The organism is Nocardiopsis deserti, assembly GCF_008638355.1.
Taxonomy (GTDB): domain Bacteria; phylum Actinomycetota; class Actinomycetes; order Streptosporangiales; family Streptosporangiaceae; genus Nocardiopsis; species Nocardiopsis alborubida.
Genome location: NZ_VWVS01000004.1, coordinates 230,687 through 346,029 on the forward strand (window position 1 = coordinate 230,687; position 115,343 = coordinate 346,029).

At 70.5% G+C, this 115,343-nt stretch carries 83 protein-coding genes and 6 pseudogenes (2 of these 89 running past the window's edge); 45 read left to right on the plus strand and 44 right to left on the minus strand.

The window, feature by feature from the left end:
* Positions 1 to 835: the 3' end of a tubulin-like doman-containing protein gene (locus FYW99_RS13750; RefSeq protein ID WP_150252444.1), read on the plus strand. Its footprint begins 2,336 nt before the window's first position; only the last 835 of its 3,171 coding nucleotides appear in the window; the start codon falls outside the window, past its left edge; its stop codon occupies positions 833 to 835.
* 39 nt (positions 836 to 874) lie between these two features.
* On the opposite strand, the pseudogene FYW99_RS13755 reads toward FYW99_RS13750, so the two are convergent.
* Positions 875 to 2,149: pseudogene (locus FYW99_RS13755) on the minus strand (RNA-guided endonuclease InsQ/TnpB family protein).
* 98 nt (positions 2,150 to 2,247) lie between these two features.
* Here FYW99_RS13755 and FYW99_RS31770 point away from each other — a divergent pair.
* From FYW99_RS31770 to FYW99_RS13775, 4 genes are read left to right on the plus strand one after another with little or no spacing between them, the layout of a single operon-like run.
* Positions 2,248 to 4,644 carry a hypothetical protein gene (locus tag FYW99_RS31770; protein ID WP_190394656.1) on the plus strand — a complete coding sequence of 799 codons (2,397 nt, stop codon included), beginning with the start codon at positions 2,248 to 2,250 and terminating at the stop codon, positions 4,642 to 4,644.
* Positions 4,641 to 5,744 carry a protein kinase domain-containing protein gene (locus FYW99_RS13765; RefSeq protein WP_150252445.1) on the plus strand — a complete coding sequence of 368 codons (1,104 nt, stop codon included), beginning with the start codon at positions 4,641 to 4,643 and terminating at the stop codon, positions 5,742 to 5,744. Before FYW99_RS31770 ends, FYW99_RS13765 begins: the two co-directional genes overlap by 4 nt.
* Before the next feature lie 31 nt (positions 5,745 to 5,775).
* Positions 5,776 to 6,825, plus strand: coding sequence for a hypothetical protein (locus FYW99_RS13770; protein ID WP_150252446.1), 1,050 nt, complete (start codon positions 5,776 to 5,778; stop codon positions 6,823 to 6,825).
* Between the two features lies 1 nt (position 6,826).
* Entirely contained in the window at positions 6,827 to 8,488 is a 1,662-nt protein-coding gene (locus tag FYW99_RS13775) for a hypothetical protein (RefSeq protein ID WP_150252447.1), read from the plus strand.
* 189 nt (positions 8,489 to 8,677) lie between these two features.
* Here the strand turns inward: FYW99_RS13775 and FYW99_RS13780 are convergent, their stop codons facing one another.
* Entirely contained in the window at positions 8,678 to 9,250 is a 573-nt protein-coding gene (locus FYW99_RS13780; RefSeq protein ID WP_150252448.1) for a hypothetical protein, read from the minus strand.
* 784 nt (positions 9,251 to 10,034) lie between these two features.
* Entirely contained in the window at positions 10,035 to 10,898 is an 864-nt protein-coding gene (locus FYW99_RS13785; RefSeq protein WP_150252449.1) for an SDR family oxidoreductase, read from the minus strand.
* A 200-nt stretch (positions 10,899 to 11,098) separates the two neighbouring features.
* Between FYW99_RS13785 and FYW99_RS13790 the strand changes: the two genes are divergently transcribed.
* Positions 11,099 to 12,001 (plus strand): helix-turn-helix domain-containing protein, encoded by a 903-nt coding sequence (locus FYW99_RS13790; protein ID WP_150252450.1) that lies wholly within the window; start codon positions 11,099 to 11,101, stop codon positions 11,999 to 12,001.
* Positions 12,002 to 12,038: 37 nt separating this feature from the next.
* Here FYW99_RS13790 and FYW99_RS13795 read toward each other — a convergent pair whose 3' ends face one another.
* The 5 genes from FYW99_RS13795 to FYW99_RS13815 all read right to left on the minus strand — a co-directional run bounded on the left by FYW99_RS13795 (position 12,039) and on the right by FYW99_RS13815 (position 21,383).
* Positions 12,039 to 13,892, minus strand: a complete 1,854-nt coding sequence (locus FYW99_RS13795; protein WP_150252451.1) for a protein kinase family protein — start codon at positions 13,890 to 13,892, stop codon at positions 12,039 to 12,041.
* A 15-nt stretch (positions 13,893 to 13,907) separates the two neighbouring features.
* Entirely contained in the window at positions 13,908 to 15,986 is a 2,079-nt protein-coding gene (locus FYW99_RS13800) for a WD40 repeat domain-containing serine/threonine protein kinase (protein WP_150252452.1), read from the minus strand.
* 13 nt (positions 15,987 to 15,999) lie between these two features.
* Positions 16,000 to 18,066 (minus strand): WD40 repeat domain-containing serine/threonine protein kinase, encoded by a 2,067-nt coding sequence (locus FYW99_RS13805; protein WP_150252453.1) that lies wholly within the window; start codon positions 18,064 to 18,066, stop codon positions 16,000 to 16,002.
* Between the two features lie 551 nt (positions 18,067 to 18,617).
* Positions 18,618 to 19,463, minus strand: coding sequence for an alpha/beta hydrolase (locus FYW99_RS13810; RefSeq protein ID WP_150252454.1), 846 nt, complete (start codon positions 19,461 to 19,463; stop codon positions 18,618 to 18,620).
* Positions 19,464 to 19,871: 408 nt separating this feature from the next.
* Positions 19,872 to 21,383 (minus strand): MFS transporter, encoded by a 1,512-nt coding sequence (locus FYW99_RS13815; RefSeq protein ID WP_223839004.1) that lies wholly within the window; start codon positions 21,381 to 21,383, stop codon positions 19,872 to 19,874.
* Between the two features lie 101 nt (positions 21,384 to 21,484).
* Here FYW99_RS13815 and FYW99_RS13820 point away from each other — a divergent pair, with 101 nt between their 5' ends.
* Positions 21,485 to 22,342: a helix-turn-helix transcriptional regulator gene (locus FYW99_RS13820; RefSeq protein WP_150252455.1), complete on the plus strand. Its 858-nt coding sequence runs from the start codon at positions 21,485 to 21,487 to the stop codon at positions 22,340 to 22,342.
* A gap of 176 nt (positions 22,343 to 22,518) precedes the next feature.
* Here the strand turns inward: FYW99_RS13820 and FYW99_RS13825 are convergent, their stop codons facing one another.
* Positions 22,519 to 23,565 carry a glucose 1-dehydrogenase gene (locus tag FYW99_RS13825; RefSeq protein WP_150252456.1) on the minus strand — a complete coding sequence of 349 codons (1,047 nt, stop codon included), beginning with the start codon at positions 23,563 to 23,565 and terminating at the stop codon, positions 22,519 to 22,521.
* 414 nt (positions 23,566 to 23,979) lie between these two features.
* Between FYW99_RS13825 and FYW99_RS13830 the strand changes: the two genes are divergently transcribed.
* Positions 23,980 to 25,380, plus strand: coding sequence for an acyl-CoA synthetase (locus FYW99_RS13830; protein ID WP_150252457.1), 1,401 nt, complete (start codon positions 23,980 to 23,982; stop codon positions 25,378 to 25,380).
* A 349-nt stretch (positions 25,381 to 25,729) separates the two neighbouring features.
* The gene (locus FYW99_RS32330; RefSeq protein ID WP_223839005.1) at positions 25,730 to 26,497 is read left to right on the plus strand and encodes an FG-GAP repeat domain-containing protein; all 768 of its coding nucleotides are present in this window, start codon (positions 25,730 to 25,732) and stop codon (positions 26,495 to 26,497) included.
* A gap of 25 nt (positions 26,498 to 26,522) precedes the next feature.
* Here the strand turns inward: FYW99_RS32330 and FYW99_RS33075 are convergent.
* Positions 26,523 to 26,579: pseudogene (locus FYW99_RS33075) on the minus strand (peptidylprolyl isomerase); the annotation flags it as partial.
* A 92-nt stretch (positions 26,580 to 26,671) separates the two neighbouring features.
* On the opposite strand from FYW99_RS33075, the gene FYW99_RS13845 reads away from it, so the two are divergent.
* On the plus strand, positions 26,672 to 27,091 hold the full coding sequence (locus FYW99_RS13845) for a Fur family transcriptional regulator (protein ID WP_061080189.1): 420 nt from the start codon (positions 26,672 to 26,674) through the stop codon (positions 27,089 to 27,091).
* 59 nt (positions 27,092 to 27,150) lie between these two features.
* A complete protein-coding gene (locus FYW99_RS13850; RefSeq protein WP_150252459.1) occupies positions 27,151 to 28,650 on the plus strand; it encodes a catalase in 1,500 nt (499 codons plus the stop codon).
* Positions 28,651 to 28,811: 161 nt separating this feature from the next.
* Here FYW99_RS13850 and FYW99_RS13855 read toward each other — a convergent pair whose 3' ends face one another.
* Entirely contained in the window at positions 28,812 to 29,189 is a 378-nt protein-coding gene (locus FYW99_RS13855) for an ankyrin repeat domain-containing protein (protein ID WP_150252460.1), read from the minus strand.
* Positions 29,190 to 29,435: 246 nt separating this feature from the next.
* Between FYW99_RS13855 and FYW99_RS13860 the strand changes: the two are divergent.
* Together FYW99_RS13860 and FYW99_RS13865 are read left to right on the plus strand one after the other, a co-directional pair.
* Positions 29,436 to 30,202, plus strand: a pseudogene (locus FYW99_RS13860) (SAM-dependent methyltransferase).
* A gap of 511 nt (positions 30,203 to 30,713) precedes the next feature.
* Positions 30,714 to 31,148 carry a hypothetical protein gene (locus FYW99_RS13865; RefSeq protein WP_150252461.1) on the plus strand — a complete coding sequence of 145 codons (435 nt, stop codon included), beginning with the start codon at positions 30,714 to 30,716 and terminating at the stop codon, positions 31,146 to 31,148.
* Between the two features lie 111 nt (positions 31,149 to 31,259).
* Here FYW99_RS13865 and FYW99_RS13870 read toward each other — a convergent pair whose 3' ends face one another.
* Positions 31,260 to 32,267 (minus strand): glycoside hydrolase family 11 protein, encoded by a 1,008-nt coding sequence (locus FYW99_RS13870; protein ID WP_150252462.1) that lies wholly within the window; start codon positions 32,265 to 32,267, stop codon positions 31,260 to 31,262.
* Between the two features lie 393 nt (positions 32,268 to 32,660).
* Here FYW99_RS13870 and FYW99_RS13875 point away from each other — a divergent pair, with 393 nt between their 5' ends.
* Complete coding sequence (locus FYW99_RS13875) at positions 32,661 to 32,954, plus strand: Rdx family protein (RefSeq protein WP_150252677.1); 294 nt, start codon at positions 32,661 to 32,663, stop codon at positions 32,952 to 32,954.
* A gap of 295 nt (positions 32,955 to 33,249) precedes the next feature.
* On the opposite strand, the gene FYW99_RS13880 is transcribed toward FYW99_RS13875, so the two are convergent.
* Positions 33,250 to 34,446 (minus strand): FUSC family protein, encoded by a 1,197-nt coding sequence (locus FYW99_RS13880; RefSeq protein WP_150252463.1) that lies wholly within the window; start codon positions 34,444 to 34,446, stop codon positions 33,250 to 33,252.
* A 407-nt stretch (positions 34,447 to 34,853) separates the two neighbouring features.
* Between FYW99_RS13880 and styA the strand changes: the two genes are divergently transcribed.
* The 3 genes from styA to FYW99_RS13895 all read left to right on the plus strand — a co-directional run bounded on the left by styA (position 34,854) and on the right by FYW99_RS13895 (position 38,214).
* The gene (gene styA / locus FYW99_RS13885; protein WP_150252464.1) at positions 34,854 to 36,095 is read left to right on the plus strand and encodes a styrene monooxygenase subunit StyA; all 1,242 of its coding nucleotides are present in this window, start codon (positions 34,854 to 34,856) and stop codon (positions 36,093 to 36,095) included.
* Between the two features lie 219 nt (positions 36,096 to 36,314).
* Positions 36,315 to 36,911: an HD domain-containing protein gene (locus FYW99_RS13890; protein ID WP_150252465.1), complete on the plus strand. Its 597-nt coding sequence runs from the start codon at positions 36,315 to 36,317 to the stop codon at positions 36,909 to 36,911.
* A gap of 361 nt (positions 36,912 to 37,272) precedes the next feature.
* A complete protein-coding gene (locus FYW99_RS13895; protein ID WP_150252466.1) occupies positions 37,273 to 38,214 on the plus strand; it encodes a VOC family protein in 942 nt (313 codons plus the stop codon).
* 194 nt (positions 38,215 to 38,408) lie between these two features.
* On the opposite strand, the gene FYW99_RS13900 is transcribed toward FYW99_RS13895, so the two are convergent.
* The 4 genes from FYW99_RS13900 to FYW99_RS13915 form a co-directional block, all read right to left on the minus strand.
* Positions 38,409 to 38,768, minus strand: a complete 360-nt coding sequence (locus FYW99_RS13900) for an MmcQ/YjbR family DNA-binding protein (protein ID WP_061080172.1) — start codon at positions 38,766 to 38,768, stop codon at positions 38,409 to 38,411.
* A 113-nt stretch (positions 38,769 to 38,881) separates the two neighbouring features.
* Complete coding sequence (locus FYW99_RS13905; protein ID WP_150252467.1) at positions 38,882 to 39,445, minus strand: CG0192-related protein; 564 nt, start codon at positions 39,443 to 39,445, stop codon at positions 38,882 to 38,884.
* Positions 39,446 to 39,783: 338 nt separating this feature from the next.
* Complete coding sequence (locus tag FYW99_RS13910) at positions 39,784 to 40,608, minus strand: peptidoglycan recognition protein family protein (protein ID WP_150252468.1); 825 nt, start codon at positions 40,606 to 40,608, stop codon at positions 39,784 to 39,786.
* Between the two features lie 284 nt (positions 40,609 to 40,892).
* Positions 40,893 to 41,348, minus strand: coding sequence for a MerR family transcriptional regulator (locus tag FYW99_RS13915; protein WP_150252469.1), 456 nt, complete (start codon positions 41,346 to 41,348; stop codon positions 40,893 to 40,895).
* Positions 41,349 to 41,448: 100 nt separating this feature from the next.
* On the opposite strand from FYW99_RS13915, the gene FYW99_RS13920 reads away from it, so the two are divergent.
* The gene (locus FYW99_RS13920; RefSeq protein WP_150252470.1) at positions 41,449 to 41,784 is read left to right on the plus strand and encodes an EthD domain-containing protein; all 336 of its coding nucleotides are present in this window, start codon (positions 41,449 to 41,451) and stop codon (positions 41,782 to 41,784) included.
* 211 nt (positions 41,785 to 41,995) lie between these two features.
* On the opposite strand, the gene FYW99_RS32340 is transcribed toward FYW99_RS13920, so the two are convergent.
* The 3 genes from FYW99_RS32340 to FYW99_RS13940 form a co-directional block, all read right to left on the minus strand.
* A complete protein-coding gene (locus FYW99_RS32340) occupies positions 41,996 to 44,635 on the minus strand; it encodes a phospholipase D-like domain-containing protein (RefSeq protein WP_223839006.1) in 2,640 nt (879 codons plus the stop codon).
* Positions 44,632 to 46,101 carry a hypothetical protein gene (locus tag FYW99_RS13935; RefSeq protein WP_150252471.1) on the minus strand — a complete coding sequence of 490 codons (1,470 nt, stop codon included), beginning with the start codon at positions 46,099 to 46,101 and terminating at the stop codon, positions 44,632 to 44,634. The genes FYW99_RS32340 and FYW99_RS13935 overlap by 4 nt, the downstream gene beginning before the upstream one ends.
* Positions 46,102 to 46,314: 213 nt before the next feature.
* Positions 46,315 to 46,701 carry a DUF7691 family protein gene (locus FYW99_RS13940; RefSeq protein ID WP_223839007.1) on the minus strand — a complete coding sequence of 129 codons (387 nt, stop codon included), beginning with the start codon at positions 46,699 to 46,701 and terminating at the stop codon, positions 46,315 to 46,317.
* A gap of 132 nt (positions 46,702 to 46,833) precedes the next feature.
* On the opposite strand from FYW99_RS13940, the gene FYW99_RS13945 reads away from it, so the two are divergent.
* The 4 genes and pseudogenes from FYW99_RS13945 (at position 46,834) to FYW99_RS13960 (ending at position 49,759) form a co-directional block, all read left to right on the plus strand.
* Positions 46,834 to 47,442, plus strand: a complete 609-nt coding sequence (locus tag FYW99_RS13945) for a hypothetical protein (protein WP_223839009.1) — start codon at positions 46,834 to 46,836, stop codon at positions 47,440 to 47,442.
* Positions 47,443 to 47,765: 323 nt separating this feature from the next.
* Positions 47,766 to 48,002 (plus strand): annotated as a pseudogene (locus FYW99_RS13950) (acyl-CoA desaturase); the annotation flags it as partial.
* A gap of 280 nt (positions 48,003 to 48,282) precedes the next feature.
* Positions 48,283 to 48,900, plus strand: coding sequence for a DUF1707 SHOCT-like domain-containing protein (locus tag FYW99_RS13955; RefSeq protein ID WP_150252472.1), 618 nt, complete (start codon positions 48,283 to 48,285; stop codon positions 48,898 to 48,900).
* Between the two features lie 247 nt (positions 48,901 to 49,147).
* A complete protein-coding gene (locus tag FYW99_RS13960) occupies positions 49,148 to 49,759 on the plus strand; it encodes a DUF6518 family protein (RefSeq protein ID WP_150252473.1) in 612 nt (203 codons plus the stop codon).
* On the opposite strand, the pseudogene FYW99_RS13965 reads toward FYW99_RS13960, so the two are convergent.
* A pseudogene (locus FYW99_RS13965) lies at positions 49,756 to 50,196 on the minus strand (CYTH domain-containing protein); the annotation flags it as partial. The gene FYW99_RS13960 and the pseudogene FYW99_RS13965 sit on opposite strands and share 4 nt — an antisense overlap.
* A gap of 14 nt (positions 50,197 to 50,210) precedes the next feature.
* Here FYW99_RS13965 and FYW99_RS13970 point away from each other — a divergent pair.
* Positions 50,211 to 50,810, plus strand: coding sequence for a hypothetical protein (locus tag FYW99_RS13970; protein ID WP_150252475.1), 600 nt, complete (start codon positions 50,211 to 50,213; stop codon positions 50,808 to 50,810).
* Positions 50,811 to 50,856: 46 nt separating this feature from the next.
* Positions 50,857 to 51,930, plus strand: a pseudogene (locus tag FYW99_RS13975) (TPR repeat region-containing protein); the annotation flags it as partial.
* A gap of 47 nt (positions 51,931 to 51,977) precedes the next feature.
* Here the strand turns inward: FYW99_RS13975 and FYW99_RS13980 are convergent.
* From FYW99_RS13980 to FYW99_RS13995, 4 genes are all read right to left on the minus strand, one after another.
* On the minus strand, positions 51,978 to 52,166 hold the full coding sequence (locus FYW99_RS13980) for a hypothetical protein (RefSeq protein ID WP_223839011.1): 189 nt from the start codon (positions 52,164 to 52,166) through the stop codon (positions 51,978 to 51,980).
* 154 nt (positions 52,167 to 52,320) lie between these two features.
* Positions 52,321 to 54,141 carry a UvrD-helicase domain-containing protein gene (locus FYW99_RS13985; RefSeq protein ID WP_150252477.1) on the minus strand — a complete coding sequence of 607 codons (1,821 nt, stop codon included), beginning with the start codon at positions 54,139 to 54,141 and terminating at the stop codon, positions 52,321 to 52,323.
* Entirely contained in the window at positions 54,131 to 56,029 is a 1,899-nt protein-coding gene (locus tag FYW99_RS13990) for an ATP-dependent nuclease (protein ID WP_190394657.1), read from the minus strand. Before FYW99_RS13990 ends, FYW99_RS13985 begins: the two co-directional genes overlap by 11 nt.
* Positions 56,030 to 56,275: 246 nt before the next feature.
* Positions 56,276 to 60,298: an Eco57I restriction-modification methylase domain-containing protein gene (locus FYW99_RS13995; protein WP_223839016.1), complete on the minus strand. Its 4,023-nt coding sequence runs from the start codon at positions 60,296 to 60,298 to the stop codon at positions 56,276 to 56,278.
* Between the two features lie 462 nt (positions 60,299 to 60,760).
* Between FYW99_RS13995 and FYW99_RS14000 the strand changes: the two genes are divergently transcribed.
* From FYW99_RS14000 to FYW99_RS14010, 3 genes are all read left to right on the plus strand, one after another.
* On the plus strand, positions 60,761 to 61,678 hold the full coding sequence (locus tag FYW99_RS14000; RefSeq protein WP_223839017.1) for an HAD family hydrolase: 918 nt from the start codon (positions 60,761 to 60,763) through the stop codon (positions 61,676 to 61,678).
* The gene (locus tag FYW99_RS14005; RefSeq protein WP_223839018.1) at positions 61,679 to 62,203 is read left to right on the plus strand and encodes a hypothetical protein; all 525 of its coding nucleotides are present in this window, start codon (positions 61,679 to 61,681) and stop codon (positions 62,201 to 62,203) included.
* A 220-nt stretch (positions 62,204 to 62,423) separates the two neighbouring features.
* Complete coding sequence (locus FYW99_RS14010; RefSeq protein ID WP_223839019.1) at positions 62,424 to 62,786, plus strand: phosphohydrolase; 363 nt, start codon at positions 62,424 to 62,426, stop codon at positions 62,784 to 62,786.
* Between the two features lie 25 nt (positions 62,787 to 62,811).
* Here FYW99_RS14010 and FYW99_RS14015 read toward each other — a convergent pair whose 3' ends face one another.
* Both FYW99_RS14015 and FYW99_RS14020 read right to left on the minus strand, forming a co-directional pair.
* A complete protein-coding gene (locus FYW99_RS14015) occupies positions 62,812 to 63,279 on the minus strand; it encodes an NUDIX hydrolase (protein WP_150252480.1) in 468 nt (155 codons plus the stop codon).
* 7 nt (positions 63,280 to 63,286) lie between these two features.
* Entirely contained in the window at positions 63,287 to 64,033 is a 747-nt protein-coding gene (locus tag FYW99_RS14020; protein ID WP_150252481.1) for a helix-turn-helix domain-containing protein, read from the minus strand.
* 119 nt (positions 64,034 to 64,152) lie between these two features.
* Here FYW99_RS14020 and FYW99_RS14025 point away from each other — a divergent pair, with 119 nt between their 5' ends.
* The 4 genes from FYW99_RS14025 (at position 64,153) to FYW99_RS14040 (ending at position 67,339) form a co-directional block, all read left to right on the plus strand.
* Positions 64,153 to 64,296 (plus strand): albusnodin family lasso peptide, encoded by a 144-nt coding sequence (locus FYW99_RS14025; RefSeq protein ID WP_150252482.1) that lies wholly within the window; start codon positions 64,153 to 64,155, stop codon positions 64,294 to 64,296.
* A 49-nt stretch (positions 64,297 to 64,345) separates the two neighbouring features.
* Entirely contained in the window at positions 64,346 to 66,052 is a 1,707-nt protein-coding gene (locus tag FYW99_RS14030; RefSeq protein WP_190394658.1) for an albusnodin/ikarugamycin family macrolactam cyclase, read from the plus strand.
* Between the two features lie 131 nt (positions 66,053 to 66,183).
* Complete coding sequence (locus FYW99_RS14035; protein ID WP_223839045.1) at positions 66,184 to 66,765, plus strand: lasso peptide biosynthesis B2 protein; 582 nt, start codon at positions 66,184 to 66,186, stop codon at positions 66,763 to 66,765.
* Positions 66,758 to 67,339 carry a GNAT family N-acetyltransferase gene (locus FYW99_RS14040; protein ID WP_150252485.1) on the plus strand — a complete coding sequence of 194 codons (582 nt, stop codon included), beginning with the start codon at positions 66,758 to 66,760 and terminating at the stop codon, positions 67,337 to 67,339. The genes FYW99_RS14035 and FYW99_RS14040 overlap by 8 nt, the downstream gene beginning before the upstream one ends.
* 82 nt (positions 67,340 to 67,421) lie before the next feature.
* On the opposite strand, the gene FYW99_RS14045 is transcribed toward FYW99_RS14040, so the two are convergent.
* Positions 67,422 to 67,931, minus strand: a complete 510-nt coding sequence (locus FYW99_RS14045) for a hypothetical protein (RefSeq protein WP_150252486.1) — start codon at positions 67,929 to 67,931, stop codon at positions 67,422 to 67,424.
* Positions 67,928 to 68,470: an ATP-binding protein gene (locus FYW99_RS14050; RefSeq protein WP_150252487.1), complete on the minus strand. Its 543-nt coding sequence runs from the start codon at positions 68,468 to 68,470 to the stop codon at positions 67,928 to 67,930. The genes FYW99_RS14045 and FYW99_RS14050 overlap by 4 nt, the downstream gene beginning before the upstream one ends.
* A 370-nt stretch (positions 68,471 to 68,840) precedes the next feature.
* Between FYW99_RS14050 and FYW99_RS14055 the strand changes: the two genes are divergently transcribed.
* Positions 68,841 to 69,683: a helix-turn-helix domain-containing protein gene (locus tag FYW99_RS14055; RefSeq protein ID WP_150252488.1), complete on the plus strand. Its 843-nt coding sequence runs from the start codon at positions 68,841 to 68,843 to the stop codon at positions 69,681 to 69,683.
* A gap of 1 nt (position 69,684) precedes the next feature.
* Positions 69,685 to 69,852 (plus strand): DUF397 domain-containing protein, encoded by a 168-nt coding sequence (locus FYW99_RS14060; protein WP_150252489.1) that lies wholly within the window; start codon positions 69,685 to 69,687, stop codon positions 69,850 to 69,852.
* A 140-nt stretch (positions 69,853 to 69,992) separates the two neighbouring features.
* Here FYW99_RS14060 and FYW99_RS14065 read toward each other — a convergent pair whose 3' ends face one another.
* From FYW99_RS14065 to FYW99_RS14075, 3 genes are all read right to left on the minus strand, one after another.
* Positions 69,993 to 74,087 carry an Eco57I restriction-modification methylase domain-containing protein gene (locus FYW99_RS14065; RefSeq protein ID WP_150252490.1) on the minus strand — a complete coding sequence of 1,365 codons (4,095 nt, stop codon included), beginning with the start codon at positions 74,085 to 74,087 and terminating at the stop codon, positions 69,993 to 69,995.
* Positions 74,087 to 77,161: a DEAD/DEAH box helicase gene (locus tag FYW99_RS14070; protein ID WP_150252491.1), complete on the minus strand. Its 3,075-nt coding sequence runs from the start codon at positions 77,159 to 77,161 to the stop codon at positions 74,087 to 74,089. The genes FYW99_RS14065 and FYW99_RS14070 overlap by 1 nt, the downstream gene beginning before the upstream one ends.
* 132 nt (positions 77,162 to 77,293) lie before the next feature.
* Positions 77,294 to 83,530: a protein kinase domain-containing protein gene (locus tag FYW99_RS14075; RefSeq protein WP_150252492.1), complete on the minus strand. Its 6,237-nt coding sequence runs from the start codon at positions 83,528 to 83,530 to the stop codon at positions 77,294 to 77,296.
* Positions 83,531 to 84,141: 611 nt separating this feature from the next.
* Here FYW99_RS14075 and FYW99_RS14080 point away from each other — a divergent pair.
* The 7 genes from FYW99_RS14080 (at position 84,142) to FYW99_RS14110 (ending at position 94,120) form a co-directional block, all read left to right on the plus strand.
* Positions 84,142 to 85,809 (plus strand): HsdM family class I SAM-dependent methyltransferase, encoded by a 1,668-nt coding sequence (locus tag FYW99_RS14080; RefSeq protein ID WP_150252493.1) that lies wholly within the window; start codon positions 84,142 to 84,144, stop codon positions 85,807 to 85,809.
* A 685-nt stretch (positions 85,810 to 86,494) separates the two neighbouring features.
* On the plus strand, positions 86,495 to 86,824 hold the full coding sequence (locus tag FYW99_RS14085; RefSeq protein ID WP_150252494.1) for a Pepco domain-containing protein: 330 nt from the start codon (positions 86,495 to 86,497) through the stop codon (positions 86,822 to 86,824).
* 18 nt (positions 86,825 to 86,842) lie between these two features.
* Complete coding sequence (locus FYW99_RS14090) at positions 86,843 to 87,727, plus strand: caspase family protein (protein WP_150252495.1); 885 nt, start codon at positions 86,843 to 86,845, stop codon at positions 87,725 to 87,727.
* A gap of 19 nt (positions 87,728 to 87,746) precedes the next feature.
* Positions 87,747 to 88,295 carry a hypothetical protein gene (locus FYW99_RS14095; protein ID WP_150252496.1) on the plus strand — a complete coding sequence of 183 codons (549 nt, stop codon included), beginning with the start codon at positions 87,747 to 87,749 and terminating at the stop codon, positions 88,293 to 88,295.
* 183 nt (positions 88,296 to 88,478) lie between these two features.
* On the plus strand, positions 88,479 to 89,411 hold the full coding sequence (locus FYW99_RS14100; protein WP_150252497.1) for a serine/threonine-protein kinase: 933 nt from the start codon (positions 88,479 to 88,481) through the stop codon (positions 89,409 to 89,411).
* A 283-nt stretch (positions 89,412 to 89,694) separates the two neighbouring features.
* Positions 89,695 to 91,803, plus strand: a complete 2,109-nt coding sequence (locus tag FYW99_RS14105) for a UvrD-helicase domain-containing protein (protein ID WP_150252498.1) — start codon at positions 89,695 to 89,697, stop codon at positions 91,801 to 91,803.
* Positions 91,804 to 91,846: 43 nt separating this feature from the next.
* A complete protein-coding gene (locus tag FYW99_RS14110; protein ID WP_150252499.1) occupies positions 91,847 to 94,120 on the plus strand; it encodes a GmrSD restriction endonuclease domain-containing protein in 2,274 nt (757 codons plus the stop codon).
* Positions 94,121 to 94,283: 163 nt separating this feature from the next.
* On the opposite strand, the gene FYW99_RS14115 is transcribed toward FYW99_RS14110, so the two are convergent.
* Positions 94,284 to 94,538: a hypothetical protein gene (locus tag FYW99_RS14115; RefSeq protein WP_150252500.1), complete on the minus strand. Its 255-nt coding sequence runs from the start codon at positions 94,536 to 94,538 to the stop codon at positions 94,284 to 94,286.
* Positions 94,539 to 94,777: 239 nt separating this feature from the next.
* Between FYW99_RS14115 and FYW99_RS14120 the strand changes: the two genes are divergently transcribed.
* Positions 94,778 to 95,341, plus strand: coding sequence for a hypothetical protein (locus FYW99_RS14120; RefSeq protein ID WP_223839020.1), 564 nt, complete (start codon positions 94,778 to 94,780; stop codon positions 95,339 to 95,341).
* Between the two features lie 109 nt (positions 95,342 to 95,450).
* On the opposite strand, the gene FYW99_RS14125 is transcribed toward FYW99_RS14120, so the two are convergent.
* On the minus strand, positions 95,451 to 96,437 hold the full coding sequence (locus tag FYW99_RS14125; RefSeq protein ID WP_150252501.1) for a bile acid:sodium symporter family protein: 987 nt from the start codon (positions 96,435 to 96,437) through the stop codon (positions 95,451 to 95,453).
* A gap of 226 nt (positions 96,438 to 96,663) precedes the next feature.
* Between FYW99_RS14125 and FYW99_RS14130 the strand changes: the two genes are divergently transcribed.
* Positions 96,664 to 97,317, plus strand: coding sequence for a restriction endonuclease (locus FYW99_RS14130; RefSeq protein ID WP_150252502.1), 654 nt, complete (start codon positions 96,664 to 96,666; stop codon positions 97,315 to 97,317).
* Between the two features lie 29 nt (positions 97,318 to 97,346).
* Here the strand turns inward: FYW99_RS14130 and FYW99_RS14135 are convergent, their stop codons facing one another.
* From FYW99_RS14135 to FYW99_RS14145, 3 genes are all read right to left on the minus strand, one after another.
* Complete coding sequence (locus FYW99_RS14135) at positions 97,347 to 98,129, minus strand: DUF4253 domain-containing protein (RefSeq protein ID WP_150252503.1); 783 nt, start codon at positions 98,127 to 98,129, stop codon at positions 97,347 to 97,349.
* Positions 98,130 to 98,457: 328 nt separating this feature from the next.
* The gene (locus tag FYW99_RS14140) at positions 98,458 to 102,642 is read right to left on the minus strand and encodes a tetratricopeptide repeat protein (RefSeq protein WP_150252504.1); all 4,185 of its coding nucleotides are present in this window, start codon (positions 102,640 to 102,642) and stop codon (positions 98,458 to 98,460) included.
* Positions 102,643 to 102,978: 336 nt separating this feature from the next.
* Positions 102,979 to 103,944, minus strand: coding sequence for a TIGR03557 family F420-dependent LLM class oxidoreductase (locus FYW99_RS14145; protein ID WP_150252505.1), 966 nt, complete (start codon positions 103,942 to 103,944; stop codon positions 102,979 to 102,981).
* A gap of 586 nt (positions 103,945 to 104,530) precedes the next feature.
* Here FYW99_RS14145 and rox point away from each other — a divergent pair.
* The 3 genes from rox to FYW99_RS14160 all read left to right on the plus strand — a co-directional run bounded on the left by rox (position 104,531) and on the right by FYW99_RS14160 (position 108,716).
* A complete protein-coding gene (gene rox / locus FYW99_RS14150) occupies positions 104,531 to 106,015 on the plus strand; it encodes a rifampin monooxygenase (protein WP_150252506.1) in 1,485 nt (494 codons plus the stop codon).
* Positions 106,016 to 106,089: 74 nt separating this feature from the next.
* Positions 106,090 to 106,893 carry an MBL fold metallo-hydrolase gene (locus FYW99_RS14155; protein ID WP_150252507.1) on the plus strand — a complete coding sequence of 268 codons (804 nt, stop codon included), beginning with the start codon at positions 106,090 to 106,092 and terminating at the stop codon, positions 106,891 to 106,893.
* 137 nt (positions 106,894 to 107,030) lie between these two features.
* The gene (locus FYW99_RS14160) at positions 107,031 to 108,716 is read left to right on the plus strand and encodes an ATP-binding cassette domain-containing protein (protein ID WP_150252508.1); all 1,686 of its coding nucleotides are present in this window, start codon (positions 107,031 to 107,033) and stop codon (positions 108,714 to 108,716) included.
* Between the two features lie 232 nt (positions 108,717 to 108,948).
* Here the strand turns inward: FYW99_RS14160 and FYW99_RS14165 are convergent, their stop codons facing one another.
* From FYW99_RS14165 to FYW99_RS14195, 7 genes are all read right to left on the minus strand, one after another.
* Positions 108,949 to 109,926 (minus strand): hypothetical protein, encoded by a 978-nt coding sequence (locus FYW99_RS14165; RefSeq protein WP_150252509.1) that lies wholly within the window; start codon positions 109,924 to 109,926, stop codon positions 108,949 to 108,951.
* A gap of 324 nt (positions 109,927 to 110,250) precedes the next feature.
* Entirely contained in the window at positions 110,251 to 111,495 is a 1,245-nt protein-coding gene (locus tag FYW99_RS14170) for a cytochrome P450 family protein (RefSeq protein WP_150252510.1), read from the minus strand.
* A complete protein-coding gene (locus FYW99_RS14175; RefSeq protein ID WP_150252511.1) occupies positions 111,495 to 112,721 on the minus strand; it encodes a cytochrome P450 in 1,227 nt (408 codons plus the stop codon). The genes FYW99_RS14170 and FYW99_RS14175 overlap by 1 nt, the downstream gene beginning before the upstream one ends.
* Positions 112,718 to 113,353, minus strand: coding sequence for a GTP-binding protein (locus FYW99_RS14180; RefSeq protein WP_150252512.1), 636 nt, complete (start codon positions 113,351 to 113,353; stop codon positions 112,718 to 112,720). Before FYW99_RS14180 ends, FYW99_RS14175 begins: the two co-directional genes overlap by 4 nt.
* Entirely contained in the window at positions 113,334 to 113,693 is a 360-nt protein-coding gene (locus FYW99_RS14185) for a DUF742 domain-containing protein (RefSeq protein WP_061081373.1), read from the minus strand. The genes FYW99_RS14180 and FYW99_RS14185 overlap by 20 nt, the downstream gene beginning before the upstream one ends.
* Positions 113,690 to 114,094 (minus strand): roadblock/LC7 domain-containing protein, encoded by a 405-nt coding sequence (locus tag FYW99_RS14190; RefSeq protein WP_061081374.1) that lies wholly within the window; start codon positions 114,092 to 114,094, stop codon positions 113,690 to 113,692. Before FYW99_RS14190 ends, FYW99_RS14185 begins: the two co-directional genes overlap by 4 nt.
* Positions 114,094 to 115,343: the 3' portion of an ATP-binding protein gene (locus FYW99_RS14195; protein WP_190394660.1), read on the minus strand. 112 nt of this gene lie beyond the right edge of the window; 1,250 of the gene's 1,362 nt are visible here — the last part of the coding sequence; the start codon falls outside the window, past its right edge; it ends in the stop codon at positions 114,094 to 114,096. Before FYW99_RS14195 ends, FYW99_RS14190 begins: the two co-directional genes overlap by 1 nt.

Below are 115,343 nucleotides of genomic sequence, written 5' to 3' on the forward strand. Positions count from 1 at the left end.
CAACGGCCCGCTCAAGGTCCTGATCACCTACCACTCCCCCGCCGCCAACCCGCGGATCGAGCAGTACCTGCGGGAGTCGGTCAACCTGCCCAGCGGCGGCGGGCACACCTACGAGTTCCGCGCGGTCAGCGCGGAGAGCCTGAGCGTGGTGCTGTTCCGCAGCTCCATGGGCATCACCGAGGTCCCCGAGGTCAGGGAGGTGATGCGCCTGTGGTCCGACGCGCTGACCAACCAGCAGCCGCAGGACTACCTGCTCTGGCGCCAGCGCCTGGGCTACGACTTCAGCTACCTGGCCACCACCGAGCGGCACCGCGTCCAGATCCTGCACCGGCTGCTCAACGCCCTGTGGAACGGCCGGGCCACCGTGGTCGGGGACGCCACCTCCCCCGACGAGGTCCGCTTCACCCTCGGCGGCGGCGTCACCATGCCGCTGCGACTGACCCCGCTGGGACGGACCTCCTCCTGGGGCAGCCTGCTCCAGGCCTACGAGCACTGGGCCTTCAACGGCGAGGACGGCATCACCGGCCAGTTCTGCGCCCAGCTCATGGCGGAGCTGCCGCTGGGGGTGGAGAGCAGGCCCGTGGAACCCCACGCGAGCTACCGGGCGCTGTGCCAGCTGGCCGACAAGGAGGTCGAACGCCTGGACCGCATGCTGGAGGACCTGCGCGGCAACTCCCGCAACCGGGCCCTACAGATCCAGGACTTCTGGGAGAACACCCTGCCCGCCGCCCTGGAGACGGAGTTCCAGGGGGTGGCGGCTCCGCTGAGCGCCAACCTCAACGCCCTGGAACGCGAGGTCGGATACTACGGCAAGGACGGTGACACCTTCCGTTGACTTCCTCTCCTGCCTGAAGGCAGGAGATTCCGGGACCACCTACCGGTGGTTCGAGGCCAGGGCCTCGTCACGGGTCGCCCCGTGGCCTTCCTGTTTCATTGCCGGTCGCCCCGTCCGGGAGGACTCCCGTTGAGGTCTCACACCAGCTCCCGCCCCTACTGTGTGGGCTTCGCCATGATCACACAGCGGGGGCCCGGCCCCAACCGCCAGCCCGGCGGCTTCGAGATTGTTCGCCGCGTTCACGTCCCGATCATGGGCCGCCCCGCACCGGGGGCACGTCCACGTCCGTACACGCAGCGGCAACGACGCATTGAGGTACCCGCACCCGGGCGTCGAGCACGCCTTGGAGGAGGGGAGGAACCGGTCCACCACGACCAGATCGCGTCCGTACCAGGCGCACTTGTACTCCAGCATGGTGCGCAGCTCACGCCAGGCCACGTCCGAGATCGCCCGGGCGAGTCTGCGGTTCTTGACCAGGTTGCGCACGGCCAGGTCCTCGATCACGACCGCTTGGTTCTCGCGGACGAGTCGAGTGGAGAGCTTGTGCAGGAAGTCCCGACGCCGGTCGGTGATACGGGCGTGCACCCGTGCCGCCCTGCGGCGGGCCCTGTCCCGGTTGGCACTGCCCCTGGCCTTACGGGCCAGCGCACGCTGCGCCTTGGCCAGCCTGGCGCGGTCGCGTTGCTCGTGGCGGGGGTTGGCCACCTTCTCCCCCGTGGACAACGCCACCAGCGACGTCACACCCATGTCCACACCCACCGCGTCGTGGACAGCCGGAGCCGACGTGATGGTGTCCTCGCACAGCAGCGAGACGAATCAGCGCCCGGCCGCGTCACGCGACACGGTCACCGTGGACGGCCGTGCTCCTTCGGGCAGGGGCCGCGACCACACGATGTCCAGGGGCTCGGCCATCTTGGCCAGGGTCAGCTGCCCGTCGCGGTAGCGGAACGCGGACCGGGTGTACTCCGCGCTGGCGCGCGACGTCTTCTTGGACTTGAACCGCGGGTACTTCGCGCGGTGGTCGAAGAAGTTGCGGAACGCGGTGTGCAGGTGGCGCAGCGTCTGCTGGAGCGGGACGCAGGAGACCTCGGTGAGGAAGGACAGCTCCTCGGTCCTCTTCCAGGCGGTGAGCATCGCCGAGGTGTGGGAGTAGCCCACCCGCTCCCGGCGCTGGTGCCAGGCTGCGGTGCGTTCGGCCAGAGCGCGGTTGTGGACCAGGCGCACGCACCCGAACGTGCGCGACAGCTCGGCCGCCTGCGCATCGGTGGGGTAGAAGCGGTACCGGAACGCCCTCTGCACGCTCTCCCTGGTCATGGCACACACCGTAGCGACCGCCCTGCGGTCGCGTGAGCCGAATCCAACAGAAAGCAACAGAAAGGAGAGGGCGTTTCCTCCCCGCCCTGAAGGACGGGGTGTCCACGCCCAACAAACAGATGAGCGTCCACCACCTCGACCTGCGGGGTACCGACGCGGACGAGGCCGTGCGCCGGGTCGTGCGGGAGTTCGGGGAGGGCACCCCCCTCACCGGCTCCGACCGGGCCCTGGTCCTGGACGAGACCGACCTGCTGGTAGACCACGGCCCCGCCTACCTGGAGGTCTTCACCAGCGGGCGTATCCGGTCGCTGGTGTGCGTGGTCTCCGGCCCGCCGTCCGGCAGCGGCGGGCACCGGATCCTGGAACGGCCCGGCCAGCTGGGCCCCGAACGCGACGTGGCCACCCTGTGGGTCAGCAACGAGACCGGGGTGGACTGGGGTCTGCGCCCCCGCGGGACGGCCCGCCCCCACCCCGGGGCCGCCCCCGGATCCCGGACCGGGGTGGAGCGCCTGGTCGAGGTCCTGCTCCAGGCCGAGGTCTTCGACCGCGTCGTCGAACTCAGCCGCCAGCTGCCCGAGGCCGCCGCCTCGCCCGGCCTGTCCTGGACCGGGCCCGAGGGCGGCGACGGCGCCGTCGCCGCGGCCCTGGCCCGGACCGTGCACAGGTTCACCGACGCCGCGGGGACACCGGCCCCGCCGCCCTCCGCGGGCACCGGCGCTCGCGGAGGCATCCTGGTGGAACTGGTGGAGGACACCCACCGGGCGGCCCCCGGGAGCAACCACCCGGGCTCGGGAGAACTGGCCGCGCACGAACACCGCCTGCGCGACCGCGTGGCCGCCGCCGAGGGCGCGCTGGACGCGGTCTCGGGGCTGGGCGGCGCGTTCTCCCCCGCCTCCCCGGCCCGTGTCCGCGAGGAGGAGCTTTCCCAGGTGGGCGGCGCGCTCCTGTCCTACCGCGACCACGTCGCGTCCCTGCTCTCCCGGCTGGGTTCCCTGAACGGGGGTCAGCTGGCCTCCGAGCTCGCGCGCGCGGGGCTGGGCGGCCGCTCGCCGGGGCCGGAGGAGGTCGACGAGGCCGTCGGGGCCCTGGTCCGCCGGGTGGACGGCGAACTGGAACGGGGGGAGCCGGTCACCCGCGTCGCCGCGGGTCTGGACCGGATCGCCGAACGCCTCTCACCCCGGGGAAGCGCCTCCGCCCTGCCCCGGGTCCAGCGGGCCGCCCCCGACCACCTGGTCTCCTCGCTGAGCCCCCCGCCGCCCTTCCCCCTGCCCGGACCGCTCTCCTGGCTGCTGCCCGTGGCCTTCCTGCTTCCGCTGCTGCCGGCCCTGACCGGCGGCTGGCTCGGGCTCGCCGGGGCCACGGCCCTGGCGCTGGGCTGGGTCGCGGCGCTCGCCGCGGGCCTGCGTTCGGCCCGGGGCGCGGAGGCGGGCGCCGGACTGCCGGTCCTGGCGGTGCACGCGGTGGCGGCCTTCGCGGGGGGCTTCACGGGCATGTGGGCGGGCGGCGTTCTGCGGCTCGACCTGCTCCTGTCCCTGCTGCCCCAACCGCTGCTGCTGGCGACGGCCCTGCTGACCGGCGCGGCGCTGGGCGCGTACGTGCTCCTGCGGACCTGGGCGGGGCTGGCCCGCCGCTGGCGGAGCCAGATCGGCCTGGAACGCGCGGGTTCCGCCGCCTCGGCCCTGACCAGCCTGGTCAACGAGGTGGCTCAGGAGGAGTGGTACCCCGGCACGCAGCGGCGCCACCTCGCCGACGCGGCGCGCGCCGCCGCCAGTGCCGCGCGCGCGGTCGCCGACGCCCTGTCCGGCACCGCCGGTGGCGCCGGCGCCGCCGCAGGCCCCTCCCTACCCGAGCTGGAGGCGGTGCTGCGCTCGGACCTGGCGGCGCTGACCCGCACCGCCATGGAGGACCTGTGGGACGAGCTACGGGTGGGAGGCCCGGTCAAGGACCCCTACGAGCACACCCGCGGCACGGCTGACGACCTGATGGAGGAGTACCGGTCGCACCTGGAGCGGATGAGCCCCCACACTCCGCCGCGCTTCGCCGACCCCGGTCTGCCCCGGCGGGTCTACGGCGGCTCCGGCCTGGAACAGGCGATGCGCTCCCTGCTCACCGAACCCACAGGACGCATGCTGCAACTGTGCGACCCCAAGCACCTGCACCTGCTCAGCGACACGGTCTCGGCGGTCGGCACGGTCCGCTTCGCGCCGCGGTCGCTGCGCGAACAGCTCGACCGCGCGGGCACGGGCCCGGCCTCCGAGGCCGCGCAGAGCGCGGTGTGGACGCACGGAGGAAGGCTCGCGGGGCTGGTGCGCCTGGTGCCGCTGCGCCCGGGCGTGGTGCGCACCCAGTGGTTCGGCTCCGCCGACCCCCAGGACGGGGAAGGCGGCGGGACCGCACGGGAGCGCACCGGGCCTCACACGAACACCGAGACGGAGGAGAGCACCGCGAACGGCCACGCTCCGCGCTCCCCGTTCGAGGAGGACTACCTTCGTTGAGCGAGAACAGTCCACAGGACGGCTTCTACCTGACCCCCCACCAGCAGCAGGTGCGGTGCCGCCTGGTCCGGGTCCGCCCCGAGGACCCGCAGGAACCCTCCCTCCCGCTGTTGGAGTACGACCTGGTCCACGACGAGGTCAGCGGGCGCGAACTGCTGCGCGTCAGGGTGAACGCCGCGCCGGGGAGGCGGCCCGGGGACCGGGTGAGGGCCTACTCGGCGCTGGACAACGAGATCCTCGCCGGTGTCCGGCTGTCCAGGGTCTCCAACGGCGCCCCTCCGGCGGAGCTGAGCAGGCTGGTGGGCTACCACGACGATCCCGCCGAGCCCTTCGCCCTGCTGGAGCCCTACCGGGGTGAACCCGTGGACGTGCTGCTGCGGCGGCGGCAGCTCTTCGAGGCGGAGCAGTCCGCCTTCCGGGAGGGGCTACTGCGGGCGCTGAGCTGGCTGCACTCCTGCGAGGTGGTCCACCGCGACATCAGACCCGGCACCGTGCGCTGGGACACCGAGCTCAAGAGCGTGCAGCTGTGCGGCTTCTCCCACGCCACCGTGGCGGGCACACCCCGCGCGGCGGTGGGCAGCGAGCCCTGGGCCTCCCACGAGCAGCGGCTGGGCACGGGGACCTGCGACCCCCGCGACGATGTCTGGTCCGCGGGCCTGGTGCTGTTCCAGGCCCTGAGCGGGCACGACGTGGAAAGCGGAGGAGTCCTGCCCCTGGCCGCCTTCCCGGAACTGGCCGCGAACCTGCAGGACGTCTTCACCACGAGCGCGGACGGGCGCCCCGACGCCGACAGTCTGCTGAACCGGTTCTCCGGGGGCGCGACCCCCTACCGGCGACGGATCGACGCCCACCTCAAACCGGGACGCGCGCGCTTCGAGGAGAGCCGCGCGCGCAAGCGGGCCGCCTCGGGTGAGCCCCCGCCCGAGCACGAGACGGCGACCGCGACAGTTCCCCCGCGGGGACCGGAAAGAGCCGAATCCGTGCCCCCCGCGCCGGTCCCGTCGAACGCCGCCCCGCCCCCGATCCGCTGGGGCGGGCTGGTGCTGCTCCTGATGGTGCTGGTGGGTGCCGCCGTAGCCCTGTTCGCCTACTTCGGTTGAGAAGGCGTCCCCGACGAGAGGTAATCCCCGCATGAGCGAGCCCGACACCACTCCCCCCGGGGTGCGCTGCCCGGTGTGCCTGAGCCGGGTGGTCCTGGACCACGGCGAACTGTGGCTGTGGAGGGACGGAGAACACCGCAGACTCGACATCCCACCGGGCGTGACGCCGGAGCAGCGGCGCAGGCTGCTGCGCCGGGCCGAGGCACGCTGCCCCAACGAGGTGGCGGAGTTCCCCGAGCACTACCTGCCCTACCAGTACGTCAACGCGGACAGGGACCCGGTGGTGATCGCCCTGATCGGAGACTTCATCTCGGGCAAGACCCACCTGCTGGCGTCGATGATCGGCTCCATCCAGAACCAGGGCCTGGAGCAGTTCGGCCTGTCCGTGTCCCCCCTGGACGTGCGCGGGTACGAGGCGTTCACCAACACCAAGGTCCGGCCGCTGCTGGACGGCGACCAGGTGCTCGCACGCACCGGCCAGGACGTGTGGGACTTCGAGGTGGGCCTGATGGTCACCGACCTGGGTGCGCCGTCCGCACCGCCGAGGGCCGTGGCCTTCTTCGACGTCGCCGGCGAAGTCCTGGCCACCACGGGCACGGCCGCCGAACAGGCGTTCCTGGACACGGTGGACGGCTTCCTCTTCGTCTTCTCCCCCAAGGACATGGAGAGGGAACGGCCCGACATCACGTTCGCCACCGTTCTGGACATGCTCACGGACAAGCAGGACAAGGCGGCGGTCCTGGTGATGGGCAAGGCCGACCAGTACCGGTTCGAGCCCCCCGTGGACCGGTGGCTGCGGGACGGCGTGCGCGCCCTGGACCCCGACAGGGTCGAGGCGGAGACCCGGGACCTGTACGCCTTCATCAGCCAGTACGACGAGGGCAGGACCTATCTGCGCCCCTGGTTCGAGTTCGGCAGGAGTGCCATCCACACGGTCTCCGCCACCGGAGGAGACCGCTCCGCCGACGGCGGGAGGTACGCGCGCCCGGTGCGTCCCCAGCGCGTCCTGCAGCCCTTCCTCACCCTCATGGCGCTGACAGGGGTGCTGGAGACCGCCGAGGCCCGGAAGGTGGGCCGCTGACATGACCGAACCTGCCGGAGCCCCCACCCCTGCCGAGATCCTGCACCTGATCTCCTTCGGGTTCGAGGACATCGGCCTGGTGGGGCCGGGCCTGGGCCCCGTCGGCACCTCCTTCGGCCAGGAGGAGTACGTCAGGGTGAGCACGTGGCGGGACCGGCTCACCAAGGTGGCCGTTCCGGAGTTCCCGCCCGAGCACGTCGCGCCCAGCTACTGGTATCGCAGGTTCGCGGACGGTCAGGGCGCGCTGCTGCGCCGCTCCTCGGAGAAGGACGTACTGGACCGCCGCGGTAACACCGCTCAGGCGCTGACAGGAAGGAAGATGATCGCCCCCGTGGCGATCTGGGCGGCTCTGGGTGAGTGGCCCGAGCTCCACGCGTGGTTGGAGGAGCCGGGAGGAACGCCCCTGGGCTGGGCCACGATCGCGCCCTTCGTCGCACCCGACGGCAGGCATGACGCACAGCGACTGGACCAGGAGGCTGCCGTCCAACCCGGGCTGGTCGCCCTGGTCGCGCGGGTACTGCGGTCCCCGGCAAGTCCCGTCGACGTTCTGGTCCCCGGCACCGGGCACCTGTCGGGGGAACGGGGACGCCTCCTGCTGCTGTGGGGCCTGTACCGCGCTCTGAGGGACGTCATCGGCACCGAGGAACACCCCCTGCACGAGGACGTCGAGTGGTCTTTCTCCACCTACGAGCCCTGGCCCACGGGTAGGAACATGCGGACGGATCGGCCGAGGATCGCCTTCCGGTCTCCCCTCCCGCGGACTCAGACCGCTCTCCCGTCCCCGCTGGACCTCCTGGCGCCCGAGCGGGACACCGCGTACCACGAGGTCGCCCGGTGGCTCGTCACCCTGCTGGGCGCGGGCGACGGAAGTCTCGGCGAACTCGGGAGGGAACTCCGCCACCTCAACGCCGCCGACCACGACGAGGTCATCGAGTACCTGGACCGCCGGGCCCGGCGGGCGGCGCGGACCCGTCTGCCCGGACCACCCGCTCCTCCGGGAGCCGAGCCCGGGGCCGCCCATGCCGGGACGGTCAGGCCAGGGAGGGCCGTCGTCGCGGAGGACGTCCCGGGAACGGCCGGTGCCGAGGGCTTCGGCAGCCGGGCGGAGGGTTCCGAGGCGGCTCCCGTCGCGGCGGGCACCGCACGGACGGACGGGCCCCCGGCGCATCCGTTCTCACACCTGGACGGCGAACCGGAACACGGTGCGTTTCGGGCCGTCCCGCCGAGCACCGCCGACCGTCCGGGGCGCGCCGTACCCGGGAGCGGGGAACGTTCCCGGGAGGCCGCGTGGCACCGCTCCCCCGGCCAGCACTCCTGGTCGGCTCCCGGGCAGCACCCCCGCCCGGGTTCCCGGGCAGCGCCTCCGGACGGGTACGCCCCGCCCGCCGCCGGGAACGCCCGCGGAGCCTTCCCTCCACCGGCCGTCCCCTCCGAGGCCCAGGTCCAGGACCTCCTCGACGAACTGGACCAGGAGCACGACCCGCACCGGATCGCCGCCATCGCCACCCAGATCGTCAGGCAGTACCAGCCCTCCTTCAGCCAGCACCTCGTGGTCCGGGGCTACCCGAGGAGGGTGGAGCTGCGCACGGAGATGATCCTGGCCTTCGTCGCGGGGCTGGCTCTGCTGCTCGTGCTCCTGCTGGCGGCGAACCTGCTGCGCTGAGCCGCGCCGCGCACGGAAGGCGCGGACCGCCGGTCGGTTCCACTCGCTCTCCGACCGGCGGTCCGCTGGAGACGGCCCCCGTCCGGGCCGTCCGCTATCCCACCTCAGCGGTGTAGGTCTCACCCAGACCGATGACGACGGAGACCGAGGTGACCGACGCGACCGGCTTCAGTGCCTGTCCGCCGACGGTTACTCCAGTGTCCACTCGCAGCCGCCGGACAGTTCCAGGGCGGCGTCGCCCTCCTGCACCACGACGGAGCCGGGCCCCTCGATGTTGTTGTTGGCGATGATGTCGTCGAGTTCTCCGGACAGCCCGGACAGGCGCGCGTAGTAGCACATGGGGAGGATGCTGTCCGGGTCCGGCCCGTCGGTGGTGTACGTGCCGGGCTCGATGTCCTCGCCGACGCGGTGGATGCCGTTGCCGATGGCGGAAGGGGCCTCCGGCTCCTCCTCCGCCGTCTCCTCCTCGACCGCTTCCTCCGTGGCCGGTTCCTCGGCAGCGGTCTCCTCGGCGGGTTCCTCCGCGGCGGCCTCCCCGGCCTCCTCGCCACCCGCCTCCTCCTGGGTGGCGGCGGGCTCCGAAGCCCCGCTGTCGAGGTCGTCCCCGCTCAGCGCGGCCATGCACCCGCCGAGCAGGAGCAGGAAGAGGATGACGCCGAGGCATCCGCCGCAACCGAGTCCGATCTTCTTCCCGGTGGACATGCCCGGGTTGGCGGGCGGGGGCGGGGGCGGCGGGCCGTAGGGCGGCTGGGGCGAGGTCATGGTGTGCTCCGGTCTGTGTGCAGGGGGCAGCACGGGGCGCTGCCGGAATGTGCGCCGCCCACCGGGCGGATGCGCTCGGCGGGCGGAAACGGAGACAGGAATGCGAATACACGCCCGTCTTCGCGAGACCCGTTGAGATTCGCTGTGTTCTCACCATACACAGAACTTGTGAATAGAGCCAACCACCATTGCGTGCACTTGTGATCATAGCTGGCCATCCGCGCAGTGACACCTGGAACACGGAGCGCGTTCGACTACACGGGCGGTTCACGTCCGCACGAGACCGAAGGGACCCAGGGACGGCCCCCGCCCTCCCTGCCGGCGTCCCCGCACAGCCCGCCGTGGCAGCACGCGACCCCGGCCAGGCCCCACGCCTCACCCGCACCAGAATCCGAGCACACCGAGGAGACCGACCGGGTCTTCACCGAGGGGCGGATCCGACGGAGGCCGGTAATCACGTAGTCGGTGTTCTCCTCCCCTCATCCGGTGAGGTCACTTGCGTGGTCCTCAGAGGCGTAGTGGGACCAAGGGCTTCCCGCCCCGGTGGCCGGCGCGGTGATGTGTTCGGGGTGGCAGCCGAGCCTGAGGGCGATGACGGGGGTCGGGGGGGGGGAGGATCGCTCCAGGATGCAGCGGCAGACCCCCGCCCGAGAGCACGGCGGGATGACGAGAGCCCCCGTGCAACGCGACGTTGCGCGGGGGCTTCCCTGTGCCCGCAGTCATCGACCCACCCTGACGCACCGCCGACAAGGTTCACCTCCCAGACGGTGCGGGTGTTGGAGAGTCAGGCAGCGGGATGGTCGGTGATGGGCGCGGTCCGCGCGGTGGCGTCGAGGTTCGCGCGCAGGGCCTCGACCTTGTCGGTGACGAAGGCGTGCGAGTCCGAGCCGAGTACCTGGCGCAGCGGGCCCTCGGCGTCGCTCACGACCCGGTCGATGATTGCCGTGGCGCCCTTGACCGGGTCGCCGAGCTGGCTTCCCTGTAGGTTCAGGTGGTTTTCGACCATTTCGCGGATGCCCGGGTAGGCATCGGTGGTCTGGGCGGGCAGCGCGAGAGAGTCCCGGGTGAGGAAGTCAGTGCGGAAGTAGCCGGGCTCGACGATCGTGACCTTGACGCCGAAGCCGGCGACCTCACCGGCGAGGGCCTCGCTGAGGCCTTCCAACGCGAACTTGCCTGCACAGTAGAGCGCCCACCCTGGAAGGGAGACCAGCCCGAGCACCGAGGAGACGTTGACGATGTGACCGCTCTTTTGCCGACGCAGGACCGGCACGGTGGCACGCAGGACGTTCCACACGCCGACGACCTGGACGTCGAGCATGTCGCGGACGTCGGCCGGGTCGGTTTCCTCAACCGCGGCCAGGTAGCCGTAGCCAGCGTTGTTGACAACGGCGTCGAGGGTGCCGAAGCGGGCGACCGTCTGGTCGACGGCCTGCTTGACATCAGCGTCGTTTCGCAGATCGACGGCCAGGGGGAGCAGCCGCGACGTGTCGACGCGATCGCCGATCGCCGACAGCAGCCGGTCGGTGGATCTGGTGGTTGCCGCGACGTTGTCGCCGCGCTTGAGCAACTGAGTGACCAGCTCGAGGCCCAGGCCGCGAGAGGTACCGGTCACGAACCAGGTCGACGGACGATTCGACGGAAAACTCATGATCATCCTCAGTCTCGAAGTTCGGGGAGACGCCGTCGGGTGGTGTCCCGTGCTGGCGTGACTCCAAGACTGGTTCACGGCAAAAGGCTGCGGGGACTGATCTCGGGCCCTGCGCGACCTCGCACGCCGGAACCTGGGACCCGGAGGTCTAGTCACAAGCGGCCCAGGTGAATGCTGTCGACCTCGTGGACAATGGGGTTGTGGCACAGACGAATCACGAACTTGCCGATTTCCTACGCCGTGCTCGGAGCCAGGGCGACCCGTCACGGGCGGGACTGCCGCCCGACGGGCGCATACGCCGCGTCCCCGGGCTGCGGCGCGAGGAGGTCGCGCTGCTGGCCGGGGTGTCCACCGACTACTACGCCCGTCTGGAGCAGGGTCGGCGTATCACGCCCTCCCCGGCCGTGATCGAGGCGATCGGTCACGCGCTCGGACTCGACGCCGCGGGACGGACACACCTGGAAGACCTCATCGGGGTGACGGGGGCGCCGACCCGGCGACGGGCTCCTGGCGTCCAACGCGTGCGTCCAGGGCTCTACCAGCTCCTCGACGCTCTGGACGGCGAACCTGCGCTCGTCCTCGGACGCCGCACCGACGTGTTGGCGGTCAACAGGATGGGCGCAGCGCTTTTCGCCGACTTCGAAGGCATGCCTCCCGCCCACCGCAACTACGCGCGCTGGATATTCCTCGACGAGGAAGCCCGCGCGCTGTTCGTGGACTGGGACGACCAGGCCCGCGCAGCGGTCGAGAGCCTGCGGTTCGAGGTCGGCCGCGATCCCGACGACCGCGCCACCGTCGCGCTCGTCGCCGAGTTGCGCGAACACAGCCGCGAGTTCGACCGGTGGTGGGAGCAGCACCGGGTGCACCAGCGCACCCACGGCTCGAAGCGTCTTCGCCACTCACTCGTCGGTGACCTGACTGTCGAGTACGAGACCCTCAACCCGCCCGGCGACACCGACACCACACTGTTCGTCTACACCACTGAGGCCGACTCGCCGTCACGGCGGGCTATGGACATCCTCGCCAGCTGGACCGCATCCAACTCGGGAATCGGGACGCAACGCCAGAACCAGGGGACCGACAGCGTCACCGACCAGGACTGAGCACCGCATCCCAGAACCCGGAACCGCGCTGCCCTCCTCACAGCGTTCCGACGGTCTCCCAGGTCTCGGGGTCGAGGAGCCGCACACCCGGTTCCTCCGTCTTCACCGCGACGACCTCTCCGTCCGGGTGCGGAGCCACGTACCAGGGGACCAACCCCTCCGGGAGAAGGCTCTCCCCGCTCTCCAGGTCCCACGCCACGCCGTACGTATCCGGTTCCGCACCGTAGTCCTCAGGATCGGAGTCCCACCACATGACGTACACCCGGCCGAGCCACGGGTCCACGACGACCTCCTGGATCCAGGGCTCCCGGATTTCCGCCACCTCCTCCATGTCGAACGCGTCAACCCGGTGTCCGGCGACGATGTCCCACACGATGACCTCACCCCCATGGACGTAGACGACCTCGTCGGTCCCCCAGACCGGCGCGAACACCCCGTCCGCCACCGGACGGACCGTGTGCAGTCGTTCGCCCGTGTGCACGTCCCAGACCGTGATGCTCCAGTCCGAGGAGCCCACGGAGTTCCTCAGGGCCAACCGTCGCTCATCGAGGAAGACGGGGTTTCCCCCGTCGCTGTCGATGGTGTTCACGGTCTCTCCTGACGCACTGTCGACGATCTGCACACCAGCACCCGGGACGGCGTCCGATCCGGTGAGGGCGATCAGTCCGTCGGGGGAGACCGCGATCCCGTTCACGGCCGGAGGCCGCTCCGCGGGGGTCCCGCTGGCCGAGCCCCCGTTTCCGTACCCGGTGACCGTGCCCGAGACCAGGTCGAACCCCTGCCCCACCGGCGTCGGGTACTCGTTCCCGGGTCGCGGCTCCGATTCCATGGCGACGGCCGCGATGCCGCATCCCCCGGGCAGGAAACCGAAGCCCGCCAGCCTGTCGAGGGTCGCGCTGGGACGGGCGACCTCCCGACCCTCCCTCCAGTCCCACACACTCAGTTCGTCCTGGAGGGTGTGCGTCACCAGCAGGTCACCGTCGGGGGAGAACACCATGTGGGAGAAGATCTCCAGGTCGTCGGCGTCCCGTTCCTCGGCGGGGGCGAACCCCTCCGCCTCGGTGCAGTCGGCGACCGTCCTCTCCGGCACGTCCGCGGGGTCCGCCGACCCGTCCCGTGCCACCACGAGCGCTGTGGCGGCGACCGCCGCCACAGCCAGGGCCCCGGCGGCCGACGGCACGAGCACACGCCTCCGGGGCCGCCGCCCGGTGGTGGACGTCCCGCTCTCCCGTCCCGCCACGGTCCCCGCGAGCATCCGCACGAGTTCACGCGGAGCGGGCCGCAGGTCCGGGTCGGGGCGCAGGCAGTCGTCGATCACCTTCCGGAACCGGAGCGGGGGACCCGCGTCCCCCGCTGCGGCGGACACCAGGGCCGCCCAGTGGCGCACGTCCTCCGCCGCCTCACCGGACGGCGCCGCCGAGAACGCCCCCGCGAGCCTGACGCCGTCGGAGGAGAGCAGGACGTCCTCCGCGCGCAGCGGCCCGACGGACATCCCCGCCTCGTGCAGGTCGGCCAGACCGGCGGCGAGTGCCGTCGCCACGGCGGGGAACTCCTCCGGGAGCAGGCCTCCCCCGTTGCGCTCGACGCGGTCGGCGAGGGTCTCCTCGTCCGTGCGCGCGAACGCGGCCCAGGGCACCGCGCCCCGGGTGTCGGCCCCGACCATCCGGCACACGTACGGGCTCCTCAGCTTCCGCAGGGCCTCGACCCGGCGCGCGAACTCGCCGCGGAACAACGGGTCGGTGGCGCGCCCGGGACGCAGGAGCACGACCATGGCGGACACACGGCCGCCGGTCCCGCCCGCGTAGCGGTGGGCCGTGTCGTCCGAGCCGAGCCTGCCGAGCAGTCGGTGGGGCCCGATGGCGGGCGGGTCGTGCGGGTGCAGGGGGAGCATCCCGGTCCTCTCCAATCAGCCGAGTTCGCCCAGGACGTCCGCGGTCGCGGCGTCGACAACGAGGACGGTGGTCGCCTCCTGGGGCAGTACGGCCAGTACCTCTCCCTCCGGGTGCGCCGCCAACGTCCGGATGTCCGCCTCGCCCGCCCCGTCCGTTCCGGACGTCACCTCCTCACCGGTGGAGAGGTCCCAGGCGGTGCGCAGCCCGTTGGACCCGAAGACGAAGTCCGCGTTGTGCACCAGGTGGAAACGGTCCGTGCCGGGTGCCACTACGAGTTCTTCGAACAGGTAGGGCGGATCTCCCTCCGGGCTGAAGAGGCGGGGTTCGGTTTCCGCCAGGTAGTTGGTGTGCACGACCGCTTCCGGAGAGACGGACAGGTAGAGCAGGTCGCCCTCGTCGTTGGGCAGCGCCACCGAGCCTTGTTCTTCGGTCTTCAGTGTTCCCTCCCTGCGGAACACCTCGCGGCCGGTCGAGGTCTCCAGCACCGCGACGAAGCTCCCCCCGTTCAGGGCGAGGTGCTCGCCGTCCGGCGAGTAGGCTGCCCAGCTGCTCGCCTCCTCCCAGATGTCGGTGACCCCACCCGTTTCCAGATCGATCCTCCGAGTCCCCCCGTGACCGATCGTGACCTCTCCACCGTCAGGGGAGAAGACCAAGCTCTCGTATTCGAAGGGGTCAACGGCCAGGTCCGAGAAGTACATGGTCCGCTCCCCGCTGCGCAGGTCGAAGACGTGCAGGCCGCCCTCGGTGGAGAGGTAGGCGAAGCGGCACCCGTCCGGGCTCACCGTCGGCAGGCCCCCGAAGTCGGGCAGGGACTCGCCCGCGAAGGCGACCTCCGTCCCCGCTTCCCAGTCCCACAGGGCCACCCCGGTCGGATGCGACACGGCCAGCAGTTCGCCCCCGGCCACGAACGAGAGCCGGGGGAAAACGGCCATGTCGAGGTTGTAGCTGTCCTCTCCGGGTATTTCCAGCCGTTCCCGGGCTGCCTCCGCGTACTCGGCCGCGAAGTCCCCGGGTTGTGAGCACGTTCCGCCCTCCGCTCCGGCCCGTCGGGGATCCTCCTCGGCCTGTGGCGGTGCGGCCGCCTCCGACACCGACCACAGCCCTGCGGCCACGGTGAGGGCCAGGGCGGTCGCACCTGCACCGAGTGCCCACCACTGCCGACGACGAGCGGGGCCCGCCATGTGCCGCAGACCCCGGAAGACGTACTCCCCGTGCTCTTCGGAGACCTTTCCCACCCGCAGCGCCGCCTCTGGCGGAAGCCAGTCCCGAGCCGCGTCCACCGGATCGACCGGACCGCCCAGCTCCTCCAGCACCCCGGCCGCCGACGGCCGGTCGCCGGGGTCCTTGGCCAGACACCGGAAGAGCAGTCCGCGCAGGTCCTCGGGGACGGAGGCCAGGTCCGGTTCCAGGTGGGTGATGCGGTAGGCCACGGCGGAGGGGTGCCCTTCGCCGAACGGCCCGGTACCGGTGAGCGCGTACACGGCGGTGCCCGCCAGCGCGAAGACGTCCGCGGCGGGTGAGGCCTCCGCTTCCCCGTACAGCTCGGGGGCGGTGTACCCGGGCGTTCCGGCGACCATGGTCTCGTCACCGTCAGCGGCCTCGGTCTCCTCCAGGGCCCGGGAGACCCCGAAGTCGATCACCTGCGGCCCGGCCGCCGCGACCATGACGTTGCCGGGCTTGAGGTCGCGGTGCACCAGCCCGTCCCCGTGCATGCCCTCCAGAGCCGAGGCGACGGCCCGCAGCAGGAACCTCACCGACTCCTCGGAGAGCGGGCCGGACTCCCGGACCAGGCCGTGCAGGGTGGGCCCGGCCACGTACTCGGTGGCCATCCACGGGATCCGGGCGGCCGGGTCGCTGTCCAGCACACGCGGCGCGAAGGGACCGCGGGCGCGGTCGGCCAGGTCGAGTTCACGGGCGAACCTGGCACGGAAGCCGGGGTCGTAGGCGAACTCCGCCCGCACCGACTTGACCGCGGCGAGGGTACCGTCGGCGTCCGTGGCCAGGTAGACGCGGCCCATGCCGCCCGCGCCGAGAACGGCACGGAGGCGGTACGGGCCGATGTCGCGGGGGTCGTCCGGGGAGAGTGCGCGCATGGAGGCTTTCGTTTCAGTCCGGTTGCTCAAGCTCGTTGACGACGGTCAGGTTCTCCCCGTCCAGTACCAGCACCTGGCCCGCCTCCAGGTCGATGACGGCCAGGAACTCGTCGCGGGGGTGCGGACCCGCCGGTCCGGGCAACAGGGCGTCGCCGTCGCGCAGGACCTCGCCCGTGCCGGTGTCCCACACCGTCCCGAGCCGGCCGGTGATGGCGTACGGGTCCTCGACACCGGCGTACAGTCGTTCGCCGTCGGAGGAGAACGCGAGGGGAAATCCGACATCGGGATCCTCCTCGCCGATACGGCCGAGGTCCCGCAGGGTGCCGCCGGTCTCCAGGTCCACCAGGCGCACCCGGTCGGTGTCCTCCAGCAGCGCCATCACCGACGGGTCGGTCGGGTGCAGGGCGAAGCCCAGGTTTCCGGGGCCCTCGAAGTAGTGGACCCAATCACCTGAGTCGGCGTCCCATACGGCGACCCCCAGCACCCGCACGGAGTCGTCGCTGACGGTGCCGACGAGCATTTCTCCGTCGGCGGTGTACTCCAGGTCGAACACATAGGAGTAGCCGTTCTCCCCGGGCAGGGAGATGCTGTGGATGTGTTCGGCCGTGGCAACGTCCCAGACATGCAGCTCGTTTGTGGTCCGGTTCCCTTCCCGCATATCGACGAGGACCGTCAAGCGGGTGCCGTCAGGGGAGAGCGCGGGGAAACGGGGCTCGGCCAGCCGATCCTCGTAAACCAGGGTGGTCTCATGGACCAGGGTGCCGTCATCATCCCTGTGGATCTCGACCCTGTCCCGATGGGTGTGCCCTGTTCCGCCCGCGTAGGCGGCCGCGATCGTGCCGTCGGCGTTGGCGTCCGCCATGGACGGCGAGGGGTTAAGGAAAGCGACGATCTCACCGGCCCGCCGGTCCCATACGGAGAAGTACTGCGAGCCGGCCACGTAGATCCGTTCCCCGTCAGGGGAGAAGTCCACGCCGTCCATGGCCGACGACATGCTCTGCCGGTACCCCTCCGGGACGAAGGCGGTGTCGACCGAATCGCTCGGCGCGTCGCTCCCCTCCCCAATCGCCTCCTCCCCGCCTTCGGGCAGCGCGGTGAGCGCGTACCCGCCCCCGGCCGCCAGGACCAGGGCGGCCCCCGCGGCCCCCGCGATCAGCGCCTGCCGCCGCCACCGGGCCCGGCTCGCGCGGGCGCGCTCCCCCGCCTCCCGCTCCCCCAGCCGGTGGACGTCGTCGGTCACCTCGCCGGGCAGCCAGGCGTGCGCGGTCCGCGGCATGGGCACGTCGGCCAACGCCTCCAGGACCGCGGCCGTGTTCGGGCGGTGCCCGGGGCTCTTGGCCAGGCAGCGGGCCAGCAGGTCGCGCAGCGGCCCCTCCGGGACCGCCGACAGGTTCGGGGAGTCCGACAGGACGCGCCGCAGGGTCTCCTTGGCCGGAGCGTGCCCGAAGGGCGGTTCCCCGGAGGCGGCGAACAGCACCGTCCCGGCCAGGGAGAACACGTCGCTCGCCGGGGACACGTCACGGCCCCTGATCTGCTCGGGTGAGGTGTAGGCGGGGGTGCCGAAGGACTGCCCGGTGCGGGTCAGCACCGTGCCCTCCACCGCCCGCGCCAGCCCGAAGTCGATCACCTGCGGGCCGCGCGGGGACAGCAGCACGTTGCCGGGTTTGAGGTCGCGGTGCATCAGCCCCGCCCCGTGCACCGCCTCCAGGGCCCGGGCCAGCCCGGACACCAGCACGGGCAGGGACTCGGGCGGCAGGGGCCCGTGCTCGCGCACCGCCTCCTTGAGCGTCGGGGCGGGTACGTACTCGGTGGCCATCCACGGCACCTCGGCGTCGGTGTCGTCGTCGACCACCGCCGGGGTGAAGGGCCCGCGGACCCGGCGTGCGGCGCGGACCTCACGGGCGAACCGGGCCCGGAACCCGGGGTCGTGGGCCAGGTCGTCCTTGACGAGCTTGACAGCGGCCAGATCGCCGCCCGGGGTGCGGGCCAGGTAGACCTCGCCCATGCCGCCGGCGCCCAGACGGGCCAGCAGCCGGTGGGGGCCGACGGCGCGGGGGTCGTCAGGGGTGAGGGGGTGCACGGGAAGGGGTCCTCACGGTGTCGCGGTTCCGGTGGCGCCGAACCCGGTTCAGGGGGCGGGACAGGGACAAGTTACCGCTTGGAACACCCTGTGCACAGGAACGTGTCCACATGCGGACTCCGCACGGTGTCGGGCCGCGCGCATCCGGTACGGGGAGCCGGGTGCGCGTGCCGCCCCGGCGGTACGTCCACCCGGTCCGGCCGCGGGCCCAGGCCACCGGTGAGACCGCACGGAACCGTCAGGGACGCCGCCGTGGCGGCGGTCCGCGCCGGAGAAGGGCCGGTCGCGCACCGATCGAGCCTCGGCCCTCGGCTCCGCCAGCGTTCACACTCCCCCTCGGACGCGCGCTCCCGAACGGCGGTCGGCCCTCCGGGAGCGCGCGGGGCCGGTCCCCTCCCCTAGTGCGGTGACCGGCAAGGTCCCCCGGGGCGTGCATATCGAGGATGATCTTGCTCCCAGAGGCACTGCCGACGGTCCACAGTGGCACCAGTAGCAAGATCACCGGGAGGAGAGTCCCCGGCGCCACATCGGCAACCTTTTCGGCCAGCCCACTAGTCGAGGTTCTTGCTGTCGGTGTCCCACTCGGTGGAGCACAGGCCGCAGTCCTCGCCGACGAACTCCTGGCGGGCCTGCTGGTCGCCCTTGAGCTGCCACTCCAGCCAGGCGACGCCGACACGGCCGTACTCCCCGCCGTTGGGCTCGGCGAAGGTGCCGTAGTGGCCGACGTCGAGGTGGCCGATGAAGGCGGGCAGCCCCTCGGGCAGGCGGTCGTAGTCATCGAGGGCGTTCTCGTAGGCGATGTCGCCGGGACCGCCGGTGAAGTAGGCGACGGGGGCGTGCAGGTCCTCCAGCAGGTCGTTGTCGCGGTCGGTCAGCAGGCCGCTGTTCCACAGCACGGTGGTGTCCACGCGCGGGTCGTCGGCGACCTCGTAGGTCTCCAGGCCGCCGCAGGACTGGCCCATGACGGCGATGCTGTCGGTGTCGATGTGGCCCCGGTACTCGCTGAACAGGCGGTCGTTCTCCTCGATCGCCCAGTCCACGGCCTCGGTGAGCATCTCGGGGTCGGTGCTGCCGAAGCCGCCGGGGCGGCCGTTGGCGATGACCAGGAAGCCGTGCGAGGCGAACTCGGTGAGGATGTTCTCGAACCACGTCCCGTCGGCCCGGCAGGCGCCGTTGCCCCAGGCCACGATCGGCAGTTGCTCGCCCTCGGGCAGGTCCACGGGCCGGTAGACGGTGTGGTCGCGCAGGCGCAGGGTGGTGACGTACTCGGCGTCGTAGGGCCCCGTCCCGCCCAGGACGCGCACGGGGTCGGCGGCGGCCGCCCCGGGGGCGAGGGCGGCGACCGTCGCCAGACCGAGGAGGACGGACGCCGTCCGGCGTGCCAGCGGTGATCCCATCTCATGCTCCTTGGGGGTGCGGAAAAAAGCGGGGGTTCCTCTTCCAGCGCGCTGGAAACCGAATATCCGGCGCCTCGGAGAGGCTGTCAACACACCCTCGCGCACAACACGTGGTTCCACCGATACACCCGCCGGGCCTGCGTTTTATCCGCTCGGTGACGGCGCGCGCACCTGACCAGGAAAGGAGGGGACCGGAGAAAAGGGAGAACGCTCCCGCGGAAAACGCGGCTGTTTCTCCGGCCCCGCACGGAACACCGGCGGGGGCTTCGCGCTCCCGTGACTCGTCACAGGAGATGAGCCCTTGACCGCCGGGCCCGCGGCCCAGAAGGCTCCACACCGTGATCCCCTCCGCCATCGGCGACATCGCGCGACCGTCGGCTCATGGTGTCGGCACCGATTGTTCTCGGCTCAGCGTCTGGGCAGGGCGAAGGCGAAGAGGGCGAAGGCGATCGCGAACACGGCCTGGACGATCATGCAGATCGCGAGTGCCGTCATGTAGGCCTGCCCGAGTGGGGCGGTGGAGCCAGCCATCGCCGTACCCAGAACCCCTCCAGCGACCGCGACCCCGAGCCCCATGGCGGCCTGCTGCGTGGTCTGGATGACCCCGGAGGCCGCCCCTGCCGAGGAGGGCGCGACGTCGGCGATCATCGCTCCGACCAGCGGCCCGAACATGAGCGCCTGACCGACCCCGACGCCGACCAGCAGGGCACCCAGCGTCCACCCGCTCATGCCCGGACCCTGCATGAGCACCGATGCCGCGGTCGCCACCAGCATCGCCGCCTGAACGAACCCGCCGATCGTCAGCAGACGGCGGAATCCGAAACGGGGTGCCAGCTTTCCCGACCAGATCGACACGGCGAAGAAGCACAGCGCGAACGGCAGCAGCACGAAGGCCGCGCCCATCGGGGACCAGCCCAGACCCGTCTGCGTGGAGAGCGCGTAGAGGAACGTGAACGCACCGAAGGCCGACTGGAGCAGGAGGGCCATGATGAGGCCGAGTCGGTACGACCTCAGACGCAGGAGCGGAGGAGGAACGAGCGGGACCAGGTCGCGGCGGTGCAGTCGGAGCTGCCGCGTCCAGAACGCCGCGAACGCCACCGGACTGGCCGCCAGCAGTGCCCAGCACCACCCGGGCCAACCGAGCGCACCGCCCTGGGACAACGGGATCATCAGCGCGAGCAGCGATGCCCCCAGCAACGCGGTACCGACCAGGTCCAGCGAACGATCGCCCGGCGCGTCGGTGCTGGGCATCCAACGTAGAGCGGCGAGGAACGCGACGGCGCCCATGAGGACACTCATCGCGAAGACCGTGCGCCAGGGGGAGCCGAGCAGCGGGACCGACAGCAGGAGGCCGCCGAGCACCTGACCCACCGCCGTCGCGCCGCCCGCGGTCGCCCCGAACAGCGCCACCGCCCGGGCACGCTCGCGTCCATGCGTGGAGGCCGTGATCGTCGCGAGCACCTGAGGCACCATCGCCGCCGCCGACACGCCGGTGAGCGCGCGGGCGACGATCAGCACGGTAATGGTCGGCGCGAGCGTTGCCATCAGCGAGAACGCGGTGAATCCGGCCATGCCGAACAGGAAGAGCCGCCGCCTGCCGTACAGGTCGCCCAGACGTCCACCGACGACCATCGGCGCGGCGAAGCCCAGGGAGTAGACCGACACCACCAACGACTGCTCGGAGGCTGAGGCCTGCAACGAGGTTCCGATACTCGGTACGGCGATGCCCGCCGCTGCGAAGCTCATCACCGACAGCAACAGGGCGGACAGCGCGGTCAGGAGTCCGACCATGCCCAGCGTCGCGGGCGGCGCCCCCTCCATAGCCGCTGATCGGTCCAGCGTGGTGGTACTGCGGGGCTCGCGGTAACCCTCGGGCTGCGCAGAGGACGTCTCGCTCCGCGGTTTCGATTCTCTAGTCACGCCTCGACCCTGGCAGGGACCTCATCCTGGTACCAGGTGCCTGTTTATGGGGGTACTGACCGAACCTGGCTACTGGTCCGCGTGTGAGGCATGGTGGGAACATGACAGGTTCCCGACCCCACGCGATCAGACGCGATCTCGGCGCCTTCCTGCGCACCCGACGCGAACGGCTCACCCCGGACCAGGTGGGGCTTCCCGCCACCGGGCGCCGTCGCACGCCCGGCCTGCGGCGCGAAGAAGTCGCGGTGCTCGCTGGAGTGGGCGTCACCTGGTACACCTGGCTCGAACAGGGCCGACCGATCAACGTCAGCACACAGGTCCTGACCGCGGTCGGCAGGGCCCTTCGCCTGGACGACACCGAGAAGCGACACCTGGAACACCTGGCCGGTGCGCGTACCCAGTCGACCGCTCCGCTGGCGCTCGACGCGTCGCTGTCGGCGGCGTACCAGCCGGTACTGGACAAACTCGACCCCTACCCCGCCTGCCTGCAGACCAGCGTGTTCGACGTGGTGGCCTACAACCTCTCCTACCGCTTCCTGTTCACGGACATGGACCAGATACCGCCCGCCGAGCGCAACTGCGCGTTGCAGTTCTTCACCAACGCCGACTGGCGCAGCCGTTATGTCGACGACGACATCGTCGCCGCTCGGATGGTCGCACAGCTGCGCGCGGTCGCCGGCACCGACACAGGCCACACCGCGAGCACCACGGTCGAAGAGCTGCGGCAGCGGTCGGAGGAATTCTCACGACTGTGGAACCGGCACGACGTCATGCTCCAGCACCTGGAGACCAAACGACTGGACAGTCCACGCGTCGGCTTGCTGCGACTCAATTTCGTCTCGACCAACGTCGCGGAGACCGGTCACCGCCTGACCGTGATGACACCGGCCGACGAGACCACCTCACAGCGGCTCCTCCAGCTGTCAGCATTGAACATCGGCGCCCCTACGCGTGGATGACGGCCGCGACCGCAGGCGACGTCAGCGAACTGCCCAGGACGCCCGCCCGTAGGTTCTCCGTCCGGGTACGCCCTCGCACAGGGGCCTCGGCTCCCTTCGCCACCGCGGGTCAGAACCCCTGCGTCACACCAGCAGCGTTCTCGCCCAGCCCACGTCCAGCACCTGCCTGCGGCCGCTCAAAGCTCGATGACGGTCTTGACGTGGTCGCCGCCGGGCTCGAACGCCTCGTGCGCGCGCTCCAGCGGCAGCCGCCGGGTGATCACCCGCTCCAGCCAGGAGTGGTCGGCCCGCGCCAGCGCCTCCGCGGCCATCTCGTAGTGCCGCAGGTTGGCGTTGACCGACCCGAAGAGCACGTCGTTCTCCAGGACCAACCGACGGTTGATCGCCCCGGCGTCGACGTCGATCGTGCGCCCGCCCGACGAGATACCGGTCAGGCAGACGATCCCGTAGGCCGTGTTGTGGGTCATCGCGTCGAGGATGACGCTGGAGGCGCCGGTGGCCTCGATGACCACGTCCGGCTCGCCCGCGGCAGCGACCTCGGCGACGCCGCCGGTGTGGTAGGTCGCCCCGAGGGCGGCCACCAGCTCGGGCTTGACCCCGTGCTCCACCCGGTCCAGCACGTGCACGTCCAGACCGCGCTGGACGCCGATCATGGCGGCGAGCAGTCCGATCGGCCCCGCGCCGGTGACGAGCAGGCGGCGCGGCTCGAACCAGGCGCGCCCGCCGATCCGGTCGATCTGGTCCCACGCCTTGGCCACGACCGTGGTCGGCTCCATCAGCACGCCGACGCGCTCCAGCGACGGGTCGAGCCGAACCGCGTAGTCGGCCTCCACCGTCCACTGCTGGGAGCCGTAGCCGTGGATCTGTTTGATGCCGCGCTCGGTGAACCTGCCGTTGCGGCACATGTCGAACTCGCCGTGCGCGCAGGCCCCGCACGGCACGGGGTCGGGCCTGCGCACCACCCCCACCACCAGGTCGCCCGCGGAGAAGCCGCTGTCGTCCGGAGCCTCACGCACCCGGCCCAGCGACTCGTGCCCCAGGATCAGGCGCTCGTGACCGGGCGGCGCCTCGCCGTACTCACCGCCCGCGATCTCGCGGTCGGTGCCGCAGATCCCCAGCGCGATGCCGTCGACGAGCAGCTCCCCCGCACCCGGCACAGGTGCCTCCACCTCGCCGACCCGCACCGAACCGGCCTGCGACGGCACCACTGTCAGAGCACGCATGGCTCTCCCCCTCACCTGACGCACGTGTTGGCCCCGGCCACCGGGTCCGGGGCGCCCCGGAAGCGGTGGCCGGGGTCCGGGAACGGCCCCGGCGCCCGCCCCGTCCCCGGGGGGTTCTGCCAAGCGGCTACCCGGACGCCGCGCCCGACACACGAGGCGGGGCGCGAACTGGCCGGGGCGCGGCCCGAGCGGAGCGCGGACGAAGCAGGGCGCGCACAGGGCGGAGTACGACCGGAGCAGGACGCGGACGGGTCGAAGCACAGCCGCAGCGCAGACGGACCGGGACGCGACCGGGCCGGGGTAGGGCAGGAGCGGGATGCGAACGGGCAGGGGTACGCACGGCCGAGGCCGCCCCCGCACCGACCCTGTGGTGTACTGGCCGACTGGACAGGACACGACGGGAAGGGGCGCGAGGTGCTGCTGGGTTCGGGCGCGGGCGAGGGGACCGCGGTGAGCGTCGGCGGGGCGGGGCTGGACCGCGAGGGACTGTGGTCGGCCGCGGCCGCCGTGGCCGAACGGGCGGTCGGCGCCGATGCCGTCGCCGTGCACGGCGAGGCCTCGCTGTCCACGGTCGTCGCGGTGGTCGGCGGCCTGCTGGCCGGGGTGCCCGTGGTCCCGGTCCCGGCGGACGCGGGGACCGCCGAGCGCCGCCACATCCTGCGCGACTCCGGCGCCTCACTGTGGCTGGGCGCCCCGAGGGAGGGGATCGACCTCCCGGTCGTCCCCGTGGACCCGGCCGAGCGCTCCTCGTTCACACTGCCCGAACCGCCGCCCGACTCCACCGCGCTGGTCATGTACACCTCCGGGACCACCGGACCACCCAAGGGCGCCGTCATCGCACGCCGGGCCGTGGCCGCCGACCTGGACGCGCTCGCCGACGCCTGGGACTGGACGCCCGACGACGTGCTGGTGCACGGCCTGCCGATGTTCCACGTGCACGGCCTGATCCTGGGCGTCCTGGGGGCACTGCGCGTGGGCAGCCCGCTGCTGCACACCGTCCGCCCCACCCCCGCCGCCTACGCCGCCGCGGCCCGGGGCGCCCGACGCGGGACCCTGTTCTTCGGCGTGCCGACCGTGTGGTCGCGGATCGCCCGCGACCCCGACAGCGCACGCGCCCTGTCCGGGGCGCGGCTGCTGGTCTCGGGCAGCGCCCCGCTGCCCGACACGGTGGCCGACGGCCTGCGGGAGGCGTGCGGCCACAGCCCCGTGGAGCGGTACGGGATGACCGAGACGCTGATCACCGTGGCGGCGCGCGCCGACGCGCCGCGGCGCACCGGCTGGGTCGGGACGGCGCTGCCCGGCCTGGAGACGCGGCTGCGCGGCGAGCACGGTGAGCCCGTCGCCTCCGACGGCGAGAGCGTCGGTGAACTCCAGGTCCGCGGCGCCACCCTGTTCGGGGGCTACCTCGGGCTGCCGGAGGCCACGGCCGCGGCGTGGACCGGGGACGGCTGGTTCCGCACCGGCGACGCGGCGGTCCGCGACGGGGAGGGCTGGCACCGGATCGTGGGCCGGATGTCGGTGGACATGATCAAGACCGGCGGCTACCGGGTCGGCGCGGGCGAGGTCGAGGCGGTGCTGCTCGGCCACCCCGGGGTGGCCGAGGCCGCCGTGGTGGGCGAGGCCGACGACGACCTCGGGCAGCGGATCGTCGCCTACCTGGTCGGTGAGGACCTCTCCCCCGAGGCCGTCATCGACTACGTGGCCGAGCGCCTGTCGGTGCACAAGCGTCCGCGCGAGGTGCGCGTGGTGGACACGCTGCCGCGCAACGCGATGGGCAAGATCCAGAAGAAGCTGCTGGGGAACGCGCCCGCCTGAGGGGCGACAGGGCCGCGGCCCGCCCGCCGCGGCGGGGTCGGGGAACGCGTGCGCGCGGAGGGCCGTGGGCTCGCCGTCCGGGCAGGTGTGGGCCACGTACGCGTGTGATCGCGGGGTGCCTGGACAGGAGTTCTCCCCCCTGCTGGAGTACTTGGTCAAGCCGCACTTTTACGACGTAGATCGCAAAAAGGACATTCCGTTGGCCACTGGGGCGCGGGCGGCCCGCTGCGGCGGGCCACCCGCGTCGACGGACACGGAGATGGGTCCGGCCGCGAAGACGTCAGTGCCTCACCTGGCCGGATCCGGCGACGGGCGTCGCCTGTCCAGGCGGATCGCCTACGGTTCCGTCATGACCTCCGATTCACCTCCCCCCGCCCCGTCACCCTCCCCGGCAGCGACCAGCGGCGGACGCCGAGGGCTCTGGGCAGCGGTCGGCCTGGGGCTGGTACTCACCGGCTGTAGCAGCCCGGCTCCGCCACCCCAGCCCTCCGGGCCCAGCGCCTTCCCACCCTGCTGGGACGCCGCGGGCCGGCTGACCGCCGATGTGGACAACGACGGCCGCCTCGACCGCATCACCGGCACCCAGGGCGTCGGCGCGGACCTGGGCATCTCCTTCGGCGGGGAATCCGGGTTCGCAGAACCGCGCACACCGCAGGACCTGCTCGGAAGCTCACCCGAGGAGGAAGAGGAGGAGGTCAAGGCGGCGGTGGCCGACTTCGACGGCGACGGATGGCTCGACCTGGCGATCGCGGCCGCCACCCTCACCGGGGGAGACGACGTGGTCCCTCCCCGAGTGTCCGAGCTGCGCCTGGGCCCCTTCTCCGAGCAGGGGGCCGGACAGCGCACCGTGGGGCTGGACCTGCAGAGCACGGTCGGGCTGCGCGTGGTCGACTTCGGCGAGGACGCGCACCCCGACCTCGCGTCGTACTACTACGACGGGGACGGCGTGTACGAAATGCTCGGCATGCTGGGCGGTGCCGAGGACGGACTGGGCGGCAGGGTCAACCACGAGACCGACCTCGGCGACCCCTACGACGACATTCCCGACAAGGAGGGGCCTTCAGAACACCTTCCCCCCTCCGCCTTGGACCGGTTCTATCCGGCCTGCGACGCGTGACCGCGGCACGCACCCGGTGACCGGGCGCGAACCCGCCGCCCTGCACCATGAAGCCGTTGACGACCCGGTGGAAGATCGTGTTGTCGTAGCGGCCAGGGCCCGCCGCGCGGGGGGCGGAGCAGGGTTAGGCACCCCTTTGTTGGAATCATTCCAGAAAAGTGGTTCAATGGGCGCATGCACCAGACGGAGACCGAGGCCCTCCTCCGGGGGGCTTCGCTACGCGTGACCCGGCCACGAGTGGCGGTCCTGGAGGCGGTCGGGGCTCATCCGCACGCCGACGCCAGCACCGTGCTCCAGGCGGTCCGCGGCCAGCTCGGTGCGGTGTCCACACAAGCGGTGTACGACGTGCTCAAGGCTCTGACGGACGTCGGACTCGTCAGGCGGATCGAACCGGAGGGGTCGCCCGCGCGCTACGAGCGCAGGGTGGGCGACAACCACCACCACGTGGTCTGCCGCAGCTGCGGCACGATCGCGGACGTGGACTGCGCCACCGGAGCCGCGCCCTGCATGACGGGTTCACAGGACCACGGCTTCGCCATAGACGAGGTCGAGGTCACCTACTGGGGCGTCTGCCCCGACTGCCAGAAGGCCTGACACACGCCCGGTGCCCTGACCGCGGCACCGAAAGATCCCACCTTAGGACCGAGGAATTCATGTCTCAGGACAACACGAAGCCGCTGACCACGGCCAACGGCGCCCCGGTAGCCGACAACCAGAACAGCCTGACCGCCGGACCGCGCGGCCCGATGCTGCTTCAGGACCTGTGGTTCCTGGAGAAGCTCGCGCACTTCGACCGCGAGGTCATCCCCGAGCGTCGGATGCACGCCAAGGGCTCCGGGGCCTTCGGTACCTTCACGGTCACCCAGGACATCACCCGGTACAGCAAGGCCGCGATCTTCTCCGAGGTCGGCAAGCAGACCGAGATGTTCGCCCGCTTCTCCACCGTCGCCGGTGAGCGCGGCGCCGCCGACGCCGAGCGCGACATCCGCGGCTTCGCCCTGCGCTTCTACACGGAGGAGGGCAACTGGGACGTCGTCGGCAACAACACCCCGGTCTTCTTCTTCCGCGACCCGCTGAAGTTCCCCGACCTCAACCGCGCCGTCAAGCGCGACCCGCGCACCAACCTGCGCTCGGCCGAGAACAACTGGGACTTCTGGACCAACCTCCCCGAGGCCCTGCACCAGGTCACCATCGTGATGTCGGACCGCGGCATCCCCGACGGCTACCGCCACATGCACGGCTTCGGCTCGCACACCTTCTCGTTCATCAACGAGGCGGGCGAGCGCTTCTGGGCCAAGTTCCACTTCCGGACCCAGCAGGGCATCAAGAACCTCACGGACCAGGAGGCCGCCCAGGTCGTGGCCGGGGACCGCGAGTCCGCGCAGCGCGACCTGTTCGACGCCATCGAGCGCGGCGAGAACCCCAAGTGGACCTTCTACGTCCAGATCATGCCCGAGGCCGAGGCGGCGGACTACCGCTTCCACCCCTTCGACCTGACCAAGGTCTGGTCCAAGAAGGACTACCCGCTGATCGAGGTCGGCGAGTTCGAGCTCAACCGCAACCCGGAGAACTACTTCGCGGACGTGGAGCAGGCCGCCTTCACCCCGGCCAACCTCGTCCCGGGCATCAGCTTCTCGCCCGACCGCATGCTCCAGGGCCGCCTGTTCTCCTACGGTGACGCCGCCCGCTACCGCCTGGGCGTCAACCACCACCAGATCCCGGTGAACTACCCGCGCGGCGCCAAGGTGGTCAACACCTACCACCGCGACGGCACGATGCGCGTGGACGGCAACCAGGGCGGCGTGCCCGGCATCGAGCCCAACTCCTACGGCCGCTGGCAGGAGCAGCCCGCCTACGCCGAGCCGTCGCAGGCCATCGGCTCGACCGCCGACCGGTTCGACTACCGCGAGGACGACGCCAACTACTTCGAGCAGCCGGGCAACCTGTTCCGCCTGATGAACGCGGACGAGCAGCAGCGCCTGTTCGAGAACACCGCACGCGCGATCGACGGCGCCTCCCAGGCCACCATCGAGCGCCACATCGGCAACTGCACCAAGGCCGACCCGGCCTACGGCGAGGGCGTGCGCAAGGCCATCGAGGCCCTCCAGTCGGGCAAGGTCTCCGCGACCGACCCCAACTCGGACGCCGTCTGAGCAACGCCTGAAGTCCCGACCAGGGCGTGAGGACCCGAACCGGGTCCGATCCACCGAGCCGACGCGGCCCCGACCGCGTCGGCTCGGCCTGTCGCGGGACCCGGTCCTGGGCGCCCTCGCCCCCGGGGGGACCGCGACGGCGCGGTCCCCCGGGGGCGGGATCAGGGCAGCAGGTGGGCACGGCCGAACATCTCGGCCGCGGCGCGGGCGCTCGGCGTGCCCGCGTCGAGGTCGGCGCCCGCGGCGACGAGCACCGCCACGATCCCCTCCTCCCCCTTGAACAGCGCCCCGGCCACGGGAGTCTGGTCCCGGTCGTTGCGCAGGTCCACGTCGGCGCCGCGGTCGACGAGGGCGCGGACCACGGCCTCCTGTCCGTGGTAGGCGGCGAGCATCACCAGGGTGTTGCCCTGCTCGTCGCGGGTGTCCACGGGAAGGCCGTGGTCGAGGAACTCCAGCAGTTCCTCCGTGCGCCCCTCTCGGGCGAGGTCCATGGCCAGGGCGATGACCCGGCCCGTCTGCTCTGCGGAGAGTTCGTTCATGGGTTCCATGCTAGACATCCCCACCTGGCCGGACCCGCACACGCGGGCCCGGGGGACGGGACGCGACCGGTCCGGGACCGTGTCGGGGACGTGTCTGGGCCGCGCGGGGACAGCTGAGGGCACGAATCGTCGCTCGGAAACCCCTGTGACGCAAGGGTTTCGTGGTTGCGGTGGTACCTACCGGGCCAGGACGATTGCAGCGCGACGCCCACTTCCCCGCAAGGACACCATGACCACCACTCCCCCATCGACACGTCGGCCCCCCACTCCGCACGCGTGTGGAACCACTGGCTGGAGGGCAAGGACGACCACCCCGTCGACCGGGAGCTGGGCCAGCAGATCGCGCAGGCCTTCCCCGGGATCGTGGAGGCCGCCCGCGCCGACCGGCAGTTCCTCGTCCGGTCGGTCACGCACCTGATGGAGGAGGGCGTCCGCCAGTTCCTGGACACCGGCACCGGCCTGCCCACCGCCCACAACACCCACGAGGCCGCCCGGACCGCCGCGCCCGAGTGCAGGGGCGTCCACGTCGACAACGACCCCCTGGTGCTGACCCACGCCCGCGCCCTGCTCACCAGCAGCCCCGAGGGATCGACCGAGTACGTCGACGCCGACCTGACCGACCCCGGCCCCTCCTGGAGCAGGCCCGCCAGTACCTGGACTTCTCCCAGCCGATCGGGCTGACGTTCATGGGCACCCCGGGCCACTTCCCTGCGGACGAGGGCACCCACGCCCTGGCCCGCGCCTACGTGGACGCGCTGCCCTCGGGCAGCTTCCTGGCCCTGTGCGACAGCACGAGCACGAGACCGCAGACCATCGAGGCGTCCAAGGCGTGGAACGAGGGCGCGAGCCAGCCCATCCACCTGCGCACCGTCGAGGCGGTCGAGCGCTTCTTCGACGGTCCGGAACTGCCGGAGCCCGGCGTGGTCTCCGCGTCCCTGTGGCGCCCGCTGCCCACCGGCCTGGGAGCGCCCAAGGAGGTCGCCCAGTACGGCGGCGTGGCCCGCAAGCCCTAGTGCGGTGACCGGAAAGGTTCACCGGGGCGTGCGTATCCAGGATGATCTTGCTCCCAGAGGCACTGTCGACGGCCCACAGTGGCACCAGGAGCAAGATCACCGGGGAAGAGAGCCCCCGACACCACACCGGCAACGCTTCCGGACAGTCCACTAGCCGGAAGCGCGTGCTCGGGGCCGCCCGGCCGCCGGAACCCGAAGCGGAACCGGGGGCCGGGCGGCCCCGCGTTCACCGGCGGAGGCCGATCGGCACACCGCTCTGGTTCTCCTCCCGCGGTGACCGGAAAGGTTCACCGGGGCGCGCGTATCCAGGATGATCTTGCTCCCAGAGGCACTGTCGACGGCCCACAGTGGCACCAGGAGCAAGATCACCGGGGAAGAGAGTCCCCGGCGCCACACCGGCAACGCTTCCGGACAGTCCACTACCGGTGGTCCCCGGAAAGAACCCCGATCTCCCCCGATCAGGCCTGTGGACAACCCGATCCGGCCACGTCGGCGCGCGCATACTCAAGGCATGCTCTCCTCACACGCCCACGCCCTGCTGTCCGCCCTCCTCGACGACCTGCCCGGCACGAAACACCTCCTGACCCTGCACACCCGACGCGTGCTGGTCACCTCCGTCGAACGCCGGGAGGAGGGCTTCGAGGTCGAACACCCGGCGGTGGTGGAGCGGCTGTGCGCCGCCCTCACCAGCGGCGGCCTCGCGGCGGTGGTGCTGCGCAGCCCCACCGACCGGATCTCCCACACGCTTCCCGACGGGGTCGACGTCCCCGTCACGCTGGTGCGCGGCTGGACGGTCGCCGACCGGACCCTGGTGCCCCTCGACGAGGCGCGGATGTTCGACGCCCACTGCACCGACTCCGCCTCGGGCGAGCCCGTCCCGCCCGAACGGGGCGTGGTGTACACGGACGCGCCCGCGGTCGACCTCACCCTCTTCCACGGCACGTGAGGGCTCCCGGTGCCGCGCGGTGCGGCGCCGGGAACCCTCCCACGGGTCGCCCTGGGTGGCGCGGCGGCCGCGGCCGCCGCGCCACGGGCGGGGTGTCGGTGGTGTCGGGGGTCAGTTCGCGCTACAGGAGACCGTCGGCCAGGTCCAGTTGCCGTTGTGGTCGATGGTCACGCCCCAGTTGTTGCCGTTGCCGTTGGGCCTGGCGGTCAGCACCTGGGAGCTGGGGTAGTTGGCGCTGATGTTCCACGTGGAGCTGATCCTGGCCGGAGACGGCACGTTCATCGTCACGGTCCAGTCGCTCGAACCGCTGACCGAGACGTTGAGGTTGTACCGGTCGCTCCACTGCTGGCCCGCGGACAGGGTCGCGGTGCAGCCGCCACCACCGGGGTTGCCGCCACCGCCACCGCCACCGCCACCGCCACCGCCGGAGCCCACCGTGATGTTGGAGCTGCCGCTGCTCTGGTAGCCCTCCGTGGCCATGATCATGTAGTCGTGGTTGCCCAGGTTCATTCCGGCGCGGGCCCACGCGTCGAAGTGGTTTCCGGAGGTGATGGTTCCGCCCGTCCGCCTCGACTGGCGCACGCTCCAGTACTGGGGGAAGGTCTGGATGCCGTCGATGGAGGGGGCGTCGTAGCGCATCGTCCGGTAGATGTCGTAGGTGCCGCCGTCGCTGGTGACCGTGCCCATGTGCGTTCCGGTGGGCCGGTAGGTGCCCCAGTTGTCGACGATGTAGTACTCCACGAGCGGGCTCCTCGTCCACCCGTAGAGCGTCAGGTAGGAGTTTCCGGACGGATTGAAGCTGCCCGAGTAGTTCACGGTCCTGCGTCCGCCGGTGGGCCAGCCCTTACCGGCGACGAAGTTGCCGGTGTTGCTCCAGGAGGTGCTGTAGTTGCCGCCGGAGCCCAGCTCCATGGAGACGGTCCCCTGGCTGTCGGTCCAGAAGGAGTAGAAGTAGCCGTTGTGGGTGCCGGTCTGGTTGGTGGTGATGGCCGCGCTGGCGGTGCCGGGCAGCAGCGCCAGGGTCGTGACCAGTGCGACCGCGACGGCGCAGACCCGGCCGACGAGCGTTCTGGCGCGACCTTGTCCGCGGCTGCGCGGGGGTGCGGGGGAATCGTGCATGAGTGCTTCCTCCTCGTGCGTTGGGGGGGGTCAGGAGGCGTGCGGAGGACCGGATCGGGGGTGATCCGACCCGACGGGGACCGTGAGCCCCGTCACAGGCTCAGTGTCCGTCCGGCTCCGTTGCGTTGTCAATAATTTCCGGAAGATTCCGGACAACTTGAAGCACGCACCTCCTTCTGCGCGGCATATCCCCTGTTCAGCGACCTGGAGACACGACGCGCCCGCGGTCGACCGCCCTTACTTCCGGAAGGATTCCGGATCACGGTGGACGGGGAGGCTTCCCACCACGAGCGCGCCAAAGGCCCGGCACGTACGGGCAACACCGCCCCGCACCGACCCGACAATGCGCTCCGGCCTCCCTCCCGGGCCCGGCTCCGTGCCATGCTGGGAGTCATGGAGGTCAAGGAACCGCGGCTGGAGATCGAGTACTGCACCCGGTGCCGGTGGCTCCCGCGGGCCACCTGGATGGCACAGGAACTACTGACCACGTTCGAGGCCGAACTCGGCGAGGTCGCGCTCATCCCGGGCACCAACGGCGTGTTCGAGGTGCGCCTGGACGGGGAGAGCGTGTGGTCGCGCCGGACCGACGCGGCCTTCACCGACGCCGCCGAGCTCAAGCGCCTCGTCCGGGACCGGATCGCCCCCGAACACCACCTGGGGCACTCCGAACTGCCCTCGGACGGCTAGGGCCTGTTTTTTGAACCGGCCTCAGCTTGTGGGGGGTTGGTTCGGGCGCCCACGGGGTTCTGGAGGTGGCGGGCGACGGGTGGGCACGAGCGAACCCGCTGTAGACACCACCCTGCCTGCTCCAACCCGATTCCCGTGCTTCGGGCGCCCGAACACGGGCCGAAGCGAAGCGGAGGTCCCAAAAAACACTGTCTAGGGGCCGGGATCACGCCCGTTCGCGCCCGGCGCGAACGGGCCCCTTCGGGAGCGCCGGAAGACCGGAAGCGGGCGGCAGCCGCTGCCGAACCCGGACCCTTCACGAGCGCCGGAACGGTCGGCGGCGCCGGACGCGGCCCCCGAACCGGGCGCGCGCCCGGGGCGCCAACGGCAGCCACGGCTCACGCGGCGGGTGGGCGACCCGCGTCGGTTCGTCCTCTCCGGCCAGCGCCCGTTCGGCCCCCTCGGGTTCGAGACCGGCGAACAGCATGATGTCGGTGGCGACCATCCGCACGTACAGGTGGGCGGCCCCGGTCACGGGGTCGTCCGCCGCCTCGTCGAAGGGCCCGACCAGGGCGAGCACCCGGTCGACCGCACGCTGGCGTGCCGCGCGGTCCCCGAGGTCCGCGGCCAGCACATCGAGCACGGAGGCCATCTCACACACCACCGGCGCCAGGCGTCGGCGCTCGTCGGTCTCGGTGGCTGCGGTGGTCCGTGCGAGCGACAGACAGCTCTCCCCGAGGATGATGAGCCGGTCGATCCTCTCGTCCTCGTACCGCAGCGGCTCGGGGTCGGTCCACCGCGCACTGGACCAGCGCACCGCGCGGTGGCTGTTCTCGCGTGCGCGGCTGAGGTCGGCCATCGGCCTGCTCAGAGCGCCCAGGCGGTCCACCGTCCACAGGGAGGGGTCCTCGTCCTCCTCCAGCGCGCGGCCGGTCACGCCGAGCAGGCGGACCATCTCCGCCAGCGCGGCCGCCTCGGCCCGGCGCAGCCGCGAGACCACGCGCGCGGGGAACAGGACCTGGCTCACCACGAGCGCCACACCCGCCCCGATGAGGGCGTCGGTGAGCCTGCCGAACCCGATGTGGCCCTCGGCGAAGGCCACGGTGAGGATCGCGCCGGCCGCCGCCTGGGCGATCACGAGCCGGGCTGCGCCGACGGCGACGGCGATCGCCATCGCCACGCCGGTGGCAGCGGCCAGAGCCCCGTAACCTCCGCCGGTGACGACCAGGGTCAGTTCACCGACGACGATGCCGATGACCACGCCAAGCAGCATCCGCACGGCGTTGGTCCCCCGCTCCCCGCCCGCGGTGTTGAGCGCGATGACCGCGGCGATCGGCGCGAAGAACGGGGAGTGGTCGCTGACGAGGCCGCCCGCGATGATCCACGCCGCGGTCGAGGCGACCGTGGCCTGCACCACCGATCCCCCGTCCACGGACAGGCGGTCCAGCGCCGCCGACCCCGCGCGGGCCACCCACCGCAGCCCGGCGCGGACGAGACCGCTCAGAGACCGCATGCCCCTCCCGCCACCTCCGGTTCCGGCGGGCTCCGCACGCCCGCGTGGACACAGCCACTGCCACCACAGCTACCCAAGAGGATCACACGATCACCCTGCGAACACGAAAGCCCCACACTTCACTTGGGCAGAAGCCGCCCGTGCTGCCTCTGCGGCGGGAGGAACACGGGCTCCCCGAGGGAAGCTTCCCCAAGGAGGGCTCCCCCAAGGGGGAAGGAGGAGTCCGCGCGGAAATGCGGTCGCCACCGGATCGCGGACCGCCCACCGAACCGTGCGCACACCCCTGGCCGAGCCGGGACATGTTCCGTACGATCACCACCAGTGAGGAGAACGGCGCTTCCCCCGACCCCCGGCCCACCCGGGCGCCCCGTCCCCCGCCCGCGCACCGCCCCTGCCCCAGGAGAGACGTGAGCAAGAGAATCGGTATCGTCGGCGCCGGGACGGCGGGCCTGCACCTGGGCCTGCACCTGCTGCGGCACGGTGTGGAGGTGACCCTCTTCACCGAGCGCTCACCGGACCAACAGCGGCGGTCGAAGGTGCTCAACACCGTCGCCCACCACGCCGTGACCGTGGAACGCGAGCGCGCCCTCGGTGTGGACCACTGGCCGGCTCAGGAGTTCGGCTACCCCGGGCACGAGTACCGGGTGGGCCCGGAGCCCACCGCCTTCCGGGGCCGCTTCCGCGCACCCAGCCGTGCCGTGGACTACCGGATCTACCAGCCCCGGCTGACCGAGGACTTCGCCGAGCGTGGCGGGGAACTCGTGCTCGGCCGCCTCTCCCCCGACGACCTTCCCTCCCTGGCCTCCCGGTTCGACCTGGTCGTGGTGTGCACCGGACGCGGCCCGTTCGCGGAGATGTTCGAGCGCGACCCCGCGCACCCGCCCCTCACCCGCCCCGGGAGGGCCCTGTGCGCCGGTCTGTTCACCGGCGTCGCCCAGCAGCCCGTCCCCCAGGTGACCTTCCACGTCTCCCCGGGCGCGGGCGAGATGATCGAGATCCCCACCTGGACCGACGGCGGCCTGGTCATGGCCCTGGTCATCGAGAACCACCGCGGCTCCGCCCTGGAGGCCCTGGCCACCACCCCCTACGAGGAGGCCCCCGAGGCTTACCGCGACCTCGCCCTGGAGCTGTTTCGCGAGCACTATCCGGACTGCTCCGAGCGGATCGACCCGACGGAGTTCGGCCCCCTGGACGGGCCGCGCGGCATCCTCCAGGGCGCGGTGACCCCCGTGGTGCGCCGCACGCACACGGTGCTGGACGACGGCACCGTCGTGCTCGCCCTCGGCGACGCGCACGTCACCGTGGACCCCCTGCTCGGACAGGGAGCCAACATGGCCTCCCACGCCGCGTGGGTGCTCGCCGAGGAGGTCGTCCGCCAGGACGTCCTGGACCGCCGCTTCGTCGAGCACGTGGACATGCGCAGGCAGGACCGCGTCCTGTCGGCGTTCCGGACCACCAACCTGCTGATGGAGAACCTGGAGGCGCTGCCCGCGGACTTCGTGGAGTTCCTGGGCGAGCTGAGCCGCAACCGCTCCCTGGCCGACGAGTTCACGGAGTGGTTCAACTATCCCGAGCGCTTCTGGGACGACCTGGCCGACCCCCGGCGCACGGCGGCCTGGATCGCCCGGCACACCGCCGCCTCCGCGTGAGACGCGGCGGCCCTCACACCGGGCCGAGGTCGGCCAGCGGGTCGTCCAGGACCGTCTCCTCCTCGACCCGTACGCCGTGCGCGGCCATCTCCTTGCGAGGAGCGGATCCCGGCCGGTCGGGGCGGCGGTACCCGACAACGGCCGTGCCCGCTCACCCAGGGAGGGTGCCGCACCGCGGCCCCGTCCTCGAACGGTTTCCGTGCCGGTTACCTTCGGGGCATGGTGATCCCGAGTGACGAAGAGATCCGCGCGCTGCACGAGAGGTACGCCCCCACGCGGGAGGCGTTCGACCTCGTCCACACCCACTGCGAGATCGTGTGCGCGGTCGCCGAGCAGCTGCTCGACCGCTCCGGCCTCGCGCTGGACCGCGCCCTGGTCCGGGCGGGGTGCCTGCTGCACGACATCGGGGTCTACCGCCTCTACGACTCCTCCGGTCGACTCGACCACGCGCGCTACGTGAGCCACGGCGTGCTCGGCCACGAGGTCCTGGCCGGTGAGGGGCTGCCCGAGGCGCTGTGCCGGTTCTGCTCGCACCACACCGGCGTGGGGTTGACCCGCGAGGACATCCGCGACCAGGGGCTTCCTCTCCCGGAGGGGGACTACGTGGCCGAGTCCGCCGAGGAGGAGCTGGTGATGTATGCGGACAAGTTCCACAGCAAGCGCAACCCGCCGGTGTTCTTCTCCGCCGACTCCTACGCCGCGTCCGTCGCCCGCTTCGGCGAGGACAAGGTGACCCGCTTCAAGGAACTGAGCACGCGCTTCGGGGTCCCCGACCTGGCCCCGCTCGTGGCCGCCCACGGCCACGCCCTGCTCTGAGCCGGGTCCTGTGCCGCCGGAGCAAGCGGGGTGCGAGGCCTCGCGCGGTGGACGGGCCGGTCGCATCCCCCCACACCGCATCCGGAGGGCGCTCCTCCGCCACTGCCGCTGTCGTCCACGGCGCCCTGCCCGCCCGTGACCGTCGGCGCCCGGCCTCACGGAGAGCGCGCTCTCCTTCCTGACGCGTGGTTTTCTGGGGGCCCGACGTGGGGCCCGTGAGGAGGTCCGCACGATATTTAATTGACAAGGAAGAAACTTCCCTAGGATGGTGTTGTTCGGGCAAAGGCGCCTCATCCTCCGAGGCCCGGGACCCTTCGTGACACGAGGGAACCCCTCGGACCTACTGACCTGGGAGACCACCATGTCCGATTCGGCGGAGTCGACACCGCAGGCACCGTCCCCCGACGAGCGCAACCTGAGCGACGGCACGGGCATGGACGCCGTGACCCTGCGCGTGGGCGACCTTGAGTCGATGACCTCGTACTACGCGAACGCGCTCGCCCTGGAGCCCGTCGAGGAACGGGCACACGGCCGCGAGGTGCACCGTGTGCTCGGCCGCGGCAGGACCCCCATGGTGCGGCTGGTCTCCACCCCGGGGCTGCCCGCCGTCGACGCGCGCCAGGCCGGACTGTTCCACACCGCGTTCCTGTTCGAGGACCCGGCGTCACTCGCCGCGACCGTCTACCGCGCGGCGCAGGAGCCGCGCAGCCGGTTCGTGGGCTCCTCCGACCACCTGGTCAGCGAGGCCTTCTACTTCACCGACCCCGAGGGCAACGGCATCGAGCTCTACACCGACCGGGACCGTTCGGCCTGGAGGTACGACCAGGGGCGGTTGCGGATGGGCACGCTGTACCTCGACCCCAACGACTACCTGCGCACGCACCTCGACGAGGCGGTCGTCGCCGAGGGGCCGCGCCGGGCGGGCAGTGTCGGACACGTCCACCTGCAGGTCGGCGACATCGAGACCGCCAGGGCCTTCTACGTCGACGCGATCGGGTTCGAGACCACGGTCGACACCTACCCGGGCGCGCTGTTCGCGTCGGCGGGCGGCTACCACCACCACGTCGCGATGAACACCTGGCAGAGCGCGGGCGCGGGTCCGCGCGCCGCGAGTCTGGGGCTCGGCGACGTGGCGATCACCGTGCCCGCGCGGCAGGACCTCGACGCGCTCGTCACGCGCCTGAGGGCGCACAAGCTGGCCCACGCCGACACCGGCGGGTCGGTGGTGCTCCGCGACCCGTGGGACACGCAGGTGACGGTCGCCCTTCCCGGCACCAGCGCCGAGGAGCTCCTGGACCGCTGACCGTGGACGCCGCCCGAGCGGAACGACCGGCTCCACGTGGTCGACGGCCGCTCCACACGGGCTCATCGCCACCGTCTCGGGCCCCGGGGCGACCCCTGCCCTCACACGGCCTCCCCTGAACCCGGGCACGTCCGGCGGGGTCGCTCCGGAAGGGGAACACGCGACCGGGCGAAGGCCCTGGCCCTGGCCCGGGGTCAGGCCCGGACCAGGGACGCCGGGGTCGGCGGAGCGGCCACCAACTCCTCGGGCGCGGTCAGGTACCAGGCCTCCAGGGTGAGCTCGCTGAGCTCGTCCAGGTCGATCCCGTCGAGGTGGACGACCACCCAGCCGAACCCGCCCGCGGTGAACTGCACCTCGAACACCTCGGGCCGCTCGGCCACCAGCGCGGTCTGCTCCAGCAGGGTCTGCTTCAGCCCCACGGTCGCGGTGCGCGGCCACAGGTAGCCGAAGGGCCTGCCGCGCACGCGGAACGTCGTGTACTGGTCCGAGTCCTTGGACTCGCACTCCGGCAGAGCACTGACCAACCGCACGAACCGCTCGATCTCCACACTCATGGGAGGAGCCAACCACACGCCGCCGACAGGTCGGCGCGCGGCGGGCGGCTATCCGTCGGTGCCGAGGCCGGGCACGTGCCTCGGTGAGCCCTGCTCAGCCAGGAGGGCCCGGGTCAGACCAGCGTCGCGACCACCGCCTGCTGGTCGCCCCACCGGGCGAGAAGCCGTGTCCTTCCCTGGGGTCCACCGTCCAGGACCCGCCGGACCAGCACCCGCCCCTCCTGGGCCGACCCGCTGCCGTCGTTACCGGCACCGGACTCCCTGGAGACCACGACCTGCTGCGGCCTGCGCTCCCGTACCCGGCCGTCCTCCCAGACCTCCAGCTCCGCCTGCTCCTGCTCGCCCGCCAGCGCCCGCCGGAAACACGCGAGGGACACCTCGTCCTCGGTGCCGTCGTAGACCCAGCGCGTTCCCAGCACGGAGTGCTCCAGGGTGCCGACGAGGTGGTCCTCGTGCCCGGGCAGGGGCGCGCCCCGGTAGGTCAGCGGCACGTGGAGCAGACGGTCCCCGCGCCGGAGCAGGAACACCTCCACCCCGACCTCCCCCTCCGGGTCGTCGAACCGGTACGCGCCGAGCGCTTGGTCGGGCCCCCGGCCCGCCCACGGCTGGCCGTCCAGCCAGGCGCCGATGAGCTCGGGTTTGCTCGGGGTGAGGTCGGCCTTGTAGATGATTGCCATGGACCCCAGTATCCGGCACGGGGTGCGCAGGGGGCGCTGGGACCCGGCTCCGTCCGCCTTCGGAGGGTGCGGGCTCCGGTCGTAGCGGCGGCAGGTCCGGAAGACGGGCTCCACGCCGCAACGGGTCCGCGTCGCGGAAGCCGCGGCCCCCACGTCGCCGTGGCCGAACCGGGGTGTTCCGGGGAGACGACCGGCTCCGCGGGGTTCGACGAGCCGTGGCAGGAGCACGGGCACAGGCACCCGGTGATCACGCGGCGCTGTGTCCGCGTGGTCGCCGGGGCCTGTGGTGCCCGCGTCCCTGTTCCCGGGGCCTCGCCGGTACCTGCTCGGACGGCCCCCTAGCGGGAGAAGTCGTCCGGCCCCCGGGCGGGGCCGTGGTAGAACTCGCGGTCCGGCTCGTCGTCGGGCACGGGCGGGTGGGTGGGACCGTCCTCACCCGGTTCCTGGCGGGCGGCGATGGCGATGCCCTGGGCCCGCATCGTCTGGGTGGCCCTGTCGCGCAGCTCGGGAAGCCTGGAGTACAGCACGTTGCCGGGGCAGGCGGTGGCGTTGAAGTCGCGGTGGCCCAGGATGGCGCTGTGGGGGTTGAGCCCGTAGGCGCCGCACAGCCACGCCAGGGTCTGCACCAGCGCGTCGGTCAGGGCCGTGGTCGGGCCCACGCTCGTGTAGAGGCCCTCGTTCTCGATGCCGATGCAGGTGTTGTTGTGGTTGGCCACGTGGGCGCCCACGACGTGGTTGCCCGCCGCGATGGCTTCCGGCGTGCGGTCGCGGCCCTCCATGACGTAGCCGCCGCGGCTGATGGTCAGCTGCTGGCCGGTGTCGCTCCACCCGTTGGTGTCCATGTGGTGGTTCTGGATCGACTTGGACAGGTTCAGGGCGTGGTCGAGTGTGTAGTTGGTGCTGTTGGGCGTCGCGGTGTGGTGGACCACGATGTAACGGGGAGGGGCTGCCAGAACCTGGATGGGGCTGCTCGGCGGGCGCGCGCCCCAGGCGCCCCGCCAGTACAGGTACGGCTGGGCCGCCTGGACGGAGGCGCTCGTGTCGGTTGGCCGGGCGAAGGCGCTTGTGGCGCCGACCGCACCGAGGGCGGCGGTGACTGAGGCGATGGTGGCTCCGCGCAGGATGCTGCGCCTGTCCGGACCTGACCGGTGGGTGTTGGTCATGTGGATCCTCGGGGGGATAGCGGGGGTTACTTGCCAGTTCATGAAAAAACATGGACCCCGCAGTGCACAAAGGGTCACAACGCGTGTTTCTGTGGCCGCTTCCGGCCGCAGAAGCAGCACACAGCCCCTATGGCCAGGTTTCCTTCAATGTTGTACGAGCGGCGAGGAGGGCGGAAGGGAGAATCCCCGCGGTTCCCGTTCCTTTCCTGCCCTCCCCCTCCTGACCGAGGGTCGCCTGTCGGGGCGGTCGCTCGCTGGCCGCCGCAGGGCGGAGGAGCTCCGCCTCAGGTCGCGGAGCGCACACGAACCCGGGCAGGGGCCTCGCTCTCCACGGAATCACCCGTGACCAGCCCGCACGGATCTGAACCGTGAGAACTCCGGGGCCCTGGCTGATGTGCGGCCGTGGCGTCGATGAGTCCGTCAAGCGCTGTCACGGCCGCCGACAGCTCCTCGATGGCCACACGCAACCGGCCGCGCTCACGTTCCATCACCGCTTGCGCGCGCTGGGCCACCGCTCGTGAAGGGGAGCGCTCCATACACGGAACCAACTCGGCGATCGTCGCACTGGTGAGTTTGGCCGCGTAGAAGGTCTGGATCAGGCGAACACGGCGAACGTGCTCCTCCTCGTAAAGGCGCTGACCGCTCGGCGACCGGCGAACCTCGATGAGCCCTTGTTGCTCGTAGTACCGCAACGACCGCCGGCTGACACCCGCCCGTTCCGCGACCTCACCGATCCGCATCGACTCTCCTCTTGCCCATGACACTGATGTCACCGTTTAACCTACCAGTGAACCCACCGCATCTCGGATTTTCAGACGCCTATCAATTCCAAGGACCCTTGTGATCAAGTTCGCTTTCCTCATCAACCGTCTGCCCGGAATGACGGTCGAGGACTTCCAGCGCTACCACCGCGACAGGCACGCACCCCTGTTCACCTCCATTCCCGAAACGGAAAAGTACGTGCGCAGGTACGCCGTCTCGCATCCGGTCACGGCCGACGGCTACCCGGAACCGGCCTACGACGGACTGACCGAGATCTGGTTCGACTCGTGGGACGACCACGACTCCTTCTTCGCGTCCGTGAACTACAAGACCAAGGTCAATCCCGATGAGTCGAAGTTCATCGACCTCTCGAACGTCGGCGTGATGGTCACCAACGAAACCGTCGTCAAGTAGCACCCATCCCCCACGCGCGCGGGGTGTCGGTCGGCAAGACCCGACATCCCGCGCGGCACCACCGACTGATTGAGGCGCCCCGAGTTTTCCGGACGGGGACCCAATACGATGGGCTCGTAAGGAAACGGGGGAAAGGCGGTCAGGGCAAACCGTTCCAACACGGGCTGTGCCGGTGGTGTTCGGGTGCGACAGCGCGCATGCCCGCTTCGGTTCAGAGCGGTACGTGGAGGAAGCCCACCTTCTCCAACAGGGCGATGTGATCGGTGCCGAGGCCGTCCAGAAAGGCGCTCACGTCCGGGTGCGGAGCCCGGTGCAGCGGCGCGCTGGTACGCAGGAGCCCCACCCGCGACAGCTCCTCGCCGCCCAGGCGGGAGAACGGTGTGGCGGGCGGATCGACGCGGTACAGCCGCCAGGCGCTCCCCCTGGGGCGGGAGGCGAGCAGCATCCTCGGCCTGCTCCACACCAGCAGCGCCCAGGCCTTGGGGCCCTGGGCGTGCACGATCACCGGCCCGACGTGTTCCTCCAGGATCTCGGCGACCCGGGCGGCCACCGGAACCGGGTTGGTGAAGTCCCCGTAGACCCGGTGCACCCCGGAGTCGGTCTCCAGGGTCCAGCCCGACGTCTCCAGCAGCTCCTCGCGCACGGACGCCAGGGGATCGTCCTCCCAGGCCAGCCGTATCACCCGTTCGAGCCCGGCCGGGCCGAGCACGCGGGCGTGGGGCGCCTCGGGGGCGAGGAGCAGCCCCGGGTCGAGTTCGGGGTCGGCCAGGGCGACCCGCTCGCGCAACCGGGACCAGGTGGTGCGGGCTTCCTGGGATTCGGGGGTCCCGGCGTTGAGCGGGACGTCCTCCAACAGCAGTCCGGCGCACACGGCGGTCACCAGGCAGGCCTGTTCGAGGGCCTGGTCGGGGATCGCCTCCTCCTCCCGGACCAGCCCGCGGGCCAAACGGGACAGCTCGGGGCGCCAGGACTCGTCCCCGCTGCTCCAGACGCCTCCGCCGAGCAGCCGGACCACCACACGGGTCACCAGGAGCCGCACCACGAGGGGCGGTACGGGAGCGCCCTCATCGGGGGCACAGGTGTTCACCGCGCGCCTGGTCCACCCGCGCCAGTTCCGCTTCTGCTGGTCGGTGAAGCCCCTCCCGCGCGCCTCCCCCGCCTGTACGGCCTCCGGAGCCTCCTCCTGGGTGCCCTCCTCGCTCTCCTCGTCCTCCTCCCGGGCCCCGGCCAGGCTCCAGCGTTCCTCTCCCGCCTTCGAGCCGCCTCGGCTCGCGGCGGGGGTTCGGTGGCCGAACATACTCACCGTCAGCGGTACGCCGAAGGTCCTCTCGCAGTCTTCGAGGTACTCCGCCCACCGGTCCCCGAACAAGGCCCCAACGGTGCCGGAGCGGTCCTCGACGGCTGCCGTCTCCCGGGTCGCCGCGCCGGTCAGGCCGTGCGCGGCCAGCTCCTCCGCCAGTCGCAGGACGTCCCGTTGGAACTCCCGCTCCGATGCGTCGTCGAACAGCGACTCCTCGGTGTGGGCACGGCGCATCCGCGGCCTGGGGTCCTCCCCGGTCGGCCGCGCGCACGCCTTCGGGTCGACGGTGAAAACCGGTGCGGAGGCTCTGCCGTCGGGTACACGCACCCGTACCACCAGCCCGCCCCCGCCCCAGGTGGCGAAGGTTGCCTCCACCTCACCGGCCCGGATCGTGCCCACGTCCTCCCAGGTCCCGGGGGAACCGTGCTGGGACGACTCGACCACGACGTCCGCGGAGTGGGCGTCGGCCAGGGTCACCACCAGGCCCTCCCCCTTCAGGAAGGCTCCGAGCGGCACGGGCACGCCGGAGGCGTGTTCGCTCTCGAACCGCGCGATGGTGTTGACCCCCGCCAGCCGGGAGACGGGAAGAGCCGTGGCCTCGGGCATCAGGGAGGTCTCGACCGGGACGATCGTGCCCAGCTCGCAGTTGCCGCCCTCATGGACGGAACGCAGCAACGCCGCCTCGGTGAGGTTGGCGCTGCCGGTCAGCGCCCACCGCCCCTCCCCCGCCGACCACTCCACGAGCTTGCCGTGGCGGGGCACCTTCTCCTCCAGGAGGCGGAGTTCGGCGTCGGTGCCGGTGAGCGCCCGGGCGAGGGCGTCACCGTCGTAACTGCCCGAGGACTCCTGCACCCCCAGCACCACCCGGGCCGGGTTCAGCCGCTCCACCAGGGCCCGAAGTGCGCGGGCGCCGGGGTCCACGAACGGCGCGTACAGGCGCAGCTCGTCCACGGGACCCGCGTCCAGCTGTTCGATCAGGCCCCGGTCGAGGTTGTGCACCACCCGCGTCCCGGTCTCGTCCGGTGCGCCGACCAGCAGCAGCTCCTCCAGTTGGTCGGCCACATGGTCCAGGCGGTCCACCATGTACCCGGGCAGGCGCACGGCCCCCGATCCGGCGCACTCGCGCAACCACGTGACCAGGCCGTCCAGTTCGTAGGGCATCCCGTCGAAGTCGCCGCGCAGCACCGTCCACAGCTCGTCGTTGTGCCCCCATCCGGCCAGGGTCGGGTTGCCCGAGCCGATCGCCGCCACCAACTCGTGGTCGCCGAGCAGCAGCGCCAGCTTGGGGTGGAAGGCCGACCTCCCGCAGGAGGCCAGGGCGTGCGTGTAGTCGCGTCCGGCCCTGCGCACGTCCACGGGGTCGTGCCTGCTCTGGGCGGCGTCGCCGAGCAGGGTGACAGCCGCGCCCAGACCACGGGCCATGGGCACCGCGGCGCGTTCCAGGAACGGCAGGTCCATGGTGAACCCGGTGAGCAGGAACTCGCGCAGCGGAGCGCCGTCGGTGCGTTCGTGCCACTCGTGGAGCAGGCTCAGCGGGGAGTGCAGGCTCACCCGGCCACCCCCAGCAGCCTCGCGCCGGTGTCGGTCAGGGCCCCGGCGGGTCCCCTGTCCTCGCTGATCAGGTCCAGTTGCAGGGCCAGACCGGCCATCTCGTTGATCCGGGTGGCCGGTTCGCCCCTGCCCTCGTCACCGGTGCTGTAGTACCTGCCGTTGCGCTCGTGGACCTTGGAGAACACGGTGATCCTGCCGCCGGCCCCGATCCTCGTCTTCTCCCGGGCGACCCGCTGGGACTGGTGGAGCATGTCCGAGACCAGTCCGGCGGCGAACTCGGCGACGGGCCGGTCCAGCAGGTCGTCCCTGCGCTGGGCCACCCACAGGGGGTTCAGGAACTCCTTGGCCTGCCCCAGGAAGGCCCGGTGGGCGTCCCCCTCCAGTTCCCCGGCTCTGCGCGCGCCCAACAGCAGCAACTCCACGTTGAGTCGCGGGCCGTCCTCGTGGTGGGCGTCGAGGAGGCCCTCCTCCGCGGCGGCCGGGTGCCCGCCCCCGGTGGTGTCGGGCAGGTCCCGCGCGAACGCCCGCACACTCGTGTCCGGCATCAGCGACGCCACCCGCTCCCGGAGTTCGTCCTCGGTCGAGCCCGACCCGGAGTCCCCGTCGTTCATGCAGCCGGTCACGAACGACCACAGCCGACGCCAGGCTCCCACCGAGAACCGGCGCAGCAGGGTTCCGCGCCATCCCAGGGCCTGGGGGTGGGCGCCCAGGACCGGGTCGGTCACCGCGGTGTCCCCGTAGGCGACGGCGGCGCGGAAGGCCCGCTCCCAGTCCCACTCCCAGGACCAGTCCGGGCGCTCGCGGTAGAGCGCGGCGGTACGTCCCAGGATCCGCAGGGCGGCGCGCCGGTGCAGGTCCTCGGGTTCCCAGGAGTCGGGGTCGTGGAACCCCCGTTCGGAGGCGGTGAACAGGCCCGCCAACCACGGGACCTCGGCTTCGGTGAGGTGGTGCGCCCCCACCTCGGCCAGCGCGACCAGGCGGTCCCGGGACAGGTGGTCGTGCGCGCTCGCCCCGAACAGCGGGGCGAACACCTCACGGACCGGTTCGGGGCACGCGTGCCGACCGGGCAGCGGGAGGGCATCGCCTCCGGAGGCCACCCCCAGGGACAGGCACGGGCCCCGGTAGTCGGACCAGAACCCGAGTCTGCGCGGCGAGTAGCTCCGGAGCGGCGCCTCGGCGCTGTGGGCCGCCGCGCAGGCGGCCAGGTCCAGCCCGTCGTCGCCCAGGTGCGGCCGGACCCCGTCGGTGCCGTGCGGCTTGCCCCCGGCCACGCGGTCGTGGACGTGTCCGGCGTCCTGGCACGCCGCCGTGACGGCCGCCATCAGCACCTCGCCCCGGCGCAGGAGCAGGATCTGCTCCTCTTCGTCGGCGCCCACGCGTTCGCAGTGCTCAGCCAGAGCGGCGTAGAACGCGTAGGGGCGGGCGAAGTGGGTCAGTGTGGAGACGCCCGGGAGCAGTCGGTCCACGGTGTCCAGAACAGGACGGGCCACCCGGAGCGGATCGATCCCGCCCCGTGGGTCCAGTCCTCTACCGGCCCAGACCGGGCCTGTGACGGTCGCTGGCACGGAGGCCTCTCCATACGGGGGGTGGGGGTGCTGACCGAGTCTAGACGGGCGCTTCCCGGGGTCTCCCGGTCCCCCGTCCCCCGGGCCTTGTGTGAGGCGGCTCGTGTGAGGTGTTCAGTGGTAGAAGCCGACGATTCCGTGGTTCCGTCCGGCCGCCGCGCGGATCCACTCCAGGACGGTGTGCACGGACTCGCGCATGGAGTGGTCGTCCAGGGCGTCGACCTGTTCGGTGGTCACCTTGGCCGCCTGCGAGGCCGCGGTGCGGACCGCGTTCTTGCCCCACTCCTCCCCGGACTCCTCACCCATCCACAGGTCGTCCATCCTCACCGCGGTGACGCCCAGCTTCCGCAGGACGGCGTCCACCTCCTCGAACCACCAGTGGTACACCGGTGAGAAGGGGCGGTTGTCGAGGAAGGTCCCGTGGAGCTCGCACTCCCCCCGGGTGTACTCGGAGGAGATCCTGTCGAGGTCGACGCTGTAGGCCATCAGTCCAGAACTCATGACCGGCAACCTACGGTGCCCCTACGACAGCACAGGCCGCCGAAGCCCTTCCTGCCGTCGGTGCGCCCCCACGGAAGACACCGCTCGCCTGCCGCTCACTTCTGGTCGTGACCCGCTGACATGATGTCGTCCATGTCTTCCCCTTCCTCCCCCTCTCCCTCCATTCCCCCCGGCTCCCCGCAGGCCCCGCAGGCCCCGCGTAAGCGTGGTCTGCGTGGCGGCTACGTCGCGAGCCTGGTCTCCGCTGTGGTCACACTGGTGGTCTTGGGGGTCCTGCTGGCGCTGGGCCCCTGGGTGCGTCAACCCGCACCGGACTTCATCAGCGAGGTGGGCACGAACCTGTACGTCCGGCTGGAGGTCGACAGGGAGGACCTCGACACCATCGGGGTCTACGGCCTGTCGTACAGCGGCTCCTGTTCGTTCACCACCCCCTCCGGCGCCTCGGGGGAGTACCGGACCCACGGGGCGAGCAGCTTCGACTACGGGGCCGAGGAGTGGCACCTGGTCCAGAGCCTGGAGGTCACCGAGAGCGGCACCTACAGCATCAGTTGCAGCAACCCGACCTCCGAGTTCGGCGTCGCCTCCACGGACGTGGTCGAGAACGCCAGAACGCGGCAGTTCATGTGGGCGATGACCTGGATCACCCTGCCGGCCTTGGGACTGGTGGCCACCGTGACCTTCGCCGTGGTCACCCGGGTGCGCGACCGACGGGAGAGGGCCGCCGCCTCCGAGCGTCACTGATCCACGTGTGAAGAACCCTGGGGCCCGCCGGTGTGAACTGCTCCCTGGAAGTTGGACTGGAAATCCAGTTCCATCAACCAGGGAGCAGTCCCATGAGAGCGAACAGCTCGCTCACCCCCTCCCAACGTGAGGCCGCGATAGCGTGGTTCGAGCAGGGCAGGTCCGATCAATCGGTGGCGACCACGCTGGGAGTGTCCCGATGGCCGATCCGGCGCCTGTACCAACGGTGGCGGATCCATGGCCCGGGAGCGCTGGTGGCCAAACAGGCGGACAAGTCCTACTCCTTCGAGTTCAAGATCCAGGCAGTGCGCCGCATCCCGGCAGGCGAGGAGAACCTCGAGGTGCGCGACCGCTCCCGCGACGTGTGGTGGCTGGCCACCCCGTCCTTCGGCGAGTCCCGGCACAACCTGCACCACGCCGACCCCACCTGCGCGCGCCACGGCGTGCTCAAGGGCCAGATCGACATCTCCGCCCGCCTCATCTGGATCTTCGAGAAGCTCGGCTGGGCCTCCAAGGTCCGCTGGCCCAACAACGAGCGGCTGAAGGCCAAGATGGTCAACCCGCGGCAGGAGGGCGTCCGGCCGTACACGCCCCGCCGGGTTCTCCGCGCGGCCGCGCTGGACGTGCTGCGCCGCCTGGGCAGACCCAGGACGCCGGTCGTGGCGTGAGGGGCGGAGGGCTCGGGCTGATGGGTGGTGCGGCTGGGTGGTGCGGCTGCTTCCCCGGGCCGGGGAGAAGGCATAGGCGGTGCCCTGGACATGCGCCTGCCGCCCCAGCCCCAGTCATCGCTCAGGCCCTCGGGATGTACAGCCCGGTTCGCCGGCTCCTATTCTTAAGGCCATGAACGCCCAGCCCCCGAAACCCTCTCCGCGCCCCGCTCCCTCCGGAGGGCTCCGCGCCTCACACGACGACCGGGAAGCAGTGGTGGAGCAGCTGCGCGACGCGGCAGCCGAGGGGCGCATCGACCTCGACGAGCTGGACTCGCGTCTGGAGCAGGCGCTGAATTCCAGGACCCACGCCGAGTTGGCCGTCCTGACCGCCGACCTGCCCAAGCCGCAGCCCCCCGAAAGCCAGCCGCCGCTGGTACTCAAGGGCGGCATGCACGGTGCGTCCCGCGGCCCCGGGCGCTGGGAGGTGCCCGGGCACGTGATCGCTCACGGAGGCATAGCGGGCGTGAAGATCGACTTCACCCGGGCCGAGTGCCGCCTCACGGAGGTCGCGGTGGAGACGTACGGGGAGGCGGCTGGCGTCACGATCATCATCCCCGACGGCTGGGCCGCGGACACCAGCGGCATGGACCCCGGCATCGGCGGCCTGAAGGACAAGACCACTCCCGACCGGCTCGCGGGAACCCCGCTGATCCGGCTCACCGGGTCCGGCGGCATGGCGGGAGTGGTCATCCGCCACCCCAACCGCTGGGAACGGCGCAAGCTGAACAGCAACCCGAAGCAGGACTAGCCGCCCTCACCCAAGGTCGCCGACACCCTGTCCTCCCCCCACGAGGACACCCCCGAGTCGGCGCCGAAGGCCCCGGCGAGGCCGCGCCGAGCCCCGAGCGCCCTTGTCCGGGCGAAGGTCCTGACAGGGGGTACCCCCGGTGAGTACGCGACCCACGCCCTCCTCGCGGAGCAGGCGGGCAGCGCAGCAGGACAGCCCTCCACCAGCGCCTCCCCACGCCCTCCGGGGTTTCCTGGATCGGTATCCGGTGCTGTTCCTGGCCCTGGCCGTGGGAGCGGGCTTCGGTTGCGGAGCGCTCGCGGTGTTCGTCGACGGCCTGAACGCCGAGGGGGTCCCGTTCCTGGAGTGGTCGGTCGGACTGTACGTCGTGCCGCCGGTGCTGCTCGGCTGGTCGGCGCTCCGTTCCTGGGCGGCGGCCGCCGCCGGTTCGGCCGCGTACCTGTCCGCCGTTCTCGGGCACCTGGCCACCACGCATCTGGCGGCCGATGACCACAACGTGCAGGAGTACGGGGTCTGGGTCCCGGTGGGGCTCATCATGGGCGCGGTCCTGGGGTCCCTCGGGAGCAGGGTCCGATCACACGTCACGGGTGTCAGAGCGTTCGCCGCGGGTTTTCCCCTCGCGCTGATGGCGGTCTTCCTGTGGATGAGCGTCAGAGCACACGTGGGGGCCGGAGGGGAGGACGTCCACCTGGGCGTGCTCATCCTCGAGGGGGCCCTGGTGCTGCTCGTCCTGGCGCTGTGCCGCGGGTGGGCTGCCCGGGGCGCGGCGCTGGTGTGGGTGCTCGCGTTGAGCGTTCCGTTCGGCTTCGGCCTGTTGTACGTGTTCTCGCTCGTGTGGTTCGCGAGCGGCGATTACTAGGCGGCTGGGGCGGAAGGAAGGTGACGGCCGCACCGGGCCCGGTGTCGGGTCCGGCGCGGTCTCCTGACGTGGTTGGTGGTGTTCTCCCCTGTCAGGTCCGCCTCGGCGTAGCCGGGCAGGGCCGCGACGCGCACCACGTCGGCGCGGCTGTCGGCCTCGGTCTCCAGGTAGGCGGGGATACGCGGCCAGGAGTCGGTCTCCAGGTGGGCGCCGTCCAGGGTGAAACTGCGACGGCGGTTCTCCTGGTGGGCCTTCGGGGTGTAGCCCAGCTTGCCCAGCAGGGCCTTGGCGGTGGCGAAGTCGCCCACGGATGTCTCGGTCTCGCGGGTGCCGCCGATGGCGTCGGAGTCGATCTCCTTGACCGTGAGCGTGACCTGGTCGCCGGTGTCGCACAGGCGCACCCAGCGGGAGGCGTCGCCGGGCTCGATGTCGTAGACACGGCCCTTCGCTGGTGAGCAGGCTCCAGGAGTTGAGCCGGGACCTGGTGGACCACGTGGCCGCCCGCTCGGTGCACGATCCGGCGCTCGTCACTGACCGGGCCTTCACCCACAGGGTCCTACGCACCGCGGCCGAAGCATCCCACGGTGGGTTGGACTGCCTGGTCATGCCCGGGGGAGACCTCAAAATCCCCCTGCCGCTGCTGGGCGCCGCCCTGTCCAACATGGACGGCGACGACCCCGACCTTGGCTTTCGGCCCACGGTCGACCTGGAACTCACCCCCCAGACCTGGGTGGAGGCGTTCGAGCTGTGTCTGGTCAGCGGCCTGGTGTGGGAGAGCGAGCGGCTGATCGGGCCGCTGCTCCGGCAGGACCACGCGCCCGTCGTCCGACACGTGACCACGTCGGCACCCGCTTCGCGCGCCTCAACAGCCGGTCCGGCTCAGATGAACGCGCTGGGCCTGTACCTGACCCCGATGTATGGGCGCCAGAACCTGTCCGAGGTCGTGCTGTGCAAGCCCAGCGCGGCCGAGCGCGCCGAAGCGGCCCGGGCCCTGGACACCGCCAAGGAGCTGACCGCCGAGCAGTCCCTGCTGCGGGTACTGCTGGAGTGACTTCAGCGGTGTCAGAGCCGGTGGCCAGTACACCCAGACCCACACGGACTGGATGGAGCGGGCGGGTTACCTCGACGACCTCCTCTCGAACTCCCACGAGGACTTCGAAGGAGGTGCCGAGTTCTCGACCCGCATGATGGACACCGTCTCGGCATCGCTCGTACGGATCGATGCCCTGGGAGGCGACGACAGCTCCATGTCCGGCCTCCTCGACGTCGCGACGCGCAACGAGGACGCCAACTACGCGGTTCTCACCGGGGATTACCCCGAAGGGGTCGAGGGAGACCTTCCCTGGACCGAGGAGACCGCGCAGAACGTGACGGACCGCATCATCGGTCAGCTCTACACCCACGAGTGGGGAGACGACGGGGAAGCCGCACGCGGTCTCACCGAGTGGATCGAGGGAAGGAGTCCCGGCGAACGCGCCGAGCTCATGACGAACGTTTCCTGCTTCTGGTTTCGAAAGGAGGGCTGGTCTTCCGTGAAGAAGGCTCCGCTGGCGCTGGCTGCCGTCTCCGGCGGTGTTCTCGTGCTTGTCTCCGCGTGCACTTCCCCCGACGGTTCATCGAGCGGAGGCGACTCCCCCGCCTCCGAGGTGTCGGGTGAGCGGGTGCCAGAGCTCTGGGTGAAGAACGCCATCGACGCCCACGTCATCCAGGAGATGTTCGCCAGGAACGAGGACGGGTCCGTCATGGAGAACATCGAGGATTACTACGAGGAGCGCAGAGAGGTCGAGGAGGCCAACAACCTCGAACCTTTCGATGGCATGGCGGTGCTTCTGGACACCGGCGTCCTTGTGGAAACCGGTGAAGGCTATCGCGTGGTGGCTGACCAGGACGAGTGGGACACCGCAGGTCCCGGGCCGGGAGAGAGCGAGGTCCGCGAGGCGATGCTGCATGTCCTGGAAGCCAACACGGTGGACTGGTGCGGCGAGATGAAGGGGTACGAGTTCTCGGAGCTCTACGTTGATTCGTACTGGGGAGCGTTCGACACCGAGGAGGAGTACGTCGCGAGCATCGAGGGATACGTTTCCTGTGACTCGGGGGATGAGCCTCCAGGACCAGCGCCCCGGAGCACGGCAGACACAATGCGCCTCCGCGCCGTCCGAGCGTTCGTTTAGGTCCGCCAGGGCGCCCGCCCGGCCCGCTCCTGGAGCCCCGGGTCCTCTCAGACGGCGAGCAGGTGGAGTAGGGCGAGGGTGCCCGATCTCCGTACCCGCCCTCCAACGGTCAGACCGCGGACCTTGGCAAGGGGCGCCCGCTCGTAGACGCCCTCGTCGAACTCGGTCGGGTCCGCGACGAGTTCAGCGTCACATCCCACGAAGACGTGGTGGGAGCTGCGAAGCGTGCCGATCATCGGCTCGAACGTGGCTACATGCTCCACCGCACCGACCCGGTAGCGGGTCTCGTCCAACGCCTCGCGGACGGCCGCTTGTCTGAGATCTGCAGGAGTCCATGCGCAACGGCCGGCTCCTCACCACTTCATGTTCCCGAACACGTGTGAGAAGGCCTCATGTTGCCACCCGGAACGGAATATCGCGCTCCTCAAGGAATGCCTTGACCCGGAAAAGATGGTCCGCGCAGAGCGCGAAAGCCAGCAGACGACGAGCACGCGTGGCCGCGACGTAGAGGACGTTGCGGTCCTCTACGAGCTCCTGGGTGGCGGGGCGCTCCTGGTCCAGCCAGGAGGAGAGCAGCTCCTCACAGAAGTTCCTCTCGGTCGGCTTCGGAATGATGACCAGGACGGCGTCGGCCTCCTCACCCTTGACCTGATGGATGCTGGTGACCCGGCCCACCTCCACCGGCGCGTCGGCCTGGGGTTGGCTGTGACCACCCACCTTGTAGGCAGGTTCGCCGTCCTTTTTCGTGTTCCTGGGTGTCCATCGAGGCTTGTGCTTGGGGTCTACGAGGTCCTGGCTGGGACTGTGTCGCCTGAACACCTCCCTGGCCTGCTCCCTCCACTCCCCCATCGCCTGGTCCAGGGGCGGAAGGTCGCGTAGCACCAGAGCCTGACTCCGGGCCAATCCCTGCGCTGTGACCTTGTGCCTCTTCAGCCTGGCCGCCTCCGGAAGGTCGTCCTTTCCGCACCACACGTCCAGGATGCTCGCCCGGATGACCGCTCCGGCTTCCTCGCGCTGCTTGGTCGGAGGAGACCCGGCGTTCAGGACACCGACCGCCCAGGCCAGCCTGCCGATATGCGATGTGGGTGGCGTTGCCGCGCCCGTGAGGTCCTTGGGCAGGGAGGATCTGCGGTGCGCGATGACGAGGCGCTCCTCCTGCGGGATCCCGATTCGGTCGGCCTCCTCACAGAAGGCCCGGACGTGGCCGGTCCCGCGGCTCGGCAAGGCGGTGAGGAGAATCGGAACCCGCTCGTCCCGGTGCGAACCGGCCGCGATATCAGCTTGCCGCTCACTCGTGCGCAGGGTCGCGGCGAGGTCGCAGATGGTTTGGCTGGAGCGCCAGTTGTGCCGCAGCCGCAATGGCCGTGCCGCATCGAGGAGCACGGGGGCGTCGCTCGCGGACGCCGTGTCCCGGAACCCGTAGATGGCCTGGTCGGGATCGCCGACAAGCATCAGCGGCAGACCTCGGGCAGCCAGGTCCTGGAGGATCCTGCGGTCCTCGGCCGAGCAGTCCTGAGCCTCGTCGACGACGAGTTCGCTGAATCTGGCGGTGAGTACGGACATCATCGCCCCAGACAGTTCTGGAACAGCGAGCAACCGTAGCGCAAGGTCCCGGACGAGGTCACCGGTGACGTATCCCTCCTCGAACAGCTCGCCGATCTTCTGCGCAGCCCAGAGCTGGGGGTTGTAGGGGCTACGCCCTCCCAGCTTGTAGCGGGACGACTCCCTCAGAGCAGCCGCTCCCACACGCATGCCGTTGTTGGTCGCGGTGAAGGTGAAGTCCTCCAGGTTCAGTCCGCGGTCGCTGGCCCCGGGGTGATCCCTCCACGATTCCAACCGGCGCCAGGACCGTCCGCCCTGCGTGGGGACGCGCAGGTAGGGACGGACCAGATGGAGCCAGATGAAGGTGTCGATCGTGCCGATGAAGTGCGGAAAGGCAGCCAGCTCGGGCTTTCCCGCCTCACGGCAGCGTCTGCGCAGCTCACGACCCGCCACCTTGGTGAACGACGCGATCGCCCGTCCCTTACGCACGGGGAGGGTCCGCTCAAGGTGTCGGTCCACGATGACGCGGGTCTTACCGGCTCCGGGGCATGCCACAACACCAACGGGTTGCCCTGGCAGCGTCTCAACCTCGACGACCGCGCGCTGGGCGACCCGAGCCTGCTCTCGTAGTTGGCTCCCCACGCCCGGGGTCTGAAGGTCAGTGCTCATCGGTGGACTCCCCCTGGGTGATCCACGAGAGCGCGCTACGGAAGTACGTCGGAGGGATCAGGTGTCTGTCCGGCCCGAGCTCCGCCGCGACCTCCAGGAGGTCCTGGGCGAAGTCACCCTTGCGAACACCGTGTTTGCCGAACAGGTCTGCGAACGCCCTGGCCCGTGCCTCCTCCGGCCCGGTGGGCAGGGCATCCCAGTCACCCGCCCATGCTTGGGGACGCTGGTTTCTCCATGCCTCCTGGAGAAGGGGCGCGTTGCGCTCGTCGGCCGCCAGCAGTTCGGGTTCGAGCGTCGTCCGGTTGGAGAAGACCTGAGCGACGTCGTCCGAAGCCTCCAGCTCGGCGAAGAGGTCCCGGAGGTTGCCTGGGCGATCGACCCTCCTCTTCTCGTCCAGACCGAAGAAGTCCCCGTCGGTGATGACCGCGACCCGCTGGGCGATGCGGTGGCCACTCTGCCGGTCCTTGGTCAACAGGACCCGGAGGTAGGGCTCGAAGTCCACTCCGTCGATGGGCACCACCGCTGTTCCCCGGAAACGCTGTAGAGCGGCCCGGTCGAGGAGTTGTTCCGCGAAGGCCGGTGCCAGGATGGCCTCGGCGATTCCCTCCAGGAGGAGCACACGAGGGCCGAAGAGTAGGGTGCTGCGTGTGGCGTTGAGATACTGGCGGACCCTGCGCAGACTCGCGTCCGTCAGTCCGAGGCCTTGGACGGCGACCGCCTTGGAACGGTATTCCGGAAGACGTGCCGTCGTGGCTTCCAGCTCAGCCTCCTCTTCCTTCTCAGCACCTTCTTTCCTTTCCGGCTCCATGTGACGGTGCCGCTGGAGCACCACGAAGTTCTCCGGACCGACAGCGGTGGCGATGTGGGGTGAGTGCGTGGTGACCACGACCTGGATGCGTCCCAGCCAAGCGTCGCCCACGACTTCGCGCTGATGGCTCCTGGCCGCCTCCTCGGCGAGGTAGTCCATGAGGATCGTCTGGAGCTGGGGGTGCAGGTGGGCTTCGGGTTCCTCGACCAGCAGCAGTGTCAGATCGGCCTCGGCGGCGTCCTGGAGCTGGGTGAGGACGGTGGCCATGAACAGCAGGTTGGCGTAACCCAGGCCGCTCTGGGCGAGGTCGCGGGGGTCCAACCCGACCTGTTCCAGCCGCAGGCGCAGCGCGCGGGTCACCGACGCGAGAGAGGTCTCGGCGAAGCCGACTCCCACTCGCTGATGGTGAGCTCCCTCCGTGAGTCTGGTCAGTCCCTTCTGGACGTGCTTGGCCGCAGCGGTCAGAACCGGGAGTTCCTCAATGATCTGGAACTGCTTCTCCACATCAGCGATGAAACTCTGGCGCTTGTCGACATCCTTGAGCAGCCGCTCAACCACATGCTGGACCCGACTACCCGCGCTGGACGCCAGCTCACGCCGGGCATCGCGCAGGGGTGGCAGATAGAGGTGACGGATGCGCTTACGAGCGGCGGGCTCGGGGTCGTGGTCGGCCGTGTCCGTCTCACCCGCCTGCCAGGAGAGCTCTCCCCGCTGGCTCACGGTCGGGGGCGGTGTGTAGGTGAGCCGATAGCTGATCGAGTTCCGGTCAGGGTTGAGAGCCTGGTTGTAGGGGGCGAGGTCACTGATCTTCTGGAAGGCGTACCGCCCCGCGAACTCGATGCTGAGCGGACAGTCAGGCCGGTGCCCTCCCGCAGGGCATCCGTCGCGGTACAGGTCGTCGCGCTGTAGGTGGAGGTCGCGCTTGCCGTCCAACGGCTCGGTCAGATGCCGGATGGCGTCCATGACATTGGACTTGCCCGCGTTGTTCTCTCCCACCAGCACGGTCACACCGGGTTGGAGGGTGATGGTCGCGTCGGCGAGCGAACGGAAGCCCCTGAGTTGGAGTCTTTCGAGGTACACGGGCGTCCTCCGATGCCGTGGACTACTGGGGGAAGCCTCTGCCATCAGAGGCGATGCTCACAGCAGACCAGACAATGAAAGCCCTGTCAACATACTTCCATGGAGCGTCAGTGAACACAGGACGATTGTGAACCGCCATTGGGCTCTCCGCCGTCGTAAACCATGCATGGCCCCTGCGCGGCCGTCGCCGGGCAGGGTGCGTCCACCACGTGTACGGGCTCGAAAGCACGTCACTTACCAACAGGCTCAAGGAGTGGGTTGGCCAGGCCACCGGCTGAGGGGTGTGTTGTACTCCCGTCCGTCCCGCAGCGGCCGGTCGAGCGCGACGCCCGTCGGCGCCATGCGGTCGAAGGCCACCAACACCATGTCCTTGGTCCGGTAGGTGCCGTAACGAGCGATCTCGTTGTTCTTGAGCCCGCCCCGGCCAGTCTGGAAGGTCTCCAGGATGTAGTCGGCGTCCTCACGACCGATCCCGTAGAGGTGCAGGCAGTAGGCGTCCAACTCGGCACGGATAGCGGTCCGGCGCTCCTCGTCCCAGCCGAAGGGTGGCCCGTCGTAGCCGAGGTCCTGGGCCAGCGGTTCCATGTCATGGGCGGTGTAGACGAGTTCGAGCACCCTGGGAACGAGGAAGGCGGTGTGCGGCTCCAGATCAACGGGAGCGGGGACCGGCAACTGTTTCCACGTCGACAGGGCCATATGGATGCCGCTGATCTTCTGTCTGCTCACGTAGTCGAAGACGAGGGAACTCTGCACGGCGCACAGCGCCGCGAGGAGTTCGGGCTCCTTCAGGGACAGCACCAGCGGGAAGGTGTGCCCGACACCTCCGCGGGGCAGGAACGCCGGGATGGCGGTCCGCTCGTCCGTGGCCCGGCAGACGTCCCTCCAGCCGTAGAGCCACGCCCTGTCCCAGCCCGAGGCGGCCAGTCTCGCGGACAACCCTTCCTGGACGGAGGGCCGCCCCCTGCGGTCCGTTCCGTCGTCCGGTATGTCATGTTCCGGCACCCAGTAGCGGGGCTGAGCGACCGCCTCCGGGCCGTGCTTCTCCGCGGGATTCAGGGGGCGCACGCTGTCGTTTCCCGTCCCGGTGAAGCTGTTCCACCGGTGGTCGAAGTGATGCGCCATCTTGCCCTCGTACAGAGGTAGCATCCGCTCACCGTCCCGGACGAAGACATTGCCCTCCAGCTCCCAGTCGTCGGCCTCCAGCTCTTTACGTGTGCGGAACAGGCCCGAGTCGTCGGTCATGTGAAAGAGCGTCGCCTTGAAGCGCAGCGCCCAGTGGTTTCCGGACCGCTTCGACTCATCCCACAGGGCAGGCAACCGCTGGTAGACGGACGTGGTGAGATCGGCGTCGCGCCGGGAGCGGAAGACCGGCAGGGTCCGGGTGTTGGGATTGAGAAGGGAGATCTCCTTCGGGGTGAGCTCGAACTTCCTACGCGGGTCATCAAGCTCATGGTCCTCGATCACGAAGAATGCGAACTCCGTGGGAGGCGCCTGGCGTTCCTCCAAAGTGAGTGAGAGCAGACAGAACTTCTGTCGCTGGTCCACGCCCTGGAAGATCTTCTTGTTCTCGAAGTCGAGAAGCTTGCGTATCCTGCCACGTGTTGTCAGGTCCTGGAAGAGCCTCTGGGAGCTCGCGCCAGTGGCGACCGCCGTGGGAACGACGGCCCCGACCCTCCCCTTCCGATGTGCAATGGCAGTGAAGCGCTCAACGAACAACTGGTCCGTCTGGAGCATCGTCACCCCCTTCACGCTCAGGCCCTTCGCGCACTGCTCGTACGAACCAGACTTGGCCGCGAAGTGGAAGATGGACTTCACCTCACGCCGTGCCTGCCGGTAGCGTTCACCCGCCTCCGGGAACTCCTTCCGCCACTCGGCGATGTAGCGCCTGCGTGCCATCCCCGCCATCCGCGCGATGGACGGCTCCGCCACCGCGAAGTACTTCTTGTCCTCGAAGTCGACCTTGTCCCAGGGCGGGTTGGACAGCACGACGTCGAAACCGCCGTCCCATCCCGTCTCCGGATCCACCCCGACACCGTCCCCGGGCACCCGGAACACGTCGGGAAACTCCAGGTGCCAGTGGAAGAAGCGGTAGCGCTCGCGCAGGCGGACAACCTCCTCGTGCGCTCGCGCGGACGCCGCGGCACCGCGGGGGTCGTCCATGGCACGGAACACCTCGTCCGTCACCGGGCGCGGGGCGTCCGCGGTCTCCTCCCACATGAAGTTCGCGCACCAGGTGTCGGCGATGTGCACGTCCCGCAGGTAGTCGGGTGACTCACGCCAGACCTCATACACCTTCTCCTGACGACGCACGTCACGCAGGCTTCCCGCACGGATCGAGTAGAGCTCGTGCAGACCCTCGGCGAAGGCGGTGTTGGCGACCCTGACCGCACCGTCACCGGTGTCGAAGAGCGTCGCCTGTCCCTCGCGCTCGCGGGCGTTGGCGCGCATGAGCGCGGCGGCGACCTTGGGATCGTCTCCCTCCACGGCGGCGAACGCCACATCCGGGACACCCCCGCGCAGCTGCCTGGGGGTCGCACCGAGGAGGGCGTTGCCGTGTTTGAGGTGGGGATCGAGCAGGTCCAGGGGACGGCCGGGCTCCATCCCCTCCAGCCACAGCGCCACCTTCGCCAGGTCGATCGCCATCGGGTTGATGTCGACGCCGTACAGACCACGGGCGACGACCTCGTGTATGGCGTGGCGGAAGGACTCCTCGGAGGGTTCGGGGGTGTGTTCACGGACCGAGGCCACCCGTTTGGCGATCCGGTGGGCCGCGGCCACCAGGAAGTGTCCGGAACCGCACGCCGGATCGCACACGGTGACCGACAGCAGTTCCTCGGCGATGGCCTCGCCGGCGTCCACCTCACCCCACTCCGTCGCATTGGCCTCGCCCCGCTTGACCGCGTCGTCCAGGACGGGGTCGAGGGCGGAGTCGAGGAGGCGTTCGATCAGGGAGGTGGGGGTGTAGTAGGCGCCGGTCCTCTTGCGTTCGTTCCCCGCCCGGGAGACGAGGGTGAAGGACTGCTCGGCGGCGTCGTACTCGGGCACGGTCTCCAGGAGTGCCTCGTAGACGCTGCCCAGCTCCCTCGCCGAGAGCGAGGCGTAGTCGACCACCCGCCACCGGCGACTCCGCGGGTCCCAGACCTGGACCAGGTGACGTACCGCCTCCAGCAGAGCGCGGTTGGCCAGACGCAGCCCCTCCAGCGGAGCGTCGTCCCGGGTGGGTGTGAACAGTCCTCCGAGGCCGGGAAGGCCGAGCTGGGGACATCCCTCCTCGTCCCCGAGCGCGTCGAGCACGACCCGCAGGGTCTCGTACTGGTCGTGGTGGGAGGTGCCCGCCCTGCTCCGGGCGCGGCGGCGCAACCGGCTGGAGGAGAAGTAAGCGGTGTAGCGCCCGCGGGTCCGTTCGTCGGTGCCGGGCGGATGTAGCAGGTCCCGGTCCTCGACGACGAACCAGAACATCAGGCGGTACGTCAGGCGGAGCAGGGCCCGGTGCAGTGTCGCGGCGTCAGTGCGCTGGCGCAGGGCGGCGTTGGCCGGGTGGCGCAGGAAACCGGTGCCCAGGGCGGCCAGGGCTCTTTCCACGTTGTCCCTGAGAGCGTCCAGGGCACGGACGCCGGACTGGGCCGCCTCAAGGCGCCACTTCTCCATCCAGCAGGAGGATGGTGGTTCTCCCTCCCGGATTTCGAAACGCGATGCGTGGAGCATGCGGTAGAGAAGGACGAAGTCGCTGAACAGTTCACCGTCGAACATGGATTCGAGATCGAATTCCACGTACGACGATGTGGAGAAGGAATTGGAGTCCCGCAGCAACCGGATACTCCGGCCGTTGGTCAGCGCTCCCCACTGGTGCGCACGTGTATGGTTGAGCGCCTCCTGGAGCACGGACTGGGACGAGGGAACCCCGCGTCGCTCGGGCCTGTCCAACCGGCTTCCCCAGTCGACGACGTGGACCAGGACGTGCTGCCACCGGTAGCCCACGGCGAAGAGCCGTCCCTCATCGTCGTCGGCACGCACACCCTCGATCCGCAGTGCGCCGAGGCGTCCGAAGCCCAACTCCCCCAGGAGGGGGGCGACCCACTGGGTGAGGGCCGCTCCCGACGGGTCGGAGAGGAGCTCCCCCTCCCCGACACGGGGCAGGTGACGGCGGAGTTCTCTCCAGGCACCGAGAAGGTAGTCCCAGTGCCGTTCGGCCTCGTCGGCGACCGAACGGGCGCCGACGACTCCGTAGTCGGCCGGGGCACCGCCCGGAACATCCCTTCCCTCTCCCACACGCACGAGCATGTCCTCGGGAAAGAGGGCACCAACACTTCGGACAGCTGAAAAGGGACGTCGGCGGGGGATAACCGGCATCGAGAGGGCCTCCGGCCAGGTGGCGGTCAGGGGGATGAAAAGACAACGGAGATTATCGAAGGAACCCCAAAGGAAAGCAATACCAACCTGAGAAGGCGCTTTTCCTTATGGCTCAGAACCCAAAAAACACAGAAACAACCGCCCCACCAGTAACACCCGAAACACACAAAAGGACGAAAAGCCCAACGAGCACCACAAGAGGCGACAGAAGCACCACCAAAACGAACATCCGTACGAGATTTATAAACAGAAACGCCATACGGATATAGAGCATCCGTTATCGAAGCGCGTATTCTCCTGACCCCATCCGAAGAAGTAGGGAAACACTCTGCTCCCCGCTTGTCAGACCACGCACGTAGACTCCTCCTACCGTCGACCGCCGTGTCCGTTTCCTCCGGCAGAGAGGCCAACGTGCTCTCCGAGACCCCCAAGCCGCGTGTGTCCCTCCTGGTGACCGACCTCGATAACACCCTGTGGGACTGGTTCCACACATGGCACACCTCGTTCTCCGCCCTACTGAGCCGGCTCACCGCACTGAGCGGGGTTCCGCAGGAGCAACTGGAAACAGAGATGCGGGCGGTACACCGCCTCCGGGGAACCACCGCGTACTCTCTGCTGCTGGACGAACTACCCTCGTTGAGAGAGCGTTCCCGGGGCCGTTCTCCGATGCAGGTCTACGATGAGGCGCTGCACGCGCTCAACAGCGCGCGTAAGCACACCATCGGCCTCTACCCGGGGGTCAGGGAGACGCTTCATTTCCTTCGGGACCGCGGTGTGCCCGTGGTCGCCTATACCGAATCGATCTCCTTCTGGTCGGAGTGGCGGATGCGCAACACCGGATTGGACGGTCTGATCGACGTCATGTACTCCTCTCCCGACCACGACTTCCCTCGGGGGACGAGCCCTGAGGACCTCCGTATGTATCCGAACAGCGAATACGACTTGAAGAAGACAGAGCACCGGCAGGTACCGCGGGGCCTACTCAAACCGAACAAGGAGGTGCTCCGGCGGATCCTCGACGACTTCCCCGTCGGACCACACGCGACGGTTTACATCGGGGACAGCCTCATGAAGGACGTCGCCATGGCCCAGGACTTCGGTGTCCACGACGTACACGCCGCCTATGGTGTCTCCCACGACCATGAGGGATACGAGCTTCTGCGGCGGGTGTCCCACTGGACGCAGGAAGACATCGAAAGGGAGAAAACGCTGGCCGAGCGGCCTGAAGTGGTACCCACCCGTGTGGCACGTCAGGGGTTCGCGGAACTGCTGGACATGTTTGACTTCCGGGAGGTATAGGTGGAGCAGGAGCCGTTGGGCGAAGAGGCCCGAACACAGCACTACGTGGAACTGTGGAAGCAGACCATCACGGTCCAGCAGCACTTCAACGACATCAGCTGGCGCATTCGCGGCCTGGCACTGACCGTCATGACCTTTGCCTTGGGAACGGCCGCCGTGACATCCCGGCACAACATCGCGGTGGACTTCTTCTCCATCTCACTGAAGTTCTCCGCCCTAGTGCTGTGGTTGAGCCTAACCCTGTGGCTGGCCTTCTTCTTCGTGGACAAGTCCTGGTACCACCGGTTGCTGATCGGCTCGGTCAAGCATGGTGAGGTTCTGGAGGAGGAACTGCGCCGGACGCTCCCCAAAGCCGGTCTCACTCGCCAGATCAGCGCCTCCAGCCCCAGCCCGCTACCGTCGTACTTCCATGAATCCTGGCCGTATCGCCAGGCCATTCACTCGACGGGCAAACTGCGGATCTTCTACTGGACTGGCACAGCGGTCCTCACAGTGTTCGCGCTGGGAATACAGTTCGGCTCCTGAACGCGGCGTATGCAGGCGAAGGTGTGGCCGACCTTGCCCGTGTATCTCCTGCCAAGGGCTGCGCCGGGACTGCAGTGGTGTGCATGTGTCTAGTGGAGTGGGCCGAGCGGACAGCCGAGGCCCTGCTGTCGGACGTGGGGACACCGCTGTCCCACGTACGCTGTGCAGCGTGGCAGACCTGGCAGGCGTCCCTGACGGTCGCGCCCGAAGATCGGAACTGTTGAGCGCCGCTGCCCCGGTACACGACATCGGCTACACCCCATCCCTAACCAAGACCGGATTCCATCCGTTCGACAGGGCCCGCTGGCTGCGCGAACAGGGTACGGACGAACGGCTGGTGTGCCTGGTCGCCCATCACACCGGCGTGAAGTACGAAGAGAGGGGACGCGGCCTGGCCGACCAACTGGACGCCTTCCCCCGGGAGATGTCGACCGCCGCCAAGGCCCTGTGGTACAAGGACCTGACCAGCGGCCCCACCGGCCAGCCGACCACGTTCGAGGCGAGGTTGGAGGAGATCCTCACGTGCTATGCACCCGGCTCGGTGGTACACGAGTCCATCACCGAGGCCAGACCCAAAGTGTAGGCCGTCCGGTTCCAGCCCCGGCCACTTACCCGGGATACGGCTCACCGCTCCCCAATGCGTGTTCCACGCGCAGTCGCTGGGTGTGGTGCATGTCCAAGCCCGACACCTCCTCGGGGGTGAACCAGCAGATCTCGTGGGACTCATCGCTCACCGCTAGGCGTCCGTCCACCACACGGGCGCGGAAGCACACGTTGAACTGACGGCGCACCTCACCGTCGTCGTAGGCGATGATGTGCCGAGCGTCGGTGTAGGTGCCCACCAACCCGGTCACCTCCACCTCGTAACCGGTCTCCTCACGCACCTCCCGTACGGCCGCCTCGGGCAGGCTCTCGGTCATCTCCATCGCCCCGCCCGGCATCGCCCACAGGCCGTTGTCCACCCGACGCTGCAGCAGCAGGCGCCCCCCATCGTCGACGACGGCCGCACTGGCCGCGACCACCAGACTGTTGGGAACGGGAGCTGACGGATCGTCGTAGTACTCGGTGCGTGCCATGTCCTCTTCACTCCTCAAGGGGTCGCGCGATGTCCCACACTGCGTCCATACTGGCGGCATAGGCGTCGAACAACCCCTGAGAAGCCGTGCGTTTGAGCCGCAACAGCGGGTTGCCGTAAGCGTTGACCCCGTACAGGTGCGTGTTGACGTACATGTGGTCATCGGCTCGGTAGAGCGAGTTGTACAACGTCGTGGAATGCACCCTTACCGAGATTCCCGGAACCATTGTCAGAGGCCGGTAGTGCATCGCGGCCAGGTGGCATCGGGTTTGGATGCCGTGGCCGAAGCTCTCCTCTCCACCGCGTACGAGCACGGCCTCGCAACCGGGATCCCCGATGAGTACACGCACATGGACGCCATCTTCGGCCCTGTTCCTGAGTAGCTCGTCCCACCCCGGAATCTGCTCGTGGAGGAACAGAGCCGCGTATACCAGGATGTCGATCGAACTCTCAGCAGCCGCGAACATACCCCGCCACTGCTCGGCTGGTACGTCGGAGCGTTGCCGGTGGACGGCCACCAGATCTTCGTCCGTACCCGCTGATCCTTTGGTCCGTCGCTCCAGGGAGGGCCAGAGTTGACGGACGTCCGCGTCGAGTACACGCGCCACCGCGTGTGCGTTGCGGCGGTGGGGCACTCGTCCGGTGCTGATCCAGCGAGCCACGGTCTTGGGGTCGGTGCCCACGTGCGCGGCGAGAGATGCCGCCGTGTGGCCGGACTGTTCCAGGCAGACACGGAGCCGTTCGTTGGGGGGCATAGGGACGTTTCTACCGCACCGGGACGTCCTTCGAGGCGTCCTTCGTGCGGTAGCGGCGTCCCACAGAGCACGGACAGACTGATGGCTCCAGAGGAATCCGAGGAAGGGAGCACACAACAATGCGGGACCACACCTTGCCCACGGAAGTACGAGAGGCGGAAATCGCCTCTCCCGTTGTCGTCGAGATCGGTGACGCTGTGGAGCTGACCGAGGGGACCAGCAGCAGGAGCGGCAGCGAGGACAAGCGCTACAAGTACCAGTAGGCCGATGCGGGATCGGTGGCCGTGTTCCGCCCCGAAGAACAGGAGAGACATGCAGTGGTTCGGCGGGGTGGTCGCGGCTACCGGTTCTCCCACCGTGCGACCCGCCTCCCCCACGTGGTCCACAGCGCTTCCCTGCGGGGAGTTGTGGACGGTGGGCAGGGGCACCGGGACCGTTGCCGAGGCCGGTCCGCTGAAGGGGGTCGTGCTCGGCAGCCACACGGTAACCACGGACGGTCTGCGGACGTGGCTGTCGGGGAGCTGGCGCTTCGGCCCTCCCTCTTGGCCGGGGACCTACGCAGTCGTCGTCGGCCATCCGGAAGGGGCGGCCGTGTTCACCGATCCCGCGCACGCACTTCCGATCCACTTCTGTGAGGTGGAGGACTCGGTGGTGTGGGCATCCTCCAGCCGCGCCCTGTCGGGTGTCACCGGCGGTGGGGTGGACCTTGCCTGGATATCGGACCTGCTGGCAGACCCAGCCGGACGGCACGGAACGGAAAGGAGCGCCTTCCTGCGGGTGCGCACCGTTCCTCCGGGGCACCGCCTAGACGCGCACAGAGGAGGACGGGCCACAGTCGACCGGTGGTGGTCAGCGCCCAGAAGCGCACCACGGGTCGAGGCCCTGCGGCTGTTCAGGAAGGCCCTGGAGGGAGCTGTCATGACACGGCTCGCTCAGGCGGAACACCTTTCCTGCGACCTGAGCGGGGGCCTGGACTCGACCACGCTGTGCCTTCTCGCCTCGAACCGGGCCTCGGGATCGCGCGCCCTCACCGCTTGGACGGTCCATCCCGCTTCCAGGGACCATGGCGGCGACCTGGACCACGCACGCCAGGCCGTGCGAGAGCGTCCGGACGTGGACCACATGCTGCTGCCTCTGACCGACAAGGAACTTCCCTACAGCGGCTTGGACCGGGTCCCGCCGACCGATGAACCGGCTCCGGCCACCATCACCAGTGCCCGGCACGTGCTCGCCTACGAGCGGATTCGCGCGACCGGAAGCACCCTCCACATGACCGGTGACGGAGGCGACGCGTTGTTGATGCAGTCGCCCGAGCTCGTTCTCCGGCTGGCGGCACGCGGCCGTGTACTCCGCGCTCTACGTGACCTGCACGGGTGGGCCAAACTCGACCGCGGGAGCCCGGGGCGCCTGCTGTCAAGCCTGGCCCGGGGCGAGCGCGGCCCTTCTTCGCGCTGGCTCACTCCAAAGGCACGGTACATGGCCGTGTCGGGGCCTGCGCGTGGAACCGGAGAGTTCCTACGCGGCAACGCAGAGCTGCACGCGCTGCGCGGAATCGGACGGACCGCCCACGCCGACGCCCAGTTCGCCGCGTTCTTCGGCGTCCGCCTGGAGTCCCCGTTCCTGGATCGGGCCGTGGTGGAGGCCGCACTGGCCTTCCGCGTCGAGGATCGAGGATCTCCCTGGCACTACAAACCGCAGTTGACGGAAGCGATGCGGGGCGTTCTGCCCGAGGTGATCGCGCAGCGCCGCACCAAGGGTGGCACGGACTCCGACCATCACTTGGGATTGCGTGCGCACCTGCCGGAAGTGTCGGTTCTTGTCGACGGCTGGTTGGCGGGCCACGGCCTGATCGACCCGCAGACGATGCGCGAGGAGCTGCGCTCGGCGGCGTCAGGCAGAGACACCCCGTGGGGGCTGCTGGAGCCGGTGATCGCCGCCGAGGTATGGGGACGCGTGATCGAAGCGAGCGCTCCGCCCTCGTGGACTCGCGTCCCAGCTCGGCAGGAGGCCGGAAAATGACCCTCCCCTCTTCGCTCTTCCCTGCCCCACATCTGCGGCTGGTCTGTTTCCCGTCGGCATGCGTCGCCCTGGACGTGGAGAGGGGGTCCGTGCTGTTGCTGTCCGAGGAGGCCAGCCGGATCATCTCGTGCATGTGGAGTGCAAGGGGTGCGGTTCCAGCTCTCTCCCTGGACCCGGTCCAGGAGCGGGCTCTGGTGGCGCTGGTGGACACGGGTGTACTCATCCAGCGAGAGGAACCGTGTTCATGGGAGAGGGTCAGGCGGGGAAATCCCTCCTCCCCCAGTTGGGGGACACGGGACAGCCCCGCCGCTCTCGCGCCGATTCCACGGGCTCCCCTGCGCTGGTACGCCCTGGGAAGCGTTGCCCTCCTCGTCGTACTGACCAGGGGGTGGGGAAGACGTAGGAGTGCGTTCGCCCGTACCCGGGACCTGGTGCAGCGAACGGAAACAGGCATCGCCGACTATGCCGCGGCGGTGCAGGCAACCTATGCGGTGAGGAAAGCAGGCCGCCTGCTGCCACTGCGCGTGGCATGTTGGGAGGAGGCCGCGGCGACCACCGTCGCCCTGCGCTGGGCGGGCTACCGGTCCACCTTCCGGCACGGGGTGGCTACCGACCCGGTGCGGTTGCACGCCTGGGTCGACGTCGGCGGCCGACCGGTCGCCGAATCCGACGACATCACCGACTACACACCCTTTGAGGAGTCCTGTGAGTGACATCGCCGAATCGATCCTGTGGACCGAGGCCGAGGGGATCGCCCTGGGAGCGTTGCGCGCCGATCTGGCCCGCGAGTACTGGCGGTGGGAGAGTGACCCGGGTGCCGTGCTGGGCTACGGGCGGCAGGTGCCCGAGAGCTCCGAGTCCCGCGCCGAAGGGCTGGAGCACCAACTGCGCGGAGCACCCGACCAGGCCCGGTTCACCGTCTACGACGTGCGCGGGAGCGAGCCGGTGCCGTGTGGGTTGGCCAGTGTGCTCATCGACCACCAGGTGCGCACGGGCGAGTTCATTCTCGTTGTGGCGCCCGAGGCCCGGGGGAAGGGTGTGGGTACTGCGGCGACGCGGTTGACGCTGGACTACGCCTTCCACGTCATCGGGCTGGAGATGGTCTGGCTCAAGGTGCTGGAGCCCAACACCGCGGGCCGCAACGCCTATGCCAAGGCGGGTTTCCGTGAGGTGGGCACCATGCGCAGCGCCGGGCAGTGGCGAGGACGCCGTTGCGGTGAGGTGGTCATGGACGCCATCCCTGAGGACTTTCCCTGGCCGTCGGTGCTCGTGAACGAGAGCGACTGAGAGGGGAAGAAGGTGACGGCCGCGCCGGGCCCCCGATCCGGCGCGGCCTCCTGATGTGGTTCGAGTGCGGGACGCTTCCCCGCTACAGCAGGGTCGTGGCCAGGTGGTGTGCCAGGGCTCCGGTGCTGATGGCGAGGGTGTAGGCGGCCAGCAGGCGGGCCGGTCCGGTGCGGAACCAGCGGCGGGGTTTGCGGTGGCTGCGCGGGCGTTGGCTGTGCGGATGCTTCGGGCGGCGGCGCGGCAGTGGCGGGCGTTCCCGCCGGGGCGGGAACGGTCCGTCGTCGGGGGCCGGGCGCGGGCGCGGAACCACGGGTTCCTGCAGGCGTTTCGGCGTCGTGGCGGGCTTGCGCGGTCGCGCAGGGCCTTCGGGTGCCGGGGTGTCGCGTTCGGCCAGTCGGGCGGCGTGGACGTGCATCCAGGCGGGCAGAACGCCGTGGGTCTGCCGGTAGGCCACCCGGGGATTACCCTCCATCTGGGCCAGAAGGCGTTGTTCCCGGGTGAGCGGGGCCGGGTAGCTGGGCTTGGAGAAGCGCCGTCCTCGGGGCGCGTCCAGTACCGCGCGCACCCCTGAGGAGACGGGTTCGGTGCTCACCGGTCGGCCCCGGTAACGGCGGTGCTGCTGGCGGGAGTGAGGGTGAACTCAGCCCACACCACCGTGCCGAGCGCTCCGCAGAACGGGAAGTCCACCACGGCACGGGTGCCCCACCTGGCGGCCAGGGAGTCGATGAGCAGCAGGCCCCGGCCGCGTTCGGCCTCCTCCCACTCGGACTCGGTGCGCTGACACGGAATCTCCGGGAGGGTGGGAGCGGACTCCCGTACCCCGTCGTCGATGATCCCCAGGTGCAGGGTGGTGGCGGTGGGCATGGACAGGGTACGAACGACCCGGCCGTCCGCCTCACCGGAACGGGAGTGGTCAACAGCGTTGGCGAACATCTCGCTGGCACACAGCACCACGGTGTCGGCCAGGTCGGGGCACAGACCCTCCAGGCGGAACAGGTCGGCGCGCAGGTCCTCCCGCGCCCACGCGGCCTGGGAGAGATCGCCGGGGTAGACGCGGGAGGCCCAGCGGCGCCCGGCCAAGGGCGGGGTGGGGGTGTGGAACGGGGTACGGGGACGCGGCACAATGGACATGACGCACTTCTCCTCGGTAGGGAGCTCGGTGTTGTCGTTGGGTTCTGGAGGCGCCGCAATCGCCCCCAGAGCCCGTTTTCATGCGGGGTCGCCCGTGTGGACGACCGTCCCGGCGGTTGACTGGTGCTCTCACCGGTGACCAGGACAGATCGCGGGGCTCTCCAGGGTGCCGCTCGCCCGTGCTGTGTTTCGGAGGAGTCACCTCTCACCGGCTGGGGCCGGTTCCTCCCAGTCACGTACGGGTGGGACGCCTTGGACCGCACCGTCTTCTGTCCCGCTGTCACTAGAATGGACTCATCAATTGATGAGATCAAGTAGGATTCCTAAATTGATGAGTATGTCTGGTTCGTCGGCCGCTAGCATCTCCCCCATGGTTAAGAGGTCCTCACCGACTGTGCGCCGTCGTCGTCTGGCCCGAGAACTCCGCAGGCTCCGCGAAGCCGCAGGGATGTCAACCACGCAGGTCACGCGGGAGTTGGGATGGGCCGCAGGACGGATCAACCACCTCGAAAACGGAAGGCATCGAACCGACCCCAGTGCCCTCAGAGACCTCATGCGCATCTATGGAGTCGAGGACACCGACAAGGTCGACGCCATCCTCGCCCTGGGGCGGCAGGCCAGGGAGAAGGGCTGGTGGCACAGCTACAACAACGTTCTCGACGCGGACTATCTGGGATTCGAGGCTGAGGCCTCCAGCATCAGCGTCTACCAACCGGCCGTCATGCCGGGCCTGTTGCAAACCGCTGACTACGCGGCGGCTTCGGCGCGAGCCAGCGGAGCCGTCACCGAAGCCGACATCGACCAGGTCGTCACTGCGCGCCTGGAGCGCCAGAAGCTACTCCACGACGACCTGAACCTTTCGGCCATCGTGGACGAGTGCGCCCTCCTTCGCCTGGTGCACTCCCCCGACATGGCCCGCGAACAGATCTCACACCTCATCGAACTGAGCGAAGGAGTCAACAGGATCACGTTGCAAGTGCTCCCGCTCAGTGCAGGACTACACGCGTCGATGGGTTCGGGCTTTGTCATCCTGGACTACGCCGACGAATCCGACCCCTCACTCGTCTACCTGGAGGGTCGCACGAGAGGCACCTTCCTGGAACAGGACGAGGAGGTCGACGACTACCGCCGGGTCTTCGCCTCCCTGATGCGCTCGGCCCTGAGCGAGAACGAGTCCGCCAAAACGTTCAAGAGAGTCTTGAAAGAGGCCTGACATGGAGTTCCGCAAGTCTTCCTACAGCGCTACCGAGAGCCACTGCGTTGAGGTGGCCGACCTGGGAGAGGAAAGAGCCGTCCGGGACACCCAGCACCGCGAGCTGGGCGCGCTCTCCTTCGGCTCGGGCGAGTGGCAGGCCTTTATTGACACCACCAGGGGCGTCTGACCTCCATCACTGCCCGCCCCTCGCCGATGATCTTGCTCCCAGCGTCACTCTCGCCGCCGAAATTGACACCAAGAGCAAGATCACGGGTGTCCGGCCCCGCCTGCTACGAGCCAGCAGGCGGGGCCGAGTGCTTTGCCGGGTCAGGCAGGGGCGTGCCGGGGCCCGTGGCCAGGCGGCGGAGTGAGGGTGGAAGTGAAGTTCTCACCGTCGATCAACGGGTTATCGAGCGAAACACCGGCCTTCGCCATCCGGTCGTAGATCTCCAGGATGAGGTCCTTGGTTCGGTAGGTGCCGTACTTCGCCTCGTCCTTGCGCTTCACGATCGGGAAAGTTTCCATGATGTAGTCCACGTCATCACGGTTGATCCCGTAGAGGTGGAAGAACAGCGCGTCCAACTCCGCCCGCATGATAGTACGGCGTTCCTCATCCCACCGGAACGGCGCCCCTTCATCACCCAAGTCTCGTGCGAACGCTTCCATGTCCCATGCAGTGTAAGTCAGCTCCGCAGCACGACAGGAGACGAAGATCTCATGCCTTCGCAGCTGATCAGGAGTGAAAACCGGAAGCTGCTTCCAAACAAAGAAGGCCATACTCGTTCCGCCGAGCTTCTGGCGGCTGACGTAGTCGAAGGCGAAGGATGACTGACATGCGCACAAACACGCCACAGACCTGGCCTCAGCAGGAAGCATAGCTAGCAAGTATTTGTGGCCAACTCCAGCGCGAGGAATGATAGCTGGAACCGCAGACCTCTCATTAGTTGGCGACGTTACATCACACCAACCATAAAGCCATCCACGTTCCCAGCTCGCACTCTGCAGACGAGATTCGACGGTTACCCCTGCCGCCCCCTGAGCACTCTTTTCCTCCCCAGAGGAGGACTCCAACACCCAATTCATAGGCATCGCCATGCGATGCGCATCCTGGAGTTCTTCAATTCCCAAATATCGGGGCTGATTCTGACGCTTCGCAGCCGTAGAGCTTTTTACCACGTCGGCCGCGCGGTGGTTATAGGAATTAATCATCTTCGCTTCGTACAACGGCAGCATACGCTTGCCACCCTTGACAAAAACATTTCCCTCGAGACGCCACCCTCCAGTTTCGAGACTCTCGCGATCACGAAACTTATCCGAGTCAGTATTCATCATGAACATCAACTGGAAAGAAATATCCCAAGGATTCCCACTAGAGTCGCCTTCCTCAACAAGCACCGGGACGCGCCTATAAATTCCTAGGCTTATTTCGGCATCACGGCGGGAACGGAATACTGGACTGGTGCCAGTGTTAGGGTTTAGGAGAGCAATCTCCTCTGTGGTCATAGTGAACACCTTGTCAGATACTTCGAGCTCAGCCGGATCATGCAGAAAGAATGCAAAGAAAGCCTCAGGCTCGCACATGCAACGCCCCGCGAGAGACAAGATGCAAAACTTCATGCGAGAGTCCACGGACGGGAAAAGTCCTCTGCGGTTCTCGAAGTCGTAGATAGCTGTGATCGAACCAGTCTGCACCAAGTCCTTGAAGAAGTACTGATTGAACGAGTCAGTAGCGATACCCGAGGGAAGGATCTGGGCAGTTCGACCAAATCCTCCTACTAGCCAACGCGCTGACTCTGCGAACAAAGAGTAGGTGTTAAGACGCCCGTAGGAGGTCAGAGGGAAGCGTCCTGACGCGTGAGCAAAGTGTTTGAACCCGTCGTTGGCTCGTTTCTCCTCCTGGTACTCATCGAAAAGATCCGGGTTCTCTTGCTCCAGCTTCTTGATCATCCGGTTTCGCGCAGTCATGTTCGCGGCTTCCGCGATGTCAGCTCGCCTCGCTGCGAAGAACTCGCGCGCGTCCACTTGAACCTGGTCCCACGGCGGATTGCCGAGCACGCAGTCGAATCCACCTTCCCAACCTGTGGCCCCGTCCACTCCACCATTGCTCTCCGGGACGTTAAACACGTCCGGGAACTCCAGGTGCCAGTGGAAGAACCGGTACTGGTCCCGCAGCCGGTCGATCTCCTCGATCGTGGTGAACGGAGCGCCGTTGCCCTGATTCGCGTTGGACAGGTTCCGGAAGACCCCTTCCGTGACCGCGCGCGGAGCGTCTTGGGTCTTCTTCCACATGAACGCCGAGCACCAAGCGTCCGCCACCCTCCGGGTACGAACGTACTCATCGGAGTCGGTCCACTCTCGGTAAGCAGATTCTTGATTGCGTACCTGGTCCAGCGAGTCACCCATCACCGCCGTGATCTTACGCAGGCTCTGGGCCAAAGCGGTGTTGGTGATCTTCACCGACTCAAAATCAATGTCGAACAACCCGGCCTGACCGCCGCGCTCCTCCTTGTTGGTCTTGGCGAGGAAACGCGCGTACTTCTTATCGTCGCCCTCGATCGGCTTGAAGGCCTCATCCGGGATACCGCCTTTGAGCAACGACGGCGTGGTGCCAATCAGCGCGTTTCCGTGCTTCACATGCGCATCCAGGAAGTTCAGCGGCTTACCGGGCTCCAGGGCTTCCAGCCACAGCGACACCTTGGCCAGCTCAACCGCCATCGGGTTGAGGTCCACACCGTAAATACACCGGGCCACCACCTCATGCATGGCGCTGCGTACCGCATCCACGGTCGGTTCCGGGTTACCCTCGCGCACGGCCGCGACCTGCTTGGCGATACGCCGCGCGGCAGCAACAAGGAAATGCCCCGACCCACACGCCGGGTCGCACACGGTCAGCTTCAGCAGTTCGGCCGTGACCGCCTCTGTCGGATCAGGCTCCCCCGACTTAGACGCCTTCTCATGTCCCCGCTTGAAAGCATCGTCAATCACCGGGTCCAGGGCCGAGTCGAGCAGCGTCTCGATCAGCGAGGACGGCGTGTAGTACGAACCCGTGGTCTTGCGGTCGTTCCCTCCGACCTCCACCAGCTGGAACGAACGGTCGGCGTCGCTGTGCTTGGGTACCAGCTCCAGCAGGGACTCGTAGATCGACCCCAGCTCTTCGGCGTCCAGGTTGCGGTAGTCCACCGAGCGCCAACGCTTGGAGTCGGTGTCACGCACCTGAGCCAGGTTGCGCACGGCCCCGAACAACGCCTCGTTGGACAGCTTCAGTCCGCGCAGCGGAGCGTCGGCCTCGGCGTCGGTGAACAGGCCGCCGAGCGCGGGGATGCCCAGCTCAGGACGTCCGTTCACGTCTCCCAGAGCGTCGAGCACGAGCCGCAGCGCCTCGTACTGGTCGCCGTGGGAAGTCCCCCGGCGCTTGCGAGCGTGGCGACGCAGCCGCGCTGACGAGAAGTACTTCGCGTACCGCTCCCGCGCCTGTTCATCAGCCGTGGGCGGGTGCAGGGCATCCCGGTCCTCCGTGACGAACAGGAACAGCATCCGGTACACCAGCCGCAACAGCGCCCCGTGGAACTCCTTCACGTCCAGGTTGGCGCGCAGCTCCACGTTCTCGGGATGGCGCAGGAAGCCGGTGCCCAGGACGGTGATGGCCTCGCGGACGTTCCCGCTCAGCTGCTCCAGCGCGCGGGTTCCGGACGTGATGGCATCGGCACGCCACTTCTCCAGCCAGCACGCGGACGGCGCCTCGTCCGGCTTGACCTCGAACCTCGACGCGTGCAGCAGCCGGTACAGCAGCACGAACTCGCTGAACAGCTCACCGTCGAAGATCGCCTCAAGGTCGAACTCGACATACGCCGCCGTGGCCAGCGCACTGGAGTCCCTCAGCAACCGCACCTGGCGCCCATTGGTCACCACCGCCCACAGGTGCCCCGACGAACTGTTCAGCATCTCCTGTACGAACGACTGCGGCGGCACGGTCCCCGTCCCACCCGGACGTTTGTCCAAGTCAGCGTGCCAGGCCACCACGTGGACCGGCACGTGCTGCCACAGGTGGGAGACCTTGAAGGCCTTCTTCCCGTCGTCGCTGGTGATCCCCTCCCCCGGTCCGGCCGGGAGACGACCGAAACCGAGAAGGTTGAACAGCGGCTCCACCCACTGCGACAGGGCGGCGTTGACCGAGTCAACAGCAGGCCTCCCGTCGGTATCCGTGGGCAGTTGCTTGCGCAGCTCACGCCAACCACCCTTGAGGTAGTCCCAGTGGCGTTCGGCCTCGTCACTCACCGAGCGGGCACCGATCACCCCGTAGTCGGCAGGTTTGGAGCCGACCACATCCTTGCCCTCGCTGATCCGCGCCAGCATGTCGGTGGGCAGCAGCCCGCCGACGGTGTGCACGGCTGTCAGCACCTGGTTTCGAGCGATGGCGGACATCAGGCGTTACCTCCGGCGGGAGCAGCGCCGACGGCAGCGGAGCCGTCGGGCAGGTAGACGTAGACGCCGAGGATGTCGGCGGGCTTCTGGGCTTCGACCTTCAGGCCGCGGCGGATCTCGTCGGAGGCGATCCGCACCCGGCGGTGGGAGTCGGCGAGCTCGGCGGCGAGCTCGTCACCGTAGGCGGCCAGGTGGTCGGCGGTGGCGGGCAGCGCGTCCAGCACCCGCCGCATGGTGTTCTCGCCCATGGTGGGCGCGGTGTTCTCGGTGGCCTGGGCGTCGAGCAGGGCGACCGCCTCGCTCTGGCCGAGCCATTCGGCCTTGTCCGGGGCCCCGGTGAAGGCGAGCAGGCGGGCGTCCTCGGCGACGAGCTGCCGGTTTCCGTGCCGTGAGGGCAGGGTCAGGTGGAACCGGTAGCGCACCAGCAGCAGCGTGGTTCGCTTGTCCACGGCGTCGGTGCGCACCACCCCACAGCGGCGGGCCGGGCGGGGCCCTCCGGTCCCGCTGTCCAGGGCGGCGTCGAGCACGTGGGAGGCCAGCGCCCCCACCACCGGGTCGGTGCGCACGAGAGCGGCCTCGCCCCGGGGGACGGCGGCGGTGTCGCGGAAGGGCAGTGGCCTGCCCTTCTCGACCACGTCGGCGCCGACCAGGGGCGCGAAGGCGTCGCGCAGTCCCACGGGGGTGCCGGACACGTCGGCGGTGAAGCCGTCAGCACCTCCACCACTGCCCGCTCCCCGACCGCCCGTACCCCCGCCCGGCAGGGGCCGGAGCAGGGCGTCGAGCTCACGCAGGGAGTTCTCGGCGAACGCGCGGACCTCGCCGGTGCCGCCCAGGGTCTCGCGGATCGCGGCGACCTCGCGGGCCACCTCCTCGGGGTGGATGGCGCGCTGGGCGAAGCGGGCGCGGGAGGTCTTCTCCCGGTCGATCGCCGACTTCCACAGCAGTTCGGTCTCGCCGGTGTCGACCTTGATGTCCTCGGCCTCGAACAGGGCCTCCTGCTGGCCCTGGCCTCGCATCAGCAGCCATTCGACGATGGCGTCGGTGACGCCGGTGGAGGTCTCGTCGGGGACGGAGACGGAGACGCCCAGGGTCTTGCGGATCTGCTGGTACTTGCGGATCAGCACCTCCAGGACCTTGCCGTCGATGCCGTTGTCGCTGCCGTACAGGGTGATCACGCGGACCTTGTCGCGCTGCTGCCCGTACCGGTCCACGCGTCCCTCACGCTGGTCGTGGCGGGTGGGGTTCCAGGCCAGGTCGTAGTGGACGACGGCGTCGAAGTAGTGCTGGAGGTTGACGCCCTCGGACAGGCAGTCGGTGGCGACCAGGACCCGGCGGGTACCCGCCCCTCCCCCGTCTGCGGCTTCCCCCGCCGCCTGGGCGGCCTCCTCGGCCAGTTCCTCGATGCGCTCGACGCGCTGCTGCGGGGACAGTTTGCCGGTGACCGCCTTGACGGTGGTCTTCCAGCCGTTCCTGCCACCCTTGTTGATGGGGCTCTTGCCCTTGGGATCCTTCTCACCGCTGAGATAGGAGGCGACGTACTCGGCGGTGTCGATGTAGCGGCAGAAGACGATGGGGTTGTACCCCTCGGCCAGCAGGCCGTTGAGGTAGGTGATCAGCGCCTTGAGCTTGAGATCGCCCTCGGGGCCCTCCAGCTGCTCGGCGCGCTCGGCCAGTTCCAGCAGGCGGTCCTTCGGAACCCCGGAGCCGCGCCCGTCGGCCCCGGCCTCCGTCCCGCTCTCGGTCTCGGCGCCGGGGGCGGTGTCCATGCCCTCCAGGGCGTCGATGTCTGCGGCGTCCCGGATGAGCGGGGCGCCGAGCGCGTCGGCCTCCTCCGGGGTCTTCGCGGCGGCCGCGGCCGAGCGGGTGGTGAGGGTCTTGGCGGCGGCCCGGGGTGAGGAGACCATGGAGCGCAGCAGGGCGATCGCCGACCACCAGGCGATGCGGGCGTCGCGGCGGTTCTGTCCCTTGGCCTGCTCGACGCGCTCGCTGGCGTAGGCGATAGCGTCCTCCAGCAGCGCCCGGTAGGCCGGGGAGAGCTTGTAGGGCTGCTCGGTGAACTCGCGGTCGGAGGGGAAGGCGGTGGTCTCGGCCAGGGAGTCGTCGGCCAGGCCGTCGCTCTCCCGGGTCAGGTACTGGCGCACGTCGGCGCGCTTGCGCTGCACGAAGTGGCGGGCCAGGAGCTTGCGCCCGGTCTCGGAGTCCAGGTCGGCGTCGGCCAGCTCGGGTTTGACCAGGCCGAGCAGGTTGCGGAAGGCCGACTCCTTGCCGCTGTGCGGGGTGGCGGTGACCAGCAGCAGGTGCCGGTTCTCGTCCTTGGCGACCTTCTGGAGGAGTTCGTAGCGCAGCTGGTTCTGCTTGGAGGTGACGTCGTCGGCGGACACGCAGGTGTGCGCCTCGTCCACGATCACCAGGTCCGGGCAGTGGCGGACGAAGTCGTCGCGGTGCCGGGTGGACTTGATGAAGTCGGTGGAGATGATGACGTGCCTGTGCCTGTCGAAGAGCGACTGTCCCAGGTCCAGGCCGCGCTCCAGGCGCGAGACGGTGGAGGAGAGCACGAGTTCGGCGTCGATGCCGAACTTGGAGCGCAACTCCTCCTGCCACTGCTCGGCCAGGGCCGGGGAGCACAGCACGGCCAGGCCGCTGGCCTCGCCCTGGGCGAGGAGTTCGGAGGCGATGAGCCCGGCCTCGACGGTCTTGCCGATGCCGACGTCGTCGGAGATGAGCATGCGCACGGTCTGCTGGCGCATCGCCATGAGCAGGGGCACGAGCTGGTAGGCGCGCGGCTGGACGGCGATCCCGGCCAGGGAGCGGAAGGGGCCCGCGCCGGAGCGGAAGCCGATGCGCAGGGCCGAGCGCAGCAGCCCGGCCGCCTGGGCGTTGCCCAGGTCGTCGGGGGTGGGCGGGGCGAAGCTGGCCGCCGCCACCTTCTCGAAGGCGGGGAAGAGCGCGGCCACGTCGTCGTCACCGCCGCCCAGGGGCCGCAGTACCAGCATGTCGGTGGCGCTCTCGGGGAGCACCACCCATTCCCGTCCCCGGGCCGAGACCAGGGAGCCGGGGGCGTACGTGGTGGTCATGGGGAGGAGGTCCTCACGTCGTGTCGTGCGGGGCGTACGAAGAGCGGTGGATCCGCGATGATCTTGCTCCCAGTGGCACTGTCGGCGGTCGAGGGTGCCACCAGGAGCAAGACCATCGGGGTCAGGCGGAGTTCATCGGCGCGAGCCGGGACCGAAGTAGGCCTCGTAGCGTGCGGCGACCTGTGTCCAGTCGGCGTCGTGGGGGACGCGCACCACGTCCCATCCGGCATCGACGAGGCGCTCCTCGGCCTCGGCGTCGCGTTCGGCGATTCGTGCGTCCTCGTGCACGGGGCCGTCCACGAACACCGCGACCCGGGCCCCGGCGATCCGGTAGACGAAGTCGGGCTTGGCCGAGGCCTCGGGGACCAGGACCTGGGCCTCGTCGGGCAGGCGGTGGCCGCGCTCCTTGAGCCAGGTGAGGAAGTCCTGTTCCAGGCTGGTGTCGGACTGGAAGCTGAGCGTCCTCATCTGGTCGGTGCGTGAGACGCCCTGGCCGGTGGGCAGGGTCTCGGAGTCGGCCAAGCGCAGCAGCAGGTGGCGCACCAGACGGCGGTCGATGAGCTGGTGGTGGGTCTGGTTGCCGTAGGTGAGCAGGCAGTCGTAGCAGCCGCGGGCGCACGCCGTGGCGGTGTCGGTGCCGTCGACGGGGTCGATGTGGCAGATCTCCAGGGCCCGGCGCGCCGCCTTGGCCAGGTTGGCCGGGACCGACTGGAGCTGGCGCAGTACGCCCGCGCCGCCCTCGGCGGCCTCGGTGAACAGCATCCGGTCGCGGGGGCCGTCGTCGGGGGGCAGCAGCTCACTGGTGAGTTCGGCGTCCTCCAGTTCGAAGGCGGCCTCGACGCCCCGCTCCAGGGCGTACATCAGCGTCAGCGCCTGCTCCTCGGGCAGGGCCTCGTGCAGATGCAGCACCACGATGTTGCGGCGGTCCTCGACGTAGGGGATGACGCGCTTCTTGTGGCCGCGCTCCTCGCCGCCGTCCTCGATCAGGGGCAGTTCGGCGGTGTCGCCGACCGCCTTCTTGGCGTCCTGCTCGTTGAGCCACTTGCCGGTGGCGGGATCGAGCCAGAAGCCGTCGAGGTCGCCGTCCTTGGCGCGCAGGCGGCCCAGGTTGGTGATGCGCACGGTCGCCGAGTCGCCGTAGTGCAGGGTGGCCAGCTTCCCTGCGGGGTCGGTGACCTGGGCGTCCTGGCGGCCCAGGCGCTCGCCGTGGTCCTGGAAGCGGTAGGAGGTCACCAGGCGGAAACCCGCCCGGCGGCGCTCCTCCTCGTCGGAGGAGATCTTCTCCCGCTTGGTGGTGTACACGGTGTGCAGCTGGAGGAGCCCGGGGGTGGGGGCGCCCAGCGGATGCCTGCACATCTGGCAGAGGTCGTCGCGCTTCTCCGGGTCGTGGTGGTAGCCGCACTGCCCGCACCGGTTGGCCTTGGTGGTGGCCAGGTCTCCGCTGGACTCCGGCGGCAGTTGGACACGGGTCACCTGGTAGCGGGAGCCCTCGTGGTAGATGAGGGCTCCGGGGCCGAACTCGCGGATGGCCACGAACCGGGGCCGCTGGAGGAAGTCGCCCTCCTCGAAGCGGCTGCGGCGGGTGGGAATGTAGGCGGCCAGGGGCAGGCGCGGGAAGGAGTAGCCGGGCAGGAAACCCTCGCTGGCCAGATACCGGTAGGGGTTGAAGTCGCTCAACAGCGACTTGCTGTCCTGGCTCTCGTTCTTGAGCAGGGCCAGCTGGGTCTCGGCCTCGGTGCGACGGCGCCCCGCGTTGCGGCGGTCGCGCTCGTTCAGCCCGTTGTGGTCCAGCACGCGGCGGTTCTGCTCGGCCTGGTCCACCAGGGCTGCGCGGAACAGGCCGCGCCAGCGGTCGAAGGCCCGGTCGAAGCGCTCGGGCGCGTTGCGCACGATGCGCTCCAGCCAGGAGTCGTCCCACCAGACCATCTTCTCCAGGTCCTCGAAGACGTCGGCGAAGACCTTGCGGGCGGCGGCGACGGCGCGGCGCTGGGCGGCGGGGTCGTCGATGGCGCTGCGCGCGGTGTCGTGCAGGGGCAGCACGGGGTCGGGGACGCGCTGCTCGCCGTCGTAGGCGACGTCGACGACCTCCGGGACGGCCCGGCCCAGCTTCAGGCCGGTCTCGGCCAGCCAGATCGCCTGGAGGTGGGCCACGGCCAGGTCCTCGTTGGCCAGGTCCAGGCGCGGCGGCTGCACCACTCCAGCCACCATCCGGTCCGACCTGCGGAAGTAGTACTGGTCGTGGCTGTTGCCGGTGGCGCAGTAGGTGGTCACCAGGGCGGGCTGGCCGCCGCGCCCGGCGCGTCCGCTGCGCTGGGCGTAGTTGGCGGGGGTGGGCGGGACGTTGCGCATCATCACCGCGTTGAGTTCCTTGATGTCCACCCCCAGCTCCATGGTGGGCGAGCAGTACAGCAGCTTCAGCTCGGCGTCGCTGAACGCCCCCTCGCGCTCCTCGCGGACCTGGGGCGGCACCTGGGCGGTGTGCTCGCGGGCCACCAGGCCGGTCAGGGAGGCGGCGGCGCCCAGGTAGAGGTCGCGGAAGAAGATGTTGACGCGGGGGCCGTCACCGCTGGCGTAGGTGCGGGTGAGCGGGTCCTGGGCGCCGAACTTGCCGTCCCCGGCCTTCCAGACCAGGCAGGCGGCGTCGACCTGGTAACCGGTGACGGCCTCGTCGTCGGTGCGGTGGAAGCGGTTGTGGCGGCCCTGGGGTGCCTCCCTCGTTCGGTGGAGCAGACCGTTGTCGGCCAGGATCTCCAGAAGCTGTCCGATGATGGTCTGGAGTTCGTCGGCATTCAGGGCCGCGAAGTGGGCCCGACGGAGGTACTTGGCGTACTTGCCGCGCCCGGACAGGAACAGCCCGGTGCGGTCCATACCCCGGCCCGAGGAGCGCGGGTAGGCGATCCCCACCCGGGGGCGATCGCCCTTGGACAGCACCCAGGGGTCGACCAGCCGGGTCTCGCTGGCCCCCTGGAGGGACTCGAAGGCCTCGTCCCGGAAGTAGGGGGTGTCGATGGCCAGGCCCCGGCGCATCTCGTCCATGAGGGCCCGCAGGATGACCCTGCGCACGTGGGGTTCGGCGTCGCGCAGTTCGGGTGCGGCCTTGGCCCAGCGGTCCTCCTGTTCGGCCACCCAGTCCAGGTCGGCGTAGTCCACCCGCAGCAGGCCGGTCTGCTCCAGGTTGGGCATGGTGACCCGCCAGCCGCGCTCCAGGTCCAGGTAGAGCCGGAAGGCGATGACGTCGCGCAGGGTACTGGCCGCCTGGCTGGCCAGGCGGGGCGGCAGGCTGGCGTTGCCGGTGTAGTCGGCGGGGTCCAGGGCCAGGGTGTCGGCGACCCGCGAGGCCAGGTTCTCGGAGGTCAGTCCCTCCTCCCCCGCCGCCTCCAGAGCCCGGTACAGGCCACCGCGCAGCTCGGTGACCTGCACGAAGTCGTTGAAGTGCCCGGCCTGGAGGGAGGCGTCCTGGCGGTTGTCCACGAAGGTCAGGAGCTTGCGGGCCTCCTTGGGCAGGGCTTCGGCGGGCACCGCCTTGAGGGCGCGCACGATGGTGCCCGAGACCAGGGAAGTGGCCGAGGAGCGGCCCTCCTGGGCGAGGCTGGCGAGCTTGGCGAAGTCCTTGCCGCGCTTGCTCTCGTAGCTGATCCCGCAGTGCAGGCAGAACAGGAACGGGGCGGGGATGAAGGCCGCCCTGAGCTCGCCCTGTCCTTCGTTGCCCCGGACGTCTACGGTGACGGCCCTGGGAATGTTGCCCCGGTAGTTCTTGTGGACGTTCTCCTGGTGGTTCTCGTCCAGCTCCAGCCAGGATTCGGGCAGCAGGCGCCGATTCAGGGCCTCCTCGACACTGGAGGGCCAGGGGGCCTCGGAGGAGACGTGCAGGTAGCCCTCGGCGGCCGCGTCGGAGGGTGCGTTGGCGTCGCGCCGGTGCTGGTAGACCGTGCCCTTGGCCGTCTCGGTGCGCCAGACGGTCATGTACTCCTGGCCGCACTCGCGGCAGAAGGCCAGGGGCAGCAGGATGTGGCCGTCGGAGCCGGGCTTCTCCAGCTGGTACTCGCGGGTGAGGTGGCGCTCCTCGGGGTCTTCGAGGGTGACGTGGATCGTGTCGCCCTTGGACAGGAACTGGTGCAGGCGGAAGGCGAACAGGGGGCGGCGGTTGCCCGGGTGGAAGGCCTCCGCACCCGCCTCCAGGGTGCGGCGGATGGCCTGGACGCACCGTTCCTCGGACACACCGGTGTCGCGGGCCAGGTCGGCGGCCACGGCCTCCACCTTGGTGGGCTTCTGGCGGACCAGGCGCCCGGTGGGGTCGATGGTCAGACCGAAGGTGGACTCGATCCACCGGGCCAGGGGGTCGTGGTACAGGTCGTTGTAGGAGCGCGGGGCGTCGTCCTCGGTCAGGCGCTCGGCCGGGATCCGGACGGGACCGTCCTCGGTGGCGCGGACCAGGGTCTCGGTGATGACGTTGTCGGGGCGCACCCGGGTGCCGAAGACCCTGGTGGCCACGTCGGCAACGACCGCCTTCTGGTCGTCGGCGGTGCCCTCGGAGGACATGGTGGCGGAGGTACCCACGCACTGCACGCCCGGGGCCTCGCAGGCCTGGCGGACCCGGCGGATGAGCAGGGCCACGTCGGCGCCCTGGCGGCCGCGGTAGGTGTGCAGCTCGTCGAAGACGAGGAAGTCCAGCCCGCGCGCCATCTTGATGAGGGAGGAGCGGTCGCCGGGGCGGGTGAGCATCAGCTCCAGCATCACGTAGTTGGTGAGCAGGATGTCCGGCGGATTGTCGCGCAGGGCCTTGCGCTTCTCCTCGCTCTCCTGGCCGGTGTAGCGGGCGAAGGTGACCGGTTCGCGACCCGCGCCGTAGCCGTTGACGAGGAACTTCTCCAGCTCCTTGAGCTGGCTGTTGGCCAGGGCGTTCATCGGGTAGACGATGATGGCGCGGACCCGGTTGGTGCGGCGGCCCTCGGCCCTCTCCCGGTCGCGCTCGCGCAGGACCCGGTCGACGATGGGCACGATGTAGCCCAGCGACTTGCCGGAGCCGGTGCCGGTGGTCAGGACGTAGGACTCGCCCGTCCGGGCGGCCTCGATCGCCTCGCGCTGGTGCCGGTGCAGGGTGAGGGGGCGGCCGTCGCTGACCGTACTGCCCTCGGTCTTGCCTGACTGGAAGACGCGCGCGGTCTCCTCGTGGAGCAGGCCCTCGCGGACGAGTTCGGGGACGGTGCCGCCGGAGGCGAAGAACGGGTTGAGAGACAGCCAGGGGTCGGGCCACTGGGACTTGGCGTCCAGGTCGTCCTTGAGGAAGTCGGCGATGCGGTCGTCACGGATGACCGTGCCGCCCTCGGTGAAGGCCCGGTACTCCTTGATGAGCTGGCCGTGCAGGGAGAACACGTCCATGACGCCCAGGGGCGCGTCGTGGACGCTGCGGCCGGTGGTGCTGTCGGGCAGGACCGCGGCGGGGGTGAGGACGGGCAGGTGGTCGCGCGGGTCGAAGTCGCCCCAGCCGCTGACCCGGCCGTCGTCGGTGGCCAGCGGCAAGAGGGTCTGACGGACCTCGGCGGCGTTGACGGGGCGCTCGGCGGGCTTCTTCCTGAGCAGCTGCTCGATGAGGTGGGTGAGCGGCGCGGGAAGGTCCGCGCGCAGCAGCCCCAGCGGCGGCACCTCGTCGTTGTTGTGCTTGTAGCCCAACTCGAAGTTGGTGGCGCCGTTGAAGGGCGGGGCGCCGGTGAGGAGTTCGTAGAGGACGCAGCCCAGGGCGTACAGGTCGGCGGCGGCGGTGACCTTGGCTCCCTCGAACTGCTCGGGTGCCATGTAGCGCGCGGTGCCGACGGTGGTGTCGGCGCTGGTGAGCTGGCTGAGGTCGGGGTCGTCGACGATCAGTCCCATGCCGAAGTCCAGGACCTTGACCCGGCCGCCGCGCGTGATCATCACGTTGGCGGGCTTGAGGTCGCGGTGGATGACGCCCTCGGCGTGGGCGGCGTAGAGGGCGTCGGCGGCCTGGGCGCCGATCGCGGCCACCCAGGAGACGGGCAGCTGGGGTTCCTCGTCGCTGAGGTCGCGCAGGGTGCGTCCGTCCAGGAGCTCCATGGCCAGGTAGGGCAGGTGGTCGCCGTCGGTGGTGTCCACTCCGCCGTCGACGATGTGGGGGACGCCGGGGTGGTCGAGGCGGCGCATGATGTCGACCTCGCGGGCGAAGCGGCGGACCGACTTGTGCTTGGGGTCGACCGGGGCGCCGGAGCGGCGGCGCAGGATCAGCTTGACCGCGACCTCGCGGTCGGGGGCGTCGGGGGCTGCCCCGGTGTCCTCGGCCCGGTGGACCTCGCCCATGTTGCCGCGGTCGATGATCCCCCTGAGCTGGAAGCGCCCCGCCACACACTGTCGTTCCATCGCTCTTCTCCCGCGCTCCGCCGTCCGCTGGTGCACACGAACGCGCACCCCCGTGCTTGCGGAGTGGGGCCGCGACGCCCATGAGTACACAGAACCCCGCCACTCAAACATGCTGGCGTCTGTTTACAGAGCAAACATACAACCGTGTGGAGACGGGGGACAACCCCGCTGGACGGAAACCAGCACCCGAGCAGGAGAGTGCACTCCAGCAGGGGGGTAGGCGGTCGGATGGCATTCACACCCTCTCGGAGGATGGGACGCGTCGTCCAGGGAAACGGATGACACAGAAGGCCCGTTCGGTGCCGAGCGGGGCAGGAGTGCCCCGGGAAATCACGCTTCAAACGGGCCTTTGGCCTCCTTCAGGGCTTATCTGTCTCACAGCCGCGCCCTGGTAGCGCCTCACGGCGCACGTACGGGGGCATGGACACTCCCTGTGAACAGCCAATCCGAGCACATCCTCGTGAACAGGCACCCCCACACATCCGGCGCGTGCACATGGGAGCCCACCCGCGCGGACAGCAGTGGGCACTCCCTACAGCAAAGAACCCCGCGTTAACAGGGCCAACAGCCCCTACCTGAGTTTCATGTACCAACCCGTGTACTGTGACCGTATGGACTCCAGGCAGCAGCAGGCCTCCGCAGAGGAACAGCAGGTCACCGCCGCTGACATCGCGCGCCTGGCCGGTGTCACCCGGGCGGCGGTCTCCAACTGGCGACGGCGACACGACGACTTCCCCTCTCCCACCGGCGGGACCTCCTCCAGCCCGCTGTTCGAGCTGGCGCGGGTCAGGAAGTGGCTGGAGAGCCAGAACAAGGTGACCGAGGAGTCCGCCGAGGTGCGGCTGTGGCACTCCCTGCGCGCGGACCACCCCGGACGAATGCTCCAAGGGCTGGCCGACACTGCCGAGTACCTGCGCGACGGCAGCCCGGGAGCACTCAGCGGGAGCACCGGGGAACTGGCCGACGCCCTGGCCGGGGAGACCTCGCCAGGGCAGGTCAGCGCCGCGCTCGCCGCGCGTTTCCTCGGCTCCGGGGAGCGCTCGGGCACCGCTCACGCCTCCACCGCGCGTCTGGTCCGTGCGGTGGCCGCCCTGGTCCGCTCTGACGCGCGCAGCGTCTTCGACCCCGCGTGTGGCATCGGCGCCCTGCTGCTGGCCGCGGGCGCACCGGACGCGCGACGCACCGGCCAGGACACCGATTCGGACGCGGCCCGGTTCACCCACGCGCGAGCGGCTCTGGAACACGGCGCGGAGGCCGACGTCCGCGTCGGCGACTCGCTCCGCGCGGATCAGTGGCCGGGGCACCAGGCGGAACTCGTGGTGTGTGACCCGCCGCCCGCCACCACCGACTGGGGCCGCGAGGAACTACTCATGGACCCCCGTTGGACACTGGCCCTGCCGCCTCGGGCCGAGGCCGAGCTGGCCTGGCTCCAGCACGCCTACGCGCACACCGCCCCCGGCGGGCAGACCGCGGTGGTGCTGTCCACCTCCTGCGCCTACCGGCGCACCGGCAGGCGCATCCGCGCCGAACTCGTGCGCAGCGGGCTGCTGACCGACGTCGTGGCCCTGCCCGCGGGGCTGGCCGCCACGCACTCCCAACCGGTCCACCTGTGGCTGCTGCGTCGGCCCCTGCACGATTCCGACACGGCGCCCGTGGTACGGATGTGGGATCTGGTCTCGTACGACCCCGACGGGCCGTGGAAGCTGCCCCCGGAGCCGGGAGCGGAGGTCCCCCTGATCGACCTGCTCGACGAGGAGGTCAACCTGAGCCCGGCTCGGCACGTGGGCCCCGACCTCAGCGAGCTTCCCGAGGCCTTCGCCTCCGCTCGCGCGGAGCTGGACCGCCTGGCCGGGGAGCTGCGCACCACTCTGCCCGCGCTCGGCGCCGGGTCCGTGGAACCGCTCGACGCCCGGGTGCGAGTGGCCGACCTCCTCGACGCGGGCCTGGTGGAACTGGACGGGGACACCCTGCGATCGGTCAGCGACCAGGTGGACACCGACTTCCTCCAGGGGTTTCTGCGCAGCCCGGCCAACACCCACCGCTCCACCAGTGCCAGCGGCACCTTCCGCACCGACGCCCGCGCCGCGCGCGTCCCCAAGATGGGCGTGGCGGAGCAGCGCCGCTACGGCGCCGCGTTTCGCGCCGTGGCCGATTTCGAGCAGCGCGCCAAGAAGTTCGCCGCGCTCGCCGACAAGGCCGCCGAGCTGGCCCGTGAGGGCCTGACCTCGGGGGCCCTGGTACCCGGAGAGCACGCACCGGACGGTTCGACGGCCGACTGAGGCCGGTGGGCTCCCACAGCGGTTCCGCGCTCTGAACACGGCGGCTCGCACCACACGCGCCCGCCGAGTCGGCGCCCGATCGCGATGGCGTCCCTTCGGCAGCGCCCGGCAGGGCACGCCCGCCCTGACCGTAAGAGGGAGGTCACGGGGCTGACCGAGGCGATGCTCCCGCCCGTCCAGGAGTCGAGGAGGCCGCCCGGACGGCCCTCGTATCGACCTCGCGGGGCAGAACGAAAAATACTCACCGGATTCGCCCGCCCGACGAAGAAAACATTCGAGGGCAGAAGTGCGCCCGCCGAACCGAAGTGACTTCATTCGGTGAGGACAGAACAGCCACCGGTGGCGGTCTCCGGCTCCCCGGCACCCTTGTGCACATGGTGCAGGGGACGGACAAATGGACACCGGTGACGAAAGGGCACTGCGCGCGGGCCAAACATTCGAAGAATGGCCGCTTCCGGACGTCGTGGACCATGGTTTTCCCGCACCGGGGCCCACGAAATGGGAACATCTATGCCAGGCGCGACGCTCCATAACAGAGAAGAGCGACACCGGGCCAGTGGCCAGGCACCCACAGAGACGAAACCCCAACACAGAGGGCCGGCACCGCCCTTTCGAATTCTTCACGTTCGGAGATGATCGGGCCGATACCGGACACCAGGAACATCGAGCGGAACGGGAAGCTCCGATGAACGAACCCGTGGAGACGCCGGAGACGCTCTCCTTTCTCGTCTCCGAAGAACCCGAGGACACGTCGCAGACCATGGGCCTCTTTCGCAGAGGCGAGCGCGAGGTCACCACCCACGACATCTCCACGGCCGCCCTGGCCAGGAACATCAAGGCCTCCGTCGCCCGCCTCCGGGAGGTCTTCTCCTCGGTCAGGGACGACGCGGGGCCCGGCATGAGGATCAGTCAGGTCCAGGTCCAGTTCGAGGTCACCGCCAAGGGCGGCGTCAACTTCATCGGCACCACCGAGGTCGGCTCCAAGGGTGCCATCACCCTGGTGTTCGACCTCTGAGGCGGAAAGCGGCGCGCCATGCAGCGGGCATTCCTTCTGGGGGTCGCCTCCTACCGCGACCCGAACATCCCCGACCTGGACTTCATCGCGAACGATCTCGACAAGGTCGGAGCGAGCCTGGAGAAGCGGGGGTTCACGGTGTCCCGAGCGAGTTCCACAGCGCCCACCCGCAACGAGGTCATCGCGGAGGTCGAGAGCTTCATCGCCTCCGGACGCAGGGAGGAGACCCTGGTCGTCTACCTGAGCGGCCACGGAGCACACTCGGCCGGGGTGGACTACCTGGTCCCCTCAGACGCGGTGCAGCACGTGCACGACCTCGGCGACGCCTGTGTCCGCGTCGACAAGTGGGCGGCGACCATATCGGACACGTCCGCCGCCAACGTCGTCTTCCTGGTCGACGCCTGCCGCGAGGGCTTCGACCAGGCCACGGTCATGGGTGCGGTGGGCCGACGCCGTGCGTGGAGCCGGGGACGGATAGCCGTGTCCGCGCACCGTAAGTGGGCGTTCGTCTTCAGCTGTGGGTCCGGTCAGGTCTCGAGTTACGTATCCGAGGACGACGGGCTGTCCTGGAGCGCGTTCTCCAAAGCCTTCTGCTCGGTTCTGGAGTCCGACGACTGCCCCGGCGACGTACACGGTGTGAAAGACCTCCTCCAGGAAAAACTGAACAGGATTCTCAGCGAGCAACGAAAACCCGGACAATCCGTGACGGTGCGGAGCGAACACAGCTCTTCGTCGATCACGCTCATCCCCGGTCTGCCACATGTGCCGCCCGACCCCGCTGAGACCTCAGGGGGTGACAGCGGCGCACAGGACTCCGGCTGGGTCGAGAACGCGAAGAAGGCCGGGTATACGACGTTGGGCTTCTTTCTGGGCGCCTTGGGAAACAACTCCGGAAACCAGTGAAACAGAAGGGTCGTACCTGATGAGCGGTGAGATCGAGAGGACGACCTCCTACCGGGTCCTCCCCCACGACATCAACATCCCTGTCAAGGACTCCTCCTCGGGGAGGCCGACCGTCTGCCCGCTGGAGGACTCCGACCGCCAGATCAGGGTCACCGACGTGCGGGTCGAGAACGGCATGCTGGCCAGCAGGGCCCAGAAGCCCTACTTCAAGGAGAAGGACCTCGTCATCTTCTTCACCCGCAAGAACGACGCGGGCGTGACGCGGACCTACACCTACCACCCCGGCTACCTGGGCATGGCCCGCCCGGCAGGGGGCCTGGCGACCGCGACGGCCGGGGTGCTCCTCAAGATCAAACAGCACAACGACGACAAGAAGAACCCCCAGAACAACTCGATCAGCCATGTCGCGGGGGATTCGCTGATCTTCGCGGGGAGCAGCAGCGTGTTGCTGCGCATGGACGAGATCAAGGCGACGTACCAGGACGCCAGGCAGTTCCCCCAGTCCGGTTACTACGATGAGAAGAACGAACTCTTCCTGCACGGGGCGTACTACATCGAACAGGGGTGAGGCCCCACCTGGTCGGTCCTCCCCAGGATGCGCAGCTCTCCCGCTAGAACTCGTCCCCGGGTTCGCCGCTCCGGTCCGGACCGCGTTCGTCCGTTCTCGACCCGGGTGGTGAACCCGGACAGCGGCGGCGCGGGATGCGGTAGCGTCGGGCGAAAACCCCGGCGGGCGGGAGAGCTTGGAAGTATGACCGGTGCGGAACGCCTCCTGGACGGGCGCTACAGGCTGAGTCCGACACCGCTCGCACGCGGCGGCATGGGCCAGGTCTGGGTGGGCCACGACACCCGCCTGGACCGGGAGGTCGCGGTCAAGTTCCTCCACTTCCCCGACGGCATGGAGGACCCCGACATGGTGCGCCGCTTCCGCCGGGAGGCGCGCATCACCGCGGGGCTCCAACACCCCGGAGTCCCCGCGGTGTTCGACACCGGCACCGAGGACGGACTGCCCTACCTGGTGATGCAGCGCGTTCACGGCATCGGCGTGCACGACCTGGTCGCCGAGCAGGAACGCCTCTCCGTGAGTTGGGCGGCGTGCGTGACCGCGCAGGTGTGCTCGGTGCTCAGCGTCGCCCACCGGGCCCGCCTGGTACACCGCGACCTCAAGCCCGCCAACCTGATCCTGGAGCCCGACGGCGGCGTCAAGGTGCTCGACTTCGGGCTGGCCGTGGCGCTGGGACGCCCCGACATGTCGCAGATCACCCGGACCGGGCACACCCCCGGCACCCCCGCGTACATGGCTCCCGAGCAGCTGCTGAACGGGGAGAGCACGGCGCACAGCGACCTGTACGCGCTGGGGTGCGTGCTGTACGAGATGCTCACCGGTCAGCGGCTCTTCTCCGCCTCCACCTCCTTCGGGCTGGCCTCCAAACAGGTCAGCGAAACACCCCGCGACGTGCGATCGCTGCGTCCGGACGTACCGAGGGAGGTCTGCGACGTCGTCACGGCGCTGCTGGAGAAGAAGCCCGAGGAGCGCCCGCGCGACGCCAACGAGGTGTACAGGCGCCTGATCGGCTTCGTCACCGGCCTCGAAGCGCTGCCCGGAGTCCTGCACCCGCCCTCGCTGCCCAGCCCGCACCGGATGTACGGCACCGCGCTGGGACGCGTCTTCGGTCAGTCGTGACAGCCGCGTCCTGGTGCGGCGGGGCCGACCGATCCGTGTAACGACTGGACAACCGGAACTCGGGCCCACGCGTCTTCTGGCACGGGGGAAACTAGCGTGGAAGACGCACAGCCCCAGCCCCCGTCCGTCCCCGAGGATGTGCCACCCCCAGTGCACCGTTCCACCGCGACGCCACCGCCCGCTGCGGGCGAGGTGTGTCGGGTGTGTGCCCGCGAGGCCCTCAGCACTCTCAGGCGCGGACCCGTGGCCCTCCTCCACCCCTCACGAGGCTAGGAAAGCAGCAGTGGCACGACTCGCCCTCCACCGGGACTTCCTGCAGGAGTTCGCCGGACTCGAGAAGCCGGTCCGGGAACGCGTGGGAGAGGTGTTCGGCAAGTTCGAGAACGCCACCCACGCGGGCCTGCACCTGGAGAAGATCACCGGAGCCCGCGACGACCGTTTCCGCACCATCCGCATCGACCAGTTCTGGCGCGGTGTGGTGCTGGCACCGGAGAAGGGCGACACCTACACCCTTCTGCGCGTCCTGGGGCACGACGAGGCCTATGACTGGGCCAAGCGCCGCAGGGCGTCGGTGAACATGGCCACGGGCGGCATCGAGATCCGCGACGTGGCGGCGCTCGACGCCAGCATCCCGCACATGAAGCGCATGGCCGCCTCCGTGCCCCAGCGTCTCTTCGACCACGTCGGGGACGCCGACCTGCGCCGTCTGGGCATCGACGAGCACACCCTTCCCCTGGCGCGCGTGCTCACGGCCCCCTTCCAGCTCGACGCGGCGCGGGGCCTGCTGCCGCCGGTGCAGTGGGACGTACTGTACGGACTGGCAGCCGGGATGACCCCGGAGGAGGTGTGGGCGGAGCTGGGCTCGGCGATCTCAGAGGAGATCGATCCCGACGACCTGGACGCGGCGGTCCGGCGCAGCTCCGACCGGGTGCTCCTGGTCGAGGGCCCCGACGAGCTGATGGCCGCCCTGGAGCACCCGTTCGACCTGTGGCGGATCTACCTGCATCCGGCGCAGCGGGCCGTGGTGGAGGCCTCGCACCGTGGCCCGGCCAGGGTCAGCGGCGGCCCGGGAACGGGCAAGACCGTGGTGGCCCTGCACCGGACGCACCGGCTGGCCCGTGGCGGGGGTCGGGTGCTGCTGACCACCTTCACCTCCACGCTGGCCGACTCGTTGGAGGGCTCCCTACGGCTGCTCGCGGAGACCGACGGTGCGGGAGACGCGCTGACCGTGCTGGAGCGGGTGCGCGTGGAGCACGTGGACCGTCTGGCCAACCGTGTCTTCCGGGAGGAGCACGGTCTGCCCGACCTGCTGAGTCCGCAACGGGAGCGGCGGTTGTGGGAACAGGTGCTCGACGGCCTGGGCCTGGACCTGCCACCGGCCTTCCTGTCCGAGGAATGGCGGCAGGTGGTCCTGGCCCGCCGGGTGGAGACGGCCGAGGAGTACCTGGCGGCCAAGCGCACCGGGCGGGGCCGCGGGCTCTCGGCGGCGAAGAAGGCTCAGGTGTGGCAGGCGGTACAGGCCTTCCGGGCCCAGCTGACCGCCCAGGGCCTGTGGACCTATGAGACGGTCGTCGAGGAGGCAGCGCGGCTGCTGGAGCGGCGCGTGGACAAGCCCTTCGACCACGTGGTGGTGGACGAGGCCCAGGACCTCTACCCGGGGCAGTGGCGCCTGCTACGCGCCGCGGCGGCCGAGGGGCCCGACGACGTGTTCATCGCCGGCGACACCCACCAGCGCATCTACGGACCGCAGGTCAGCCTCGCCGAGGTCGGCCTCAACGTACGCGGACGGTCCTCGAAACTGCGCGTCAACTACCGCACCACGGCCCAGATCCTCGGCTGGAGTCTGGGGCTGATGCACGGGCAAACCGTGGACGACATGGACGGTGGTCTGGACTCGGTGGCCGGCTGCCGTTCGGAGATGCGCGGTGCCGATCCCGTCCTCTCCGGTTTCACGACGTGGGAGCGGGAGCTCCAGCACGTGGTGGAGGCCGTGCGCTCCTGGACCGAGGCCGGGGTCCTGCCCTCGGAGATCGGGATCGCCGCCCGCTCCAACCGGAGCGTGGAGCAGGCCGTGGCGGCCCTGACGAAGGCCGGTGTCACGGCACGGGCGCTGGCCAAGAACAGCGGGGCGGGTGACGCGGTCGCCGTGGGCACCATGCACCGGATGAAGGGGCTGGAGTTTCGCTGCCTGTCGGTGGTGGGCGTGGGCGGTGACCAGCTTCCGCTCGCCAGGCATGTCACCCCCGCGGACGAGGACCCCGGGGCCCACACCCGCGACCTGCTGCGCGAGCGCAGCCTGCTGTTCGTGGCGTGCACGCGTGCCAGGGAGCAGTTGCACGTGAGCTGGCACGGAACACCCAGTCCCTTCGTCGAAGCGCTCCTCACCCCCTGACTCCCGTTCCCCCAGACCGCAGAGACGAGAAAGACGACCTTCCATGGCGAAACTGTCCACGCTCCTCGACCAGATCGACAACGGGACGATCCTGCTCCCGGAGTTCCAGCGCGGCTACGTGTGGAACCGCGACCAGGTACGCGGGCTGATGCGCTCCGTCTACCTCGGCCATCCGGTGGGCAGCCTGCTGATGTGGGAGACCACCAACGCCGAGGAGGCGGTGCAGGGCGTGGTGAACGGTGCCGGGGCCCACCTGCTGCTGTTGGACGGCCAGCAGCGGATGACCACCCTGTACGGCGTGATCAGGGGCAAGGCTCCGGCGTTCTTCCAGGGCAACACGCAGGCGTTCACGGACCTGTACTTCAACCTGGAGAGCCAGGCGTTCGAGTTCTACATGCCGAACAAGATGAAGAACGATCCGCTGTGGGTGGACGTCACCGGGCTGTTCCAGCAGGGCCTGGTGCCCTATCTGACGCGCTTCACCAGTGAGCCGGAGAAGGCCAACCGGTATCTTCCCCGGCTCAACGCGTTGAGCCAGATCGTGGACCGGGACTTCCACTACGAGAGCATCACCGACGCCAACCAGACGATCGACGACGTGGTGGAGATCTTCAACCGCGTGAACTCGGGCGGCACCAAGCTTTCCAAGGGTGACCTGGCACTGGCCCGGCGGTGCGCGGTACAGCCGGGTATCCGCGCGACCATGCGCCAGAGCATCACGGACTGGGAGGAGGCGGGGTTCTCCTTCAGCATGGACTGGCTGCTGCGCAACGCCACGGCGGTGGCCACCGGACGCGCGCTGTTCACCTCCCTGGAGAACGTGGAGCCCGACCGGTTCGCCACGGCGTTGAAGAGCTCGGTCGACCACGTGGGGACCTTCCTGGACGCGGTGTCGGGACGGCTCGGACTGGACCACGACCGGGTGCTGATGGGCAGGTACGCGGCGCCGGTGGTCTCACGGCTGCTGGAGCTCAACGGCGGCAGGTTCAGTGACGCGGCGCACCGGGACAAGGTGCTCTACTGGTACGTGCACAGCGCGCTGTGGGGCCGCTACGCCGGTTCGACGGAGACCTTCCTCCAGCTCGACTACGACGCGGTGAACGAGTCGGGCGTGGAGGGTCTGCTGCAACGGATGTCCCGGTGGCGCGGGGGGAACCTGGACGTGCGCCCGCACGACTTCGAGGGCGCGACCCGGGGGTCGCGGTTCTACCCCCTGCTGTACATGCTCACCCGCGTGCACGGCGCCCGCGACTTCGGCAGCGGTCTGGAGCTGAAGGCGGAGATGCTGGGCAAGCTGTCCTCGCTCCAGGTGCACCACGTCTTCCCCAAGAAGGTGCTGCGGGAGGCCCGCTACGACAACCGCCAGGTCAACGCCATCGCCAACTTCTGCTTCCTGACCCAGGACACGAACCTGGAGGTCTCCGCGCGCACTCCGGAGGAGTACTTCCCCGAGGTGGAGGAACGCCACCCGGGGGCTCTGGCCTCGCAGTGGATCCCGATGGACCCGGACCTGTGGAAGGTGGAGAACTACCCCGACTTCCTGGCGGCGCGGCGGGAGCTGTTGGCCGGGGCGGCTCAGGACTTCCTGTCGGGTCTGGCTTCGGGCAAGGCGACGACCGGACCGGACGCGGGGCCGCTGCGGCCCATGACGGTGCTCAGCGCCGAACCCGACGACGCGCGGTCGGTGCAGGTCCAGGAGATGGTGGACGAGCTGAGGCGTCTGGGGTTCGCGGAGCCGGAGCTGGACGCGGTGATCAGCGACCCCGAACGGGGCGGGGTGATCGCCGAGGCCGAGGCGTTCTGGCCGGACGGGCTCCAGCACGGGGTCGGCAAGCCCGCGGTACTGGAGCTGGACCCCGACCAGGCCGACCTGCCGAGGTTGCAGGAGCTCGGCTATGAGGTGTTCACGTCGGTGGAGGCGCTGCTGGGCTTCGTGGACCGGCTCGGGCAGGACGCGGCCGGTGAGGCCGCCGAGGAGCCGGTGGAGGAGGTTCCCGCCTCCGGTCCGGTGACCGCCGACTTCGGTCGGGCGATGCTGTCGGTCTACGAGCGCGCCAAGTCCGAGGCCGACTACACCGCGGCCTCCTTCCTCGGCATGCTCTCGGAACTGGGTCCGCTGGGCACCGCGCGCAAACTGCTCCACGCCCCGGCGGTCTCGGACGGGTTCGCGAACCTGTGGGAGCGGGGCCGCCTGGACCTGACGGTGGAGGCGCTGGTGCTGCGCCCGGAGTTCTCGCCGCTGTTCACCGAGGAGGAGCTGACCCGGGCCCGCGCCCGGCTGGAGCAGTTCGGGTACCGCTTCCTCGACGCGGTCTGAGCCGTTCGGGGCAGGTGGGGATACCACCGCCCGGCCGCGCACTGGAGCGCGGCCGGGCTACCCCGTGTCCCTGACTGCTTGCGGGTGCCGTGTCCGGCGCCGCCGTGACCGTCCTTCCCTGAGGGCCCCGACCGCACGGCAGCGGACAGTGTGGGAAGCCGAGTCAGTCGTAGGAGCAGCGGGGGTGCGGGATGATCCCCGGTTCGGGCCTGCGGGGGCGCGGGCAGCGTCCGCGCACGCGGGCGCGGAGGGCTGTGCGACGCGGGTCGGCCTCCGTGACGGGGGCGGTGACGGGCGCGGTGTGCGCGGGAGGAGTGCACGGCGCGAGGAGGACGTGGGGGCCTCCCAGCGCGACGGCGAGGGCGAGTGCGAGGAGTCCGGAGCAGGGGCGGAGGGACCGACGGTGTCGCTCGGGCATGGGCACCAGCCTGACAGTCGTCGCCTTGTGTCGTGGACCGATCACACAAGGAGAGGTGTCCGGTCCAGGCCAGGGGTGACACGTGTGAACCATGTTGTGCCTGGGTAACCGGTTCGGTCCACTGACCGGGGTACGGTTCCGCCCGCCCTGCGCCCCGGACCGCGCGAACCGGGGCGGCGCCTGCCGCGTCCCACAGCGTGGCCGCGTCCGGCGCGGGCGCGAGCGGTGAGGGGGACGGCATGGGTGGGAAGAGGCCTTGGCCGAGGGCGGGTGAGAACCTGTCCACCAGGATGGCGCTCGGCCTGCTCCTGGGCTGCGCGCTCGTGACCTACTTCCTTCTCCAGGTCGCGGTGCAGTTCTCCGGCCACGAACTGCGGTCCGTGGGGGCCGCCTACGGTTGGGCCGGGCAGGAGGGCGCTCTGGAGGTCACCGGCTCGGTGGGCGTGGACTTCGGAAGCGACGAGCGGCAGTGCGTGGGCGCCTTCCGACCTGCGGGGGACGGCCCCGTGCGGACCGACGTCGACCTGTACCTGTCCGGGGCCTGCGAGGAGGGACGCACCGAGGAGGCCCGCCTCGTTCCGGGCGAGGACACCTGGCTGACGACCACGACCCGGGACCGCGCCTACGCGGACGCGGGGCCGGGCAGCGGGGTCGGCACCTCACTGGTGATGCTCGTCCTCGTCAACGCCTTCTGCCTCGGGCTCGGCCTGGCGTTCGCCCAGGGCTGCCTGGGGTCCGGTGTCGTGCTCCTCCGGCGGTCGCGCCGGCGGTGGCGACGGTGGCGCGCGCCGTCGGACCCCTGAGTCCCGCGCGACCGCGCGGTAGCGGTGCGGCCCCGGCGCGGAGGCGGCGTGTCCTCGGCCGGGGCGCGGACGGAGCGCGGACGGAGCAGGGCGCGGACGGGGTCCGGGTTCAGGTCCGGGGCGAGCCCTCCGGGCCGCTCCCGGTCGGCGCGGCCTCAGCCGGGGCGTCCGCGGGCGGGCGGCGGGCCCAGTAGGTGGCCACGAGCGCGCCGGAGACGTTGTGCCAGACCGAGAACAGGGCGCCGGGCAGGGCGGCGAGCGGCGCGAAGTGGGCGGTCGCCAGGGCCGCGGCGAGCCCGGAGTTCTGCATCCCCACCTCGACGCTGACCGCGCGGCGGGCGGCCTCGGGCAGCTTGGTGACCACGCCGACCAGGTAGCCGAGCCCCAGTCCCAGGGAGTTGTGCAGCACCACGGCCAGGGCGACCAGGAGGCCGGTGGAGAGCACGGCGTCGGCGTTGGCGCCCACCACCGCGGCGACCACGACGACGATGCCGATGACCGACACCAGCGGCAGGACGGGCAGGATCCTCTCCACGAACCGGCCCGCGGCCATGCGCAGCAGCAGTCCCGCCAGGACCGGGACCAGGACGACCTGGAGGATGGAGACGAACAGGTCGCCGGCGGCGACGGGCAGGGTGGAACCGGCCAGGCCCAGGACCAGGAGCGGGGTCAGCACGGGGGCGAGCAGGGTGGAGATCGAGGTCATCGCCACCGAGAGGGCCACGTCGCCGCGGGCGAGGTAGACGATGACGTTGGAGGCGGTGCCGCCGGGGGCGGAGCCGACCAGGACCATGCCCACCACCAGCAGCGGCGGCAGGCCGAGGGCCTGGGCGATCCCCCAGCCCAGGAGCGGCATGACCGTGTACTGGACCAGGACGCCGAGGACGACGGCCTTGGGGTGCCTGGCGACGACCGCGAAGTCCACGGGGCGCATGGTGAGCCCCATGCCGAACATGATGACCCCGAGCAGCGGGGAGATGTAGGGGGCGAGGAGGGCGGCCTGCCCGGGGGCGGCCAGGCCCACGATCCCTCCGGCGAGGACCAGCAGGGCGAACCACCTGCCGACGAAGTCGGCGACGCGCGTGAGAACTGACATCGAAGGACTACTTCCCGTGGGTGCCCCGGGGCGGCGGGACACCGCTCCCCGGGCGGTCGCCGCCGCGAGGGGTCGGTCGCCGCGCGGCCATGGTAGTCCCCGTGTCGTGGGCGTGCGGTGGTCAGGGCGGGTCCCGGACCGGAAACGGCTCCGCGCCGTGGGGTTCCCCACAGGGTCCCGGTACCGGAAAGGGTGACGATCCGCCCGGACGGGGAAGGGGCAGTCCATGACCGACATCTCCCCGGACGACGCGGCTGAAGGCAGGACGTACCCCGGCGAGGGCAGGACCGGCCCCCGGGAGTGGCGGTTCGTGTGGCGCCACCGGTACGCCCTCGTACTGGCCGTGGTCGTGGCGTTGATGGTCGGCGCGTGGGTGGCCCAGAGTTCGGCGCGTCCGCTGTTGTGGGGCGTGGCGGCGCTGGGGGTGGCCGCCCTGGTGTGGTGGTGCCGCATGCGGCTGCGCCTGGCCCGGGAGAAGTGGCGGGTGGCGCGGGTCGACCTGTCGGAGGTCGACCGGATGAGCGGGGTGGAGTTCGAGGAGCACGTCGCGGGGCTGATGCGCACGCATGGCTACACCGCCGTGACGGTGGTCGGCGGAGCCGACGACGGAGGGGTGGACGTGCTGGGCCGGGCGCCGGACGGGCAGGCCGTGGTGGTGCAGTGCAAGCGGTGGAACAGCCCGGTGCCCCCGAACGAGGTCCGCGCCTTCCTCGGCGTCCTCGCCACCAGTTACGAGGGGTACCGGGGGGTGTTCGTGGCCTCGAACGGCTTCACCGAGGCCGCGGCCCGCGAGGGCGAGGGTTACATGACCCTGGTGGACCGGGGACAGCTGGCGCGGTGGATGGGCGGTTCGGGCGCGCCCGAACCGCCCCGGCCGTGACCCCCGCGCAGCTTTCTCTCCGAGTTCTCTCAGTCCCACCAGAAGCGCCAGACGGGGCAGTCGACCAACTGCTCCGCGTAGACCTCCAGTCTGCCGGGGTCGGTGTTCTGCCAGACGTTGTCCGGGCAGAATGCGAAGTGCTCCGCCGCCACCCGCAGGGCGGCCGCGGTGTCGGAGGGCGGAGCCGCGACGCTCAGGGTGAGGGTGCCGAAGCCCATGCCCAGTACGCGCGCGCCGAAGCGGCGCTCCCAGTCGGCCACCACGGCCGCGAACACGGCGGTGTCGTTGTCGTAGTTGAGCGGCCCCACCCATCCGGAAGCGGCGACGGCCTCGGCGCCCGAGGCGGCCGGGACCAGCCCCAGCCGCGAGCCGACCCCGTTCTCGACCAGGATCTCGGCGCACTCGGCGGCGGACTCCCCGGGGTCCTCCTCCACCTGCGCGGCCGGTGCCCGTCCCGGCCAGGACGCCCCGTAGGGCGCGGTCACCGACAACCGGTCGGCACTGGGATCGGCCTCCTCACCGCAGGCGTGCTCCTTCCACCACCGGGCGAGCAGTGCCGCCGGGTCGTGGTCGGATGGCGAGGAGATCCATTCGGGGTACAGCTCCTGGGACTCCCAGGGCCGATCCGGTTCGCTGCCGAGTCCGTCCAGCAGCAGCGGCCACAGCCCTGACTCGGGGTGTTCGGCGTGTAGCCGGGACCACAGCCCGAACGGCACGGGGTCATCGCTCAGCCACAGCAGCGGGGTGCCGTCCTCCGAGGACACCGTGCGTCCGGGCGGAAGCCGTACGGAGAGAGCCTTCTGGGGATCCATGTCGCGATCGTAGGCGTCACCGGCGACGTTTCCTCGGCGGTCGGCCCGCCCGGGGCGCGCACCCGCGGAGCGCGCGGCTAGACAGTGTTTTTGGGGACCTCCGCTTCGCTTCGGCCCGTGTCCGGGCGCCCGAAGCACGGGAATCGGGTTGGAGCAGGCAGGGTGGTGTCTACAGCGGGTTCGCTCGTGCCCACCCGTCGCCCGCCACCACCCTCAACGGACGCCTACGGCGCGGTTCTCCCACGGAAACCCGCCCCCACCACCTCCAGAACCCCGTGGGCGCCCGAACCAACCCCCCACAAGCTGAGGCCGGTTCAAAAAACAGACCCTAGACCAGGGGCCTCCCCTCGGCCAGGTAACCGCGCACCAGATCGACGAGCGGCCCTTCCGTCCCCTCCTCGTCGAAGGCCGTGTCGGCCTCCGCCAGCAGAGGACGGGCCTCCCCGGGACGTCCCCGCTCATGGATCACGCAGCCGAGCTGGGCCAGCGAGAGAGGGAGGATCTCGGTCCTCAGCTCCCGGGCCCTTTCGACCACGGCGGCCAGCACCTCCTCCGCCCTGTCCCGGCGGCCCGTCTTGCGCAGGACGGTCCCGTACCAGTGGCGGACGAAGACGTCCTCGGCGGAGTCGGGGGCGAACACCCTCTCCACCTTGGGCAGGAGGTCGAGGACGACTTCCTCCGCACGGACGTAGTCACCCGCGTGGAGGAGCAGCGGCAGGACCCCGCCGCGAAGGTCCAGAGCTGCCCGGGCCTCCTCTCCGAAGACACGGTCCAGGAGGGAGGCCGTGCGCAGGAACCAGTGGGCCGCTTCGGCGTAGTCGCCCCGGTCGACCAGCACCGAGGCCAGCTTGTGGGTGGTGAGAACGGTCAGGTAGGGATCCCTCCGGTCGGGCCCCTCCAGGAGCAGCACCGCTTCGCGCAGATGCCTCTCGGCGGAGTCGAGGTCACCGGCGGCGTGGGCGTTCTCCCCCATGTCAGCGGTCAGGAAGGCCACCCACCAGTTGTCGGGCCCCAGAACGCTGCGCCAGACGCGCAGCCCTTGTGCCTTCGGCCTGTACCGCTTCGCGTTGCCGCGCACAGGCTGGGTCCACAGGACCGGCCTGGTCCGTGCCAGTGCCCGCACCAGGGCGAACACCAGCCAGTAGAGGGGGAGAAAACACACGACGACGATCAGCGCGCCCGCGCGCGTGCCCCACGAGTACCGCTCCCGGCGTTGGGAGCGACCGGTCCTCGGGTCGATCTCCAGCGCGGCGCAGAAGTAGAGGTGCGCCTCGGCGAAACGGTTCCGCGCCGCCAGACAGCGGCCCAGACCGTAGGCGGCCGTCCGGGTGATGGGGTGGCCGTCGCCGAGGTCGGCCAGGGACCGGACGTAGTGCTCACGGTACTCCTGCTCGACTTCGGTGACGGGACCGTGGTCGACGGGGCCGGGACCGCTGACGGAGGCGAGCACGGCCCTGTCGAGGCGTTCGTCGAGCTCCCGGACACGGGTGGCGGCCTCCTTCTGGTCGGCGATCTCCCCCCGCAGGCGCACCGCCTCCGCGCTGTCGCCCGCCCGGGCGTCCTCAAGGGCCCTGAGCTCGCGCCTGTACCACCGCAGCGCCTCGTCCTCCTTTCCCTGGCCGCGCAGGGAGAGGGCGAGCAGGGAGGCGGCCTCCCGCGGTGTGCCGTCGCCGCGACCGGAACGGTCGCGCACCAGCACGGCCGAGCGCAGGAGCCGCTCGGCAGCCCGGAGTTCGCCGTCCTCCAGGAGCCCCCGGCCGAGCCTGACGAGGAGTTCCTGGCTCTCAGTCGTAGCCGGGCGCGACGCCGCGTCGACCCGGACCATTTCTCTGTCGCACCGAAGCATCGCGTGCGCCGTGTACAGGTGCCCTGCCTCTCTCCCGGCACGGCGGCGCCTCTGCTGAGGGACGTGGCCCGGTACGTCGAGGCCGGCCGTTCCCGCCCTCTGGAGCGCGAGCGCGGCGTTGGCACGGACCAGGAACGCCAGCGCGCGACCGGGCTCCCGATCGGGATCCGCTTCCCCGACCGGTTCGCGGCGGCCCTCGGCGTCCACGCGCAACGCCTCCGCGAAGTGGGGCTCGGCCTCCTCGAACCGGCCCTGCCCCGCCAGGGCCTCCCCGAGGGTGTAGGCGGCCTCCCTGCGCTGGACGTCACCGGAGGGCAGCGCCCTGGCCAGGCCTTCGTGGACCCGCCGGGCGGTCTCCTCCGCGTCGCGCGCACCGCGGTGGTGCAGGCGGTACCGGGCGAGGAACACGCCGAGTTCGCTGAAGGTCCCGTCCGCGGACAGGGACGGGTAGAGCCCCTCCTCCGCCCGCTCCATCACGGCGTGGGTCTCCTCGAACCGCCGGGCCGCCAGGAGGCGCAGCGCCAGGATCAGACGGGGCATGTGAGCGGCGTCCGGTGGCAGGTCCGGCCACGCGTCGGCCGTACGGATCGCCTCCGCCAGGGTCTCCTCTCCGCGACGGACCCGTCCGCCCCAGAAATCGCAGGACGCCCTCAGGGCGAGCGCGGCGACCAGCACCTGGGGGGACAGGTCCGTCCCGGGGCCCCGTGCGCGGCGGATCAGGGAGTCGAGCGTCTCCGTCGCCGCGGACCTCCTGCGCTGGTGCATGTACGCCATCGCGAGCATGAGTTGGGCCTCAAGGACGAACACGTGGCGCTCGCCGACCCCGTGTTCGAGTTTGTCCAGCCCGTGCGAGAGCAGGTCGACCGCATGGGAGACGTCTGTCCCAGAGCCGTCGGACATGTTCTCGACGAGGAGGGCGGTGCCCAGGTTCACCTGTGCGTGGAGGACGTAGGAGTGGTCCGCGGGAAGCCTGCTGTGGAGCTCGTCGTAGGAGCGCTGGCACGCTTCGACGGCTCCGGAACCGTCTCCGAAGCCGGCGTCGTGGAGCAGGGCCGCCAGCACGCCGGCCTCGCCCAGGTAGACGTACGGTGCCGTGGGATCGGCCTCGGGTGCCTCGGGCCAGCGCCCGATCCCCTCCATGGCCCGGGTGAGGCACCGTTCGGCCTCCTGAAGCGAACCGTGCTTCATGGCCCGAAAGCCGACTGTGAGCAGGGCGCCGATCGCCGACCACCGGGTCTGGTCGTCGGCGCTTTCCAGAACGTCGGCGAGGACCCGTTCCGCCTCGTCGTGCCCGCCGAGGAACTGCAGCGCACGTGCGTGGTCTATACGCAGCCTCGCGGTTTCCTCCTCGTCGGCTCCGGCGCGCTCGGCGCGTTCGACGCGGTGGAGCGCCGCACGCTCCGCCATCTGCCAGTCCTCGCTGTTGAAGGCTTCGAGCATGACCGCGGTGAGTACCTCGGTACCGGTCCCGGCGTGCTGGAGGAGGAAGGCGGTGACCTCCGGCAGCGGGCGCCCCGCGCCCAGGTCCGGGTTGCGCTGGATCTCGTCGACGAGGTCCTCCCTCACCACGCACCGGTCCGGATCGTCCGGAAGGAGCGTGAGCAGCCCGTCGGGGCGGGCGTCGGCGTCGGACCTCGTCCTGCGGTCGAGTCCGGCCAGCCGCCACAGTTCGGGGAGGTCCTCCCGCTCCTCGGACCAGTCTCCGCCCCGGTGGCACCGGTAGACGAGCTCCACCGCGTCCACGGGCAGGGGACCGGTCATCCCCATCCGACGCAGGTCACAGGCGGCCTGGACGAGTACCGCCACCCTCTGGTCCTCCTCGGACCGCAGGCTCTCCCACTCCTCGACGGCCTCCGTCCCGGCCGCGAGGTAACGGGCGATGTCGACGCGGTGCGCGGTCCACTGACGCAGCGCGTCCGCCAGACGGCCGTCCAGGCGCCCGAGCCGCTGGGCCTCGCGTTCGTCGGCCGGAGGGTTGTCGACGGGCAGGTGGAGGACCTTGGCGTCGATGTTGTCGGGGTGCTCCGGCCGGAGCCACCTCCCGCTCTCCTCCTCCAGGTAGGTGGAGGCGGTCGCGACCACCCGCGGAGCCCTGCCCTCGGCGATCATCGTGTGCAACGCACCTGCGGGGAGCTTGCCGTCCTCCAGGAACCGGGGCAGGTCGTCCAGCCAGAGCACGGTCCGGCGCTTCGCCGCGGCATAGCGCGCGGCCGCGGCGAGGTCCTCCCTGCCGCTCGGGACGACGAGGGAATACCGCTTCCACGGCCGGACGCGCAAGGCCTCGAACAACGAGCGGGACTTTCCCGCCTTCGGGCGGCCGACGAGCAGGAGAAACGGGTAACGCCCCAGCTTTTCCCGCAGTTCGGCGTCGGCCGACCGTTCGACATAGGCGGGTGTTCTCTCGACGCCGTCCCCGTCACCTGTGTACGGTTCGCGTGCGGGCCTGACGCCCAGCACGCCGAGTTCCCTGATATCGGCGATTCTCCGCAGAAAGACGCCCGGCGGGAGGGCGCTGGCCGATCTGCTCGCGGCTTCCCTCTCCAGAACCTTGGCGGTCAGGGGCAGCGCCACACCGGCGGCCAGGCCCACGACGACGACCACGCGGGAAACCCATTCCGGCCAGCTCTCCGGCAGCAGCCCCCCTGCGCCGATAACGAGGGAGAGCACGAGGGCAAGGGCAGCCGTGAACCATATCCGGTAGCCGGTCATGGACAGCGCTTTCGTGTGGACGGAAACCGCGCGCGTACACGCGCGTGCTACCGGAGATCCTCACGGAGGCGCACAGAGGTGTCAACACAAAAGAAAATACGGCTCCCCTCCCTGTCGGGGACGTGAGCGTTTTCCCGTCTCCTTCACCACCTTCACGTGCGGACCGGGACGAGGAAGCTGACCCTTCCATCGGCGGATCCGCTTCACCCCGGGGAGAACAGCACGTCGGGGCCGGTGTCCGGACGGTAGGTCCAGAAGGCCCGGGCACCGGCCCGCTCCGCTGGCTGGCACCGGTCAGGTGGCGAGCGCGCGCAGGGGTCCGTCCAGCTCGCGCCGGTAGAAGTCGACGAACCCGTCGGGGTCGGGCCCGGCGTTCTGCATGACCAGGCGGTCGAAGCCCGCGTCGACGTACGCGCGCACGGCCTCGACGTAGCGTTCGGGGTCGGGTCCGCAGGCGAAGTGCCCCAGCACGTCCTCCTCCCGGACCGTGGTGGTGGCGGCCGCGAAGTTGACCGGGTTGGGCAGCTCGCTCATCACCTTCCAGCCGGTCAGGGCCCAGCGGGAGGTCTCCAGGGCCGCCTGCGCGGCGGTGTGCTCGTCCTCGGCCCAGGCCATGGGCACCTCGGCGTAGCGGGGGCCGTCGCCCCCGGCGTCGCGGTAGGCCCGCACGATCGCGGACTTGGGTTCGGTGGCGAACAGCCCGTCGCCGAGTTCGGCGGCGAGCCTGGCCGACTCCCCGCCGCTGGCGGCGACGGCGATCAGCGGCGCCTCCTCGGGAAGGTCGAACACCCGGGCGTCCTCCAGCCGCAGGTACTCGCCCTCGTAGGACTGGTAGCCGCCGTTCCACAGGAGGCGGATGATCTCCAGGGCCTCGCGCAGCATGTGGTGGCGCACGTGGACCGCGTCGGGGAACTCCTGGCCGACGACGTGTTCGTTGAGCCGCTCCCCGGAGCCGACGCCGAGGACGAAGCGGCCCTTCGAGAGCAGGGACAGGGTCGCGGCGGCCTGGGCGATGATCGCCGGGTGGTAGCGCACGGTCGGGCAGGTCACCCCGGTGGCCAGGCCGATCCGCTCGGTCCTGGTCGCGATGGCGCCGAGCACGGTCCAGGCGAAGGGCGAGTGGCCCTGGTTGTCCAGCCAGGGGTGGTAGTGGTCGCTGATCTCCACGAAGTCGAACCCGGCGCGCTCGGCCAGCTCCGCCTGCCGGACGAGCTCCTCCGGCCCGAAGGCCTCGGCCGCCAGCTTGTACCCGATCTGCATGCGTCTCCCCCGTCCGGTGGCACCGGGCGGCGGTCCGCGCGCACCGCCGGCCCCGTCCTCGGCCGGACCGGTGGAACGACGCGGGACCCCTGGCGCCCCTCACCACTCATCGATCACCCAGGGCACCCATACAACTACCGCTCGGAGCGACGAAGGGGTTGCGACACACATCCGCAGCCGGATCCGGGCCGGGCACCGGGGCCGTGCGGCCTCGCGCCCGCGCCGCGGGCGCGAGGTCGCGCGGCGCCGTTCACGAGGGAGTCGCCCATTGCTTACGGAAAGCGACGGGGGAGCGGAAAAATATCTTCCGCCATTCTCAATCTATAGCGCACCCGGGGGCTTGCGGCAAGACCCGGGTCGTGCCGCACAATTTCCCCTCGAAGCCGGAATCCGCGGCAATCCGGGATAAGCGACGGGACACGCGAAAAGCGTGTGCCGTTGTCGGCGCACGGGACGCGCGCCGGTGTCGGAGCGCTGGTGGGGCCCGGGGCGCGCTCGCAGGTGGCCGGTTCGGAGAAGCGGATGCGCGTGCCGCCGGAACACGCGGAACGGCTGATGGAGAAGCAGTCTGTTGAACGGGGAATTCATGGTTGACGTGATCGTGGTCGGCGGCGGACCGACCGGCCTGATGCTGGCCAGCGAGTTGCGGCTGCACGGCGTGCGCGTGGTCGTGCTGGAGAGGTTGACCGAGCCGACCCGGCAGGCCCGCGCCCTCGGCCTGCACACGCGCAGCATCGAGGTGATGGACCAGCGCGGCCTGCTGGAGCGGTTCCTCGCGGCCGGTGAGAAGTTCCGGGTCGGCGGCCTCTTCGGCGGCATCACCAAGCCGTGGCCCGACCGGTTGGACACGGCCCACCCGTACGGCCTGGCCATCGAGCAGCCGGTCACCGAACGGCTGCTCAACGAGCGCGCCCTCGAACTCGGTGCCGACGTCCGGCGCGGCCGCGAACTGGTCGGGCTGGGCCAGGACGGGGACGGGGTGACCGTCGAGCTGGCGGACGGCACGCACCTGCGCTCGCGCTACCTCGTCGGCTGCGACGGCGCCCGCAGCACGGTGCGCGGGCTGCTCGGCGTCGGCTTCCCCGGTGAGCCCGCCCGGGTCGAGACGCTGCTGGGCGAGATGGAGGCGGCCGAGGACCCGGTGACGATCGCCGCCGTCGTCGAGGAGGTCCGCAGGACCCAGCTGCGGTTCGGCCTCGCTCCCCTCACGGGCGGAGGCGGGGACGGCGGCGGGAGCGGGAACGCGGACGGGGCCGGGAGCGGGGTGTACCGCGTCGTCGTGCCCGCCGACGGGGTCGCCGAGGACCGCACGAGCACGCCGACCCTCGAAGAGTTCAGGCGGCAGCTGCGGGCCCACGCGGGCACCGACTTCGGCGTGCACTCGCCGCGCTGGCTGTCCCGGTTCGGCGACGCCACCCGGCTGGCCGAGCGCTACCGGGTCGGTCGGGTGCTGCTGGCCGGGGACGCGGCGCACGTCCACCCGCCCACCGGCGGGCAGGGGCTCAACCTCGGTGTCCAGGACGCGTTCAACCTCGGCTGGAAGCTGGCCGCCGAGGTCAACGGCTGGGCGCCGGAGGGGCTGCTGGACAGCTACCACGCCGAACGGCGCCCGGTGGCCGCCGACGTGCTGGACAACACCCGCGCGCAGATCACGCTGCTGGGCACCGAGCCGGGTGCGGTCGCGCTGCGGGGACTGCTCTCGAAGCTGATGGACTTCGAGGAGGTGAACCGGTACGTGACCGGGCTCGTCACCGCGACGGACGTTCGCTACGACTTCGGCGAGGGGCACGCGCTGCTCGGCCGGCGGATGCGCGACATCGGTCTGACGCGGGGACGCCTCTACGAGCTGACGCACGGCGGCCGCGGGCTGCTGCTCGACCGGACCGGTCGGCTCTCGGTGGCGGGCTGGGCGGACCGGGTCGACCACGTCGTCGATGTCGGTGACGCCAGCGGGGAGCTGGGCGCGCCCGCCGTGCTGCTGCGGCCGGACGGCCACGTGGCGTGGGCCGGTGAGGACCAGCGGGACCTGCTCGACCGGATGCCGAGGTGGTTCGGGGCCGCCGCGGGCTGAGCGCGCCGGTGACGTGCGGCGAAGACCCTCCGGCATGGCTGGTAGCCCAGCGCCGGGCCGGGTAGTGCGGGGGCATGGACGGTACCGAGCACGGCCGCTGGATCCAGTTCGTCGGAAACGCCACGGTGCTCATCGGCTGGGACGGCCTCGTGGTGATGACCGACCCCAACTTCCTGCACGAGGGGCAGTGGGCCTACCTCGGTTACGGCCTGGCCACCCGCCGCCGGATCGGCCCCGCCCTGGACGTCTCCGACGTCGGCCGGGTCGACGGGATCGTGCTCTCGCACATGCACGGCGACCACTTCGACCGCGTCGCGCGGCGCGGCCTGGCCCGGGAGACGCCGATCCTGACCACCGGCCAGGCGGCCCGCCGCCTGGACCGCTGGGGGTTCGGCGCCGCGGTGGGGCTGCGGACCTGGGACGAGGAGACCATCACGCGCGGCCGCACCCGGGTCCGCGTCACCTCGGTCCCCGGACGCCACGGACCCCGGATCGTGCACCGGCTGCTGCCGCCGGTCATGGGCAGCATCCTGGAGTTCGGCGCGGTCGGGGAGAGGGACGCGTTCCGTATCTACGTCACCGGCGACACCCTGGTCCACGAGGACATCGCGCGGATACCCCAGCGGTACCCGCACATCGACATGGCGCTGCTCCACCTCGGCGGCACGGCGTTGCCCGGCGGAATCCTGGTGACCATGGACGACAGGCAGGGTGCCGAGATGGCCCGTCTGGTGAACCCGGCGGTCGCCGCGCCCATCCACTACGACGACTACCGGCGTTTCAAGTCCCCGCTCAGCCGCTTCCTCGACCGCATGGAGGGCCTCGGCTGGGGCGAGCGCGTCCGTCTGCTCCCCCGAGGGCAGCGCGTGCCCCTCTGACCGGGCCGTCCGAGGTCGCACGCCGATGCCCGCACCTGGGAAAACCGGTTGCGGGCGCGCGTCGCGCCGTGGAAACCTGCCGGGGCGCTCGCGGCGGTGGCGGGGCGCGTACGGCGGAACCCCTGTGGAGAGCGGTCTTGGGCTACATCGACGTCAACCAGGTCAGCCACACCCTTCCCGACGGTCGGGTCCTGCTGGACTCGGTGTCCTTCCGCGTCGGCGAGGGGTCCAAGGCGGCGCTGGTGGGGGCCAACGGCGCGGGCAAGAGCACCCTGCTGCGGATCGTGCGCGGAGAGCAGCGCCCCCAGGGAGGCGCGGTCACCCTGGACGGCGAGCTCGGCGTGATGCCGCAGTTCATCGGGCACGTGCGCGACGAGACCACCGTCCACGAACTGCTGGTGTCGGTCTCCCCCGCGCCGGTGCGCGAGGCGCACGCGGACCTGGAGGCGGCCGAGGCGGCCATGATGGTCGACGACGGCGAGAGGACGCAGATGCGCTACGCCGGGGCCATCGCCCGCTACGGCGACGCCGGGGGCTACGACGCCGAGGTCGTGTGGGACCAGTGCTGCACGGCGGCGCTGGGCGCCCCCTACGAGCGCTGCCGGTGGCGCGAGGTGCGCACGCTGTCGGGCGGGGAGCAGAAACGGCTGGTCATCGAGGCCCTGCTGCGGGGGCCTGCGCCGGTGCTGCTGCTGGACGAGCCGGACAACTACCTGGACGTGCCGGGCAAGCGCTGGCTGGAGGAGGCGCTGCTGGCCACCCCCAAGACGGTCCTGTTCGTCTCGCACGACCGGGAGCTGCTGAGCCGGGTCCCGGACCGGATCGTCACGGTCGAACTGGGCGCCGCGGGCAACACGGCGTGGGTGCACGGGGGCGCCTTCGACACCTACCACGACGCCCGCCGGGAGCGGTTCGCGCGGTTGGACGAGCTGCGGCGGCGCTGGGACGAGGAGCACGCCAAGCTCAGGGCGCTGGTGGTCACCTACAAGCAGAAGGCCGCCTACAACTCCGACATGGCCTCGCGCTACCAGTCGGCCCGGACCCGGCTGCGCAGGTTCGAGGAGGCGGGCCCGCCGCAGAAGCTGCCCCGCGAGCAGAACCTGCGGATGCGGCTGCGCGGCGGCCGGACGGGCAGGCGGGCGCTGGTGTGCGAGGGGCTGGAGCTGACCGGGCTGATGCGCCCGTTCGACCTGGAGGTCTGGTACGGCGAGCGGGTGGCGGTGCTGGGCTCCAACGGGTCGGGCAAGTCGCACTTCCTGCGGCTGGCGGCCGGGGGCGGCAGCGATCCGGAGTCGTCGGTGCTGCCGGAGGAGGAGCGGACGAAGGTGCCGCCGGTGGAGCACAGCGGCACGGCGCGGCTGGGCGCGCGCGTGCTGCCGGGCTGGTTCGCGCAGACCCACGAGCACCCCGAGTTCGCGGGCCGCACGCTGCTGGACATCCTGCACCGGGGGCAGGGCACCCGCCGGGGCGTGCCCCGCGACGAGGCGGGGCGGGCGCTGGACCGCTACGAGCTGGCACCGGCGGCGGAGCAGACCTTCGACACGCTCTCGGGCGGGCAGCAGGCGCGGTTCCAGATCCTGCTTCTGGAGCTGTCGGGATCGACGATGCTGCTGCTGGACGAGCCCACGGACAACCTGGACGTGGTGTCGGCTGAGGCGCTGGAGTCGGCGCTGGAGGCCTACGACGGCACGATCCTGGCGGTGACGCACGACCGCTGGTTCGCGCGCGGGTTCGACCGGTTCGTGGTGTTCGGCGCCGACGGGGACGTCTACGAGGCGCCGGAGCCGGTGTGGGACGAGGGGCGGGTACGCCGCGAGCGGTAGGGGGTCCTCGGCGCGGAAGGGGCGGACGCCCGCTTCCCTGCTGCTCCGTGCCGCCGGAGCACGGCGTGTGGGCGGCGACCGGATACGGCACCCTGGTCTCGGATCTGCCCGCGCGGGTCATGCGCGGTGAGCACCGCGGGTAGGGCGGCGGCCGCGAAGGCTCACCGGCCCGCCCCCTTTCGCCGCAGGTCAGGGACCTCCCGTCACACCGGGAACACTTCCGGGCGACCCGCTACCCGACAGGCAGTTCGATGTCGACCATGGCCGAGCACTCCTCCAGGCAGCCGCCCACCGTGAGCGTGCCGCCGGGTTCCGCCTCGGGGAAGAAGAACGCGGCGTGGGTGCCCTCTCCGGCGTCGAGCGCGTAGCGCCCCACCGCCTCGCTCGCCCGGTGCTCACCGCCGTCGCCCCCACCGTCACCGCCGCCGCTCCCGCCTCCCACGTAGGAGGCCTGGAGCAGGTCGAGACTGACGCCGTCGTCGGTGGTGAACTCCACCGTCACCGCCAGGGGCTCGTCGGGGGCGGCGCGGTAGGCGGTCAGCAGCCGGGCGCGCACCCCCTCGGACTCGTCCGTCACGTCCTCGGCGACCAGCAGGCCGGGGCCCGGATCGCGGCCGTCCACGCGAAGGTCGGTGAGCAGGCCGTCCTCCGCGGTGAATCCGCCGTAGGCGACGCAGGCCGGTTCGGCGTCCGGTTCGGCGTCCGGGTCGCCGCCGGGGCACAGTTCGTAGCCGTCCGGGGTGTGCCCGACCTCGGCGTTCCAGGCGGGGCGGCCCTCGTCGGCCCAGGCCTGGGCGACCGCCGCCTGGTGGAGGAGGTAGGCGCGGGCGGCGGAGTCCTCGGCGGTGCGGGGCAGCCCCTCGCGCATCCGTCCGGGGTCCCCGGCCCGGGCCAGGGCGTCCACGTACTCCGCCACGGTCCTCCCCGACGCCGCCACCGCGCGCGCGTCCTCCCCGTCGGTTCCGGCGAGGGGGGCGTGCGGGGAGGGCCTGCCCCGGGGCTCGGCGCTCGGTGCCGCGGACCGCTCGGGCCCGCGCGTCGCGCCGTCGGCGTCCGGCTGTCCGGGCCGGGGCCCGGGCAGGTCGGTGGGCTGGACCGTCCGTCCCTCCCCCGCCCCCTCCCCGGTCGGGGCCGCGTCCCGCAGCGCCCCGCAGCCGGAGGTGACGATCAGGGCCAGGGCCGCGGCGGCGGCCAACCTGGTCGGCGTCATGTCCGTTCTCCCCCTGTGCGAACCGGCGGCCAGCCGAGCCTACGGCCGGGAGGCGTCAACACGGGGGTCGCACGACGTAAGGACTTCTTGGCGCGGGGGCCGCCCCGAGGCCCACGCGGGCCCCGGGACACGGCGGGGAGGCCGCTCCCGGGGCCGCCCGGCGGGCTGGCGGGCTGGCAGGCTGGCCGGAACCGTTGCCGGTGTGGTGGGAGGGGCCCATCCCCCGGTGATCTTGTACTTATAGCGCGTCTCGACCGTCCAACCTCGCTACAAGTACAAGATCACGGCGCAAGAAGCGGACCGGTGCGCCTTGCGGCCACCGCGTCAGGGACGCAGCAGCACGGGCAGTTCCTGGAGGCTGTTGACGATGATCGAGGGGTGGTTGCGCAGCTCCCCGTCGGGGACCGCCAGCTCCAGGTCGGGGTAGCGCTCGAAGAGCATGGGCAGGGCGATCCGCCCCTCCATGCGGGCCAGGGTCGCGCCGGGGCACACGTGCGGCCCGTACCCGAAGGAGATGTGGCGGCCTCCGGACCGGGTGAGGTCGAAGGCGTCGGGGTGGGGGTCCTCACCGTGCTCGGCCCGGTCGCGGCTGACCGCCCCGTAGGAGACCATGAGCGCCTCCCCCTTGCGGATCGTGCTCCCGGCGGCCTCGACGTCCTCGGTGGCGAACCGGAAGATCATGTTGGAGGTGGGCGGGTCGTAGCGCAGCGTCTCCTCCACGACCGCGTCCCAGCCGACCCTGCCCTCCTTGACCAGGGCGAACTGCTCGGGGTGGGCGAGCAGGGCGCGCACGGCGTTGGACAGCAGGTTGACGGTGGTCTCGTGCCCCGCGGCCACGGTGACCTGGAGGGTGCCGCGCACCTCCAGGTCGGTGAGGACGTCGCCGTTCTCATCCGCCCGGAGGAGTTCGCTGGTCAGGTCGTTTCCGGGCCGGGCGCGCCTGTCGGCGACCATGTCGTCGTAGTACTTCTCCAGGGTGGCGTAGACCTCCATGAACTCCTCGGGGCCGGTGACCGAGGAGAAGAACTTCACGTACAGCTCGCGCAGGCGGTCGAACTCGCTCCGGTCCACCCCGTACAGCTCGCCGATGACGTTCATCGGCAGCTGGAAGGCGAACTCCGACTTCAGGTCCAGGGGTTGGTGCGCGCGGGGCTCCATGGCGTCGAGCAGTTCGGCGGTGAGCTCATGGATGCGCGGGCGCAGGCGCTCGACGCTGCGCGCGGAGAAGGCCCGGGCGGTGAGCAGGCGCAGCCTGCGGTGCTCGGCCCCGTCGGTGCCCAGGAGGTTGGTGGGGGTCGGCGGGATGGTGCTGAGCAGCGGCCAGGCCTCGGGGATGCGGCCGCTCTGGTAGTCGTCCCAGTGGGCGACGTCCTTGACCAGGCGGGGGTCGGTGAGCAGCGCGCGGGCGGCCTCGTGGTGGGTGACGGCCCAGGCGGTCACGCCGCCCGGCAGCTCGACCCGGGTGAGGGGCCCGGCGGCGTACAGGGCCTCGCGCTCGGCGCGCAGGTCGGTGACGTGGGGGTCCAGGACCAGGGTGCCGTGGGGGTCGTGCTGGACGGGGCAGGGCATCAGATCGCTCCCAGGGGCGGTACGGGGGTGAAGGCCACGGGCAGTGAGGCGACGCCCCGCACCCAGGGCGAGGGGCGCCATCGCAGTTCGGAGGGGTCGACGGCCAGTTCGAGGTCGGGCAGCCGGTCCATGAGGACCTCGATTCCGGTCACCGCGATGATCTCGGCGATCTCCTGGGCCGGGTAGGGACAGGAGTGCTCGCCGTGGGAGAAGGACAGGTGGGCGTGGTTGCCCCGGTCACCGGAGGCGGGGACCGCGGAGCGCACACGCGGGTCGGTGTTGGCCCCCGCCAGCCCGAGCAGCACCAGGTCTCCCCGGCGGATGAGCTGTCCGTCCAGCTCCACGTCGTGGACGGCGAAGCGGCCCGCGTGGACCTGTGTGGGGGTGTCCTCCCACAGGACCTCGTTGAGGGCCTCCCGGGCGCTGTGGCGGGCGCCCGCGAGGGAGGAGGCGAAGTGGTCGTCGGTGAGCATCAGGCGCAGCGCGTTGCCCAGCCACTCGCCGGTGGGCTGGTTGCCGCCCCCGAGCAGGACGACCAGCTCGGGGACGGCCTCCTCGTCGGTGTAGCCCGCGGGGTGGGCGAGCAGGCGCGAGACCACGTCGGACCCGGGTTCGGCGCGCCGCCGGGCGACGAGTTCGGCCATGGCGGCCAGGAGGGCGCGCTGGGCCTCCAGCGCCCGGGCGCCGCCGTCGATCATGGTGGTCATGAGGGAGGCGACGTGGTCGCCCCGCTCGTCGTCCAGCCCGTAGAGCCAGCTCAGCACCAGGGCCGGCAGGCGCGCGGTGTAGGAGGGGCGCAGGTCCGTCCCGGTCGAGGCGCAGAACCCGTCGACGAGGCGGTCGGCCAGGCGGGCGGTGACCGCGCGCAGCTCGTGCGGGTCGGTCCCGGCGAGGGCGTCACCGACCGCGCCTGCGCGCCTGCGGTGCTCGTCCCCTTCCGAGTACAGGACCGTGGGCAGTTGCATCACCAGCGGCAGCAGCGGCCAGTCCGGCGGCACCCGGTCCCAGGCGTTCCACCGGTGCGAGGCGCGCGCGAACACCTCGGGGGTGCTGAGCACGTGGTGCAGCTCGCGGTAGCCGATGACCAGCCACGCGGGCACGTCGCCCTCCAGGAGCACGGGCACCACCGAACCGTGCTCGGCGCGCATGGTCCGGTAGAGGCCGCCGGGGTCGTCCCGGAAGCCGGGGCCGTGGAGGTGGACCGGGCAGGAGTGGGGGCCGCTCACCGGGTGCCTCCCGTGACCAGGGCGCGGACGTGGTCGACCAGCGCGATGAGGACCTGTTTGGCCGAGTCGCGCGAGCGCGCGTCGCAGCGCAGCAGGGGGACGGAGGCGTCCAGGTCCAGGGCGGCGCGCACCTTCTCCAGGCTGTGGCCGGTCCCGCCGAAGTCGTTGTGGGCCACGACGAAGGGGGTGCCCTGGGCCTCCAGGCGGTCGATGGCGTAGAAGGAGTCCTCCAGGCGGCGGGTGTCGACCAGGACGACCGCGCCCAAGGCTCCGGAGAACAGGCGGTCCCACAGGAACCAGAAGCGCTCCTGGCCCGGGGCGCCGAAGACGTAGAGCACCGAGGTGGCGTCCAGGGTGATGCGGCCGAAGTCGAAGGCGACGGTGGTGACGCGTTTGGCCTCCACGCCGTCCACGTCGTCGACCCCGTGCCCCGCCCGGGTCATGGTCTCCTCGGTGCTGAGCGGGCGGATCTCGCTGACCGAGCGGACCAGGGTGGTCTTGCCGACCCCGAAGCCGCCCACGACCGCGATCTTGAGGGCGTACTCGGCGGTGTCGGGCAGCGGGACGCGGGCGGGGTCCGCGGAGGCGGCCGGGGGCGGGGCCGCGGGGGGATCAGAGGTTGTGGAGTGCAACGAGCACCTTCTCCAACACGTCCGGGGAGGCGAGGGGTCGGGCCGGCGAGGGCGCGGGCCGGGGATGGCGCGCGGTGACCAGGCCGGTGTCGAGGAGGTCGGTGACCAGGATGCGCACGATCGCCACGGGCAGGCGCAGGTGGGCGGAGATCTCCACCACCGCCGTCGGGCCGCGGCACAGCCGCAGGATCCGGGCGTGCTCGGACTGCATGCCGGGGGCGGGCCCGCTCTCGGCCACGATGAGGGTCACCGCGTCCAGGGACTCGTCGGCCCCGCCGCTGCGGCCCGAGGTGATGACGTAGAGGCGGTCGGGCCCCTCCTGGTGGTGCGGGCGGGTCATACCGGTCCCGCGGCGGCGCGGGGCGGGGTGGTCAGGTACTCACCCATCTGCTCGACCAGCTCGTTCATGTTGTGGCCGACCAGGCCGGGTTCGGCCTCCTCGGAGGTGATGACGGCCAGGTGGGCGCCGTGTCCGGCCTCGACGATGAAGAGCAGTCCGCCGTAGAACTCGGCCATGGCCTGGCGGACGCCGCCCGCCCCGTCCCCGAACTCCACCGAGGCGCTGTGCGCCAGGCTCTGCACCCCGGCGGCGATCGCGGCGAGGTGGTCGGCGCTGTCGGCGCGCAGGCCGGAGCTGTGGCACAGCTTGAGCCCGTCGCGGGAGAGCACGAGGGCGTGGCGGGTGCCGGGCGTGCGTTCCAGGAGGCCTTCGAGGAGCCAGGTCAGCTTGTCGAGGTCCATCATGCGTCCTTGTCGGTCGGGCCGCGCACCGCGGAGCGGAACTCGCCGAAGCCCCTCGCCACGGCGGCGGGGTTGCTCCTGCGCGGTGCGGGCCTGGTGTTCTCGGCCGCCGCGAGGGTCCGGCCGCGGCGGCGCCGGGGCAGTCCGCCGACGTCCTCGGCGGTGGTCTCCGCCTCGGCCGGAGCGGCCGGGACGGGCGTGGGGGTGGTCCGGGGTTCCCGTGCGGCCCCGGGCGGGGGCGCCGGGGAGTCGGGGACCGCGGGCGCGGGGAGGGGTTTGACGAGCTTGCGGGGCAGCAGGAGGACGACCGCGGTGCCGCCCCGCGAGGAGGAGCGGAAGGACACCGACAGGCCGTAGCGGTGGGCGATCTGGCCGACGACCGAGAGGCCCAGGCGGGTTCCGGAGATGGCGGCCAGGTCCAGGCCGTTCTCGACGGTGCGGCGGGCGCGGCGCAGGGCCTCCTCCCCCATGACCAGACCGCCGTCCTCGACCATGACCGCGATCCCGGCCTGGACCTCCTCCACGTGGACGTGGACCTCGGCGGTGGGCGGAGAGAACCTGGTGGCGTTGTCCAGGATCTCGGCCAGGGCGTGGATGACGCCCTCGGCGGCGAACCCGGCGACCGCCTGGGTGGAGGCGTTGTGCACGCGTACGCGCTGGTAGGCGCCGATGCGGGCCATGGCGCCGCGGACGACGCTCTCCATGCCGATGGCCCGGCCCCAGCGGCGGCCGGAGCGGGCCCCGGTGAGGACGGCGATGCTGTCGGCGACGCGTCCGGTCTGGGCGGTGCTGTGGTCCAGGTGCATGAGGTCGCCGAGGATGTCGGCGTTCGCGTCACCGTCGCCGTGGCGCTCCTGCATCCGGCGCAGGTCGGCGAGCATGGTGGTGCTCAGGGCCTGGACGCGCCCCGCGGCGGTGGCGCAGGCGGCCATCGCGGCCGAGCGTCGGCGTTCGGCCGCGGCGATCTCGGTGGCGGCGGCCCGCAGGACGGCGCGGCTCCCGTGGTCGGCGGGAAGGGGCAGGGCGCGCAGGGCGGTGTCGGCGGAGTCACCCGCGCGCAGGCGCCGGGCCAGGAGGGGCAGGTGCTCGTCGGCCAGGGAGGCGCTGTCGGCGCGCAGCGCGTCGAGCCGGGCACCCAGGTCGCGGAGCCGCCGGTCGCGCTGGTTGAGGAGCACCGCGAGGACCAGCAGGAGCAGGAGGAGGACCGCGGAGGCGGCCAGGACGGGCAGGGTCCGGGCCTCGGGCACGG

Bases quoted from the DNA above. Each gene is read 5' to 3' on its own strand.
- FYW99_RS13770 (WP_150252446.1), top strand. From the start codon at position 5,776: ATGAGCGAGCCCGACACCACTCCCCCCGGGGTGCGCTGCCCGGTGTGC.
- FYW99_RS13775 (WP_150252447.1), top strand. From the start codon at position 6,827: ATGACCGAACCTGCCGGAGCCCCCACCCCTGCCGAGATCCTGCACCTG.
- FYW99_RS13780 (WP_150252448.1), bottom strand. From the start codon at position 9,250: ATGACCTCGCCCCAGCCGCCCTACGGCCCGCCGCCCCCGCCCCCGCCC.
- FYW99_RS13785 (WP_150252449.1), bottom strand. From the start codon at position 10,898: ATGAGTTTTCCGTCGAATCGTCCGTCGACCTGGTTCGTGACCGGTACC.
- FYW99_RS13795 (WP_150252451.1), bottom strand. From the start codon at position 13,892: ATGCTCCCCCTGCACCCGCACGACCCGCCCGCCATCGGGCCCCACCGA.
- FYW99_RS13800 (WP_150252452.1), bottom strand. From the start codon at position 15,986: ATGCGCGCACTCTCCCCGGACGACCCCCGCGACATCGGCCCGTACCGC.
- FYW99_RS13810 (WP_150252454.1), bottom strand. From the start codon at position 19,463: ATGGGATCACCGCTGGCACGCCGGACGGCGTCCGTCCTCCTCGGTCTG.
- FYW99_RS13820 (WP_150252455.1), top strand. From the start codon at position 21,485: ATGACAGGTTCCCGACCCCACGCGATCAGACGCGATCTCGGCGCCTTC.
- FYW99_RS13825 (WP_150252456.1), bottom strand. From the start codon at position 23,565: ATGCGTGCTCTGACAGTGGTGCCGTCGCAGGCCGGTTCGGTGCGGGTC.
- FYW99_RS32330 (WP_223839005.1), top strand. From the start codon at position 25,730: ATGACCTCCGATTCACCTCCCCCCGCCCCGTCACCCTCCCCGGCAGCG.
- FYW99_RS13845 (WP_061080189.1), top strand. From the start codon at position 26,672: ATGCACCAGACGGAGACCGAGGCCCTCCTCCGGGGGGCTTCGCTACGC.
- FYW99_RS13850 (WP_150252459.1), top strand. From the start codon at position 27,151: ATGTCTCAGGACAACACGAAGCCGCTGACCACGGCCAACGGCGCCCCG.
- FYW99_RS13855 (WP_150252460.1), bottom strand. From the start codon at position 29,189: ATGAACGAACTCTCCGCAGAGCAGACGGGCCGGGTCATCGCCCTGGCC.
- FYW99_RS13865 (WP_150252461.1), top strand. From the start codon at position 30,714: ATGCTCTCCTCACACGCCCACGCCCTGCTGTCCGCCCTCCTCGACGAC.
- FYW99_RS13870 (WP_150252462.1), bottom strand. From the start codon at position 32,267: ATGCACGATTCCCCCGCACCCCCGCGCAGCCGCGGACAAGGTCGCGCC.
- FYW99_RS13875 (WP_150252677.1), top strand. From the start codon at position 32,661: ATGGAGGTCAAGGAACCGCGGCTGGAGATCGAGTACTGCACCCGGTGC.
- FYW99_RS13880 (WP_150252463.1), bottom strand. From the start codon at position 34,446: ATGCGGTCTCTGAGCGGTCTCGTCCGCGCCGGGCTGCGGTGGGTGGCC.
- FYW99_RS13890 (WP_150252465.1), top strand. From the start codon at position 36,315: ATGGTGATCCCGAGTGACGAAGAGATCCGCGCGCTGCACGAGAGGTAC.
- FYW99_RS13895 (WP_150252466.1), top strand. From the start codon at position 37,273: ATGTCCGATTCGGCGGAGTCGACACCGCAGGCACCGTCCCCCGACGAG.
- FYW99_RS13900 (WP_061080172.1), bottom strand. From the start codon at position 38,768: ATGAGTGTGGAGATCGAGCGGTTCGTGCGGTTGGTCAGTGCTCTGCCG.
- FYW99_RS13905 (WP_150252467.1), bottom strand. From the start codon at position 39,445: ATGGCAATCATCTACAAGGCCGACCTCACCCCGAGCAAACCCGAGCTC.
- FYW99_RS13910 (WP_150252468.1), bottom strand. From the start codon at position 40,608: ATGACCAACACCCACCGGTCAGGTCCGGACAGGCGCAGCATCCTGCGC.
- FYW99_RS13915 (WP_150252469.1), bottom strand. From the start codon at position 41,348: ATGCGGATCGGTGAGGTCGCGGAACGGGCGGGTGTCAGCCGGCGGTCG.
- FYW99_RS13940 (WP_223839007.1), bottom strand. From the start codon at position 46,701: ATGAGTTCTGGACTGATGGCCTACAGCGTCGACCTCGACAGGATCTCC.
- FYW99_RS13945 (WP_223839009.1), top strand. From the start codon at position 46,834: ATGTCTTCCCCTTCCTCCCCCTCTCCCTCCATTCCCCCCGGCTCCCCG.
- FYW99_RS13955 (WP_150252472.1), top strand. From the start codon at position 48,283: ATGAACGCCCAGCCCCCGAAACCCTCTCCGCGCCCCGCTCCCTCCGGA.
- FYW99_RS13980 (WP_223839011.1), bottom strand. From the start codon at position 52,166: ATGATCGGCACGCTTCGCAGCTCCCACCACGTCTTCGTGGGATGTGAC.
- FYW99_RS13985 (WP_150252477.1), bottom strand. From the start codon at position 54,141: ATGAGCACTGACCTTCAGACCCCGGGCGTGGGGAGCCAACTACGAGAG.
- FYW99_RS14015 (WP_150252480.1), bottom strand. From the start codon at position 63,279: ATGGCACGCACCGAGTACTACGACGATCCGTCAGCTCCCGTTCCCAAC.
- FYW99_RS14020 (WP_150252481.1), bottom strand. From the start codon at position 64,033: ATGCCCCCCAACGAACGGCTCCGTGTCTGCCTGGAACAGTCCGGCCAC.
- FYW99_RS14025 (WP_150252482.1), top strand. From the start codon at position 64,153: ATGCGGGACCACACCTTGCCCACGGAAGTACGAGAGGCGGAAATCGCC.
- FYW99_RS14030 (WP_190394658.1), top strand. From the start codon at position 64,346: ATGCAGTGGTTCGGCGGGGTGGTCGCGGCTACCGGTTCTCCCACCGTG.
- FYW99_RS14035 (WP_223839045.1), top strand. From the start codon at position 66,184: ATGTGGAGTGCAAGGGGTGCGGTTCCAGCTCTCTCCCTGGACCCGGTC.
- FYW99_RS14050 (WP_150252487.1), bottom strand. From the start codon at position 68,470: ATGTCCATTGTGCCGCGTCCCCGTACCCCGTTCCACACCCCCACCCCG.
- FYW99_RS14055 (WP_150252488.1), top strand. From the start codon at position 68,841: ATGGTTAAGAGGTCCTCACCGACTGTGCGCCGTCGTCGTCTGGCCCGA.
- FYW99_RS14060 (WP_150252489.1), top strand. From the start codon at position 69,685: ATGGAGTTCCGCAAGTCTTCCTACAGCGCTACCGAGAGCCACTGCGTT.
- FYW99_RS14065 (WP_150252490.1), bottom strand. From the start codon at position 74,087: ATGTCCGCCATCGCTCGAAACCAGGTGCTGACAGCCGTGCACACCGTC.
- FYW99_RS14070 (WP_150252491.1), bottom strand. From the start codon at position 77,161: ATGACCACCACGTACGCCCCCGGCTCCCTGGTCTCGGCCCGGGGACGG.
- FYW99_RS14075 (WP_150252492.1), bottom strand. From the start codon at position 83,530: ATGGAACGACAGTGTGTGGCGGGGCGCTTCCAGCTCAGGGGGATCATC.
- FYW99_RS14080 (WP_150252493.1), top strand. From the start codon at position 84,142: ATGGACTCCAGGCAGCAGCAGGCCTCCGCAGAGGAACAGCAGGTCACC.
- FYW99_RS14085 (WP_150252494.1), top strand. From the start codon at position 86,495: ATGAACGAACCCGTGGAGACGCCGGAGACGCTCTCCTTTCTCGTCTCC.
- FYW99_RS14090 (WP_150252495.1), top strand. From the start codon at position 86,843: ATGCAGCGGGCATTCCTTCTGGGGGTCGCCTCCTACCGCGACCCGAAC.
- FYW99_RS14095 (WP_150252496.1), top strand. From the start codon at position 87,747: ATGAGCGGTGAGATCGAGAGGACGACCTCCTACCGGGTCCTCCCCCAC.
- FYW99_RS14100 (WP_150252497.1), top strand. From the start codon at position 88,479: ATGACCGGTGCGGAACGCCTCCTGGACGGGCGCTACAGGCTGAGTCCG.
- FYW99_RS14110 (WP_150252499.1), top strand. From the start codon at position 91,847: ATGGCGAAACTGTCCACGCTCCTCGACCAGATCGACAACGGGACGATC.
- FYW99_RS14115 (WP_150252500.1), bottom strand. From the start codon at position 94,538: ATGCCCGAGCGACACCGTCGGTCCCTCCGCCCCTGCTCCGGACTCCTC.
- FYW99_RS14120 (WP_223839020.1), top strand. From the start codon at position 94,778: ATGGGTGGGAAGAGGCCTTGGCCGAGGGCGGGTGAGAACCTGTCCACC.
- FYW99_RS14125 (WP_150252501.1), bottom strand. From the start codon at position 96,437: ATGTCAGTTCTCACGCGCGTCGCCGACTTCGTCGGCAGGTGGTTCGCC.
- FYW99_RS14130 (WP_150252502.1), top strand. From the start codon at position 96,664: ATGACCGACATCTCCCCGGACGACGCGGCTGAAGGCAGGACGTACCCC.
- FYW99_RS14135 (WP_150252503.1), bottom strand. From the start codon at position 98,129: ATGGATCCCCAGAAGGCTCTCTCCGTACGGCTTCCGCCCGGACGCACG.
- FYW99_RS14145 (WP_150252505.1), bottom strand. From the start codon at position 103,944: ATGCAGATCGGGTACAAGCTGGCGGCCGAGGCCTTCGGGCCGGAGGAG.
- rox (WP_150252506.1), top strand. From the start codon at position 104,531: ATGGTTGACGTGATCGTGGTCGGCGGCGGACCGACCGGCCTGATGCTG.
- FYW99_RS14155 (WP_150252507.1), top strand. From the start codon at position 106,090: ATGGACGGTACCGAGCACGGCCGCTGGATCCAGTTCGTCGGAAACGCC.
- FYW99_RS14165 (WP_150252509.1), bottom strand. From the start codon at position 109,926: ATGACGCCGACCAGGTTGGCCGCCGCCGCGGCCCTGGCCCTGATCGTC.
- FYW99_RS14170 (WP_150252510.1), bottom strand. From the start codon at position 111,495: ATGCCCTGCCCCGTCCAGCACGACCCCCACGGCACCCTGGTCCTGGAC.
- FYW99_RS14185 (WP_061081373.1), bottom strand. From the start codon at position 113,693: ATGACCCGCCCGCACCACCAGGAGGGGCCCGACCGCCTCTACGTCATC.
- FYW99_RS14190 (WP_061081374.1), bottom strand. From the start codon at position 114,094: ATGGACCTCGACAAGCTGACCTGGCTCCTCGAAGGCCTCCTGGAACGC.